At 55.6% G+C, this 115343-nt stretch carries 113 protein-coding genes, 1 tRNA gene and 1 other RNA gene; 30 read left to right on the top strand and 85 right to left on the bottom strand.

Annotation, left to right across the window (positions count from 1 at the left end; all coding sequences use genetic code 11):
• Nucleotides 1–332: 332 nt before the first annotated feature.
• The 3 genes from ACUN9X_RS14400 to ACUN9X_RS14390 are packed head-to-tail and all read right to left on the bottom strand — an operon-like array spanning nt 333 to nt 1623.
• The gene (locus tag ACUN9X_RS14400) at nt 333–599 is read right to left on the bottom strand and encodes a hypothetical protein (protein WP_445473537.1); all 267 of its coding nucleotides are present in this window, start codon (nt 597–599) and stop codon (nt 333–335) included.
• A complete protein-coding gene (locus tag ACUN9X_RS14395) occupies nt 596–1405 on the bottom strand; it encodes a hypothetical protein (protein WP_445473536.1) in 810 nt (269 codons plus the stop codon). Before ACUN9X_RS14395 ends, ACUN9X_RS14400 begins: the two co-directional genes overlap by 4 nt.
• A gap of 2 nt (nt 1406–1407) precedes the next feature.
• The gene (locus ACUN9X_RS14390) at nt 1408–1623 is read right to left on the bottom strand and encodes a DNA-binding protein (protein ID WP_445473535.1); all 216 of its coding nucleotides are present in this window, start codon (nt 1621–1623) and stop codon (nt 1408–1410) included.
• 480 nt (nt 1624–2103) lie between these two features.
• Between ACUN9X_RS14390 and ACUN9X_RS14385 the strand changes: the two genes are divergently transcribed.
• Nucleotides 2104–2751, top strand: a complete 648-nt coding sequence (locus ACUN9X_RS14385) for a DUF2971 domain-containing protein (RefSeq protein ID WP_445473534.1) — start codon at nt 2104–2106, stop codon at nt 2749–2751.
• A 245-nt stretch (nt 2752–2996) separates the two neighbouring features.
• Here ACUN9X_RS14385 and ACUN9X_RS14380 read toward each other — a convergent pair whose 3' ends face one another.
• Both ACUN9X_RS14380 and ACUN9X_RS14375 read right to left on the bottom strand, forming a co-directional pair.
• Nucleotides 2997–3917, bottom strand: a complete 921-nt coding sequence (locus ACUN9X_RS14380; RefSeq protein ID WP_445473533.1) for a CAAX protease — start codon at nt 3915–3917, stop codon at nt 2997–2999.
• A 237-nt stretch (nt 3918–4154) separates the two neighbouring features.
• On the bottom strand, nt 4155–4574 hold the full coding sequence (locus ACUN9X_RS14375) for a hypothetical protein (RefSeq protein ID WP_445473532.1): 420 nt from the start codon (nt 4572–4574) through the stop codon (nt 4155–4157).
• A 799-nt stretch (nt 4575–5373) separates the two neighbouring features.
• On the opposite strand from ACUN9X_RS14375, the gene ACUN9X_RS14370 reads away from it, so the two are divergent.
• The 4 genes from ACUN9X_RS14370 to ACUN9X_RS14355 all read left to right on the top strand — a co-directional run bounded on the left by ACUN9X_RS14370 (nt 5374) and on the right by ACUN9X_RS14355 (nt 7198).
• On the top strand, nt 5374–5664 hold the full coding sequence (locus tag ACUN9X_RS14370) for a type II toxin-antitoxin system Phd/YefM family antitoxin (protein WP_445473531.1): 291 nt from the start codon (nt 5374–5376) through the stop codon (nt 5662–5664).
• Nucleotides 5609–5869, top strand: coding sequence for a type II toxin-antitoxin system RelE family toxin (locus ACUN9X_RS14365; RefSeq protein WP_445473530.1), 261 nt, complete (start codon nt 5609–5611; stop codon nt 5867–5869). The genes ACUN9X_RS14370 and ACUN9X_RS14365 overlap by 56 nt, the downstream gene beginning before the upstream one ends.
• An 18-nt stretch (nt 5870–5887) precedes the next feature.
• Complete coding sequence (locus ACUN9X_RS14360; RefSeq protein ID WP_445473529.1) at nt 5888–6154, top strand: hypothetical protein; 267 nt, start codon at nt 5888–5890, stop codon at nt 6152–6154.
• Nucleotides 6155–6721: 567 nt separating this feature from the next.
• Nucleotides 6722–7198, top strand: coding sequence for a PACE efflux transporter (locus tag ACUN9X_RS14355; protein WP_260034311.1), 477 nt, complete (start codon nt 6722–6724; stop codon nt 7196–7198).
• Nucleotides 7199–7359: 161 nt separating this feature from the next.
• Here ACUN9X_RS14355 and ACUN9X_RS14350 read toward each other — a convergent pair whose 3' ends face one another.
• Nucleotides 7360–8103, bottom strand: coding sequence for a Crp/Fnr family transcriptional regulator (locus ACUN9X_RS14350; RefSeq protein WP_445473528.1), 744 nt, complete (start codon nt 8101–8103; stop codon nt 7360–7362).
• Nucleotides 8104–8214: 111 nt separating this feature from the next.
• Between ACUN9X_RS14350 and ACUN9X_RS14345 the strand changes: the two genes are divergently transcribed.
• Together ACUN9X_RS14345 and lipA are read left to right on the top strand one after the other, a co-directional pair.
• Nucleotides 8215–9081 (top strand): LysR family transcriptional regulator, encoded by an 867-nt coding sequence (locus tag ACUN9X_RS14345; RefSeq protein ID WP_260034309.1) that lies wholly within the window; start codon nt 8215–8217, stop codon nt 9079–9081.
• Between the two features lie 129 nt (nt 9082–9210).
• On the top strand, nt 9211–10251 hold the full coding sequence (lipA, locus tag ACUN9X_RS14340; RefSeq protein WP_260034308.1) for a lipoyl synthase: 1041 nt from the start codon (nt 9211–9213) through the stop codon (nt 10249–10251).
• 33 nt (nt 10252–10284) lie between these two features.
• On the opposite strand, the gene ACUN9X_RS14335 is transcribed toward lipA, so the two are convergent.
• Complete coding sequence (locus ACUN9X_RS14335; protein WP_445473527.1) at nt 10285–11136, bottom strand: fructosamine kinase family protein; 852 nt, start codon at nt 11134–11136, stop codon at nt 10285–10287.
• Nucleotides 11137–11257: 121 nt separating this feature from the next.
• Here ACUN9X_RS14335 and fabB point away from each other — a divergent pair, with 121 nt between their 5' ends.
• The gene (gene fabB, locus ACUN9X_RS14330; protein ID WP_445473526.1) at nt 11258–12481 is read left to right on the top strand and encodes a beta-ketoacyl-ACP synthase I; all 1224 of its coding nucleotides are present in this window, start codon (nt 11258–11260) and stop codon (nt 12479–12481) included.
• A 109-nt stretch (nt 12482–12590) separates the two neighbouring features.
• Nucleotides 12591–13328: a fumarate/nitrate reduction transcriptional regulator Fnr gene (fnr, locus tag ACUN9X_RS14325; protein WP_445473525.1), complete on the top strand. Its 738-nt coding sequence runs from the start codon at nt 12591–12593 to the stop codon at nt 13326–13328.
• A 70-nt stretch (nt 13329–13398) separates the two neighbouring features.
• On the opposite strand, the gene ACUN9X_RS14320 is transcribed toward fnr, so the two are convergent.
• A complete protein-coding gene (locus ACUN9X_RS14320; protein ID WP_445473524.1) occupies nt 13399–14292 on the bottom strand; it encodes a sugar nucleotide-binding protein in 894 nt (297 codons plus the stop codon).
• 298 nt (nt 14293–14590) lie between these two features.
• On the opposite strand from ACUN9X_RS14320, the gene ACUN9X_RS14315 reads away from it, so the two are divergent.
• The gene (locus ACUN9X_RS14315; protein WP_260034302.1) at nt 14591–14950 is read left to right on the top strand and encodes a hypothetical protein; all 360 of its coding nucleotides are present in this window, start codon (nt 14591–14593) and stop codon (nt 14948–14950) included.
• Here ACUN9X_RS14315 and alr read toward each other — a convergent pair.
• From alr to mpl, 14 genes are all read right to left on the bottom strand, one after another.
• Complete coding sequence (gene alr / locus ACUN9X_RS14310; protein ID WP_445473523.1) at nt 14947–16032, bottom strand: alanine racemase; 1086 nt, start codon at nt 16030–16032, stop codon at nt 14947–14949. The genes ACUN9X_RS14315 and alr overlap by 4 nt on opposite strands.
• A gap of 81 nt (nt 16033–16113) precedes the next feature.
• The gene (gene dnaB, locus ACUN9X_RS14305) at nt 16114–17511 is read right to left on the bottom strand and encodes a replicative DNA helicase (protein ID WP_260034300.1); all 1398 of its coding nucleotides are present in this window, start codon (nt 17509–17511) and stop codon (nt 16114–16116) included.
• Between the two features lie 249 nt (nt 17512–17760).
• Complete coding sequence (rplI, locus tag ACUN9X_RS14300; RefSeq protein ID WP_260034299.1) at nt 17761–18207, bottom strand: 50S ribosomal protein L9; 447 nt, start codon at nt 18205–18207, stop codon at nt 17761–17763.
• Between the two features lie 20 nt (nt 18208–18227).
• Nucleotides 18228–19094, bottom strand: a complete 867-nt coding sequence (locus ACUN9X_RS14295; protein WP_445473522.1) for a hypothetical protein — start codon at nt 19092–19094, stop codon at nt 18228–18230.
• Nucleotides 19095–19116: 22 nt separating this feature from the next.
• Nucleotides 19117–19347 carry a 30S ribosomal protein S18 gene (gene rpsR, locus ACUN9X_RS14290; RefSeq protein ID WP_007348899.1) on the bottom strand — a complete coding sequence of 77 codons (231 nt, stop codon included), beginning with the start codon at nt 19345–19347 and terminating at the stop codon, nt 19117–19119.
• A gap of 29 nt (nt 19348–19376) precedes the next feature.
• Nucleotides 19377–19817, bottom strand: coding sequence for a 30S ribosomal protein S6 (rpsF, locus tag ACUN9X_RS14285; protein ID WP_260034294.1), 441 nt, complete (start codon nt 19815–19817; stop codon nt 19377–19379).
• A 195-nt stretch (nt 19818–20012) separates the two neighbouring features.
• Entirely contained in the window at nt 20013–20747 is a 735-nt protein-coding gene (rlmB, locus tag ACUN9X_RS14280; RefSeq protein ID WP_445473521.1) for a 23S rRNA (guanosine(2251)-2'-O)-methyltransferase RlmB, read from the bottom strand.
• On the bottom strand, nt 20748–23258 hold the full coding sequence (gene rnr, locus ACUN9X_RS14275) for a ribonuclease R (protein ID WP_445473520.1): 2511 nt from the start codon (nt 23256–23258) through the stop codon (nt 20748–20750).
• 169 nt (nt 23259–23427) lie between these two features.
• Nucleotides 23428–23514, bottom strand: a tRNA-Leu gene (locus ACUN9X_RS14270).
• 189 nt (nt 23515–23703) lie between these two features.
• Nucleotides 23704–25680, bottom strand: a complete 1977-nt coding sequence (locus ACUN9X_RS14265) for a hypothetical protein (protein WP_445473519.1) — start codon at nt 25678–25680, stop codon at nt 23704–23706.
• A gap of 171 nt (nt 25681–25851) precedes the next feature.
• Nucleotides 25852–26991, bottom strand: coding sequence for an acyl-CoA dehydrogenase family protein (locus ACUN9X_RS14260; protein ID WP_260034289.1), 1140 nt, complete (start codon nt 26989–26991; stop codon nt 25852–25854).
• Between the two features lie 133 nt (nt 26992–27124).
• Nucleotides 27125–27895: an ATP-binding protein gene (locus ACUN9X_RS14255; protein ID WP_445473518.1), complete on the bottom strand. Its 771-nt coding sequence runs from the start codon at nt 27893–27895 to the stop codon at nt 27125–27127.
• A 29-nt stretch (nt 27896–27924) separates the two neighbouring features.
• Entirely contained in the window at nt 27925–28605 is a 681-nt protein-coding gene (locus tag ACUN9X_RS14250; RefSeq protein ID WP_445473517.1) for a flavin prenyltransferase UbiX, read from the bottom strand.
• The gene (mpl, locus tag ACUN9X_RS14245; RefSeq protein ID WP_445473516.1) at nt 28598–29971 is read right to left on the bottom strand and encodes a UDP-N-acetylmuramate:L-alanyl-gamma-D-glutamyl-meso-diaminopimelate ligase; all 1374 of its coding nucleotides are present in this window, start codon (nt 29969–29971) and stop codon (nt 28598–28600) included. Before mpl ends, ACUN9X_RS14250 begins: the two co-directional genes overlap by 8 nt.
• A 220-nt stretch (nt 29972–30191) precedes the next feature.
• Here mpl and ACUN9X_RS14240 point away from each other — a divergent pair, with 220 nt between their 5' ends.
• Nucleotides 30192–31454 carry a 6-phosphofructokinase gene (locus tag ACUN9X_RS14240; RefSeq protein ID WP_260034281.1) on the top strand — a complete coding sequence of 421 codons (1263 nt, stop codon included), beginning with the start codon at nt 30192–30194 and terminating at the stop codon, nt 31452–31454.
• 74 nt (nt 31455–31528) lie between these two features.
• Here the strand turns inward: ACUN9X_RS14240 and ACUN9X_RS14235 are convergent, their stop codons facing one another.
• A complete protein-coding gene (locus ACUN9X_RS14235) occupies nt 31529–31783 on the bottom strand; it encodes a GrxA family glutaredoxin (RefSeq protein ID WP_445473515.1) in 255 nt (84 codons plus the stop codon).
• A 161-nt stretch (nt 31784–31944) separates the two neighbouring features.
• Nucleotides 31945–34071, bottom strand: a complete 2127-nt coding sequence (locus ACUN9X_RS14230) for a methyl-accepting chemotaxis protein (RefSeq protein WP_445473514.1) — start codon at nt 34069–34071, stop codon at nt 31945–31947.
• A 233-nt stretch (nt 34072–34304) separates the two neighbouring features.
• On the opposite strand from ACUN9X_RS14230, the gene ACUN9X_RS14225 reads away from it, so the two are divergent.
• Entirely contained in the window at nt 34305–34730 is a 426-nt protein-coding gene (locus ACUN9X_RS14225; RefSeq protein ID WP_445473513.1) for a YqaA family protein, read from the top strand.
• A 33-nt stretch (nt 34731–34763) separates the two neighbouring features.
• Here ACUN9X_RS14225 and ACUN9X_RS14220 read toward each other — a convergent pair whose 3' ends face one another.
• Nucleotides 34764–36158: an ABC1 kinase family protein gene (locus tag ACUN9X_RS14220; RefSeq protein WP_445473512.1), complete on the bottom strand. Its 1395-nt coding sequence runs from the start codon at nt 36156–36158 to the stop codon at nt 34764–34766.
• Between the two features lie 263 nt (nt 36159–36421).
• Between ACUN9X_RS14220 and ACUN9X_RS14215 the strand changes: the two genes are divergently transcribed.
• The gene (locus ACUN9X_RS14215; protein WP_445473511.1) at nt 36422–37501 is read left to right on the top strand and encodes a GGDEF domain-containing protein; all 1080 of its coding nucleotides are present in this window, start codon (nt 36422–36424) and stop codon (nt 37499–37501) included.
• Nucleotides 37502–37535: 34 nt separating this feature from the next.
• Here ACUN9X_RS14215 and lipB read toward each other — a convergent pair whose 3' ends face one another.
• From lipB to ACUN9X_RS14160, 11 genes are all read right to left on the bottom strand, one after another.
• On the bottom strand, nt 37536–38204 hold the full coding sequence (lipB, locus tag ACUN9X_RS14210; protein ID WP_445473510.1) for a lipoyl(octanoyl) transferase LipB: 669 nt from the start codon (nt 38202–38204) through the stop codon (nt 37536–37538).
• A 38-nt stretch (nt 38205–38242) separates the two neighbouring features.
• On the bottom strand, nt 38243–38512 hold the full coding sequence (locus ACUN9X_RS14205; RefSeq protein WP_260034268.1) for an HP0495 family protein: 270 nt from the start codon (nt 38510–38512) through the stop codon (nt 38243–38245).
• Between the two features lie 34 nt (nt 38513–38546).
• Complete coding sequence (locus tag ACUN9X_RS14200) at nt 38547–39716, bottom strand: D-alanyl-D-alanine carboxypeptidase family protein (protein WP_260034266.1); 1170 nt, start codon at nt 39714–39716, stop codon at nt 38547–38549.
• Nucleotides 39717–39930: 214 nt separating this feature from the next.
• Nucleotides 39931–40866 carry a septal ring lytic transglycosylase RlpA family protein gene (locus ACUN9X_RS14195; RefSeq protein WP_445473509.1) on the bottom strand — a complete coding sequence of 312 codons (936 nt, stop codon included), beginning with the start codon at nt 40864–40866 and terminating at the stop codon, nt 39931–39933.
• On the bottom strand, nt 40863–41873 hold the full coding sequence (gene mltB, locus ACUN9X_RS14190; protein WP_260034265.1) for a lytic murein transglycosylase B: 1011 nt from the start codon (nt 41871–41873) through the stop codon (nt 40863–40865). The genes ACUN9X_RS14195 and mltB overlap by 4 nt, the downstream gene beginning before the upstream one ends.
• Before the next feature lie 187 nt (nt 41874–42060).
• Nucleotides 42061–43140 (bottom strand): rod shape-determining protein RodA, encoded by a 1080-nt coding sequence (gene rodA / locus ACUN9X_RS14185; RefSeq protein WP_445473725.1) that lies wholly within the window; start codon nt 43138–43140, stop codon nt 42061–42063.
• Between the two features lie 55 nt (nt 43141–43195).
• The gene (gene mrdA, locus ACUN9X_RS14180; protein ID WP_445473508.1) at nt 43196–45109 is read right to left on the bottom strand and encodes a penicillin-binding protein 2; all 1914 of its coding nucleotides are present in this window, start codon (nt 45107–45109) and stop codon (nt 43196–43198) included.
• Nucleotides 45110–45118: 9 nt separating this feature from the next.
• Nucleotides 45119–45589 (bottom strand): 23S rRNA (pseudouridine(1915)-N(3))-methyltransferase RlmH, encoded by a 471-nt coding sequence (gene rlmH, locus ACUN9X_RS14175; protein ID WP_260034260.1) that lies wholly within the window; start codon nt 45587–45589, stop codon nt 45119–45121.
• A gap of 3 nt (nt 45590–45592) precedes the next feature.
• Nucleotides 45593–45943, bottom strand: coding sequence for a ribosome silencing factor (rsfS, locus tag ACUN9X_RS14170; RefSeq protein ID WP_260034258.1), 351 nt, complete (start codon nt 45941–45943; stop codon nt 45593–45595).
• A 202-nt stretch (nt 45944–46145) separates the two neighbouring features.
• Nucleotides 46146–46778, bottom strand: a complete 633-nt coding sequence (gene nadD / locus ACUN9X_RS14165) for a nicotinate-nucleotide adenylyltransferase (RefSeq protein WP_260034256.1) — start codon at nt 46776–46778, stop codon at nt 46146–46148.
• Nucleotides 46779–46786: 8 nt separating this feature from the next.
• Nucleotides 46787–48043: a glutamate-5-semialdehyde dehydrogenase gene (locus ACUN9X_RS14160; RefSeq protein ID WP_260034254.1), complete on the bottom strand. Its 1257-nt coding sequence runs from the start codon at nt 48041–48043 to the stop codon at nt 46787–46789.
• 293 nt (nt 48044–48336) lie between these two features.
• On the opposite strand from ACUN9X_RS14160, the gene ACUN9X_RS14155 reads away from it, so the two are divergent.
• The 3 genes from ACUN9X_RS14155 to ACUN9X_RS14145 are packed head-to-tail and all read left to right on the top strand — an operon-like array spanning nt 48337 to nt 51783.
• The gene (locus ACUN9X_RS14155) at nt 48337–49350 is read left to right on the top strand and encodes a GGDEF domain-containing protein (protein WP_260034253.1); all 1014 of its coding nucleotides are present in this window, start codon (nt 48337–48339) and stop codon (nt 49348–49350) included.
• Nucleotides 49343–50341 (top strand): GGDEF domain-containing protein, encoded by a 999-nt coding sequence (locus tag ACUN9X_RS14150; RefSeq protein WP_260034252.1) that lies wholly within the window; start codon nt 49343–49345, stop codon nt 50339–50341. Before ACUN9X_RS14155 ends, ACUN9X_RS14150 begins: the two co-directional genes overlap by 8 nt.
• Entirely contained in the window at nt 50341–51783 is a 1443-nt protein-coding gene (locus ACUN9X_RS14145) for a bifunctional DedA family/phosphatase PAP2 family protein (protein ID WP_445473507.1), read from the top strand. Before ACUN9X_RS14150 ends, ACUN9X_RS14145 begins: the two co-directional genes overlap by 1 nt.
• Nucleotides 51784–51787: 4 nt before the next feature.
• On the opposite strand, the gene ACUN9X_RS14140 is transcribed toward ACUN9X_RS14145, so the two are convergent.
• Both ACUN9X_RS14140 and ACUN9X_RS14135 read right to left on the bottom strand, forming a co-directional pair.
• A complete protein-coding gene (locus ACUN9X_RS14140; protein WP_279306950.1) occupies nt 51788–52360 on the bottom strand; it encodes an LON peptidase substrate-binding domain-containing protein in 573 nt (190 codons plus the stop codon).
• Nucleotides 52361–52390: 30 nt separating this feature from the next.
• On the bottom strand, nt 52391–53647 hold the full coding sequence (locus ACUN9X_RS14135) for an HDOD domain-containing protein (protein WP_445473506.1): 1257 nt from the start codon (nt 53645–53647) through the stop codon (nt 52391–52393).
• A 172-nt stretch (nt 53648–53819) separates the two neighbouring features.
• Here ACUN9X_RS14135 and ilvD point away from each other — a divergent pair, with 172 nt between their 5' ends.
• Nucleotides 53820–55655, top strand: a complete 1836-nt coding sequence (ilvD, locus tag ACUN9X_RS14130) for a dihydroxy-acid dehydratase (RefSeq protein WP_445473505.1) — start codon at nt 53820–53822, stop codon at nt 55653–55655.
• A 42-nt stretch (nt 55656–55697) separates the two neighbouring features.
• Here the strand turns inward: ilvD and ACUN9X_RS14125 are convergent, their stop codons facing one another.
• From ACUN9X_RS14125 to ACUN9X_RS14115, 3 genes are all read right to left on the bottom strand, one after another.
• Nucleotides 55698–56258, bottom strand: a complete 561-nt coding sequence (locus ACUN9X_RS14125) for a DUF523 domain-containing protein (RefSeq protein ID WP_445473504.1) — start codon at nt 56256–56258, stop codon at nt 55698–55700.
• A complete protein-coding gene (locus ACUN9X_RS14120) occupies nt 56230–56667 on the bottom strand; it encodes a peptidoglycan-binding domain-containing protein (protein ID WP_445473503.1) in 438 nt (145 codons plus the stop codon). Before ACUN9X_RS14120 ends, ACUN9X_RS14125 begins: the two co-directional genes overlap by 29 nt.
• Nucleotides 56668–56860: 193 nt before the next feature.
• Nucleotides 56861–57907, bottom strand: coding sequence for an AI-2E family transporter (locus ACUN9X_RS14115; RefSeq protein ID WP_260034243.1), 1047 nt, complete (start codon nt 57905–57907; stop codon nt 56861–56863).
• 165 nt (nt 57908–58072) lie between these two features.
• Here ACUN9X_RS14115 and ACUN9X_RS14110 point away from each other — a divergent pair, with 165 nt between their 5' ends.
• From ACUN9X_RS14110 to ACUN9X_RS14095, 4 genes are all read left to right on the top strand, one after another.
• Complete coding sequence (locus tag ACUN9X_RS14110; RefSeq protein ID WP_260034242.1) at nt 58073–58414, top strand: hypothetical protein; 342 nt, start codon at nt 58073–58075, stop codon at nt 58412–58414.
• 23 nt (nt 58415–58437) lie between these two features.
• Nucleotides 58438–59571, top strand: a complete 1134-nt coding sequence (locus tag ACUN9X_RS14105; protein ID WP_445473502.1) for an amidohydrolase — start codon at nt 58438–58440, stop codon at nt 59569–59571.
• A gap of 226 nt (nt 59572–59797) precedes the next feature.
• A complete protein-coding gene (locus ACUN9X_RS14100) occupies nt 59798–60046 on the top strand; it encodes a hypothetical protein (protein WP_260034240.1) in 249 nt (82 codons plus the stop codon).
• 137 nt (nt 60047–60183) lie between these two features.
• The gene (locus ACUN9X_RS14095; protein WP_260034239.1) at nt 60184–61125 is read left to right on the top strand and encodes a haloalkane dehalogenase; all 942 of its coding nucleotides are present in this window, start codon (nt 60184–60186) and stop codon (nt 61123–61125) included.
• Here the strand turns inward: ACUN9X_RS14095 and ACUN9X_RS14090 are convergent.
• Nucleotides 61122–61907 (bottom strand): acyl-CoA thioesterase, encoded by a 786-nt coding sequence (locus ACUN9X_RS14090; RefSeq protein WP_445473501.1) that lies wholly within the window; start codon nt 61905–61907, stop codon nt 61122–61124. The genes ACUN9X_RS14095 and ACUN9X_RS14090 overlap by 4 nt on opposite strands.
• Before the next feature lie 289 nt (nt 61908–62196).
• Here ACUN9X_RS14090 and ACUN9X_RS14085 point away from each other — a divergent pair, with 289 nt between their 5' ends.
• On the top strand, nt 62197–63714 hold the full coding sequence (locus tag ACUN9X_RS14085; protein ID WP_260034236.1) for a DEAD/DEAH box helicase: 1518 nt from the start codon (nt 62197–62199) through the stop codon (nt 63712–63714).
• Here the strand turns inward: ACUN9X_RS14085 and ACUN9X_RS14080 are convergent, their stop codons facing one another.
• The 4 genes from ACUN9X_RS14080 to ACUN9X_RS14065 form a co-directional block, all read right to left on the bottom strand.
• Entirely contained in the window at nt 63715–64230 is a 516-nt protein-coding gene (locus ACUN9X_RS14080; protein ID WP_260034235.1) for a dihydrofolate reductase, read from the bottom strand.
• A gap of 66 nt (nt 64231–64296) precedes the next feature.
• Nucleotides 64297–65136, bottom strand: a complete 840-nt coding sequence (locus tag ACUN9X_RS14075; protein ID WP_260034233.1) for a thymidylate synthase — start codon at nt 65134–65136, stop codon at nt 64297–64299.
• Nucleotides 65133–65921: a prolipoprotein diacylglyceryl transferase gene (lgt, locus tag ACUN9X_RS14070; protein WP_260034232.1), complete on the bottom strand. Its 789-nt coding sequence runs from the start codon at nt 65919–65921 to the stop codon at nt 65133–65135. The genes ACUN9X_RS14075 and lgt overlap by 4 nt, the downstream gene beginning before the upstream one ends.
• 48 nt (nt 65922–65969) lie before the next feature.
• Nucleotides 65970–66752, bottom strand: coding sequence for a sulfite exporter TauE/SafE family protein (locus ACUN9X_RS14065; RefSeq protein ID WP_260034970.1), 783 nt, complete (start codon nt 66750–66752; stop codon nt 65970–65972).
• 127 nt (nt 66753–66879) lie between these two features.
• Here ACUN9X_RS14065 and ACUN9X_RS14060 point away from each other — a divergent pair, with 127 nt between their 5' ends.
• Nucleotides 66880–67665: an NRDE family protein gene (locus tag ACUN9X_RS14060; protein ID WP_445473500.1), complete on the top strand. Its 786-nt coding sequence runs from the start codon at nt 66880–66882 to the stop codon at nt 67663–67665.
• Here ACUN9X_RS14060 and ACUN9X_RS14055 read toward each other — a convergent pair.
• Nucleotides 67647–68216 carry a PilZ domain-containing protein gene (locus ACUN9X_RS14055; protein ID WP_260034230.1) on the bottom strand — a complete coding sequence of 190 codons (570 nt, stop codon included), beginning with the start codon at nt 68214–68216 and terminating at the stop codon, nt 67647–67649. The two genes, ACUN9X_RS14060 and ACUN9X_RS14055, sit on opposite strands and share 19 nt — an antisense overlap.
• Nucleotides 68217–68428: 212 nt before the next feature.
• Here ACUN9X_RS14055 and ACUN9X_RS14050 point away from each other — a divergent pair, with 212 nt between their 5' ends.
• The 3 genes from ACUN9X_RS14050 (at nt 68429) to dxs (ending at nt 71637) form a co-directional block, all read left to right on the top strand.
• Nucleotides 68429–68680, top strand: coding sequence for an exodeoxyribonuclease VII small subunit (locus ACUN9X_RS14050; RefSeq protein ID WP_260034229.1), 252 nt, complete (start codon nt 68429–68431; stop codon nt 68678–68680).
• Nucleotides 68680–69579 (top strand): polyprenyl synthetase family protein, encoded by a 900-nt coding sequence (locus tag ACUN9X_RS14045; protein ID WP_260034227.1) that lies wholly within the window; start codon nt 68680–68682, stop codon nt 69577–69579. Before ACUN9X_RS14050 ends, ACUN9X_RS14045 begins: the two co-directional genes overlap by 1 nt.
• A 123-nt stretch (nt 69580–69702) precedes the next feature.
• Nucleotides 69703–71637, top strand: a complete 1935-nt coding sequence (gene dxs / locus ACUN9X_RS14040) for a 1-deoxy-D-xylulose-5-phosphate synthase (protein ID WP_445473499.1) — start codon at nt 69703–69705, stop codon at nt 71635–71637.
• A 70-nt stretch (nt 71638–71707) separates the two neighbouring features.
• Here the strand turns inward: dxs and ribA are convergent, their stop codons facing one another.
• The 7 genes from ribA to ACUN9X_RS14005 form a co-directional block, all read right to left on the bottom strand.
• Nucleotides 71708–72316 (bottom strand): GTP cyclohydrolase II, encoded by a 609-nt coding sequence (gene ribA, locus ACUN9X_RS14035; RefSeq protein ID WP_260034224.1) that lies wholly within the window; start codon nt 72314–72316, stop codon nt 71708–71710.
• 163 nt (nt 72317–72479) lie between these two features.
• Entirely contained in the window at nt 72480–73472 is a 993-nt protein-coding gene (gene moaA, locus ACUN9X_RS14030) for a GTP 3',8-cyclase MoaA (RefSeq protein ID WP_260034222.1), read from the bottom strand.
• Complete coding sequence (gene moaC / locus ACUN9X_RS14025; RefSeq protein WP_445473498.1) at nt 73469–73954, bottom strand: cyclic pyranopterin monophosphate synthase MoaC; 486 nt, start codon at nt 73952–73954, stop codon at nt 73469–73471. Before moaC ends, moaA begins: the two co-directional genes overlap by 4 nt.
• A gap of 93 nt (nt 73955–74047) precedes the next feature.
• On the bottom strand, nt 74048–74992 hold the full coding sequence (locus ACUN9X_RS14020) for a Nudix family hydrolase (protein WP_445473497.1): 945 nt from the start codon (nt 74990–74992) through the stop codon (nt 74048–74050).
• Nucleotides 74992–76209 (bottom strand): bifunctional glutamate N-acetyltransferase/amino-acid acetyltransferase ArgJ, encoded by a 1218-nt coding sequence (gene argJ / locus ACUN9X_RS14015; protein WP_445473496.1) that lies wholly within the window; start codon nt 76207–76209, stop codon nt 74992–74994. Before argJ ends, ACUN9X_RS14020 begins: the two co-directional genes overlap by 1 nt.
• A gap of 134 nt (nt 76210–76343) precedes the next feature.
• Nucleotides 76344–79097: a preprotein translocase subunit SecA gene (gene secA / locus ACUN9X_RS14010; protein WP_445473495.1), complete on the bottom strand. Its 2754-nt coding sequence runs from the start codon at nt 79095–79097 to the stop codon at nt 76344–76346.
• Nucleotides 79098–79401: 304 nt separating this feature from the next.
• Entirely contained in the window at nt 79402–80340 is a 939-nt protein-coding gene (locus ACUN9X_RS14005; RefSeq protein WP_260034216.1) for a M23 family metallopeptidase, read from the bottom strand.
• A 395-nt stretch (nt 80341–80735) separates the two neighbouring features.
• Here ACUN9X_RS14005 and ACUN9X_RS14000 point away from each other — a divergent pair, with 395 nt between their 5' ends.
• Nucleotides 80736–81182 carry a DciA family protein gene (locus ACUN9X_RS14000; protein WP_445473494.1) on the top strand — a complete coding sequence of 149 codons (447 nt, stop codon included), beginning with the start codon at nt 80736–80738 and terminating at the stop codon, nt 81180–81182.
• A gap of 11 nt (nt 81183–81193) precedes the next feature.
• On the opposite strand, the gene lpxC is transcribed toward ACUN9X_RS14000, so the two are convergent.
• The 18 genes from lpxC to rsmI form a co-directional block, all read right to left on the bottom strand.
• Nucleotides 81194–82111, bottom strand: a complete 918-nt coding sequence (gene lpxC / locus ACUN9X_RS13995) for a UDP-3-O-acyl-N-acetylglucosamine deacetylase (RefSeq protein WP_260034214.1) — start codon at nt 82109–82111, stop codon at nt 81194–81196.
• Between the two features lie 171 nt (nt 82112–82282).
• Nucleotides 82283–83440, bottom strand: coding sequence for a cell division protein FtsZ (ftsZ, locus tag ACUN9X_RS13990; protein WP_260034213.1), 1158 nt, complete (start codon nt 83438–83440; stop codon nt 82283–82285).
• A gap of 110 nt (nt 83441–83550) precedes the next feature.
• Nucleotides 83551–84786 carry a cell division protein FtsA gene (ftsA, locus tag ACUN9X_RS13985; RefSeq protein ID WP_260034212.1) on the bottom strand — a complete coding sequence of 412 codons (1236 nt, stop codon included), beginning with the start codon at nt 84784–84786 and terminating at the stop codon, nt 83551–83553.
• A 21-nt stretch (nt 84787–84807) separates the two neighbouring features.
• Nucleotides 84808–85653 carry a cell division protein FtsQ/DivIB gene (locus ACUN9X_RS13980; protein ID WP_260034211.1) on the bottom strand — a complete coding sequence of 282 codons (846 nt, stop codon included), beginning with the start codon at nt 85651–85653 and terminating at the stop codon, nt 84808–84810.
• Complete coding sequence (locus tag ACUN9X_RS13975) at nt 85646–86602, bottom strand: D-alanine--D-alanine ligase (RefSeq protein ID WP_445473724.1); 957 nt, start codon at nt 86600–86602, stop codon at nt 85646–85648. Before ACUN9X_RS13975 ends, ACUN9X_RS13980 begins: the two co-directional genes overlap by 8 nt.
• A complete protein-coding gene (gene murC, locus ACUN9X_RS13970; RefSeq protein WP_260034210.1) occupies nt 86602–88053 on the bottom strand; it encodes a UDP-N-acetylmuramate--L-alanine ligase in 1452 nt (483 codons plus the stop codon). The genes ACUN9X_RS13975 and murC overlap by 1 nt, the downstream gene beginning before the upstream one ends.
• Nucleotides 88046–89128, bottom strand: coding sequence for an undecaprenyldiphospho-muramoylpentapeptide beta-N-acetylglucosaminyltransferase (gene murG / locus ACUN9X_RS13965; RefSeq protein ID WP_445473493.1), 1083 nt, complete (start codon nt 89126–89128; stop codon nt 88046–88048). The genes murC and murG overlap by 8 nt, the downstream gene beginning before the upstream one ends.
• Nucleotides 89118–90317 (bottom strand): putative lipid II flippase FtsW, encoded by a 1200-nt coding sequence (gene ftsW, locus ACUN9X_RS13960; protein WP_445473492.1) that lies wholly within the window; start codon nt 90315–90317, stop codon nt 89118–89120. The genes murG and ftsW overlap by 11 nt, the downstream gene beginning before the upstream one ends.
• Entirely contained in the window at nt 90314–91657 is a 1344-nt protein-coding gene (murD, locus tag ACUN9X_RS13955) for a UDP-N-acetylmuramoyl-L-alanine--D-glutamate ligase (protein WP_445473491.1), read from the bottom strand. The genes ftsW and murD overlap by 4 nt, the downstream gene beginning before the upstream one ends.
• A 15-nt stretch (nt 91658–91672) precedes the next feature.
• Complete coding sequence (gene mraY / locus ACUN9X_RS13950) at nt 91673–92758, bottom strand: phospho-N-acetylmuramoyl-pentapeptide-transferase (RefSeq protein ID WP_260034206.1); 1086 nt, start codon at nt 92756–92758, stop codon at nt 91673–91675.
• Nucleotides 92758–94134, bottom strand: a complete 1377-nt coding sequence (locus ACUN9X_RS13945) for a UDP-N-acetylmuramoyl-tripeptide--D-alanyl-D-alanine ligase (protein ID WP_445473490.1) — start codon at nt 94132–94134, stop codon at nt 92758–92760. Before ACUN9X_RS13945 ends, mraY begins: the two co-directional genes overlap by 1 nt.
• Nucleotides 94131–95615 carry a UDP-N-acetylmuramoyl-L-alanyl-D-glutamate--2,6-diaminopimelate ligase gene (locus ACUN9X_RS13940; protein ID WP_445473489.1) on the bottom strand — a complete coding sequence of 495 codons (1485 nt, stop codon included), beginning with the start codon at nt 95613–95615 and terminating at the stop codon, nt 94131–94133. The genes ACUN9X_RS13945 and ACUN9X_RS13940 overlap by 4 nt, the downstream gene beginning before the upstream one ends.
• A gap of 3 nt (nt 95616–95618) precedes the next feature.
• Entirely contained in the window at nt 95619–97364 is a 1746-nt protein-coding gene (locus tag ACUN9X_RS13935) for a peptidoglycan D,D-transpeptidase FtsI family protein (protein ID WP_260034203.1), read from the bottom strand.
• A gap of 41 nt (nt 97365–97405) precedes the next feature.
• Nucleotides 97406–97798 (bottom strand): cell division protein FtsL, encoded by a 393-nt coding sequence (gene ftsL / locus ACUN9X_RS13930; protein ID WP_260034202.1) that lies wholly within the window; start codon nt 97796–97798, stop codon nt 97406–97408.
• 11 nt (nt 97799–97809) lie between these two features.
• Entirely contained in the window at nt 97810–98757 is a 948-nt protein-coding gene (rsmH, locus tag ACUN9X_RS13925; RefSeq protein WP_260034201.1) for a 16S rRNA (cytosine(1402)-N(4))-methyltransferase RsmH, read from the bottom strand.
• Nucleotides 98754–99206, bottom strand: a complete 453-nt coding sequence (mraZ, locus tag ACUN9X_RS13920) for a division/cell wall cluster transcriptional repressor MraZ (protein ID WP_260034200.1) — start codon at nt 99204–99206, stop codon at nt 98754–98756. Before mraZ ends, rsmH begins: the two co-directional genes overlap by 4 nt.
• Nucleotides 99207–99595: 389 nt before the next feature.
• An RNA gene (gene rnpB / locus ACUN9X_RS13915) (RNase P RNA component class A) lies at nt 99596–99945 on the bottom strand.
• Between the two features lie 55 nt (nt 99946–100000).
• Nucleotides 100001–100873, bottom strand: coding sequence for a 16S rRNA (cytidine(1402)-2'-O)-methyltransferase (rsmI, locus tag ACUN9X_RS13910; protein WP_445473488.1), 873 nt, complete (start codon nt 100871–100873; stop codon nt 100001–100003).
• Between the two features lie 199 nt (nt 100874–101072).
• Here rsmI and ACUN9X_RS13905 point away from each other — a divergent pair, with 199 nt between their 5' ends.
• Genes ACUN9X_RS13905 through ACUN9X_RS13895 form a run of 3 tightly spaced genes read left to right on the top strand, consistent with a single transcriptional unit; the run spans nt 101073 to nt 103914 of the window.
• Nucleotides 101073–102935 (top strand): penicillin-binding protein activator, encoded by a 1863-nt coding sequence (locus tag ACUN9X_RS13905; RefSeq protein ID WP_445473487.1) that lies wholly within the window; start codon nt 101073–101075, stop codon nt 102933–102935.
• A 5-nt stretch (nt 102936–102940) separates the two neighbouring features.
• The gene (locus ACUN9X_RS13900; RefSeq protein WP_260034194.1) at nt 102941–103321 is read left to right on the top strand and encodes a YraN family protein; all 381 of its coding nucleotides are present in this window, start codon (nt 102941–102943) and stop codon (nt 103319–103321) included.
• Nucleotides 103318–103914 carry an SIS domain-containing protein gene (locus ACUN9X_RS13895; RefSeq protein WP_260034192.1) on the top strand — a complete coding sequence of 199 codons (597 nt, stop codon included), beginning with the start codon at nt 103318–103320 and terminating at the stop codon, nt 103912–103914. The genes ACUN9X_RS13900 and ACUN9X_RS13895 overlap by 4 nt, the downstream gene beginning before the upstream one ends.
• Before the next feature lie 89 nt (nt 103915–104003).
• On the opposite strand, the gene ACUN9X_RS13890 is transcribed toward ACUN9X_RS13895, so the two are convergent.
• From ACUN9X_RS13890 to ACUN9X_RS13830, 13 genes are all read right to left on the bottom strand, one after another.
• Nucleotides 104004–104432 (bottom strand): ClpXP protease specificity-enhancing factor, encoded by a 429-nt coding sequence (locus ACUN9X_RS13890; RefSeq protein ID WP_260034190.1) that lies wholly within the window; start codon nt 104430–104432, stop codon nt 104004–104006.
• 35 nt (nt 104433–104467) lie between these two features.
• Nucleotides 104468–105097, bottom strand: coding sequence for a glutathione S-transferase N-terminal domain-containing protein (locus ACUN9X_RS13885; protein WP_260034188.1), 630 nt, complete (start codon nt 105095–105097; stop codon nt 104468–104470).
• Between the two features lie 114 nt (nt 105098–105211).
• Nucleotides 105212–105970: a cytochrome c1 gene (locus ACUN9X_RS13880; RefSeq protein ID WP_260034187.1), complete on the bottom strand. Its 759-nt coding sequence runs from the start codon at nt 105968–105970 to the stop codon at nt 105212–105214.
• Nucleotides 105970–107202 (bottom strand): cytochrome b, encoded by a 1233-nt coding sequence (locus ACUN9X_RS13875; RefSeq protein WP_445473486.1) that lies wholly within the window; start codon nt 107200–107202, stop codon nt 105970–105972. Before ACUN9X_RS13875 ends, ACUN9X_RS13880 begins: the two co-directional genes overlap by 1 nt.
• Nucleotides 107202–107798, bottom strand: coding sequence for a ubiquinol-cytochrome c reductase iron-sulfur subunit (gene petA / locus ACUN9X_RS13870; protein WP_445473485.1), 597 nt, complete (start codon nt 107796–107798; stop codon nt 107202–107204). Before petA ends, ACUN9X_RS13875 begins: the two co-directional genes overlap by 1 nt.
• Before the next feature lie 242 nt (nt 107799–108040).
• Nucleotides 108041–108433, bottom strand: a complete 393-nt coding sequence (rpsI, locus tag ACUN9X_RS13865; protein ID WP_260034181.1) for a 30S ribosomal protein S9 — start codon at nt 108431–108433, stop codon at nt 108041–108043.
• A 12-nt stretch (nt 108434–108445) separates the two neighbouring features.
• Nucleotides 108446–108874, bottom strand: a complete 429-nt coding sequence (gene rplM / locus ACUN9X_RS13860) for a 50S ribosomal protein L13 (RefSeq protein WP_260034179.1) — start codon at nt 108872–108874, stop codon at nt 108446–108448.
• 201 nt (nt 108875–109075) lie between these two features.
• Nucleotides 109076–109846, bottom strand: coding sequence for a TatD family hydrolase (locus ACUN9X_RS13855; RefSeq protein WP_445473484.1), 771 nt, complete (start codon nt 109844–109846; stop codon nt 109076–109078).
• A gap of 10 nt (nt 109847–109856) precedes the next feature.
• On the bottom strand, nt 109857–111437 hold the full coding sequence (prfC, locus tag ACUN9X_RS13850; RefSeq protein ID WP_445473483.1) for a peptide chain release factor 3: 1581 nt from the start codon (nt 111435–111437) through the stop codon (nt 109857–109859).
• Nucleotides 111438–111536: 99 nt separating this feature from the next.
• Nucleotides 111537–112196 (bottom strand): energy-coupling factor ABC transporter permease, encoded by a 660-nt coding sequence (locus tag ACUN9X_RS13845; RefSeq protein ID WP_445473482.1) that lies wholly within the window; start codon nt 112194–112196, stop codon nt 111537–111539.
• A 7-nt stretch (nt 112197–112203) separates the two neighbouring features.
• A complete protein-coding gene (gene rimI, locus ACUN9X_RS13840) occupies nt 112204–112680 on the bottom strand; it encodes a ribosomal protein S18-alanine N-acetyltransferase (RefSeq protein WP_445473481.1) in 477 nt (158 codons plus the stop codon).
• Nucleotides 112680–113507, bottom strand: coding sequence for a hypothetical protein (locus ACUN9X_RS13835; protein WP_445473480.1), 828 nt, complete (start codon nt 113505–113507; stop codon nt 112680–112682). The genes rimI and ACUN9X_RS13835 overlap by 1 nt, the downstream gene beginning before the upstream one ends.
• A gap of 13 nt (nt 113508–113520) precedes the next feature.
• Entirely contained in the window at nt 113521–115071 is a 1551-nt protein-coding gene (locus ACUN9X_RS13830) for a 2-isopropylmalate synthase (protein WP_445473479.1), read from the bottom strand.
• Nucleotides 115072–115343 lie beyond the last annotated feature (272 nt).

Raw genomic sequence — 115343 nt, 5'->3', positions numbered from 1 at the left:
TTTGATGGCCCGTTTCGGGTTTTTCGTTGCTTGGTCAGGCATTCGCTGATCGGTTGGGATTCAGGAAGCCGGTGGGTGTTGGTGGTTTGCGACCCCTTGGGGGCGGGCTCTACTCGCTTTGCTCCTGGTCACTAAGGTGACCACCCTTACGGGTAACGATCCCTGTCGCCTGCCGCGCTCCGCTTGCCTCCTGTGCTCATGGTTCGGAATCAAGGGGCGGGCGTCCTCCCCCGGCATCCTCACCACTCTCTGTGCGCACTGTGGACCGGTCAGTGACCGCCACAAGGCCAGGGGGCCTGCGGCCCTGGCGCGGGGCGCCAGCCTTGCAGCGCTCACTGTCCAGTCCCCTGATCGTGCGCGAGTGGTGACGATGACGGGGGCGGACTCGGGGACTGTTCAGGGGGTTGGGCCTGAAAGCCCAAATCAGGGCAGCCTGCGTCAAGCCAGGCGCGCAGGACGGCGCCGCTGAGGGTCCAGAGGTCGGTACCGCGTTGGATCGCTTCCTGTTGGAGTTGCAGGTAACAGGAACCCGGGGCGACCACGTAGAAGCGGCGTTCTTTGTCTTCGACCTTGCGTTGTCTTGGGGGTATGCGGGTCATGGGGTGTTCTCCATTACGTGGGGGCTTTCCAGGCGACCGCTGTCCCAGGCATCGCGCAGGGTGATGAGGCGGTCGAAGGCTTCGCTGTGGTAGTGCTGGCGTTCCAGCTCGGTCAGCAGGGCATCGGTGAAGTTGGCCTTGCAGCGGGCCATGTAGTCGCCCGGTAGGTCGGTGCGCACCTGGGTGAGTTGGTCCAGGCGTTGGCACAGGGTTGTAAAAAGACCTTCCAGAGACGGAATAGGGGCAGGCTCAGAGATAGGACTCTGGAAGGTGGTTGAAACGGGTTCGGTCGGGTGCTGAGTGATCTGGTCCAGCAGGTCGGTATGGGCGTCCAGGGCGACGGTATACAGGGTGTTGTCGAGCCCTTCTAATGCGTCACGCATGCCCGCTAGTCTGATGGTGCTGTCGATGGCAGCACTGCGTTCGCCGTGTTGGAGCAGCATATGACCGACGTGGTGGGCGCTATTGATGCCGTTGCGGACGGTGTCGCGGTGGGTGGCGACGTTCAGGCCTTTTAAGGCTTTGCAGGCGCGGCCCATGGCGTAGGCGGCGAACGGTACGACCCTGGAGGGGACGCAGCACACGTAGTCGGCTAAGAGAAGGTGTAGCTCTCTTGCCTTGCCAGACTCAGGGCCACCCATGAAGGCGTGGAACAATAGGGAGCGATCCGTGCGGAAGGCTTCAAGCTCTCCCCGCTCCCAAGCGTTGACGGCCTGCCAGAAGATGGCATCCACGTCAGTGGACGCCATGGTGTCCATACCGTCGTTCATGGCGGCTTCTGGAGTGAGATTGCGAATACAGATCATGGTTACAGGTCCCCCGATTCCATTTCTTCAAGAAGACGGACGATGTTGACCATGCGGTGACGCCCGATTTTGTGTGTCGGGATGTAGGCGCGCTTTACCCAGCCTTCTACTACACCAGCATCAACACGGACCCATTCGGCGAACTCGCGCCATTCCATTAATGGGGGCCAGTTCAGGTCCTTAATGCGCTCTGCCAGTTGTTCGTCTATCATGCTCATAGGTCAAAAACGTCCAAAACGGATGATCAACAACTCAGTAGATTCACTCAATAATTGAACTATAGCCTTAAAAAAGCCTTAGCTCAACTATTGAGCTCATATTTTGAGTGGGTTTTTATATCAATATGGAATCGATACTTAGTCGAGCTAGAATTTTGGTGAAGATGCTAGGGGTGGATCACTTCGCCAAGAACAGCGAAATCCCGGCTAGCAGATGGTCAAGCGTGACTTATAAGAGCGTAAGGATGAGCACGGAAGAATTAGACGTCCTCCAGAAAGAGTTTCCCCAATACAGGCTATGGCTCATAAGCGGAGAAATCTCGCCTGAAATTGAGCAAACCAGTCCAGAATACGATGCAGTTAACTCAAAGTTAGACAGTCGCGCCGAGGGATAGCAGTCACAAAACAGGTTTTGGAAAGGTGGTTCCTAAATCGGCAAAAAGCTAACTGATTAATTTCAAATAAATAGAAGGAGGCAATTTGACTAATGAAAACAACAACTTTGGACATTACACTAGCCAAGCTGGGTTGATAGGGATAATGGGAAACCAAAAAATATGGGCCACAAACATAAAGTACCTTAATGATGAAAATGAATTTAGTGATGCGCTAAGACATATTAGAGAAAGACTTATCAAAAGAAATAAGATAAAAAGCGACCACCCTAATTACGAGCTCTCAACTGAATATGCCAACGAGATTGAAAAGAAAGTTAGCAATTTAGATGAGCTAAAATCCGAGTCAATTTTTACAACCTCTTTTACAAAAGAAACAGATTTATTAAGCCAATGGCGCGGATACTGCCAAAGTGATGCGGGCTACTGCATAAAAATAGATTTACAAAGCATCAAGGAAGAGGCTGAAAATCAATATGAAGAGGTACATTTATTCGACTGCATATATAGCCCCGAAGAAAAAAGTACAAAAATAAAGCATCTTCTAAATAAGTACTGGCATCAATATAGAGAGTGCAAAACCAAAGAACAGAAAAAAAAAAGTAATAGAAAATCTGACAAGAGAAATAATACTGCTAGCCACGCATTTCAAGCACAACTCCTTTTCCGAAGAGGAAGAAAAGCGACTCGTTATTATCCTAAATTACGATGCATATGGAAATATAGAGTTTAGGCCGGGGTCATTTTCTATAGTTCCTTATCTGAAACTGGATATAACGCTAGATGCAATACGTGGCATAGTTATTGGGCCAACCTCTAATCAAACGCTAGCCAAAAGATCCGTCGAGCTTTTGATCGAGAAGAAGACTGGTTCGCCTGCGTTTTTGGGGGATATTGTCGTTGAATTATCAGAAACACCATTCAGGTCCTGGTAATAGGCTTAGAGTAAGGTGGAAAAAAGGATTCAATGACGTAACTTCAATCCGGATAAATGTAGAACACTTTCCTTCTAGGTTTGTAAGTGACAACTTTCTGAACGGCTCCTTCCCTTGACATCTTGTCAATAACCTTCCCTAACTTAGAAACCGAATTTATTTTAATTGGGCTGCTCGAGTGCTGGCATTTTCTAAGCTCCGAAATTGAGCAAACTCGATAAGCTCGATCAACAACTTTATTTCGAGAGAGTAGTTCAGACTTCAGATTCTGAACCAGTGAAATTAATGTAGTTATACTTTCTATTTTATCATGTAGATGATCGATTGCGTCTATTTCAGTCGTAACGCCATAACGCTTCCAAATAGGTTCATGGTGTACAATTCGATTTCTAAACTCTCTAACTGTCTTAGTTAAATCCTTTGCCGCAGTTAATGTCTGGCTTGCTTTTTTAGATGGCCAATTGCCTTTAAAAACGTGACTCATGTTTTTAGGCCAGATCAAATTAGGCCCCATAAACTCTTGATCGAGAATATGTTCCCATGTAGAAAATTCGGTTTTTGCTATTATTTCTTCATGCTTAGGTTTTACATTATATTGATTGTATCTAGTCTTCTTGTCACGAATAACCTGCCTAGAAGCATTGGAAAAATTTCGTTCAAGAGCCTGGACACAAAAAGGTTGCTGCTGGCAATTTGGATAAAATGACTTATAATGAAGTGTGCCTTTTTTCCACCAGAAACGACCTAAATCCTGTTTTAAGGCTTGATCAATGGAGTTGCGTAATGCCACTTCAGCCGAACAGATGAGAGGGTAAATTGCTGCAGAAGCCTGCATATTCCAGAGATAAGCGCCGGCTAACTCAATGTCAGACGCGCAAGGAAAAACCTGAGTATAGCTGGCAAGCCTATCCTGAGTAATGACTTGGTCGAGCAGTTCTGGTCTATATTTTAATGTTCTAGGCATGAATATCCTTAGATCTAATTGTTCTTTGCATCCGTTGACCACGCAGACCTGAGTCTCTAAACTTCACTTTAAGGTTGGCAGCTAGATCCAATGAGCGACGCTTACGACTAGTTGCATAAGACCAGAGAGTTTCGCCCCGGCCATGAGCCGGGGTTTTCGTTTCTACTAGACACTTCTTGCAACCCTCAAAGAATTCCATTCATCTCTCCGTAAGCAAAAACGTCGAAGGATTCGTTTTCAACTTCCCGAATTTAGCAAGTGCCGCCAGCGCATACACGCATTATCCATGTAAGCTTCACTCTCTCCGGTCCCATCTTTCCGATATTCTCCGGCCCAGTACTCGCACATCTCTTTGGCGCTATTCACCAGCTTAGCGTGTTCCGCTCGTTTAGCACGGTCGCGGGCCAGCTCCCGGTTCTGTTTCTCCAGATCGGCGTTGAGTTGTTTCAGTGGCCGGGTGATCACTTCCTTCATATCATCGGCAACACCGGAATCACGGAGATCCTGCTGGATGCGAGATTTAAAATTCGGGTCTTTGACCATGCTCTCCAGGGTGTTCCCGAGCGCGACCATAAAGAGAAGAGACAGAACCAGAAGGGTGATGACCGTCAGCATGTTGCCGACAAAGACTGCGAAGACCATTTTCCAGAAACTCACAGTCAGCTCCTTTGACCGGTCAGAGAGATATGACCTGATAGTAGCCATACTCGAAACTGGGTGCGAGTGGGGAAATGTAAAACGACGTGAAGGATTGTGAGAAAGGAGTCAGTTCTCTCCCTGACGAGTCACACCACTAGGCAGGTGTCGCTTCAGCCTGGCATCCATGCCGGCCTTCGAGATTCCGTTCAATGCTGAGCGACCATCAGCTTACTGGTTTTAAAGGACATGAGTACCCGTGATCGCCTACTTTTGAGTAGGACATCGACGCCAAGGGCCCAAAATCTTAGGTCGTGTGACATTCTCGACAGCAGTACCAACAGCCATTCGCAGCGGGGTACGTCTGCTTCGCCTGTCGAACCGCTGATCGGCAATTATCATGTAATCCGAGTGACTCGCGGTTCTGCGGCTCTGGGAGATGGTTGCATCCAGATACATGGACTTCGTGATCGTAGTTTTTGTTTACGAGGTATCGGTTAGCCATGTGAGCCTCCTGCTCTTTTTGTGATTGTTTTGTTTACATGTAAATAAAAGCTCAAAAATAAAGCGATCGCAAGTCAATCACAACCGAGCTGTTACCTAGTTGTTCACCGGACCCTACTTTGCTTTCGTTTCTCCCCTTTCTCACCTGCCCTTCGAATATAGGCCCCAATTTAAGACCTATATTTAGCCCTTTTTATGGTATAGAATTTCAGTCAGTGCCGTATGAGGTAAAGCAAGCCCCATGTGGTAGGCCTGATTGGTGGCTAGTGGCAGAGGCAGAGGCAGATGATGAGACTACGGGCACGGGAGAGAGAACATGAATAGCCTTTTTGCGAGGCTTGCGGCCACGATTTCGGAGCTAAAAGCGAATCCGAATGAAGTACTCCGGCAGTCCAATGGCGAACCCATTGTGATTCTGAGTCATAACAAGCCCAAAGCGTATATGGTGCCTGTTGAGACTTACGAACAGATGCAGGAGCAGCTTGAGGATTACCGGCTTCTACAGGAGGCTCGCAAGCGTTTGGATGACGAGTCAGTACTGGTGACCATCGATGAGCTACGCGCTGCGATTCAACAAGAAAGCCCTGAAGGAATGGAACAAGCTTAACTCCACGGTCCAGGCGGAATTTCTGAATATTTTGGAACGCCGCCTGGAGAATCCCCGCATACCCAAGCACCGCCTTCGGGGCGATCCCGACCTTTACAAGATCAAACTTCGTTCAGCCGGGTTTCGGTTGGTATATCATGTAGACGATGGCGTCGTTACGGTGACTGTGATTACCGTGGGGCGGCGGGATACTGTCTATAAGTGATCGAAGAAGGGCGATGTTATGGCTCTGGATACCGAAGAGGAAATGGAGGCTTATCGTAAGGGTCGGCAAGCCTTTATCGAAAATAAAAGACGCTTTGTTCCTAGCCCTTATCCTAAAGGATCAAAGGAATACGATGCCTTTATGCGCGGCATGGACCAAGCACTAAAAGCGAGTGACAACCCAACTTCTTACTCGCCAGGAGCGGGCCAACGTTCATCGAGCTTAGCCGACAAGTACCGCAATATGCGCGACTGGACGAAGCGGGAAGACGACGATGACGACTAAAAGGGGCGTTGTCCCCTTGCCTACCGCCTTGTACTTTTCTGCCTGTTTTTGCCTTTTTCGATTCTCGTAACTGTCTGTTTTGACTAAACTTGTCGGTTACTGTCCGGCGTCCCCTAGCACTCATAATGCTGGGGTCGCGAGTTCGAATCTCGCCCTTGCTACCAGTATTCAAAAGGCCCCTCGCGCAAGCGTGGGGCCTTTTTTGTTGGATGGCCCTTTCAACCTCCCCCGCCGTAACTTCAAAGGGTCTGGTTCGAGATAAATAACCATTGTTGGATTCGCTCCCCAAAAGGACAAATCGTTCCAATTCCCGGGTTTCAATAGTTGAATATGTGCCTGTATTAGCGGGATTTGTACGGATACAAATTGCGCTATTGAAAATTCATACTGCTGAAATAACGGTTTTAAAAAACGCCCTTATTACCAACGGACCAAAGGGTTGAAGCGCCTTTTTTGTTACAGGCGAACGTACCTGCAGGACTTAAAACAAGATCCTGAATCCTTGAGGACGACCTCTCCCAATCCGGGAAGCACATGCGGGACGGCCCGCCTTTTCGGAGCATTTCCATGCGAACTCCTAAAGACAGAATTCGTCAGGCCGTTTCATTTGAAGCCATCGGGCTGATGCTGGTGATTCCGCTGGGATCTTTTATCTTCGGTTTTTCCCTTGAGTCATTCGGCATTTTGGGCGCTATCGGTGCGTCGATGGCGACTGGATGGAATTATCTTTACAACCTGCTTTTCGATCGTGCGCTGAAGCGATGGCGGGGTTCCACTAGAAAAACGTTGGGCTTGCGTATCATCCATGCACTCGTATTTGAGCTGGGGCTGATGATCGCATTTCTGCCTGTCGTAGCCTGGTGGCTGGAGATTGGCCTGATCGAAGCCCTGGTTATTGATGCAGCCTTCGTCGTGTTCTACCTGATCTACACGTTTGTGTTTACCTGGTGTTACGACACGCTGTTTCCCGATCCGGACGCCCGCGCGCCCACCACAGAAGTTGATTCAGCCGACGATGGGTTGGCGGCTGAGGTGAGGCAATAACCCGCTGAGAGGGTGAAAGACTCAAGCCTTAGTCGGGGTGACCGCTTAACATAGGGCGGCAGAGCACTCGGCTATCGACCTTTGCGAGTCACGTCCAGTGTTCCAAACGAAAAAATCCCCGCGGTTGCGGGGATTTTCGTAATACACGTCAGACAAATCGCTTAGTGCTTGCGACTGCGCCCATTCTTGAGGCGCGAGAAGGTCGCAGTCGCGACGCCGAGCCATGCGGCAAGCTGATAATCGGGAATGCGCTGAACCAGTTCCGGATAGTCCCTGACCATTATTTGATAGCGCTCTTCGGCGCTGAGTGTCTGGCGCTCGAACTCACGGATTGTGGATTTCTCTGCCAACTCTTCCATCAGTGACAATGCGAAGTGGGCCCATGCACCCTCGCCATCTTGCTTGATGCAGTCACGGAAAGGGAAGAAATCCGCTTCCCATACCGTGCAAGGTGTCACCGTTGTGAGGCATAGCGTGTTGCGCTCGGAACGTGTGCGGGCAAACACTGGCCAGATCGCGCAACCCTCATCAAAGAAGTGGTGAATACTGACCCGCTTGTCAGGGCTCTGGCGATATAGACGGGCAACTCCAAATTCCACGAGATAGATGCGCTGCCAGGCACGGTTATGCTTCTCCAGCGTTACCTCTGAACCGTACGTCTTGTGCTCAAACAGCGCGGCCATTCGCTCGAGCAGTTCCTGGCGCGAACTGCTCAGTCGTTCCGGCATGCCCCAACCCAGTACACGTGCCAGACTGTTCCGAAGCGATCGGGCGCGCCCTTCCCGGTTCACCTGCGGCGGCCAGCGGTAGCTGTCGGTGAACTCAGACGCCATACACGGAGAGGACGCAGGCTGACTCAATATCGATTCGGCCGACGACACCAGAATATCATTCCGCTTACCCATACAAGACGCTCCGGAGAAAAATCGAAAAGATTAGCTCACTATTATTACATTGACATTCGCGCATAAAAACTGATTTATATTGCTACTATCAAGCAAAAAAAGTGATTGAATATGGATACCAAACTCGCCCGCACTTTTCTGGCTGTCGCTGAAACCGGCAGTTTTATCGATGCTGCCAATCGCCTGAGCATTTCCCAGACAACGGTGACAGCGCGCATACGGTCTCTGGAATCCCAGCTGGGCCAGTCCCTTTTTAATCGCGGAAGACACGGTGCAACGCTCACACCCCAGGGTGACCGGTTCATGTCATCAGCCCTGTCGATATTGCAGATATGGGAACGCGCCCGTCACGATGTCAACGTACCCGGCAACCAGCAGCATGTGCTGTCAGTCGGAGGCGAACTCAGCTTGTGGAACCCGCTGTTACTCAATTGGCTGGTATGGATGCGCCGGCATTGCCCCGATATTGCGTTGCGCACTGAAGTTGAGGACGCCGCCAGCCTGATCGGCAAGGTTGAGCGGGGCATACTGGATATTGCGGTTGTCTATTCACCGCTTTACCACCCCGGCCTGGTTGTCGAAATGCTGGAGGAAGAAAGGCTGATCATGGTCACCACCGATCCGTCCGGCGCTACCGCGGAAAACGAGCACTATGTCTACGTTGACTGGGGCCCCCAATTTTCCGAGCAGCACGACAAGGCCTTTCCGTACCTTAAAAGCTCAGGCATTTTCGTGGGGATGGGGCCTCTTGGTCTCAGTTACATACTGTCGGCGGGCGGTGCCGGCTATTTCCGCGAGCGAGGGGTTGATGCGCTGCTGAAAGATGGTCGTCTGTTTCGTGTGCCCAATGCACCGACATTCCCGTATCCGTCGTATATGGTCACAACCCAGGATGCTCCGCCAGCTGTCGGGCGTGGCATGGAAGGCCTGAGGACGGTGATCCACGACGGCATGTCACCCTGGGTAATGCCGGTCTGAGTCATGATCGGGTTCTCGGTTTTTCCCTACGACCGAACCAAGACATAAGGCGTAAATGGCTTGTAAGCGAACTGTCGCTTCTTTAACCTTTACAGGACGATCCATTCTCTTAGTGAGCACCTCTTTCGCATGACTGACGCAGCTGACAAGCGCATTTCCAGTGGTTCCAAATACCAGAGCGAACAGGGTTTTCATGCCATCAAGGATGGCATGAAACAGTCTGGCCATGCGAAAACACCGGTCAGCCGCAAGCCGAACTGGTTGCGGGCCCGCATGCCGGGTGGCGAGCGCTTTGATGCCGTGCGCAAGAATGTGAAGGATCATCGTCTGAGCACGGTATGCCAGGAATCACACTGCCCCAACATTGGCGAGTGCTGGAACAATGGTACCGCTACGATCATGGTAATGGGTTCTGTGTGCACCCGCGCCTGCAAATTTTGCGCGGTAGACACCGGCAATCCGAAGGGCTGGCTTGACCACGACGAGCCCGAAAATACCGCCAAATCCGTTGAGTTGATGGGCTTGCGCTACATCGTACTGACCTCAGTCGACCGGGATGATCTGGATGATGGCGGCGCAAGCCACTACGCTGCCTGCGTCAGAGCAATCAAGGCTCGTACACCTGAAGTCGCCGTGGAAGCCCTCACCCCGGATTTCGATGGTGTTCATGAGGCGATTGAAAAAGTCGTGGATTCCGGTCTGAACGTGTTCGCCCAGAACATCGAAACCGTAGAGCGCCTGACCCATTACGTACGGGATCCACGGGCAGGCTACGAGAAGACCCTGAAAGTGCTGGAGTACGCCAAAAAGCATCGCCCGGACGTGATCACCAAGACCAGCATCATGCTCGGCCTAGGCGAAACCGACGAAGAGATTCTGCAAACCATGGACGACCTGCTTGCAGTCGGCGTCGACATCCTGACTCTGGGACAGTACCTGCGCCCGACGCCCAATCACCTGCCGGTTGATCGCTACGTCACCCCCGACGAGTTCAACCGCTATCGTGATATCGGTCTCGAAAAAGGCTTTATGGAGGTTCCGTCAGGACCGATGGTACGCTCAAGTTATCGCGCCGACCGGGTATTCGAGAAGAATAATCTCGGACTGGCGATGCCTGCAGTGCCCGAGACAAAGAACGAGAGCCTCATCCCCGTCAAAGCGGTCGAATAACCACCCGTGCCAGGGCGCAGGCTCAGGCAGAGTCTAGACGTAACGGCTCAACACCTGCCGCACTTGAGACTGATAGCCGCCCCCAAACAGGTTCAGGTGATTCAGCAGATGGTAGAGATTATACAGCGGCGCCCTCTCCTCCCAATCCCTGCCGACGATCATGGATGCTGACATATAGGCATCATAGAACGCGGAGGATTGCCGACCGAACAGGGTCGTCATTGCCAGATCTGCTTCGGCCCACCCGTAATGCGCCGCCGGATCGATCAGCACCGGTGCGCCCTGCTCATCACAATGGACGTTGCCACTCCAGAGATCCCCGTGAATCAATGACGCCGGCATCCGTGGCACCCAGTCCGGCAACTTTGCGGCCAGGGTTTCCAATCGGGACAGGTCCATTTTGTCCAGCAATCCGGCGTCCCGTGCTCGCCTCCCCTGGTACAAGAGTCGCGCTTCAGCAAAAAAAGCATGACCATCCGCTATCCACGGATTAGGTTGCGGCGTCAGGCCGCAGAAGTTGTCATCATCAAAGCCGAATCGATCGGAGCCGCTGGCATGCATGGCCGCCAGACCGCGCCCCAATTGCTTGGCGAAATCACGGGCCGGCGCCCCGTCCAGCCACTCAAGCACCAGTCCCTGATCCGTGACACCCAATACCTCAGGCGTTCGGCAACCGGCTATGCCCGCCATCGCTCTCAGGCCGTCCGCCTCGGCCTGGAAAAATCCGGCCGGGGCATTGCGCAGTCTTTTGATAAAAACGACTCTGCCATTGCCCAGAGTGGCTCTGACGGCTTCGCTGATACTGTCCCCACCGACGGGCTCCGTGCGATAAGCCTGTGGCAACCCCACTGTCGCCAGCAACGTGTCGACGGCACTGCTTTTCATCCCTGCCTCCAGTCAGATCACTCGCTACGCCTCGACAAAGGTCACATTTCGTCAGAGCAGCCAAAGCGCCTAGAATGGGTGAATTACCTTCTTATATGCCATGGCATCGATGGAGATTGCAATGAAACGCGTGGTGATCACCGGGATGGGCATCGTGTCCTGTCTGGGAAACAGCGTCGAAGACGTCAACAACAGCCTGAAATCAGGACAATCTGGCATTCGCTTCAACGAGACCTACAAGGAGAAAGGGTTTCGAAGCCAGGTTTCGGGATCTGTCGATGTCGATACCTCTGCCATTGATCGCAAGATTCGCCGGTTTATGGGCCAGTCCGCAATGTACAGCTATCTGGCGATGCAACAGGCCGTTGAGTCAGCTCAACTCACTGATGACCTGATTTCAAGCGACAGAACGGGGCTGATCGCCGGCTCCGGCGGCGCGTCCTGTGCCAGTCAGGTTGAGGCAGTCGACATCATGCGCGAGCGGGGGGTCAAGAGAATCGGCCCCTACATGGTGCCGCGTATTATGACGAGCACCGTATCCGCCTGTCTCGCTACAGCTTACAAGATTCGGGGTGTGAACTACTCCATGTCATCCGCTTGCGCCACCAGCGCCCATTGTATTGGCCACGCAATGGAGCAGATTCAGATGGGTAAGCAGGACCTCGTATTCGCCGGCGGCGGCGAAGAAGAAGACTGGACGCTCACCATGCTGTTTGATGCCATGGGGGCGCTCTCTACCAAGTATAACGATGCCGCAGATACCGCCTCACGCCCCTTCGATAGTGGCCGCGACGGTTTCGTTATCGCCGGCGGTGGCGGTATGGTCGTGGTCGAAGAACTGGAGCACGCCCTCAAACGCGGCGCACCCATTATTGCGGAACTGGTCGGCTATGGAGCAACCAGCGACGGCTATGACATGGTCGCCCCCTCCGGTGAAGGCGCCATGCGCTGCATGCGCCAGTCGCTGTCGACTGTTAGCGGTTCGATTGACTACATCAATGCTCACGGCACCAGCACTCCGGTCGGTGATGCGGCAGAGATGAAAGCGGTGCGCGAAGTCTTCAAAGATCTGACCGGCTCCATCCCGGCCATTTCGTCGACCAAATCATTGTCTGGCCACTCCCTGGGTGCAGCGGGTGTGCACGAAGCGATTTACTCGTTGCTGATGCTGCAGAACGGCTATATCAGCGGCACTGCAAACTACCACTCGGCCGACGCCGAAATTGCCGACATGCCGATTGTCGGCCCGAACGCGAAAGATGCCCATCTCGAACGGGTGATGTCGAACAGCTTCGGCTTCGGCGGCACCAACGCCTCCCTGGTATTCCAACGCTACACAGGCTGATCTTGTGCTCGGGGAAGCCCTGCTTCCCCGTGAGTATCTTTCCTGGTTGGCAATCAGACAGCATCCCTTTATCGTTAGGTATTCGTTAAAGACAGGAAGCCGGATTGCCATGAGTCGACGCATTGCCACAGAGTCCATCCCCCGACTTAAGCCGGGCTGTGAGTATTGCAGCCTCAGCAAACTGTGCCTGCCGCTGGCTGTCAGCGAAGATGAACTCGAAAGCCTCGAGAATGTGGTGCACCCAAGTTATAACCTGAACCGGGGCGAGCATGCGTTCCGTCAGCGCGAGCCATTCAGGTCCTGCTATGCGGTGCGCAGTGGCGCAATCAAAACGTATATTCTGACTGACCGGGGTGAAGAGCAGATCACCGGCTTTTACCTGCCCGGCGAAATTATCGGCTTCGACAGCATGGGCGCCGACAACTACGCATGCTCGGCGAAGGCCCTTGAGCGCAGCAGCCTTTGCGAGTTTGCCTTCGACAAGATGGAGTCACTTGCCCAGCAGCTGCCCAACCTGCAGCACCACCTGTTTCAGTTGATGAGTAACGAGATCAAAAACAGCCAGACACTCTCAGTGCAACTGAGCAAGCACACGGCAGACGAACGTATTGCGGCGATGCTGCTATCCCTCTCGTCCCGGTTTAGCCGGCGCCGGCTTTCACCGACCGAACTGACGCTGCCGATGGCCCGGCATGACATTGCCAATTACCTGGGGCTGGCCGTAGAAACTGTCAGCCGGGTAATGACGCGTTTCCACAAATCAGGGCTGATTGAAGCCCAGGGGCGAAACGTCACACTAAAGGATGTTGAAGGATTACAGGCCCTGAGCATTCAGGGCGCGCAGTAAACGAAAAGCCGCTGACCGGCGGACAACCGGTGCGGCTTCGTTCAAAGTCGTGATTCTCGGGGAGCTGTGATTAAGTCTGGCGATCTGGTTGGCGTGCTGCAGCGCTTTCATCGCCCGGCGCAGTTGAACGCGCCATACCCGCTTCTTCTGTAATACTGGTGCGCCATGGCACCTGTTTAACGCCAAAGGTGTTGCGGACCTTGATACAGCCCAAGGTTGCGTTTTCGGGCTCGAGAGCGGCCCACTCCGGCGTATGATCCACCACATGCACGCCATCAAAGTCCGGCAATGCATTCACAATCGCAAGACCCAGTTCGTACTGACTGATTTCTTCCGCTCCTGCGTATTGATAGGTTCCCCAGACTTCCGCACCGCAATCGACCTGCAGTATCAATGCCCTCATGACTCGCGCCAGATCCCTCACAGCCACAGGCTGACCATGATGACGACTGGAAAGCTCAAGCTTGGCGCTGTGCGTAACCGATGATCTGATCTTGCGGATAAAGCGCTGAAGGCTCCATCCGGTTCGCAGAATGAGATGGCGCGGCAACAGGGTTCTCAGGGCCTGCTCACACTCCCACTGCCAGTTACCCAGCTGACTGAACGGCTGCCCTGGATTGGAGGTGATATAAGCACTCTGCTTGCGCCCGTCAAACACGTAGCAGGTCGAGAGTTGAAGCAGCGCTATATCGTTTGCATTGGCGTACTCTGCAAGCGCCACCGGAATTGAAAACGTCCACTGCCTGATGGCTTCAGGGTCTTGCTCTGCCGCTTCCGGGTCGTTATGCCAGAGTGCATTGACGATAAGATCAGTGTCCTCGGGAACCCAGTCATCCAGCGCTGACAAATCAACGCCATCCGGGCGACTGATCAACAAGGGATGAACCGACAACGATGTCTCCTTCAGGCTCTCCAGTAAAAGCCGCCCCAAGGGACCATAATCATGTACGACCAGAACATTCACGCCGGGGTATTCACTCCATTTTATACATCAGTTAACGAACAGAACGAGCGTGCCAGCAACCCGGTGCCAAACCCAAATTCGTCGTACCGCAGGATGCGGCATCACCAATCTGCGTCAGGTCACATCACAGCGACACACTTACCGTGCTGACAGCGACCAACGACGCCTGGAGCCAATGGTCGGCTCACCATGAGGGTTAGAATACGGCAACCCTCGGGATTTCGCACTAACCATCCGGGATCCCTCTGGCGGAGGTGCGTTGTCACTTCTCCGTTTTACCCAGAACACAGGATGCCCCATGCTGAAACAACAAAGTCACATTGTCGCCCCTATACCAGATAACCTTAAGACCAAAGCCCTGCTGACGGTTGAGGAGCTACGTTCCCGCGGGAAAGCAGACAAGCAAGCTGTAGACGAACTATACGAACTGATTGTTGAGTTGACTGACAACGGGCTCGACTTTTTCTTCCTGGAACCACTGCGCCGTCTGCGCGCGGGCAACATGATGATGGGCATGGCGAAAGTCGGGATCAGCAGCATGCTGAAGGGAAGCAAAATGGTCGTCCATAAAGTGCTCAAAAAACTGGACGACAAAAGCCTCGCATCAATTCTCGACTTTATCGAAGAAATTATCTGCGAACCCGAATTGCCTGCCTAAACCGCATTGTAGATTCGGGGCACCCGCGACGTGACACCGGTTAGAAGCTCGTAGCCAATCGTGCCGGCATGGACGGCGACTTCATCTACCGGGATGTTCGCTCCCCAGAGCTCGACCGTGTCACCCACTTTGGCATCGCCCACCCCGGTAAGATCGACTGCCAGCATATCCATGGATACACGCCCTATGGTCGTCGTACGTTGACCATTAATCCAGACTGGCGTACCCGACGGCGCGTGACGGGGATAGCCATCGCCATACCCGATACACACAATGCCCATCAACGTATCGCGCTCAGCGCGCCAGCTGGCACCATAACCGACAGATTCTCCCGCCTTCAGTGCGCGGGTGGTGGTAATCACCGACTCCAGGCTCATCGCGGGTTTCAATCCCAGCTCGCGGGCAGACTGCCCTATCATAGGGGTTGCGCCGTAAAGCATGATACCGGGCCGGGTCCAGTCAAAGGGCTGCAACTCATCGCGAAAGTGGGCGGCCGAGTTGGCTGCGCTGACTTCAAGCTCCGGGTAACGACTTGACAGGGCCGCGAGGATATCGTGCTGGTGCAGGGAGAAGTCATCGTTGCGGTCATCTGCGCAAGCATAGTGTGTCACCAGCCCGGCAAGCGTAACGTTCGGGACGGACTTAGCGCTCGCGATAACCTGATCGGCAACTGACGGCGAAAAACCCAGCCGGTTCATACCGGTATTGATCTTGAGCCAAATACGCAGCGGTCGGTCAGGAGGTGCGGAAGACAGGGCGTTCAGTTGCTGATCACTGTGAACAACCGGCTCCAGCTGGAGCTTACTACAGGTAGCAATATCGGCGGCCTGGTGAAATCCCTGCAAGAGCACCACGGGCTGGGCGATTCCTGCCTTTCGCACACGCTGCGCCTCTTCGATGCAGGCCACGGCAAAACGCTCGGCGTGACCGGCCAGAGCGCCGGCAACAGCTTCAATACCATGCCCGTACCCGTCAGCTTTGACGACCGCCATTACCCGCGCGTTCGGAACCTGCCCTGCGGCCACGGTGAAGTTGTGCTGCAATGCTGCCAGATCAATTCGTGCACGCGTCTCGCGTCCCATTAACCGCTCCGTCCTGTTTAACCGTCCGACTGGCCATACCTGAACTGATGATCGAAACTGCGTTGCCAGCGTTCAACTCTGCTAATAGTCGCCGCCGTAATCGCCGTGCGCCAGGTCTTCGAATTTGGTGTACTTGCCGATAAAGGCCAGCCGGACCGTGCCGATAGGCCCGTTACGCTGCTTACCGATAATGATTTCGGCAATTCCCTTATCGGCACTATCCTCGTTATAGACCTCATCGCGGTAGATAAACATGATGACGTCCGCGTCCTGCTCGATCGCACCGGACTCACGAAGATCCGAGTTTACCGGGCGCTTGTTGGGCCGTTGCTCCAGGCTCCGGTTGAGCTGGGAGAGCGCCACCACCGGACAACTCAACTCTTTCGCCAAGCCTTTCAGGGAGCGGGAGATTTCCGAGATTTCTGCGGTTCGGCCTTCGGTACTGCCCGGCACGCGCATAAGTTGGAGATAATCCACCATGATCAGACCGATCTTGCCGTTGTTCTCCCGGGCAATACGCCGGGCGCGAGAACGCATTTCAGTAGGGCTCAAACCGGCGGTATCATCAATGTAAAGCGGCTTATCCTTGAGCAGGCTGACCGCTGATGTCAGTCGCGGCCAGTCTTCCTCCTCAAGACGCCCACTCCGCATACGGGTCTGATCGATACGCCCGAGCGATGACAACATACGCATCACGATAGAATCTGCCGGCATCTCCATACTAAAGACCAGTACGGGTTCGCCGCTGCCCATCAAGGCGTTCTCAACCAGGTTCATCGCAAACGTCGTTTTACCCATAGACGGACGACCGGCAACAATCACCAGGTCCGACGGCTGCATGCCCGACGTCCATTCATCGAGATCCTTGAAGCCGGTAGTGGTGCCGGTAATCGCATCACCGGACTCGAAAAGAGTCTCGATCCGGCTCAGGGCCTTGGTAAGAATCGGGTTAATCGACTGGGGCCCGGTTCCTTCTTTCGCCCGGGACTCTGCAATCTTGAAAACATTGCGCTCAGCTTCATCAAGCAAATCATCACTGGTGCGCCCTTTGGGGTTGAACGCCGAATCAGCAATCCCCCCGGATACTTCAATCAGTTGGCGAATGACAGATCGCTCGCGAACGATATTGGCGTATGCCCCTATATTCGATGCCCCGGGCGTTTTCTCCGCCATCTCCGCGAGATAGTTGATGCCTCCGGCGTCGTCAATATCGCCTCCACGCTCCAGAAACTCACTGAGCGTGACCACATCCAACGGCTCGCCATCACCGGCAAGGCGCTCAATGGCAGCGAAAATCAGGCGATGGTCCTGCCGGTAAAAATCGGCGGAGGTTATCACTTCGGAAACCGCATCCCATTTGCTGTTGTCCAGCATCAGACCGCCGATAACAGCCTGTTCTGCTTCAATCGAATGGGGTGGCACCTTGATGCGCGACGTATCGGCGTCGGAGGTTGCCTGTTTTACGATGGGACTCACCATGGTACCGCGTATCCAGAGTGACAGAATGAATGGGGTTGTGGACGCGAGTCGTATGACCGATCGCTATCGAAAGTATCTAAGATAACCGCCGCAATGGCTCATCACAAGCGACTGTTGAAGCTGATTGATTTCCCAAAAAAACAGGCCCGGCAAACGCGTGAACGCTTGTCGGGCCTGCCATTCACAGCAATAGCGTTTAGCCTTGCAAACAGGTGAGGCTCGAAAGAACCCGCACCGGCATAGCAAAACTTACTCGGCTACGACTGTGACCTTGATAGTAACACTGACGTCTGAGTGCAATTGCAGCTCGATATCGTACTCGCCAATCGCGCGCAAAGGGCCTTCCGGCATCTTCACTTCGCTCTTTTCGATTTCGGTACCACCTGCAGTCACAGCGTCAGCGATATCACGCACACCAATAGAACCGAACAGCTTGCCTTCATCGCCTGCTTTTGAGGTGATGGTGAAAGCAGCGCCGTTCAGCGCTTCGGCACGTGCTTCAGCAGCTGCCAGCTTTTCAGCAGCAGCTTTCTCAAGCTCGGCGCGACGCGCTTCGAATTCTTCGATGTTGGCGCCAGTCGCAGGAACCGCCTTGCCGTATGGCAGGAGGAAGTTGCGGCCGTAGCCCGCTTTTACTTTTACTTTGTCGCCCAGGGAACCCAGGTTTGCGACTTTCTCGAGCAGAATAACTTCCATCTCGTTAACCTCTTCGTGCTTTATTCTACCGGTCCAGGGGGCTTTATTTTGCCCCTGAAATCCAGCCAGCTATCCACAAATGCCAACAACAGTAACAACAACATCAGACTCGGGCTTAGCAGCACCAGGGCGATATAGAACAAAAACAGCCACTGGACACTCATTTTGCGTTTGCCCACGATACCGTGGATCAGACCCAGCCCCGCAAACAACAGCGGAAAGCCGGCCGCCCAACTTACCAGTACCGGATTCAGACCTAGCAGCGGCGCCATGAACATGGCCACCACACACAGTACGGCAACTGGCCAGCTCAGTCTCAGTGCATGAAACTCTGCCCTGAAACCTCCGGGATTATAAAGTCCCGCTTGCCAACTTCTTGCCAACAAGGTGACGAGTACCGCAATCAGCAGGAAAGTACCTGCCATGCTCGCATTCATCACCTGCCTGATCAGTACATCGAGCTGATCGCCCAGTTGTTTGGCGACGTCCGGATTATAGCGTTGATAAAACGATATTCCGGTATCGACCAACTGGTTGATCAGCTGCGGGTATAGAACCGGCAGTAGCATACTCGCCACTATTGCCAGCCCGCTGCCCGTCAGCAGGGTTTTCTCCCAGGACGCGGTGGCGCGTAAAACAGCAACCATCACGATAACCTGGAGCAACACAAACAATGCGGTTGGATCGTTGCCGAACCAGCTCCAGCCAAGGGCGGGAAGCAGAGCCCAAAGGCCAACTGCCAATCCCTGACTGACGCCCAGCCTCAACATGACCAGGCCTACGACGGCCGCTCCAACCCAGGAGAGCAGCGGTACAGCCGTCGAAACAGCCGCTATCACGCTCGCCTGAAGGGGCCCGCGCATTGCAAACTGAGCCAATGCTTTCATGGGTCCCGAGTCCTGTTATTACTTAATTGTCGTGGCTATCGGAGTACGGCAGCAGAGCCAGGAAACGCGCGCGTTTGATCGCGGTCGCCAGCTGACGCTGATAACGTGCTTTGGTACCGGTGATACGGCTGGGCACGATTTTGCCGGTTTCAGTAACATAACCTTTCAGGGTGTCGAGATCCTTGTAATCGATCTCTTTAACACCTTCTGCCGTGAACCGGCAGAACTTACGACGTCTAAAAAAGCGAGCCATAATTAAACTCCTCAACTACCAGTGATGGATTATTCTTCTTCGCCGTCGTTATCGTCTGCAGCGTCGTTGTCGTCTGATGACTGAGTGTTTTCCTCAGACTCAGAAGTACGGCGCGGACGATCTTCACCGCTTGGGCGGCGATCTTCACGGGACTCGGAAGTTTTCATCGGTGATGCTTCAGTATCCGCTTCATCGCGACGGATAACGAGATCACGGATGATCGCATCGTTGAAACGGAAGTTGTGAGCCAGCTCGTCCAGCACTTCCTGCGAACATTCAATGTTCATCAGGACGTAATGAGCTTTGTGGATCTTGTTGATCGGATATGCCAGGTGACGACGGCCCCAATCTTCAAGACGGTGAACAGAGCCACCGGATTCGGTGATGCTGTTGGTATAACGCTCGATCATCGCGGGCACTTGCTCGCTCTGATCCGGGTGTACCATAAATACGATTTCGTAGTGACGCATGAGTTCTCCCTACGGATTGAACAGCCCCTTCAGGGACGCACCCGGAAGAAGCAAGGAGTTGGTATCGGAAATACCAGATTACTGCAGATATTCAGACGCCCGGACGCTCATCCGGACAAAAGAAAATCCACCCCAGAATAAGGGGTGGCGTATTTTAGGCATCCGGGACAGGTATTGCAAGCGCAGCGGCGTTTATCAGAGCCGCTGACGAAGGGCCTCAAACAAACAGACGCCGGTTGCAACGGACACATTCAGACTCTCGACCTGCCCGCGCATGGGAATGTTGATCAACGCATCACAATGTTCACGGGTCAGGCGGCGCATGCCTTTTCCTTCCGCCCCCATAACCAAAGCCGTGGCACCCTTGAAGTCCGCCTGATAAAGCGTCGCGTCTGCCTCACCCGCCGTGCCGATAACCCAAACCCCCAACTCCTGTATTGAGCGCAGAAAACGGGCCAAATTGGTGACGCGCACCAGCGGAACGGATTCGGCGGCACCACAAGCAACTTTTCTGACCGTCGGATTCAACGATGCCGATTTATCCCTGGGCACAATAACAGCCCGGACACCGGCAGCGTCAGCTGAACGCAGGCACGCACCAAGGTTATGCGGATCGGTAACACCATCGAGCACCAACAACAAAGGAGGCACTTCCCAATTTTCAAGGGCGGCCAGCAAGTCTGACTCCTGCATTTCCTTGCTGGGAGCAACCTGGGCAACAATTCCCTGGTGAACCCCTGCAACACGGGCATCAAGCTCTTTACGATGGACTACTTGCCACTTGACGCCCAGCTCATCCAACGCGTCGCAGATACTGCTGACCCGCTTGTCCTGACGCCCGGTCTGAATCCAGACCTGCTGAAATCGCCCCGGCTCTCGCTGGAGCACAGCATCAACCGCATGCCAGCCAAATACAAATTCCTGAGACACTTACCGACCCTTACCAGGCGCATTTTTTGAACTACCAGAGCGTGACTTGCCCGCCGCCCCAGCCCGCTTACCGCCTGTCTTACCGCCCGCTTCACGGGCAGCATCCCGAGACAACTTCTCTTTGGCGGACAGCGGTTTGCCACCGGATCGGCTGCGGGAAGACTTTTCCCGCCCCTTGCCAGCACTTCCACCCGGCGACCGCCCTTTACGTTCGCCACCTTTTGGTGGCAAGGCATCACGATCCGCCTTGCGTTTCTTGGGCTCACTGAGCAGCTCCAGATCGATTTTCCGATCTTCAAGCCCGACACGCATAACCTTCACCCGCACGGCATCGCCGAGACGGAAGCTGACACTGGTTCGCTCACCTACCAGTCGATGCTTGGCAGCATCATGCTGGAAATAGTCTCCACTGAGCGTCGAAACATGTACCAGCCCTTCGATATACACGCCCTCGAGCTCAACAAAGAAGCCAAAAGGCACGACCGCTGCGATAACACCATCAAACTCGTCGCCCACATGATCCTTCAGGTATTCGCACTTCAGCCAGGCCATGACATCACGCGTGGCATCATCGGCCCGACGCTCGGTCATTGAACAGTGCTGACCAAATCGCTCCATACGCGCATGATCATAAGGATACGCACCCAGCTCCGCATCACGCTGTGCAGGCTGAACAACAGCCTCTTTTGGCGATTCACTGTGAATCACCGACTTGATCGCGCGGTGGACAATCAAATCCGGGTAGCGACGGATCGGGGAAGTGAAATGGGTATAGCTGGTAAAACCAAGCCCGAAGTGACCGCTTTGATCAGGGCTGTATATCGCCTGACTCAACGACCGCAACATAACGGTCTGAATAACATTCGCATCCGGGCGATCGATGATACTGGACAGCAACGCCTGATAGTCGGAGGACGTCGGCTCATCACCGCCACCCAGCTGCAACCCCTGCTCACCGAGGAACAACCTCAGCGCATTGAGTCGCTCCGGCGAAGGCCCTTCATGCACCCGATACAGCGCCGGGATCTCATGCCGCTTCAGGAAGCGGGCCGTCGCCACGTTCGCACACAGCATGCACTCTTCAACAATCTTGTGCGCGTCGTTGCGATAGACCGGCACGATCTCTTCGATCTTGCGGGTCGGATCAAAAATAATGCGGGTTTCAGTGGTTTCAAAATCAATCGCGCCACGCTCTGTACGGCCCGCTCGCAACACCTTGAACAAGGCATAAAGATCCTCAAGGTGCGGCACGACGTGAGCATAACGCTCGCGCAACGATTGCCCCGCCTCGGAATCCGGACGTTCGAGAATGTCGCTCACCTTGTTATAAGTCAGCCGCGCCTTGGAATGCATCACCGCCTGACTGAAGGTGTAACTGCTAATGCGGCCACTGGCACTGATTGTCATATCACTGACAAGACACAGACGATCAACGTCCGGGTTCAACGAGCACAAACCGTTGGACAGCTTCTCCGGTAGCATCGGAACAACATGATCCGGGAAGTAGACCGAGTTACCCCGCTCTATTGCTTCTTCGTCCAGAGGCGATTCAGGTCGGACGTAATGGGACACGTCGGCAATCGCCACCACCAACCGGAAACCGCCTCGCGGACGGCGCTCGCAGAAGATGGCATCATCAAAGTCGCGAGCATCCTCACCATCAATTGTCACCAGCGGCAAATCCCGCAAATCGACGCGGTTTTCCTTGTCGCTTTCGGTGACTTCTTCAGGGATTGATGCGGCCTGCTCTCCGACTGACGGCGGCCAGGCATGAGGGATATCATGGGAGCGAATCGAGACGGCAATTTCCATACCCGGCGCCATATGATCGCCAAGCACTTCCAGAATCCGACCGGTCGGCTTGGTCCGCTGCGTCGGCTGACGCATCAGCTCAACAACCACATATTGACCATGACGCGCATCGCCGCAATGTTCCTCAGGAATCAGCACATCCTGATTGATGCGCGGATTCTCAGGCGTCACAAACGCGATACCGCTCTCACGGAACAGGCGCCCGACGATCTGCAGCGTCTTGTGCTCCAGCACCTCAACAATCTGGCCTTCACGGCGCCCCCGGTCATCAACCTGCACGACCCGCGCAGCGACACGGTCACCGTGGAAAACCTGCTTCATCTGGCGGGCACTCAGGAATAAGTCAGAGCTGCCATCGTCAGGAACCAGGAAACCGAAGCCGTCGCGGTGACCAAGCACTTTACCGGACACCAGATCCGCCTCATCGATTGGCACAAATGCATCACGCCGATTACAAATCATCTGACCGTCGCGACACATCGCGATCAGACGACGGCGCAAAGCCTCGATACCCTCTTCGGTCACCTGGTTGAGTTCTTTGCAGAGGGTTTCATGTGTCGCGGGCGCGCCGCGTTCACGGAGGTGCGCGAGGATAAATTCGCGACTCTGGATCGGATTATCGTATTTTTGCGCCTCACGCTGAGCATGAGGATCGTTGTTCTTTACTGTTTTTTCGTTCTTTTCTTTTTTGGAAACCATTAAAAAGGATGCCTTGCTGCCGGCAGATCAGGCGGGAAAAACATGAAAACGTCCGTCGCTGATCGCGGTTGGATGTGGCTGAAGTATAACCCGCAGACCGAAAGAGTCATAACGTCGGTACTGGAAAAAATTCAGAGGGTAATTTAAAGCCACTTCCTGGGGAAAGAAGTGGTGCCGAGGAGAGGACTTGAACCTCCACGCCCTTGCGAGCACTAGCACCTGAAGCTAGCGTGTCTACCAATTTCACCACCTCGGCAGGTGATTTGCAGAAATTGCCCGGCTAATAAATCAAAACCTGTAAAAACGATGATTTATCGGGATATCTGCCGCTGATGAAAGCTGTGCCCTCACCAATGGCGCGTACTTTAATCATTCATCGAAAGGCTGTCAAATACTTTCTTTGAGGTTTTTTACGTTGTCGCGAGCAGGCGACAACGTTGATTAATTAAAGGTTTTCAGCGATGTAATCGGCTAACCGGATGTAGTCATATCGCGCCAGCGCATAGATTCCCGCCGATGCTCCGGACGCTGGATAACCGCAGGTTGAGGTCAGATTCCCGGCTTTACGCGACAACTGTGCTTCATTGATCAGGTTTGGTTGAACCTCATCTACAAAATCACCAACCCGGATGTGGGAATACTCCCACTGCAGCAACTCAGCTGTATTCACGGTCGGGTCATAAAAGATCCGCCGTAACAATCGCTTGTGGCCATCCCGAGTGTCCCAGTCCATTTTCACCCCAACCAGATTTCCGTCGGCTGGCACCACCGTCGAATTAGTGTCGGGATCCTCAACCATGTCTCCCGCATTGCTGTTGGCGTATTCATAACTTTGCTGCGCGGATATGACCCGGGGCTTTGCCTGGTTCTCTGGCGTAATGGCACCCAGACACTCAACGATTTCGCCGGTAATGGTGGCGGATTTACTGGCGGTATCGCCCAGCAAGCCTGCAGCAGGATCAAGAATCGACAGATCAAACCCGAAGACCGGATCATTGGCATAAGTGTAGTCGGGAGTGAAAGTCGCAAGGGCATCCCCTTCGTCACCAGGCGCGGCTCCGCCAGAAGACACGGTCATTGCATCAACCTTGCCCGCCCCTGATAGCGTCCAGTCAAACACGAGTTGCGTGCTATCGCCAATTTCACTTGTTGCGGCCAACCCCGGATGACAGGTGGTAGCCGTTCTGAAATAAGCTCGCTGAGCTGCCCAGTCGAAGGTCAGCGTTTCATTGATCTTGTCATCTTCCCAGAACGGACGACTGGTGCCCGTCTTCAGGTAATAGCCGTCAAATGATTGCACCTCCAGCTTACTGACCTGCCCGTCGACATTAGCCAGGCGAGCAATTTCATAAGGGCTCGGCAACATACAGCCATCTGCCGATATTTTCTCCAGCACGCCCATTTCATTGTATTGAAAGGTAAGGTCGGTCGAGATGGTATCGCCGCCATCAATATTGGATTTAATCAGACCCTTTTCCTCTGTCGATGTGTGCAAGGACACACCCTTGAGCAGAATCGGATTATCCAGATCCAGAGGCACATCAGGAATCACCACCGTGTCCGTATCGACGTTTGCATAACTACCGCCGGACGAGACGGCATCATCAACCGCACGCACAATAGTCTCGGCACTGCCTGCGACACTGAGACTTACAATGCGCAAGGCATCCGCACTAAAAACAGCGATTCTGCCACCTGACTGAACCACCGCCGACTCATACTCATCGGGAAACTGCTGCGCCAGGAACCGTGTCAGCACACGGGCATAGGCGTGGGCGCGGGCATCTCCGGACCGGATATAGTCACCCTGCATATTAATATTGGCCAACGCCAGCGCCAGACTTTCATTCACATTCAGATCACCAATACCCAGCCGGCGCCTGGCATCCATCAGGGTGCTTAATGGCGTGACATTCTGTTCGCCCGGAGAGGCCGAAAGCATAAAGGCGTGTGGAACGGTCACGTTACCGCTGTAGGTTTCTTCTTCGGTAACACCGGGAATAGCCACGGACACCAGGGGATAATCTGCAGGATTGAGCTCCGCCGAGATTTCGGGGTCAAGACTGAACGACGTCATATCCAGCGAAAAAACGCCGCCATCACCGGTCATCGCTGTCGGCTCTCCCGAGGCAATGACAATGGTCCGTTCGGGGTTCTCTCCTACCGTCACTTCCACCTGATTGCTGTCGTACTGGTAGTCGCCATCGAGATCGAGCCATACTCGCGCATTTTTCAGGTAGCCATCGATGACGCGCCCGTTGTATGTGCCGACAGAGGGCTCGTAAAACCCGTCGGTATCACGGCCGTCAATGGGACGGTCCTCGGCCTCACCATCACCGCAGCCGGCAAGTAGCGTAAGCAGCGCAACGGCAGCAGTCAGTTTGATGGAACCGGGGTAACGGGAAGCCTGGCGATCTGTCATGGGCGCAACCGTTGTCCTTATAATGGGTTGTCGATCCGGCCACTCTATGACAAAGACTGACGGTTAACCTTGATAGGCTTGGCAATTTGTAAATTTGGGTAACGGAAGCGAAAAACATCAACGAAACTGGCCTGCCCGGCGCACCGGCTCGGACAGGCAGCGTATTGCAGGTCAGATGGAGCGGGCGACAATTTCCTTCATGATTTCATTGGTGCCAGCGTATATGCGCTGCACCCGCGAATCGGCCCAGGCACGGGCAATCGGATATTCCCACATATAACCGTAGCCTCCGTGAAGCTGGACGCACTCATCCATCACTCTGCACTGCAGATCGGTGGTCCACTGTTTAAGCATTGCGGCAGTCGGTATATCCAGCTTTTTATCCAGATGCAGTTCAAGGCAACGATCTGTGAACACTCGGGCGGCGGTGATATCCGCTTTCATTTCGGCCATTTTGAAACGGGTATTCTGGAACGCCATCACGGGCTTGCCGAATGCCTTGCGCTCTTTGACGTAAGATCGCGTCCATTCCCAAGCAGCTTCAGCTGCAGCAACCGCTGTCAGTGCCACTTGCAGACGCTCTGCCGGTAACTCCTGCATCAGCTGCATAAAGCCCTGCCCTTCGCCACTGCCCAGCAGGTTGTCCAGCGGCACTTTCACATCCTGGAAGAACAGCTCGGACGTGTCCTGAGCCTTGAGCCCGACCTTTTCCAGGTTCTGGCCGCGCTCAAACCCCTCGGAGGTGGTTTCGACCAGCAGCAAACTGGTCCCCTTTGCGCCTTCCTGTGGATTGGTTTTCGCCACGACAATGACCAGATCTGCCATCTGGCCGTTGGTTATAAAAGTTTTTGAGCCGTTTAGCAGGTAATGATCACCCTGGCGGATCGCGCTGGTTTTCACGCCCTGCAAATCCGAGCCGGCACCCGGCTCGGTCATTGCGATGGCACCAATCATCTCGCCCGCCGCCAGCTTGGGCAGGTACTTCTGCTTCTGGGCATCAGTGCCATAGTTCAGAATATAAGGTGCCACGATGTCGGAATGCAGATTCCAGCCGATACCACTGGTGCCGGCCCGAGCCAACTCTTCCATTATCACAGCGCTGTAGCGGAAATCCGCGCCCACGCCACCGAACTCCTCTGGCAGGCAGGGGCAGAGAAAGCCCAACGCTCCCGCCTTTTCCCAGACTTCGCGGCTGACCTGGCCGTCCTTTTCCCACTGGCTGTGGTAAGGCACTGCCTCCTGTTCAAGGAATTTGCGGACGGTGTCGCGAAAGCCTTCAAGATCGGCGTCAAAAAGCGTGCGTGGAATCATGGTCAACCTCTGAGTTGTTCAATGTTATCCAGCCAGTGTCAGCGGCAAGCCTGCTGCACTCAATGGTGAAAAACATCAATCAGGTTGACCAAAACAATCGCCGGAAGACCACTGACGATTCAGGAAAGTCCGATTACTGGCCGTCGAAATGATCGGAATAAGCGTTATAGAAATGCCGGGCAGCACGTCCGCTACGGCCGCCTTTGGCAAGTGCAAAGCGGATTGCGAGCAGGTGCAGCTCAGAGCGGTCCTTTATGTCCGGAAACAGGGCATCCACCAGCGCAAGATACTCATCCTGGTTGAAAGGATAGAACGATAGCCAAAGACCAAAGCGGTCCGATAGTGAAACCTGTTCTTCAATGCCTTCGCTGGGATGCAGCTCGCCTTCAACCATTTTGGAGTCCTGATTGTCTTTCATAGACTCCGGCATCAAGTGGCGGCGATTGGATGTGGCGTAAACTTTGACGTTCTCGGGCGGACTCTCGATGGAGCCTTCCATGACGCTTTTGAGCGCTTTGTAGGTCGAGTCGCCTCGCTCGAACGAGAGATCGTCGGAGAAAACTATAAAGCGGTAAGGTAACTCCCGGATCTCATCGACGATTTCCGGCAGGAAGACCAGATCTTCACGGTCCACTTCGATAATCCGCAAGCCTTGCTCAAAGTAGGTATTGAGAATGGCCTTGATCAGCGATGACTTGCCGGTGCCCCGGGAACCCCACAGCAATGCGTTGTTGGACGGCTCACCACGAATAAAACGTTCGGTGTTGGTGACAAGCAACTGCTTTTGGCGCTCCACTTCCAGCAACTGGTCCAGTGAGATGTTGTCGATCGCGTGAACGGCGCGCAGCGTGTTGCTGTGCCGGCGGTAAATCGCAGCCGGCGTGGTTTGCCAATCAATACCCATGTCACTCAACATCCTTAACTGTGTGACGGTTATCCGTCCGTTTTATGTCTTCCAGCAGAAGCGGCCTGCTCCAAACGACGCTGTGTCCGGCGCTCACCCCAGCGCGGCATCAGTTGCTGATCCAGCTCCAGGTGATCCAGTATCCGGGCGACGATGAAATCAATCAGGTCTTCTATCCCCTGGGGCTGGTGATAGAAACCCGGGCTGGCTGGCATGATGGTCGCGCCCATTCGGCTCAGCTTCAGCATGTTTTCCAGATGCACTTCCGACAGCGGCGCTTCCCGCGGCACCAGAATCAATGTTCGGCGCTCTTTCAACGCTACATCGCCAGCACGCTCAATCAGGTTATTGCTTGCACCCGTTGCCAAAGCTGACAGCGTGCCCGTACTACACGGGCACACGACCAACGGTGCCCGGCTGCCGGAACCGGACGCCGGCGGCGCAAACCAGTCCTCGCGCCCGAAGACCAGCAACTGATCTGGCTCCGCATTATAGAGGTCTATCAAACAGGTCTGCATCGCCTCGGATGACCCGGGCAATTTAATATTGGTCTCTGTTGCCACCACAATCTGGGCAGCCTTGCTGATCATGAAATGCACCTGAACCCCTGCCGCCAGCAGGCACTCCAGCAATCGCAGGCCGTATTGCGCCCCCGAAGCGCCCGTTAGCGCCAGATTGACCACCCGGCGCGGGGTTGCTTGATCAGTCAAAATAACGCTCCAGTTCTGCGATCAGTTTCTGATGAATGCCGCCGAAGTCGCCGTTGCTCATCACCACGATGTGGCACGGCACCGGTAAGGATACGAGCACCTGCTGGATCAGTTCATCGACCGATGAGCCGAGTTGATGCTTGCTATCGCTCTCGGGCACCAGTTGATTCAGCCACTCCATGTCATTCAGGTTAGCCCAGATCACCCGGTCCGCCTGCTCACTGCTCGCCAGCAATGTCGCCTGGTGTACACCCTGCTGCATGGTGTTGGAACGTGGCTCGATCAGCGCAATAATCGGATCATCGCCCACTTTCTTGCGCAGCCCGTCAAGCGTGGTCGCAATCGCGGTGGGATGGTGCGCAAAATCGTCGTAGACGCGAATCCCCTGAACATCCGCCAACAGCTCCATTCGACGCTTAACACCCGAAAAACGGTTCAGAGCTGCAATCGCATGATCCGGCGTTACACCCACATGACGAGCAGCCGCAATAGCCGCCAGCGCATTGCGCACGTTATGCAGCCCGGTCTGCGACCAGTTGACCGCCGCTACCGGTTGTTCATTGTGAACCACCATAAAGTGGCTGCCGTCATCCGCCAGCAACTCGGCGCGCCAACTCGCCTGCTCCACTTCTCCACCAACGGAGGTGGTCTGCACACTGCTCCAGCAACCCATCGCCAGTGCACTGTCGAGATGCACATCCGTTGCCGGGCGCACAATCAGGCCGCTCGACGGCACCGTTCTGACCAGATGATGAAACTGGCGTTCGATCGCCTCGACATTGTCGAAGATATCGGCGTGATCAAATTCGAGGTTGTTCAGAATGACCGTACGCGGACGGTAGTGAACAAACTTGGAGCGCTTGTCAAAGAACGCGCTGTCGTACTCATCAGCTTCAATCACGAAGAAATCAGTTTCCCCCAACCGGGCCGAGACCGAAAAATCCAGTGGCACCCCACCCACCAGATAGCCTGGCTTTAGCCCTGCCTGATCCAGCATCCACAGCAGCATCGATGTCGTGGTGGTTTTTCCGTGAGTGCCGGCAACCGCCAGTACCCATCGTGACTTCAGCACTTCCCGCGAGAGCCATTCCGGCCCGGACATATAGTCGATGCCACGATTCAGCACGGCTTCCACTTCGGGATTACCGCGGGACATCGCATTGCCGATCAGCACCAGATCCGGCTCGGGCTTCAGGTTATCCGGCGAATAACCATTCATAAGCTCAATGCCCTGGGCTTCAAGCTGGGTGCTCATAGGGGGGTAGACCCCGTGATCAGATCCCGTCACCTTATGGCCGGATTCCCGCGCCAGAACAGCGAGGCTGCCCATAAAAGTGCCGCAGATACCGAGAATATGGATATGCATAGAATTCCTGAATTAATGTTCCGTCACTGTTCCGTTACCTGAAAGCCCGGCCAACTCAGCGAGCGCGCCAGACACCCAAGCGCGCGTTGGCGCCGGCTATAAGAAAGGAAGCGTCCTGTATCCGGCGTGCTGCGTCAAGCAACTATCCTGTCATGAAATATGCATTGGATTCACGTATCATTCGCGCGATGTGAACAACCTGCAGGAGGCGCCAGTCACGATGGCCATCAAGAATGCTTTTTATGCCCAATCTGGCGGTGTCACCGCCGTCATTAATGCAAGCGCCTGTGGCGTTATTCAGACCGCTCGCAAACACCCTGAAGCCATCGGTACAGTCTACGCGGGTCGCAACGGCATTATCGGTGCCCTTCGCGAAGAGCTGATTGATACCAGCGAAGAAAGCGAAGAGACCATTGCCGCACTGATGCATACCCCCGGTGGCGCTTTTGGTTCATGCCGCTACAAGCTTAAGAACTTCACCGAGAACAAGCGCGAATATGAACGTCTGATCGAAGTGTTCCAGGCGCACAATATCGGCTACTTCTTTTACAACGGTGGGGGCGATTCCCAGGATACCGCATTCAAGGTCTCGCAAATGGCCGAGCGTATGGGCTACCCGATCACCTGTATCGGTGTTCCCAAAACAGTCGACAATGATCTGCCCTTCACAGACTGCTGCCCCGGCTTCGGCTCGGTCGCAAAGTACATTGCGACCTCAACGCTCGAAGCCAGTCTCGACATCAAGTCGATGTGCGAATCGTCCACCAAGGTCTTTATCCTTGAAGTCATGGGTCGTCACGCAGGCTGGATTGCGGCCTCTGCAGGTCTGGCGGGCCAGGGTGAAGGCTCCGCGCCCCACATTATCCTGTTCCCGGAAATTCCGTTTGACCGGGATGCGTTCCTCAAGCGCGTTGAACATTGCGTCGAGAACTACGGCTACTGTGTCGTGGTGGCATCAGAGGGCGCCCAGTACGAAGACGGCCGGTTTATTGCCGATGCGGGCAGCAAGGATGCCTTCGGTCACACTCAGCTGGGTGGCGTTGCGCCAGCGCTGGCGAATATGACCAAGCAGGCACTGGGCTACAAGTATCATTGGGCAGTGGCCGATTATCTGCAGCGTGCAGCGCGGCATATTGCGTCTGCAACTGATGTCGAGCAGGCCTATGCCGTCGGCAAAGCTGCGGTAGAAATGGCCATCGCCGGCAAGCAGGCACTGATGCCGACGATCGTCCGCGAACAGTCCAGCCCGTATCGCTGGCACATCGGTGAAGCCAACCTGAGCGAAGTGGCCAATCAGGAAAAGAAAATGCCGATCCACTACATCACTGATGATGGCTTTGGCATTACCCAGGATTGCCGTGACTACCTGTCCCCGCTGATCGCCGGAGAAAGCTTCCCGCCGTTCGACGATGGACTGCCAAGGGTTGCTCATATTCAAGGCATCCTGGCTGAAAAGAAGCTGAAGACTCCGTTCGACATTTAACGGTTCTGCGGCATAAAAAAAGGCGCCCGACATGGGCGCCTTTTTTATTGCTTCAATGGCGGTGTCCGCTGGAGTCAGGAAAGACTCTCTGCCGCCTGAGACGCAACATAACTGGCAAATTCGGTATATCCGCCCACGTGGGCTTCGCCAACAAAAATCTGCGGTACCGTATGGACAGGTTCACCAATTTTCTGGGCAATATCCGCCTTGGTGATGTTCTCTTCCATCATATCGACAAACTTGAAATCGAATCCCTTCATTTCGCACAGACGGATCGCACGGGCGCAAAAGCCACAGCTAAGACGTCCGAAAATGGTGACACGCTCCATAAGGAACTCCTGAATAACAGGTTTCAGCCGGCATCAGGCCGGCCTCAACTTAAATGACAAAGGGGATCTCCCCAACTTGATCGTGCGCCAATACTGACAGGCGGAGCGCCATTTTCAAATTTAATGATCTGAATGACCATGATAGAAAACACGTATCTGGATCATGTTTTCAGGCGATCCAGCTGCTGTTCCAGCGATACCACCTGCTCCCCGAGACTCTCACCGCTACCACGGACGCTTTGGGCAAGATCCCTGAGATCGCTGGCCGCATCACCGATAATCGTCAGGTTGCGGTTGATCTCTTCACTGACCGAACTCTGCTCTTCCGCCGCCGTGGCAACCTGAGTGACATGCTCGACGATGGTCGCGATACGCCCGACGACCTCGGCCAACGATTCATCTGCACTGCGTGTGCGATCAACAGCCGTAGTGGCGCGATCAACACCACCACGGATAACCGTGACGGTCTGCTGCACCTCCTGTTGCAATCCGTCGATCATCTGACTGATTTCATCGGTTGATTCGCGGGTTTTCGAAGCCAGCGTCCGCACTTCATCGGCAACAACAGCAAACCCCCGACCCTGCTCACCGGCCCTTGCGGCTTCAATGGCAGCGTTCAGAGCGAGCAGATTGGTTTGCTCGGCGATGCCCCGGATCACCTCAAGAATCCGGTTAATGTCATCGCTGCGCTCGGCAACATGGCCAATGGCACTGCTGGCCTGCTCCATATCCGCCGCCAGCTCCTGTACACCACCAACTGCCACACCCAGCGTTGCCTGAGTGCTTTCCACGCTGTCACTGGCCTGGCGCGCATTGCCCGCAGCATCACTGGCGAAGGTCGCCACCTCACTCGCAGCCGCTGACATTTCATTCATCGCGGTCACCACGCTGTCTATTTCTGCGTGTTGACGCGCGGTGTTCTGCTCAGTATCCACGGCGATCCTTCGCACATCACCCGCCTGTTCACTCACGACATGGTTGATGTTTTTGAGATCATTGATCATCTGTCGCAATTTGGACAGGAAGGCATTGAAGCCGTCGGCCAGCGCGATCAACTCGGCATGAGTGTCGATCTTCAATTCACGGGTAAGGTCACCTTCAGCGCTGGCGAGGTTGACCATACGATCCCGAATCTCGTTCAGCGGACGGATTACCGAGCGAACCAGCAAAATCAGCAAAATCAGTGACACAGTCGACACGATAATACCCGCTGTCATTTGCCGGGCAGCGGTTGCATCGACCTCTTCGGACAGTAACTGCGTCACAGCCGAAAGCTGAGCCAATGCTACCTCGCGGGGTAATTCAACGATAAACGACCACTGGCTGCCCGATGCGTCAATATCGACCGGAAACGCAACGGCAATGACATCGCCATCATCGAAAATCTCGCCACTACTCACCAGTGAGCGATACTGCTGCGCTTTGTCTGGTAGGGCTTCTGACAGAGGGCGTCCAAGGAACTGCTCATAGTGACTGGTGCCCGCAATCAAGCCTTTCTCGCTAACGAGCATGACGCGGCCGGCACCGTCATACAGCTCCTGACTGACGTTCTTGATGGTTTTCTGGATAGTCGACAGGTTCAGGTCGACACCAATCACGCCGGCGAACTCGCCCTGGTTCAGAATGGGCATGACCAGACTGGTCATGAGTTCGTTGTAGCCCTCTTCAACCTCGTAGTCGTAAGGCTCCATCGTGCAGGGTTTTAGCGTATCCCGGGAACACAGATACCACTCGGCTTCCCGAATCCCGAACTCGTTGCGTTCTTCCCGATATTTCTCGGCCGGGTCTTCGGTGCGACTGAACTGTATTTTGCCGTCAGGGCTCCTGAAGTAATAAATTTCCAGAGTGCCCGCATCGCTGCTGTGATCTTCAACTCCGTCGGTGAAGTAGCGATCCTGACCGTCATAAGCATCAGGCTCAAACTGGGCGTATATGGAACTGAGCTGGGGTTGTCCCTTCAGAATTGAGCCCACAGCGTCCGACATGTCCCGGCGACTCATTCGTCCGGAGCTGCTAGCCTCCACATTGCGCTGGATGACCTCCCGAAATGTTTCCGGTACTTTATAGGCGGTATTAAAAATACCCGACACCATTTCGCCGTACTGACCTGCGGTCGCTTTCAGGCGGTCAACGACAATGTTCTGCACCAACTCGCTGGTGTCTTTGGTGATGTGTTCTTCCATACTGCTTAACGACAGCTGGGCGGTTATGATCATGCTCCCACCCATCAGCAGCAGCAGAACAACAACCAGGGCGTACAGTTTTATTTTGAGAGACAGCTTTTTCATGAATATACCGGCTTGGAGAGATTTAATATCCCGAAGCAAATGCCAACAGGCGTGCGTCTTTTAAGATAGTGTGACGGAAAGCGACTCGCCACTTCACTCTGTAACCAATTAGGCATTGTGTAAAAAGGCCGCTGTACAACAGTGGAAAAGAGCACCAGGTAAAGTTGGCGCGTTGCAATGGTCTCATTGCACCATCAATACATTTCGTTGGCTTACACCGGAGAGTAATCCCGTTGGTTTATCTGACATTATTTCTGACCGCTTTTGCCGCAGCCACCCTGGTCCCGGCCTACTCGGAAGTATTGCTGGGAGGGCTGGTGACGCAGAATTATTCACTGTGGGGACTCTGGGCCTGTGCTACAGCAGGGAATACGCTGGGATCGGTATTGAATGGCTGGATAGGCCGGCAGGTCGAACGGTTCCGCCACAAACGTTGGTTCCCTATCAGCGAGAAGCAACTCGAATCGGCTCAGGTTCGCTTCAATAAATACGGCCAGTGGTCGCTGCTGATGGCGTGGCTCCCGATAGGCGGCGACGCACTGACACTGATTGGCGGGATAATGCGGGTGCCCTGGCTCAACTTCATTGTGCTGGTCGCTATTGGCAAGGGCCTGCGCTATGCACTGGTGTTGTGGATCGTACTTGAAGCAACCGGGTAAGGTTTCCGGGCAAGCCGGAAACCCATAGGCGACTCACTCGTCGCCATAGAGATAGGATTTCAGCAACAATTCCCCGTTGAATTCAGAATTCAGCACGGCAATAAAGGTATAGACGCCAATCAGTTTGCGGTTCAGAAACACAAACTCCTTCGGCGGTATTTTGAAGTAGCGACTGATCGCTGATCGCGCAGCCTGCCGAGCCACACGGGATGGCAAGTCACTTTGCTTCCAGCGATACTGCCCCTGCTCGTTAACGGCGTAATCCGGCCACTCGCTGTTTGCCGGCGCCAGGGGCTCAAGCACCGACATGCACACCTCGCCAAATCGATCCAATACATCTGCCGGCCATTCCCGGCTCATGAAATTCAACGCAACGCCACCGTCAATCACCTGCTCCAGATCACGTTCGTACGACGCCTTGATCATGGCCTTGAGTGGCGAGAGGAAGGCTTCTGGGTACTTCTGAACCGCGCCAAAATCAAGCAGGACGATCTGATCTGTCGCTTCGCCGGTTTCCTCCGCTATCCTGATCCTGTAATTGCCAAAATTAGGATCAGTCTGCATTTCACCCCAGTCGAACAACTCCTTGAAGAACAATTCAAGGGCCGCTTTACCCAACGCGCTCCGGCGCTCAAGGGATAACTCGGCTACTTTATCGGAACTGACAGACCAGCCAGGCTCGTAGGTCGATGCCATTACCCTGGCGGTCGAAAACTCCGGCAATACCCGCGGCACAACATACCGGTCGTCCCCGTCCAACAACTGGCGAAAATGCTCTGTGGTCCGGGCTTCCAGGTCATAATCGACCTCCCGGTGCATCATCACGCGCACTTCGTCGAGCCAGTCATTGAACTCGGGGCCAAACGAAACCAATCGTGCCATTTTCAGTATCTGCGCAACGGCGTTCAGGTCGCTGTCCACCGCTTCGGCTACGCCGGGATACTGGATTTTCAATACCAGTTCCAGCCCGTCTGAACGTCGCACCGCGCGGTGTACCTGTCCCAGCGAAGCGGCTCCAATCGGAGTCTCGTCTACGTCCAGCTCCGCCAGTCGGGCCTCCCCCAATTCACTTTGGAGAACTTTCTCCACTGAAGGCCATGACAACGAAGTGGTCTGATCTTCAAGCGTATGCAGCGCTTCAGTCACTTCCTCAGGCAGAAAATGCTCGCCGTAAAGCGCCATCACTTGGCCGATTTTAACCACGCTGCCTTTCAGTTGGCCCAGCTCATCAACCAGAAAGCGGGCCTGGCTGGATAGCATCTTGCGGTGGCGCTCTTCCCGCTTCTCTGCGCTACTGAACCAGTTGGTCGCCATGTGCGTCGCCATTCTCGTCCCCGCAAACAAACCGGCGCGGGTCAGACTCAGACGGCGCTCGAAGCTACCGGTCTTGATTCGATCTACTGGATTCCTGGGCTTGCTGGAGCTCATCAATTCAACCAATGCGGGTGAGTGGTGTTTTTGCTCTGATCAGGATCATTATACGTCAGGTCGTCTACCGGCTGATCACTTCGCCGCCGCAGCCCGCCAGACGTAAGGGCCAATGGATTTGGTCTTTCGATCATTTCAACTGATTCTTGCCGCAGACGAACCAGGAGTGTCTCGTCTGGTTACGGATTTAAACAGTTCAATGCATCAAACAGCGTTATGCTCGTTAAATTACATCGATCAACAATAAAGACAAACTAACAGCGATGTCAGAACCTTCCAAGGGCATATCCGGCCTTCCACCGGAACGGCAACGTATCATTGGCGAAATACCGGTGCCTACGCTGATCAACTGGCTCTCACTGGGCGCTGTTCCCTTGCTGTTTTTCTTTGCGATAAGGGCCTGGGGGCGTGACGACGCGTTGCTGGTCGTTATGCTGACAGCAATAGCGCTGTCACTGGTCCTCAACACCCTTGCTTACCTGATCGGCAAACACAAGACGCTACACCGTCGAGGGTTTATTTGCCTCATTACCCTGTTGTTTATGTACCTTGCCATCGCCGGCATTGAAGATGGCACCGCGGTGCTCTGGCTTTTTGCCTACCCGCCCATCATTTTCTACATCAGTTCTTTAAAAGTCGGCATCGTGACCTGCGCCTTCGGGCTTGCGTCCCTGACGGCATTGTTTACCCCGGTTGGCGCCGATCTGTTTAATACGCCATACAGCAACAGTTTCAAGCTGATGATGATCAGTGTTCTGGCATTTGAAATGATCTGCTGCTTTGTACTCGACCTGAGCCGCCGCCGAGCCAAAGACAGACTGATTATTCTGGCACACGAACATGAGTATGCAGCCAAACACGATGCCATGACAGGCCTGGCTAACCGGCGTGAGGGGCTCCAGCAACTGGAGGCCGAGTACGAGCGTTATCTGCGGAATCAGCGACGCTTCTCAGTGATTCTGCTGGATATCGATCTGTTCAAAAGTGTTAATGATAATTTCGGCCATCAGGCTGGCGACAAGCTGATCGCACTGGTCGCCAGCAAACTCCGCGATACCTGCCGCAAGATCGATACCTTGTCTCGCTGGGGCGGCGAGGAATTTCTGGTCATTCTGCCGGAAACCGATTGCAAAGAAGCCACTCACATGGCCGAACGGGTACGCAAGGCCATCGCTGCAGCATCAATTGACCACGACGGCAGCCGGATCAACGCCACTATCAGCGCAGGCGTTGCCAGCATCCAGGGAACAGAACCTGCCGACAATCTACTGCAACGAGCCGATGAAGCGCTGTACAACGCCAAGGCGTCTGGACGAAACAAGGTATGCAAGGAGGGAAGTTGAAGAATGGACGCGTCTGAACACGCGCTCCGGTTGATCAGGCGCCAGTGTGAGCCGGCAATTCGGCGCTATGCTCGACCAGGCCGTAATCCAGCCGGCGCTGCAATACGCCAATCAAAGCCTGCTCAATATCGTCAAAACCGCTGGTGGGGCACCAGTCAACGACCTGCGACATTGGCATACCCGCAAGACCACACGGGTTAATTCGAGAGAACGGCTCCAGATCCATGTCGACGTTCAGTGCCAGTCCGTGAAACGAGCGCCCCTTGCTGACCCGAAGCCCCAGCGAGGCGATCTTGGTTCCCTCGGTATAGACACCCGGTGCGTCCTTTCTGGGAGCAGACTCAATGCCGACGTCGGCGAGGACTTCAACGATCGCTTCTTCGATATGGGTGACCAACTCACGCACGCCAAAACGCGCACGGTGTAGATCAATCATCAGATAGATCACGAGTTGCCCGGGACCGTGGTAAGTCACCTGACCTCCCCGGTCGACCTGAACAACCGGGATATCCCCCGGAGCCAGAATATGCTCCGCCTTGCCCGCCTGGCCCTGGGTATAGACGGGCGGATGCTGAACACACCATAGCTCGTCGGGGGTATTGTCGGTGCGCGATGCCGTAAACGTCTTCATGGAATTCCACGTATCGACGTATGGCTGCAAGCCAAGATGCCGGACAATCACATCAGGGTCAGGCCGGGTCATAGCAACGGGTTGCTCCTGTGAATGCACATGTCGTTGCCCTACAACACCATATGGACGCGGCCACTGGCCTTGAGCTCGTCAAACAGTGCCTTCAGCTGCTCTTCGCCGGTCGCCATAATCGTCAGCCGTACAGAGGAAAACCGCCCCTTGCTGCTATCGTTAACATCGACATGTTCTTCCTTGATTCCCGGCGCGTGACGTTCCGCTACCGAGACCACGAAAGCTTCAAAATCCGGAGCGGCATCTCCAATCACCTTGATGCCGTACTCGCAGGGAAACTCTATTTTCGGCGGTTTTTGCTCACTCATGCTGCTGACCTCTGATCCTCTGCATCAAACCGGGTTAAAACAACTGGATGAAAAACAGCTTGATGGCATCCCAGATGCGCTTGAAGAAGCCGCCTTCCTCTACCGAATCCAGTGCGACTACAGGTCGGCTCAGCACTTCTTCGCCATTCAATGTAACGCGGACGCGGCCTAACTCCTGACCCGCACTGATCGGTGCCTTGATGACCGAATCAATGTCCATCACCGTCTCGAGCGACGACTTGCTGCCGCGAGGAACCGTGACGACCGCACTATCTGCCAGCCCCAAACGGACATTGTCCTTGTCACCGCCCCACACCTGGCTATCAGTCAGTGACTGGCCGGCCGTGAACAGCGTATGGGTTTCGTAGTAGCGGAAACCGTAATTCAGCAGCTTCTGCACTTCCTGTGCCCTGGCGTTTTCACTCTTGGTGCCCATAACGACCGCCACAAGCCGCATTTCGTCGCGCTTGGCCGAGGCAACCAGACAGTAACCTGCCTCCTTGGTGTGCCCGGTCTTCAGGCCGTCAACAGAAGGATCGCGCCATAACAAGCGGTTACGGTTGGGCTGACGAATATCGTTGTAGGTGAAATATTTCTCGGAATAAACACTGTAGTTTTCAGGGTAATCGTTAATGATGGCGCGCGCGAGCGTCGCCAGATCGTATGCGCTCGAGAGGTGCTCGGGTGACGGCAGGCCGGTAGCATTCTCAAAATGGGAATCGTTCATGCCCAGAATTTTCGCCTGCTGGTTCATCACATCGGCGAACGCGCCTTCACTTCCGGCAATAAACTCGGCAAGCGCCACACTGGCATCATTACCGGACTGGATGATCACACCCTTGAGCAAATCCTCAACCTGAACCCGGGAGCCTTCCTTGACGAACATGCGCGAACCGCCAGTCTGCCAGGCATGAACACTCACCGGCACTTCGTCCGTCATGGAGATGCGGCCTTCATCAAGCTCGCGCTCGACAATATAGGCCGTCATCATTTTGGTCAGACTTGCCGGCGGCAAGCGCTCGCGACTGTTGCCTTCCATGATGATCCGGCCACTTTCCGCATCCAGCAGAATATAGGAGCTGGCCGCAACCTGAGGCGGCGCAGGAATCAACGCCGGCTGAGACTGTGCGTTTACTGTTGCCACTAGGGCAAAAACGAGTGTCAGGGAGTAGATTAGCGTCTGAAAAACAGTTTTATTAGCCATGGATCCAGTCAAAGTCTGCTGCAATGGACGACGCCGGTATAGCGCCACTCGACAAGGGAGTTTCACCCTTCCAAGGGTATTGCACAACGTAGCAAGCGACGGTCAGGCAAGGCGAAAATTCGCTTAAAAGCGCAGTTAACTTGGCGTAAATGCGCATCTTGAACGAATCTCCAACGCCGCTTGGCCTGGCGCAGTCGTTTTGCATTACCCTCTTTTAAAGCGGATCGGTTACCACTATCGGGTTTCCGAAACCACCTTGTTTAATTCGTTGTATCTGCTGCTCGGCCTGCTGGCGAGCAGTAAAAGGCCCCACCTGCACTCGATGGAAATTACCGACCGCGTAGACCCGTACCGGTGAATCGGTGATATTTCGCAGTTCACATGATAGCTGCTCCGCCGAATCTGGCTGGCTGAACGATGCAACCTGCACGAAAATCCCTTCTTCGCCGTTCTCTGTATTCTTCTTGCGCGGAGGTCTGGCAGACGACTCGCCCGCTATGTGCATACTACCATCGGGCCGGACGGTAATCGCGGCGATTTCCACATTGGCTGTGCCGTGCCCCTGATACCCAAGTTTTTTCGCCGCTGCATATGACAGGTCGACTATTCGATTGCCGTGAAAAGGGCCGCGGTCATTCACCCGGACGATGACTTCCCGGCCGTTATCAAGGTTGCGTATGCGGGCATAACTCGGCAAGGGCAAACTCTTGTGGGCCGCGCTCATCTTATACATATCGAAGGTTTCGCCATTCGATGTTTTATGACCGTGGAATTTTTCGCCGTACCAGCTCGCCGTGCCTCGCTCAACATAGCGACTGGCATCTGCCATGACCGTATATTGCTTACCCCAGACCGTATAGGGCGATTTGTTCCCGCCGCGACTGGGCGCCTCATATTTCGGCACGGCATCCTGCAGCCCGCTGACATCATAGTCCTCTGCCGGCGCTCGGTCCTGACTGATGCTATAACGCGAAGATGATGACTGGGATGAGGATGACGGTGATGGATCCGATGCACAACCGGCCAACATGAGCGCGAGCATTATGCCGGCAATGCCAATCGGCCGATTGGCGAAACCGGTTGCACGGCTTGCACGCCCCACGGACATATCAGGTCTGTCTATCATTTCCAGCCGATCGCAATGCATCATGTTTCGGGTCCGTCACTATCACTTGCCAGGGCCCCGGACAATTCCAGCACCGCCATGGCATAGAGATGACTGTGGTTGTAGCGGGTTATGACATAAAAATTGTGGTAAGTCAGCCAGTCCTGCTGCCCATCCTCTGCCTGAAGACGCACAAGCCTCGCCCGGTTGTCATCCTCAACAGGCGACACCGGCTTAATGCCGGCTTTTCGATAATCGCCAACCACCAGCGATGGCTTCAGGCTACGGGTAAATAACGCCGGATCCAGTGTCGCGGTTTGTTCGTCCGGCACACGCTCGGCTACCGGCGCGCCTTTAACCCAACGATGTTTGGCAAAGTAGTTTCCGACACTGCCAATCGCATCAACCGGATTGCTGACAATATCGGCTACTCCATCTCCATCGAAATCCACAGCATAATGGCGATAACTACTGGGAATGAACTGCCCAAACCCCATCGCTCCGGCGTATGACCCTTTGAGCTCGGCAGGATCCAGCGATTGCTCCCTTGCCATCAGGAAAAACTGCTCCAGTTGCCCCCGGAAAAAGCGGCTACGTGGAGGATAATCGAACGCCAGCGTTGAAAGCGCGTCGACAACACGGTAACGCCCGGAATACTCACCATACTGGGTTTCAACACCGATGATCGCCGCAATCACATAGCGGGAGACACCAAATTCTGCTTCGGCACGATCAAACTCCTTTTCGTACCGTTCAAGAAACGCCTTACCCTTTTCAGTGCGGGCCGGCGTAATGAAAATTCTGCGATAGTCCGCCCAATTCAGTGTCTTTTCAGCGGGCTTACTGATCGAGTCAATTATGGCGGACTGCTTACTGGCATCCGCCAGCCAGCGGGTTATCTGTTCACGGTCATACCCGTGAGCGCTCACCATCTCATCAATGAACACTTTACCCTGGGCGGTCTCAGCATAATTCGCGCTCGCAGGGCCCGCTAACGAAAACAGACCCGGCAGCACCAACGCAGACATTAACCGTGTAAACCGCTGGAACATGTAAAACCTCTGTGGTGTAAGCTCTGTTGTGGCAACCAGCAACTAAAACCTGTAACGGCGATGAACGACACACTGCGCCCCGCCTCACTCGATCGGCGCGGCCCTGCGCCGGCGCGCCGAGATTAGCACGACCGCCCAAACCCGGGCCACCGACAGGCCCACCTATGAACAAAAGGTAATCGCAGCATCACGCCGTGATCATTCGCCGATGGGTATGGATCGACATCATCACACCGAACCCCGCCATCAGGGTCACGATAGAGGTACCGCCATAACTCACCAAAGGCAATGGCACCCCCACAATCGGCAAAATGCCACTGACCATGCCAATATTGACGAAAACATAGGTGAAAAATGTCATTGTCAAAGCGCCGGCGACCAGTCGCCCGAACGAATCCTGAGCATTAACCGCAATATAGAGACAGCGCGCGATTATCAGGAAATAGAGCGTTAGCAGTGCGAGCACACCAATAAACCCAAACTCTTCTGCCAACACCGCAACAATAAAATCGGTGTGACTCTCCGGCAGAAAATCCAGATGCGATTGCGTACCGAGCAGCCAGCCTTTGCCGCTTAAACCACCTGAACCGATCGCGGTCTTGGACTGGATAATGTTCCAGCCGGCACCCAAAGGATCGCTCTCGGGATCAAGCAGCGTCAGCACTCGCTGTTTTTGATAATCCCGCATGACAAAGAACCACATGGCGGGTGCCGCCACCGCTACCATGCCAAAAAAAGCACCCAGCAGCTTCCAGCTCAGACCCGCAAAGAAAATCACGAAAAGGCCCGCAAGCCCCACCAGCAAGGCGGTGCCCAGGTCAGGCTGGCGCACGATCAGCACCATGGGAAGAAGCACGATAAACAAGCTGCCGCCCACACGCGACAATCGCGGCGGCAAGAAATGGCGCGACAGATACCAGGCCGCCATGAACGGCACAGCCAGCTTCATGAACTCCGAAGGTTGAAAGCGCGGCAGGCCCGGCAGGCTTAACCAGCGCTGAGCACCTTTGGCCCCGACACCCACCAGCAATACGGCCAGCAGCCCGATCAGCCCCAGCCCGTAAAGCCAGGGCGACCAGCGGCGATAGACGGAAGGGTCCAGTTGAGCAAATACCATCATCACCACAAACGCCACGCCGATACGCGCGCACTGGGACTTCACCATCTCAACACTGCTGTCTGCTCCGCTGTAGAGTACAAACAGCCCGGAACCAAGCAGAATCAACAACAACACCAGCAACACCGGGTCCAGATGGATCGATGACATGAAGCCTTTCGGAGCGCCGATCGTATGGCTCGAGGAACTCCGGATATAATCACGATCAGCCATCAGCGCCATCCTGCTCGGTTTTAGCTGCAACCTTATCGTCGCTTTGCCCGGTTTTTTCGCCGGCATTGAACTCCAACAGCCAGGCATCAAACATGGCTCTCGCTACCGGCCCCGCTGTGCTACTACCCCCACCGCCATTTTCGACGATAACGGCAACTGCAATTTTCGGATCCTCGGAAGGTGCGAAGCCGACAAACAATGCATGGTCCCTGAGCCGCTCCCGTACTTCATCCGCATCGTATTCTTCGTCTTCCGCAAGGCTGAAGACCTGCGCTGTGCCGCTCTTGCCTGCAAACCGGTATGGTGCATCGCGACCAATCCCGCGGGCTGTACCGTGGCGACCATGAACCACCTCTTCCATATCTCCCACAATGTCGTCCCAGTATCGGGGATTTTTGGCGACGACATCCGGAATCGTCTCGGGCGGAAGCACATCTTCCGTGGCATCAGCGCCGACCACATCCCGGAGCATTCTCGGCTGTCTCCACTTGCCATGGTTGGCCACCAGCGCTGTTGCCGTTGCCAGCTGCAGCGGCGTCGACAACACGTACCCCTGACCGATACTCATATTGACTGAATCCCCGGGGTACCAGGGCTGATTGTGAACAGCACGCTTCCAGGGCTCCGACGGCAACAAACCGGATTGCGCGCCACTGACATCCAGCGTGGCATCTTTACCGAAACCGAATTTATCAAGGTACTCGTGCATGACATCAACGCCCATCCGCATACCAAGATCATAGAAATAGGTATCACAGGACTGCGCTATCGCGGACTTGAGGTTAACCCAACCATGCCCGCTTCGCTTCCAGTCGCGGTAGCGTCGGCCGCCATTCGTCAGCTGGAAGTATCCGGGGTCCCAGACGGTTCTGTCTCGGTCGGTGGCGCCGCTGTCCAGGCCGGCAAACGCCAGCATGGGCTTGATAGTTGAGCCAGGCGGATACTGGCCTCGCAGCGCCCGGTTGAACAAAGGCTTATCAATTGACTCGCTCAGCTCGCGGTAGGCTTCAACACCAATCCCTGTAACGAACAGATTGGCATCAAAGCCGGGCACGCTGGCCAGGGCAATAATACCCCCGGTTTCAGGCTCGATTGCGACGATAGCGCCACGGCGGCCTTTCAAGAGTTCGAACGCCCGCTTCTGAAGCCTGATATCCAGCTGCAACCGCAGGTCGTCACCGGGAACCGGGTTTTCATGCTCCAGCACCCGCAGCGTGCGGCCCCGGGCATTGGTTTCAACGTGCTGATAACCCACCTTGCCGTGCAACGCTTCCTCATAAAAGCGTTCTACGCCCGACTTGCCAATATAGTTGGTACCGGCGTAGTCGGCTGGATCAATCCGGCGTAGCTCATCGCGGTTGATTCGCCCGACATAGCCCAAGGCGTGGGCGGTCATGTTGCTATAGGGGTAATAGCGCACGAGTTCGGCGTCGACTTCTACTCCAGGCAGCTCGTAACGATGAACCGCCATTTTGGCGATCTCCCGCTCATCCAGATCATAGCTCAGCGGCACCGGTGAAAAAGGTCGGCGGTATTCGCCAAGCCGGCGCTGGAAACGCGCCATGTCCTCTTCCGTGATGTCCAGAATCTGCTGCAGCTGCGCCAACGTGGTCTCCATATCCGGCACCCGCTCGGGAACCACAGTGACACTGAATACAGGGCGATTTTCGGCGAGCAGAACGCCATTTCGGTCGTAGATTAATCCGCGGGGAGGCGCAATCGGCTGTACCTGAACACGGTTCTTGTCCGACAGCGTAGTGAAATTTTCGTGGTTGAGTATCTGAAGGTAATAGAGCCGACTGACCAGAATGCCGATCATGACCATGATAACGATCAGGGCGACCAGTGTACGGCGCTGAAATAACCGGCGCTCAGCAGCCGTGTCCTTGAATTCCCCCCAGGGCATCTACTTATCCTATGCGCGGTGATACGGGTGATTGCGGGTAATTGTCCAGGCGCGATAGAGCTGTTCGGCCAGAATAACGCGAACCAGAGGATGCGGCAGCGTCAGCGGAGACAATGACCAGAGCTGGTCGGCCCGCTCACGGCAGGCTGGCGCAAGACCGTCGGGCCCGCCAACCAGAAAACTGATATCCCGGCCATCCATTTGCCAGCTCTCAAGCGAAGACGCCAGTTTCTCGGTAGACCAGGCGCGCCCGCCGACTTCCAACGCGATAACGCGATCAGATTTGCCCAGCGCAGCCAGTTGAGCCTCGCCCTCTTTGTGCACTAGCCGGGGAATATCAGGATTCTTGCCTCGCGTCGCAAGTGCCGTTTCAGAGAGTTCCAGCGGCATATCGGACGGAAACCGACGGGCATATTCCTGATACCCGTCATTCACCCAGCCTGGCATTTTCTGGCCGACACAGATCAGCCTGAGCCGCATACGTTACTCGCTACCAGCTGCACCCAGCCCCGGCGCATCCCGCCAGAGACGTTCAAGGTCATAGAACTCACGGGTTGCCGGCAGCATGATATGCACCACAACATCGCCAAGATCTACCAACAACCAGTCACTGACCTGTCCACCTTCGACAGTTGCAGTGCGGACGCCGTTGGATTTTGCTTCGGTAACAACGGAGTCGGCAAGCGATTTGACGTGACGATTTGAGGTGCCTGACGCGATCACCATGAAATCGGTAACGCTGGTTCTGTCCCGGACATCAATGATGCTGATGTCCTTTGCCTTCACTCCTTCAAGAGCATCGACAACGGTATCTTTAAGTTGTTCGGCCTGCATAATTACCCTGTTTAATGGTGTTTCCACCTGGATCGCTGCGCATAGACATCATCCGGCAGCAGTACGCCTTTGAAAATGAATCACGGTTTCAGCGGCATTGAAAGGCGGATTGTACCATCAAATACCTCCGACAGGTCACGTTTCAACCAGTTCCCGCGCGCATCAAAAAGAGTGTGATAAAAAGTACGTCGAAGCGCCCAATCTAACCGCGGTAAAGATCAGCTTGGCGGATAAGAGAAACCACCGGATCCGGCACCAGGTAGCGAATAGAAGCGCCCTCGCGGATACAGCGCCGCACATCGGTTGCAGAGATATCCAGCGGCGGCAGACTGACTGGCCAGATGAGGCCCGCAGCGGCGCCATGCAGCGCGCTCGGGTCTTGCGTTGCACGCTCGGCCAGCAACTCCGCAGCCACACTGCCGGCTGGCACTTCTGCACCGGGGCGAGCCACCACCACAATATGCGCGAGGGTCAACAGTCGCTGCCAGTCGTGCCAGCGGTCAATTGCGGCGAACGCATCCGTGCCGACAATCATCGCCAATGGCATGGATTCGCCCAGCGTTTCACGCAGTGAGGCCAGGGTATCAACGGTGTAAGACGGCTTGTCTCGAGCCAGTTCGCGATCATCTACAACAAGCCCTGGCTCACCCGCTATCGCAGCCTCCAGCATCGCCAGTCGCTGCTCACTTGTGGCACCCGGCTCAGAACGGTGCGGCGGCAGGTGACAGGGCACCAGTGCAACCTGACTCGCTCCCAGCCGCTCACGCACCTCAATGGCGGTGCGCAGATGAGCGTGATGGACCGGATCGAAGGTGCCGCCGAGAATAACGTGCATCGGGCGCATTAATTCCGGATATGCCCGTCGCCGAATACCACATATTTCTGTGATGTCAGCCCCAGCAATCCCACCGGCCCGCGGGCATGAAGCTTATCGGTCGAAATACCGATTTCCGCACCCAGCCCATATTCAAAGCCATCCGCAAAACGGGTCGAGGCATTGACCATAACCGAGGCGGAATCCACCTCGGTCAGGAAGCGCCGCGCCCGTGTGTAATTTTCAGTGACAATGGCATCGGTATGCTGGGAGCTGTACCGATTAATATGGCCGATGGCGTCATCCAGTCCGTCGACAACTTTTACCGCCAGTATCGGCGCCAGATATTCAGCGTGCCAGTCATCCTCTGTCGCCGGAGTAATGGACGGGAGAACATCCATTGTGCGGCCGCAGCCACGCAACTCGACTGATTTTTCGGCAAAGGCATCGGCCAGCAGCGGCAGGATATCCGAGGCGATCTCGCTATCGACCAGCAACGTTTCCATGGTGTTGCAGGTACCATAGCGATGAGTCTTGGCATTGATCGCAATATTTAGGGCCTTCTCGGGATCTGCATGGGAATCGATATAAACATGGCAGACGCCATCCAGATGCTTGATCACAGGCACCTGGGCATCTTTGCTGATCCGCTCTATCAGGCCCTTGCCACCTCGCGGCACGATCACGTCCACATACTCGGGCATGGTGATCAGTTTGCCGACCGCATCCCGGTCCGCAGTTTTGATGACCTGCACTGCAGTCTCAGGCAGCCCCGCTTCCAGCAACCCTTCGCGAATGCAGGCAGCGACCGCCTGATTGGAATGCAAAGCTTCGGAACCACCGCGCAAGATGGTGGCGTTGCCTGATTTGAGGCATAGGCTTGCAGCCTCAACGGTTACGTTCGGTCGGGACTCATAAATGATGCCGATCACACCCAGGGGCACGCGCATGTGCCCGACCTGAATTCCGGACGGCCGATAACTCATACCTGAGATCTCGCCAATCGGGTCTGCCAAAGCCGCCACCTGGTGCAGCCCCTCAATCATGGTATCAATGCGCGCCGGCGTCAGGGTCAGGCGATCGAGCATCGGCTCGTCGAGGCCATTGGCCCGCCCCGCAACCAGATCTTTCTCGTTGGCTGCCTGCAATTCAGAACGGGAAGCCTCAAGTGCCCGCGCCATTGCCAGCAGCGCGCTATTGCGCACGGCAGTGCTGGACCGGGCCACCTCTGCGGCCGCCTGACGCGCCTGCTGCCCGACCTCTGTCATGTACGCCGAAATATCCATGAAAACGTCCTATGCTTGATTCCAGTGTGACCTGAGTAACACTGCTTTATTTAGAATTCCGGAAAACTATCGGTCCGTTGCCCGCGCAATACCTCGAAAACCCGCCTGTTTGCGCCAACAGAATCACATTCAATAAGCACATCCGGATTTCAGGATGTGCTTCAGACAGGTATTATACGCAGGCAGGCGAACCTGTTTAAGGAACATTGGACATTTCTCCGCTCTGATTACTCAGGATTTCTCCTGTCGGGCGAGCGGAAACTCCCGGAATCACGTTGTCATGGAGACATTGAATGCCAAATGTGGCAGAAACCTTTTTGTTCAGCCGCTTTGCCCGCCTGTCGATCATCGGGTTAATACTTGTCGCTGTATTTACCGCCTGGCAAGGCGCCTATTTCGCCACAGCCGCCAGCGTTCTTGCTGCCGCCATTATTACCTGTCGCTTTCGCGCTGAGATCTCCAAGCAACGAAAAGCCCTCATTATCGCCACCCGAGTCTGCCATATCATCTTGCTGGTCGTGCTCGCGCCTACCATTCTGACTAACGCTTCAGGGCTGACACAATGGAGTTATGTGTTTCCGTTGGCAACATTTGCGATCTGGCCGGTACGCTGGGCCTGCGCGGTGCTTGTTCCCTACCTGGCGCTTGTCGCTCTGGCGGGCACAGACGTTGCGCTGGGGCCTGACCGGCACCAGTTTGTTGCCTGTGTGCTGCTGGCCGTTTTACTGTCTGCACTCTTTGTGTTCCTGCGAGAATACAAAACCCGCCAGCTGGCGCCGCTGCGTCGCACCGACGAACTGACACAAGCCGCGAGCCGTGACTACCTGTCCGCCGATCTGCATCAGGAAATCCAGCGCAGCGAACGCGAAGGGCTGGCGCTGGCCGTAATTCTGATTGGCCTGGATATCCACAAAAACGAGTCGCTGCCCGACGCCGATCTCAACGCTATCCTGCCCCGCATCGGTCGCTACCTGAACTCCCAGTTGCGCGATTTCGATAGTTATTATCGGGTTGCAGACATGCAGTTTCTGGCCATCCTGCCCGGCACTCAAACAACAGAAGCGGCGACCAAGGCCGATATCCTGCGCAAGGGCCTGCATCAACTGCTCGAATCTCACGGCCTCAGTATCACCATCAGTGCCGGTGTCGGCGGACTGAATATCGGCGACGACGCCGAAAGCCTGCAGCAAAGCGTTGAGCGCGCATTGCTGCGAGCACAACAGGAAGGCGGCGATCGAACCCAGACCTACAGCGTCTGGTCAGGCCCCAAAAGAACCACGCCTGCAGCCGGAGCCACCCATGACTGAAACTCGCCTGCGTACATTGACGCACTGCGCCGCTTACCTGATCACCGCTATCTTCATGTTTACGCTGGCAATCCAGAACCTGCGTTATGGTTTCTACGACCTGTTCTACCTTGCCACCACTCTCGGCGCGCTTGCGGTGTCCGGCATCGTTTACACCATTGTCATGCGCCGTCAGCAGTTGAGCGCCCCCGGCCACAGCATCCTGCTGACCATCATGAACCTGATGACAGCATACGCCGTATTCAGTTGCGCTCATCCTAACGTCAGCCACTGGGCGCTGGCGCTACTGCTGCTCAACTTCCTGGTACTGCCGCTGCGAACAGCGATCGTACTATCGCTTGCGCTACTGACTCTCACCGGCCTGCATCTGCTCACCACCCTGCCGATTACCGAAGCTGTCGTTATCCTGACTGGCATGGTGATGCTGTTCGCAACAGCGGCTGTTTATAGCTGGCGCTATACCCACATGGCCCAGTCAGCAGAAGATCTGGCGATTACCGATCCAGCAACCGGCGCGCACAACGCCCGCTTTCTTGACGAGACACTGCAGAAAGAAATCAGTCGGGCCCGGGCAACGGGCAACACCTTGTCGGTCATCCATCTGCATCTGGATCACCTCGACCAGGCCCATGACCTCCACGGCAAGGGTCAGACCCGCGTGCTCATGCAAGAAATCACCAAGGCTCTGTTTGATGTTGTGCGGGCTGGCGACACTCTCTATTCGATCAACGACGGCGATTTTTTCCTGATCCTGCCATTTACCCCTGAGGAAGGCGTCCGCGTCAGTGCTGAGCGTATCAGGCGCATGCTGGGTGAGAGTGTCTGGCCCGTGGTGGGCCGCCTAACCGCGACATTGGGATGCACCACATGGCACATTCGCGATACCGCAAGTCACCATTTGAGGGATCGCTGCACACAGGCCATCGAAGAAGCCCAGCGCCGCGGCACTGATAAAGCATGGTTCATAGGTGGTGAGGCGGAAACCGTCTGATGGCATGGTTTGAGGCTCTGATTACCTGGCTGACCGCGCATCCGGACTGGCTTACGCTGTCCATTTTCCTGATTGCATTTGTCGAATCACTGGCCATCGCTGGTGTCATCGTGCCGGGCGTGGCCATGATGTTTGCGGCAGCGACGCTGGCGGGCAAGATCGCAATGCCGCTACCCGAAGCCCTGCTATGGGCCGGGCTTGGCGCGATTGCCGGCGACGGCATCAGCTTCTGGCTGGGGCGGCACTTTCAGGGGCGACTGGACATCATCTGGCCGTTCAGCCGCTACCCGAAGCTGATTGATGGCGGGGAGCGTTTTTTCCGACGCCACGGCGGCAAAGGCGTCATCATTGGCCGCTTCGTGGGCCCCATCCGCCCCGTCATTCCACTGGTGGCTGGTGCATTTCAGATGCCCGCTCGCCGCTTTTTCCTGTGCAATGTGATATCGGCCATTGGTTGGGCCCCAACCTACGTTGTGCCGGGCTATCTGGTGGGCAGCGCCATGTCACTGGACATCGATTTGCCGCCACACTTTTATCCCGTGCTGCTCGCATCACTGGCAATACTTGCTTCGCTTTATCTGGTCTTCTTTCGTCTGCAATGGGGGCTTAGCGGTAACGGGCTGACCTACCAATGGCTGGAGTCTGTTGCCAGGCGCAGCCGCATCGGTCGCAATATCTGGATCGCCATGTCCAGCGAAGGTCCACATGGCCGTGAATTTCCGCTGCCCTCCATCATGTTGGCACTGGGTTGCGGCGCCCTGTTCGCGCTATGGGCGTTGCTATCAATGGAAACCCATGCCTTTGACACCCTGAACCATGCAACCCAGACGTTTTTTTCTGAACTCCGCCATCCACTACCGGACCGCATCGCCGTTACCATTACCCTGCTCGGCGACCCGCTGCTGTTAACGCTCTGCTTTACCGCCGGCATTATTCTGTTTCTGGCCGAAGACCTCCGTGCAGCTGCTCTCCATTTGATTGCGGCAGGTGTTGCGGTGACATTATTCACCACGATGTTGAAAGCGGGCTTTGCTATCGAAAGACCAACGGGCGTCGAGCTGCCACCGAGTTCTTTTTCATTCCCCAGTGGTCACGCCAGCGGGGTAACCGTTGCCTATGGCATGGCCGCTACATTCGTTGCACAGCAGTATCATCGAAGCCGGCGCTGGAGCATCTATCTCTGGTTCAGCTTGCCCATTGTGCTCATTGCCATGAGCCGGCTTTACCTTGGCGTGCATTGGTTTACAGACGTCATCGGCGGGATTCTTCTGGGGCTTTCGATATGCGGACTGACCCGTGCCAGCTTCAGCCGTTTCAATGGCGGATTAATGAAGCAAACACCTCTGACCCGAGTGGGCATCGGCATTATTGGTATCACTGCAATAGCCTATGTCGCTCTGGCATTGCCCGGCGCACTGCTACGCTATGCGGTCATAAACTGATCGTTTATTCCAACGCGTCCAGCAACCCATGCAGTCTGTCCAGCCGCTCCAGCGGATCCTGCAATTCAACGAGTCGCTGTTTTTCATGCTTGTCCAATGGCAGCAATTCGGTCAGCCGCCAGCCAACATCGCGGGCGTTATCAAAATCGACACTCATGTCCAGATCACTGACCACTGGATGCCGCAGCAGGGCTTTAAGCACTGACGACAGTTCGGTCAACCGGTCGGGCACAGGGAGATCCGGCTCCATCAGCAGGCCTTCAACGTCACCCATATTGAGCCCGTCCGGCGCCTGCCATGTTTTGACAACCGCGACCTTGTAGTCCCCTTCAACCGTAATCCCGAGAAGACCATTGTCGAGTTGTTGGAAATCGACAATTCGCACGTAGGTGCCGATGTCATAGAAAGCGGCATGACGCCTGGTTTCCAACCCTTCGCGCAATAACACGATGACAAATCCGCGATCTTCCTTGAGGCACCGCGTCAGCATGTCAATGTAGCGCGGTTCAAAGAGTTGCAGCGGTATTCGCCCCTTCGGCAACACGATGGAGTTGAGGGGAAACAGTGGTACGTGCATAGCGGTGTTGGTCACCCATTCGTCCCGGAATTAATGAATTGACAAGAGTTTCTGAACCTCATCGACGCGTTCCTTCGCCTGGGTTAACAACTCCAGACTGCGGGATGCACTCAACTCAAGCTCTCCGAGCCGCCAGTAGGCCGGCACCGTCTCAAAGCGAGGCAGTTCTGCATTTTTCTGGTTACTGATCATTGCATGTAATTGCGCCACTATCACCACGTCCACAAGCTGCGGTGCCTCGTCGGCTGATTCGTAGGTCCAGTCTTCAGCGTGGCGAGCGGCTGTCACAAAATCCCCGGAGAACCCCCAGGTTTTCAGCAGTTCGGCGCCAATATCCGGTTTCAATTCGGTAATGACGTGATTCAGCAGCGTCTTGTCGGCAAACACGTTAACGTGATGCTCCGCATGCACGATGACCGGAATACTGCCAATGTCGTGCAGAAGCCCCGCCAGCAGGGCCTCTTCAGGGTTGATTTTGGTGGCAGCATCCGCCAGCACCCAACTCAGGGCGGCGACTTCACGACTATGCTGCCAGAGCTGGTCCATTGCAGCCTGTAATTCGGGCCGCTGCGACTTGAACACTTCCCGCATCGAGAACACGGTCACCAGTTGCTGCGTCGTTCGGGTTCCCAGCCGGACGATGGCATCGCGCACCGTGCTGACATCACTAAAGCCCCGATACATCGGGCTGTTACAGGCCCGTACCAGCTTGGCAGAAATAGAGGGGTCCGTTGCGATAACCCGGGAGATGTCTTCCACTGTGGACGTTGGTCGATCCGTTACCCGACGGACTTTCCAGGCCACATCCGATACGCTGGGCAACGCCAGAGTATTGGATCGCAGCTCAGCGTAGAACTCCATCAACAGGTGGTGCTCTTCGCTCTGATTGTCTTCCACATCCAGCTCGCCCGCAATTTCGCTGTCTGCCACAGGTGCGGCGCGCAGCAGCTGGTTGAGGATATCCTGCTCGATCACAAGAAACTCGCAAGGACTTGCGGCTGCGACATCATACATTCGGGGTTGCAGGCGGGCGATCGGATTGTGCGCCGTTTCACTTCCGGCGCTGATCTTTTTGGAACGCCCGTCAACCGCCACCAGGTCCACGTCACCTTCCAGCAAAAAATACTCGAGTCCATCACGGGCACCGCGCTCAGCAACGCGTTGCCCCTTTTTGTATTTTCGCTGTTCGGCGCGGGCAGCCAGCACAATCAGTTGTTCGTCCGTCAACTTGTCCAGCGGTTGAAACTCACGCAGACGACGAACAGGCAACGGCTCCTTCGCAGACATCTATCCAGCTCCCCGAGTAGTGGTGACAAGGCAATGATCGACAACGACCCAACCTTCAGCAATCAATTCTTATTGTGAACAATTGTACGCAGATCAGCCAGCGCCCCTTAACCGAAATACGCCAAGTTCTGGTATTCTTTGCAGTCTTTGAACAACCACGCGAGACAAGATCATGCCTCAGTACCGCTCTCGGACATCGACAGCAGGCCGTAATATGGCCGGTGCCCGCGCACTCTGGCGCGCCACTGGCATGAAAGACAATGACTTCGGCAAGCCCATTATTGCTGTCGCCAACTCTTTTACCCAGTTTGTACCGGGTCACGTCCACCTGAAAGACCTCGGCCAACTGGTCTGCCGCGAAATTGAAGCGGCGGGCGGCGTAGCAAAGGAATTCAACACCATCGCCGTCGATGATGGCATCGCCATGGGGCATGACGGCATGCTCTATTCGCTGCCCTCCCGTGAAATCATAGCGGACTCCGTAGAATATATGGCCAATGCCCACTGCGCCGACGCGCTGGTGTGCATTTCCAACTGCGACAAGATTACGCCGGGCATGCTAATGGCCGCCATGCGCCTGAACATCCCCGCCATTTTCGTTTCGGGCGGGCCGATGGAAGCCGGTAAAACCAAACTGTCCGAGCACAAACTCGATCTGGTCGACGCCATGGTGATCGCTGCGGACCCGGATGCAAGTGACGAAGACGTTGCGGAATACGAGCGCAGCGCCTGCCCAACATGCGGTTCCTGCTCCGGCATGTTTACAGCCAACTCGATGAACTGCCTCGCTGAGGCGATCGGCCTTGCGCTGCCAGGTAACGGCTCGATGCTGGCCACTCATGCTGATCGCGAAGCATTATTTCTCAAGGCCGGGCGCCAGATTGTCGACATCACCCGCCGGTATTATGAGCAAGACGACGCCAGCGTTCTGCCGCTAAGCATTGCATCACTGGCAGCTTTCGAGAATGCGATGACGCTTGATATCGCCATGGGCGGATCAACCAACACCATTCTTCACCTGCTGGCCGCCGCGCAGGAAGGCCAGGTGCCGTTCACTCTGAACGAGATTGACCAGCTCTCGCGCAAGGTGCCGCAGCTGTGCAAAGTCGCACCGAATTCACCCAAGTACCATATGGAAGACGTGCATCGTGCGGGTGGCGTGATGGGCATCCTTGGGGAACTCGATCGCGCTGGCTTGTTGAATACTGATGTACCGACAGTCCACAGCAAGACGCTTGCCGACGCGCTGGAGGAATGGGACATCATGCGCAAGCCATCGCCGGAAGCGGTCGAATTTTTCAAGGCAGGGCCCGCTGGCATTCCGACCCAACAGGCGTTCAGCCAGAGCACACGCTGGCCAACACTTGACGGCGATCGCGAAGCCGGCTGCATTCGTTCACTGGAAAACGCCTACTCACAGGAAGGTGGTCTGGCGGTATTGTTCGGCAATATCGCCCGTGACGGTTGCGTGGTAAAAACCGCCGGCGTCGACGAGAGCATCTACGTGTTTGAAGGCCGTGCCCGGGTATTTGAAAGCCAGGACACGGCAGTCGCAGGCATCCTGAATGACGAGGTCAAGCCTAGTGAAGTTGTCATTATTCGCTACGAAGGCCCCAAAGGCGGGCCCGGCATGCAGGAAATGCTCTACCCGACCAGCTATCTGAAATCCAAGGGGCTGGGTAAAGACTGCGCACTGCTGACCGATGGCCGTTTTTCAGGCGGCACATCCGGGCTGTCTATCGGCCACGCATCGCCTGAAGCGGCTGCCGGCGGCGAGATCGGCCTGATTGAAAACGGCGATACCATTCTGATCGACATCCCCAACCGCGCAATCAACGTTCAGTTGTCCAGTGATGAGCTGGAGCGTCGTCGTGAAGCACGCAACACGCTGGGATGGAAGCCGGCTGAATCGCGGCCACGCAAAGTCACAGCTGCACTCAAAGCCTACGCCTTACTGGCAACCAGTGCTGACAAAGGCGCTGTCCGGGATCTGGAAAAGCTGGACTGACAACCGCCGCGCTCAACACCCTGTGATGTCAGTTCGCTGATGTCACAGGGTGTCCAGATAGCGCTCAGCATCCTCAAGCTCAAACTGATTGAATACCCGCACGCCCGAGCGCTCAAGAAGCGCAGCCGTCACACCTTGCCCCTCTATCAACTGTCCCGTAAATGAACCATCGTAAATCTGGCGGTTTCCGCAGCTAGGGCTTCGGGCGGCCAACAGGGCCAAAACACAATGGTTGCGCCTGGCCACCGCCAGCGCTTGCTCCGCACCGGCCACAAAGGCAGAGGAGACATCCTGACCGTTACGGGCAATCACACGGGCGACACCATCAAGAACGCCGCGACCATCGCCCCCTGATGTCTCCGCCGCAGGACGCGGCACAGGCAACCCGCCCGCCATTTCCGGACACACGGCAACGAGCCGACTTTCATCTCGCCAGCGGGCAATAAGCGGGTGATCAATAAAGAGATGCCCCCCGTCATAGCGGACTGATTCGCCTAACAGGCAGGCGCTAACCAGTACGCGCTTGACGGGAGCTACGCTTTTCCGCGGATCGCAAAAGCGGGGGGACGCTGGATCAGAAGAATGACCAACCACCGTCATCATCTTCTTCTATCACGTCATCTTCTTCGGGCTCAGCCGGCTTGGGTGAAGCCTTTGCCTGAGTAGACGCGGCTGGTTTGGTCGCCGCTTTTGCCGGTGCGGCCTTGGCAGGCGCTGACTTGGCAGGAGCAGATGATGCGACAATCAGGCCCAGCGCTTCTTTGGTAGGTGTATCCAGCGAGCCAGACGCTTTCAGGTTGGCATGATCTTTCTGGAATGCCAGCAAAGCGGCCTGGGTAGAGGCACCCATTTTGCCGTTGGCGTTATCAATGTCATAGCCTGCACCATAGAGTGCATTCTGCAAAGCAAGCACATCATCAGCCGCCTGGGCGGTAGAAACCGCACCAACGCTTAGCATCGCGGCAAAGACGCCAGTCATCAGTCCATGCCTGCCCGGGATTCTTTTATTCATATTGTTCTCCTGAGAAGTCGTGTCAAAATCGTTGCCCGGAAATCGACCACTGGCCTGCCACCGCACAACGTATAAACACGTATGCTACCCCATTTTGGGCGCTGTGAATCCCCCGCGCGCCGCATGGACACCAATTGTTACTTAAGAACACGCTTCGCCTGATCATGACTCCGGGTTTTGACTGACCCCGGATTCACTGCGGCGAATTGAACTCCCGGATAAAGATGCCCCAGAATGCCACGAACAGTGCGGCAACCAACGGCCCCATAACAAAGCCGTTAATGCCAAACATCGCAATCCCCCCAAGGGTCGATAGCAGCACCATGTAGTCCGGCAATTTGGTATCACGCCCCACCAGAATAGGCCTCAGCAAATTGTCCGCCAGACCGATAACCAGCATTCCAAAAGCCGTCAGAATAATTGCAGAGGCATAATCGCCGATTGCGGCCAGGTAAATAGCTGCCGGCACCCATACCAGTGCCGCACCCACAGCTGGAATCAGAGACGCCAGCGCCATGACCACACCCCACAGCAGCGCCCCGGAAATGCCCAAAGCCCAGAAGATGAAGCCGCCCAGCGCGCCCTGTATCACGGCAACCAGCAAATTCCCTTTGACCGTCGCCCGGGTGACCTCGGCAAATTTGGCAAACAACAGGCGCTCCCGCTCATCCCCAAGAGGCAAGGCACGAATCAACATATCCACCAGCTTGGTGCCATCCCGGAGCAGGAAAAACGCCAGGTAAAACATCAGCGACAGGGACAGCAGGAACTGGAATGTATTCTGCCCGAATCCCAGTGCCTGCTTCGCCAACAGCTTGCTCCCCCCCACAAAAGTGGCGACCACCCCCTCTCGCAGACGATCAATGTCGATGTTGAACCGATCCAGAAATGACTGAACCGCGGGGAAGGACTGGCTGATCTGGTCAATATAGGCGCCAGGCTGAATTTCGCCGGCCTGGATTTTCTGAAACAACCCCACGCCTTCGGCCACAAGCGAAGAGACCAGCACGATGACCGGAATAACCACAATAATCAGACAGATAAGCAGCGTGAGGACCGACGTCAGTGTCAATCGTCCCGGCATTTTTCGCAGCATCCACTGTTGCACCGGATTAAAGATCAACGCAATCGCCACCGCCCAGAAAATCGGCCCTACAAAGGGTTTCATCAAAAACAGAAATGCCAGCGAAACCACAAGCAGCATCGCGAGAAAAGATCGTCTTTCAAGTGTTTCGTACATACTCGGAGATTCCGGGCCTTATAAGTGGGGAGGTCAATACGGATGGTAAACTGTCATTGAGTCAATAGTTACAATAGCATAGGCGGGTGCCATGGAAAGCAACTCCCGCAAGGGTCTATAGTAGATGTTTTACTGAATGCGATTTCCAACACGGGTCAAAGATCATTGAATAGCATTGAGTTTACTGTCGACACCGCAATAGAAGCGGCGGAAGCCCTTCAGCGGACACTGGCAAGCCGCACTCATCGAAAAAAAGTGATGGGGCGCGAAGTGACATTGCCGGGACAGCTGGGTGAAGCACTCAGGTTGCCGGCCATTCTGGCCAAGCTCAAAAGCAAACAGGCCCGACGGCGGGAAGACGGCCTGGAGGACTTCCAGAGCCTCTGGCCGACACTGTCTCCCGCCACCCTTGAGAAAGTGCTGGACGAAATGGACTGGTATGACCCCCGGCAACTGGACTGGGATGACAAACGCTCCAACAAGCGCCCTCCTCTTCCCGACGCCTGACACCTCCCGGATGCAGACTTGAGATGCCCAACCTGAACTCTCTTCAATCGTTTCGTCAAACCCTTCATCGCCACCCGGATTTATCTGGGCACGAGGAGGCCACTGCAGCGCGTATTCGGGAAAAGCTCGCCGAATATCAACCCGACCAGATCGTCGACAACATTGGCGGCGCAGGTTTGCTAGCCGTCTATGACAGCCAAAAACCCGGCCCGACAACACTGATCCGCTGCGAACTTGACGCCCTGCCTATTCACGAGCGCAGCGCGCAACCCTATTGCTCGGCGCATCACGGACGCGCCCACGCCTGCGGTCACGACGGTCACATGACTATTGTAATGGCGGTTGCACAGACACTGAGCCGCAGTCGCCCAGCCAGTGGGCGCGTCATATTGCTATTCCAGCCTGCAGAGGAAGATGGACAAGGCGCGCGCAGGGTTTTCGCAGATCCGGCTTTTACCCCCTTCAGGCCTGACTATGCCTTCGCGCTGCACAATGTTCCCGGTTTGCCGCTCGGTGAGGTGTTCACCCGCCCCGGCCCTTTCAATTGCGCTTCACGCGGGCTGATTATTCACCTCGAGGGCAAAACCTCACACGCAGCCCATCCGGAAGAAGGCGTCAGCCCGACGGGCGCCCTTGCAAGACTAATGGAGCAGTTACCGCAGTTGCCGGGCCACTTCAACGAAGCAACGTGGGTCACCCTGGTTCACGCAAAGCTCGGCGAAAAAGCATTCGGCACTGCGCCCGGTGACGCCGTATTGATGGCAACTCTGCGCACCGAAACCAATGATGCCATGACGCTTCTGGCTGATCAGGCCTGCGCCATGGCAACCGCTGAAGCAAAAGCCGCCGGGCTGTCAGTGCGTTTCGAATGGGAGGATGATTTCCTGGCTAGCGTCAATACAGTGCAGGGCTACCAGCACATTGTGACGGCCTGCGAAGAGGCCCGCGTACCTTGCCATACCATGGACGAAGGCTTTCGATGGTCGGAAGATTTCGGGGTGTTTACCCTTAACGGAGAAGGCGCCATGTTCGGACTGGGCGCAGGTATTGAGCATCCTCAGTTGCATAATCCCGATTACGACTTTCCTGACGAGCTGATTCCCGTTGGCCAGTCGGTATTCCTCAATGCAATCCGACGACTAAACGGTATGGGATAACCCGCAACTTCTGACCAACCCCTAACGCCTCTCACCTGACCCGACAATGCCGGCACGCTCGCTGGCATTGCCTATTCTTCATCCAAGATGACTTGGAATTGCAACACACAACCCTTACGTTAGTTAGATGACTGACTTAAATTTGTCAGCTTTCGCACGTACGTGGTTTGGCGAGGCCCAGCGCCATGTAACATTTTTATATCCATTTAACATTTCAGGAGCCTTTATGCATAAACATGAACACTACACTGCGCAACTGGCGGCAGGCAGTGTGATACCCACATTCCTGTGTGGTCACTGCAATTCAACGCTATCCAAAGGTCGTATCTTTGCCAACGATGGCGAAAATCGCCACGACCTGGCGTGCCATACCATTGGCCTGTGTTCGGCTGACGACTGCGGTGCCGTAAACTGCTGTGACGACGCCATGGGAGCACTCAATAGCGAACAACAATATCGCAAGGCAGCCGGCTGACCCGGCCGCCCATTCCCTGACATTTCATACACAAAACTAAACCTTTCCCTGCTCTAATCTGCGTTATTCTCTCTTCAGATCGCCACCGTGCTCACACCCTGGTAAGCACTTGTTTTCATCTGAGGATTCTGGACTGAATGCGTATACTCCGGACCGAGGAACAGCGCTTTGCGCAGTTGCCCGATTATCCCTTTACGCCGCATTACCTCGATGTTGCCCCTGGCCTGCAGATGCACTACGTCGATGAAGGCCCACTCAACGCTGACCCCGTGCTAATGCTGCATGGCGAACCTTCATGGTCTTACCTGTATCGGCACATGATCCCCGTGGTTGCCGAGAGTGGCTTGAGAGTAATCGCACCCGATCTGATAGGCTTCGGCAAATCTGACAAGCCTGCGGACATTGAAGACTACAGCTACCAATCCCACATGGACTGGCTGCTGGCGCTGATTGACGAACTGGCGCTAACCAATATCACACTGGTCTGTCAGAACTGGGGATCACTGCTGGGGTTGCGGCTTGCGGCAGAAAACCCGGACCGGTTCAGCCGGATTATTGTGGCCAATGGCATGCTGCCAACAGGCGACGAGAAAATACCGGCCGCATTCAAAGCCTGGAAAGGCTTCTCTATCTACAGCCCGTGGTTCCCGGTAGGACGTATCGTGCAGATGGGTACGGCCCGGCATCTTAGCAATGCCGAGCGCCGCGCCTATGACGCGCCGTTTCCGTCCAGCGAATACAAGGCTGGAGCCCGGTCTTTCCCTAAACTGGTACCTGTCTCTCCCGACGACCCTGCAAGCGCTGCAAACCGCGCAGCCTGGCAAATTCTGTCGCAATGGAAAAAGCCGTTTATTACCTGCTTCAGTGCGGGCGACCCCATAACCCGGGGCGGCGATCGCTATATGCAACGGCGTATTCCCGGCGCATTGGGCCAGCCCCACATTACGTTGCGAGGCGGGCACTTTCTGCAGGAAGACTCGCCCCAAAGTTTTGCCAAAATCGTAATCGAAGCCTGCAAGCGGGACCAGCCCAGAGATCTGAGCCAGCCTCCAGAAACGGCTGCAGAAAACGAGCTCTAACCAAAGACCGTCACTGCCTGGCGGCTAATGGCAACCAGCTCGCCGGACTTGTTCCAGATCGTGGCGCCCGTATGGCCATAACCAGCGCCCGCCTGATCGATAAAGGCACGGTAGAGCAAAGCGTCGTCGGCGGCCATTTCCGGGCGGGGGTGGACCATTTCAAGCGACCAGCTCATCGAACTGGCGGGCGCCTTTGACTTGAGGTGTTGAAGCACGGCCGGCGGCCAGGCGTCAGCCAATGCGATAACATGGGCGTCGGACATGGCCAGAGACGGCTCGCGGAAGCACATCCAGCCGCCCATCTCCCGTGATTTCTTGCCTGAGAATGGCAAGCTGCCAAAAGCCCATCGCATGTCGATATGCTGGGTAAATTCCGGCGTGACACCCTGGATATAGGGCAATCCCTTGCACTGATCAAAGGCGGGCGCATCCGGTGCCGGATCAGCGTCGACCACGACTTCAGAGGGCCGATCTCCACCAAAACTGGCCAATGCTGCCAGTTTGACCTCACCACCCTGAACAAGGTGGCCCTGCACCTGGCTTGCCGCCTTCCCCTCACGCAACAAGGTAACAATGAACTCGACTGGCACATCCACCTCTACGGGGCCAACAAACGCAACCTGCAACGCGCGTAGCGGCCTGCCGGGCTGGATAACGGCTTTCATTCGCTGATAGGTAAGGGCCGCTACAAGCCCTCCAAAGGTGGCGCGTCCCTGCCCCCAACTGGCAGGAATAGTAAGCTCATCGCGTTCAACACCAGCAAGCAGTTCATCAAAATTCATATCTAATCGTCCGTATCACGACAGTGGGAAGTTCATAAGCCTGCCCCAGAGCACGCCAACAGGCAACTAAATAACAAGCTATCTAATCAACCCGGAATCGACGAAGCCCTTCTGCCCCATACGTTGTCGGGTATTGATCCGCTCCACTCTGGTACATTTACTTATCACCGGGCAAGCCGTGCTCATATCTAAAGCCGAGCTAAACGTCTATAATGTCAGGTTCATACGCTCCCCCGCGTACATCACGGTATTTTGGGAGCGGCTCACCTCCCGAATTCCGAGTTTCCAGATGCAGACACAAACTTTCACCGACCTCGGCCTCCATCCGGCGGTCCTTGAAGCAGTAACGGCCGTAGGGTATGAAATCCCTTCACCAATCCAGGCGCAGTCCATCCCTATTCTTCTGGGTGGCCACAACCTGTTGGGTATGGCTCAGACAGGCACCGGCAAGACTGCCGCATTTGCCCTGCCGTTGCTGAGCAATATTGATCCCGAGCTTTTTGCTCCGCAGATTCTTGTACTCGCCCCTACCCGCGAGCTGGCCATTCAGGTCGCCGAGGCTTTCAGTACTTACGCCAGCAAATTCAAAAACCTGCAGGTTCTTCCGATCTATGGCGGCCAGGATTTCCGGCCCCAGCTCAAGTCACTGCAGCGCGGCGCCCAGGTTATCGTGGGCACGCCGGGTCGTATGCTCGATCACTTGAGACGCGGCACCCTGAAACTGGACAACCTGAAGTCCGTCGTGCTGGACGAAGCCGATGAAATGCTGCGCATGGGCTTTATCGATGACATCGAAGCGATTCTTGCGGCGACCCCGAAAGAATGCCAGCGCGCACTTTTCTCTGCCACCATGCCACCCCAGATCCGCAAGGTCGCGCAGAAGTACCTGTCCAACGCGCAGGAAGTGAAAATTGAGAGCCAGACCCGCACGGTATCCCGTATTTCGCAATTTGCGCTGCCGGTATTTGCCGAGCGCAAGCTGGACGCGCTGACCCGTATTCTTGAAGTAGAGCCGGTTGACGCTGCGATTATCTTCGTGCGCACCAAGGCCGAAACCACGCTGCTGGCCGACAAGCTTTCAGCCCGTGGTCATGCGGTTGCGCCACTGAACGGCGACATCAATCAGCGCCAGCGTGAACAGACTGTTGAAGACCTGCGCCGTGGCCGTCGCGACATCCTGATTGCAACCGATGTGGCCGCTCGTGGCCTGGACGTACCGCGAATCACTCACGTCATCAACTACGACGTACCCTACGACACAGAGGCCTATATTCACCGTATCGGCCGTACCGGTCGTGCGGGCCGTGAAGGCAAGGCCATCCTGCTGGTGACACCACGTGAGCGTAGCTGGCTGAGAACGCTTGAGCGTGCGACCAACTCGCCGATGTCTGACTATCAGCTGCCGTCGCCCAAAGATCTTCAGCGTATGCGTGAAGAACAGTTTGAAGCTCAAATTCTTGGTTTTACAGAAGCGGCAAAACTGGGCAAGGCGATGGAAATGCTGGACGGCATTGCTGAGCGCAATAATATTGATATGGCAATGTTGGCTGGCGCGATGGCCTGCTATCTCGAATCGGCCCAGCCAGGCTCTCTGCCACTGGAAGCACCAGCCGATCTGCCAATTCCTTCACCGTCCGCCGGACGACCAGGCGGTGGTAACAAGCGGCCCTATAAAGGCGGCGACCGTCGTGGCGGCAAGCCCGGCTTCAAGCCAGGCAACAAAAAAGGCGGACCCCGCTCGTCAGGCCCTGGCGGCAAAGGTGGCGCCCCCAAGCCACGGAGCAAGGCACCTCGTTCACAGGGCTGATCAGCGCCGCTGGTAGACGATGAAGCTGTAATCGTACGGATTGTTCTCGGACGCGGAAAAATCTTCCCGTCCGAGTTCCTCCCACTCGTCCCAGTTCACCTCGGGAAACCACGCATCCCCTTCAACTTCGGCGTGAACACGCGTCACATACATCCTGTCGATATCCGGTAACACGTCAGCGTATATCTGCCCGCCACCGATCACCATGATTTCGTCACCGCCCTCCAGCTCAGCCTGTGCTTCTGCACGACGGTAGGCATCAGCCAGAGTATGATCCACAACCACGCCTGACGGCGCCTCCCAGGCGGCATCACGGGTGACCACAACGTTCATGCGCCCCGGCAACGGCCGGCCAATTGACTCATACGTCTTGCGCCCCATGATAATCGGCTTGCCCATTGTTGCCTGCTTGAAATAGCGCAGATCCCCCGGCAGATACCAGGGCAGTGCATTATTTCGACCGATAACATGGTTTTGTGACATGGCCACAATCAATGCCTTACGCGCCTTGCTCATATCTTTTCAATACCTTGCTCAAAGCCGGCCCACCCACTGCTGGCGAAACCCGCGTGTATTCAGGATTCAGACAGCAATCGGCGCCTTGATGCCCGGCTGCGGCTCGTAGCCCTCAAAAACAAAATCTTCCAGCTCATATTCAAACAGGCTGTCAGGTTTGCGCTGGATTTTCAGTCGGGGCAAGGCGACAGGCTCGCGCTTGAGTTGCTCAAACACAATGTCGTCAGTCAGGTGATTCTGATACAGGTGGCAGTCGCCAAAGGTATGAACAAACTCCCCTACGTCCAGATCGCATTGCTGCGCGATCATGTGAGTCAGCAAGCTGTAGGATGCAATATTGAACGGCACCCCAAGAAACAGATCGGCACTGCGCTGATAAAGCTGGCACGACAGCCTCCCGTTCGCCACATAGAACTGGAACAGGCAGTGGCAGGGAGCCAGCGCCATGCGGCCCTCTTCAACGTTCTCCTGGGGGCCGATCGATTCATCCGGCAGTTCAGCCGGGTTCCACGCGGACACGATAAGGCGCCGGGAATTGGGTTTGGTTTTAATCTGGCGCACCACATCAGAAATCTGGTCGATTACATCGCCGTTCGGGCATTGCCAACTGCGCCATTGCTTGCCATAAATCGGCCCCAGATCACCTTCCTCTGTGGCCCACTCGTTCCAGATACTGACCTTGCGCTCGCGCAGCCAGTTGTTATCCGTTGAACCGTTCAGGAACCACAGCAATTCATAGATGATGCTGCGCAAATGAACCTTCTTCGTGGTTAGTAACGGAAAGCCTTCCGACAGGTCAAAGCGCATCTGGCGCCCAAAAACCGAGCGGGTACCGACTCCTGTGCGGTCGCCCTTGTCGATGCCGTTATCAACGACATCGCGCATAAGATCCAGGTAGGCCTTCATGCTGACTTTCTCCTGTATGCAATAACCATCAAAACGACACCGGCAAGCAGCATAGGCAGCGATAACACCTGCCCCATGGTGACCCAATCAAAAGCCAGGTACCCCAATTGGGCATCCGGTTGCCGGTAAAACTCTGCCACGATTCTGAAGAAGGCGTAAAGCACCAGGAATAACCCGGAGACTGCCATACGCGGGCGTTGTTTGTTCGAGAACCACCAAAGGGCGATAAACAGCAGCACGCCTTCCATTGCAAACTGGTACAGCTGGGAAGGGTGACGCGCCAGCATATCCGGCGCTGTCGGAAACACCATGCCCCAGGACACGTCAGTCGGCCGCCCCCAGAGCTCGCCGTTGATAAAGTTGCCAATCCGGCCGGCGCCCAGGCCTACCGGCACCAGCGGGGCCACAAAATCGGCAATAGCAAAGAAACCGCAGTTCACCTTCCGGCCAAACCACCACATCGCCAGCATGACGCCAATCAATCCGCCATGGAACGACATACCGCCTTCCCAGACCCGGAACAACCAGAGCGGGTCCATGAGGAAAGTCTCAAAATTATAGAAGATGACATACCCGAAGCGGCCGCCCAAAACCACGCCCAATGCAATGTAGAACAGCAGGTCGCCCATTTGCTCTTCATTGATCGGAGACCAGGGTTTACGGGTGCGCAACCGGCCAAGCCACCATCCAACAACAAACCCCACCAGATAGGTCAGGCCATACCAATGGATCTTCACGGGCCCCAACGAAATGGCAATCGGGTCTATATCGGGATGACGTAACATGCAAAAGCTCTCTTAAGCGAAACAGGAAAAAAGAAAAGACCGACGCCATCAGATCAGAAAGCGTATACCCACAATAATCAGCAGAATCGCAAAAATCCGTTTCAGCATCAGGGCGTCCAGCTTGTGCGCCAACACAGCGCCAACCCGCGCGAAGATCACGCTGGTCAGAACAATCCCCAGCATCGCAGGCAAATAAACATACCCCAGGCTGTATTCAGGCAACCCCGTGTTGCCCCAGCCTGTGCCGATATTCGCCAGCGCACCAGCCAATGCTATCGGCAAACCGCAGGCAGCTGAGGTGCCTACCGCCTGCTGCATTTTAACGTTGCACCAGCTCAAAAACGGCACGGTGAGTGTACCGCCACCAATGCCGAAGATGGCCGATGCCCAGCCAATACCGCCACCCGCAACGACCAACCCCGACTTACCCGGAACCTGACGACTGGCGGACGGTTTGACGTCGAGCAACATTTTGATTGCTACCAGAATCACAAAGACGCCAATAATAACGGTCAGCATTTCACCAGGAATCAGCGCAGCAGTATAAGCGCCCAGCACTGCACCGACGACAATACCGACCATCATCGGGCGAAACAGTTCCCAGCGGACAGAACCGTGCAGATGATGGGAGCGAATCGAACTCACCGACGTAAAGACGATCGTGGCCAGGGAGGTGCCAATCGCCAGATGGGCAGCCACATCCGCGCTCACACCCTGCAAACTGAAGCTGAAAATCAGTACCGGCACAATCACCAGGCCTCCGCCGATACCAAACAGGCCAGCCAGCACGCCGGCGACTGCTCCCAGCGCGAGATAAATTGCGAACAACACCATCAAACTCATACAGGCACCGACCTCAGGTGAATAATGCCCTACCGGCAATGGCAATAGGCAAAATTAAGGCTCGTATGATACACAGGGGCTTACCAAGGTTCACTCCAAGAACCTGCCACCGAACATGGAATCTACTATGTGCCTGATTCTGTTTGCCATTAATCAACATCCGGAGCTTCCACTGGTGGTCGCAGCCAACCGCGATGAATACTATCAACGGCCGACTGACCCGATGCACTGGTGGTCCGAGCAGGAAGTTCTGGCCGGCCGGGACCGGGAGTCAGGGGGCACCTGGCTTGCGATTAGCCCGCAAGGCGAAGTGGCTGCCGTCACCAACTTCAGGGATGGGCGACCAGAGAAAGCCGCCATTTCCAGAGGGCAGTTACCGCTATGGGCACTGGACCAATCGACGACTGAACTCGGCGATGCATTGCAGCAGTCCCGGGGCAAACTGGCCGGCTTCAACCTGATCTGTGTGGATAGCAAAAGTGGTTGGTATTTCAGCAACCGTGACCCGCACCCGGGGCGCAATTTGCATCGGGGCGCTTATGGCCTGAGCAACCACCTGCTGCAAAGCCCCTGGCCAAAGCTGGTGACCCTGCGCAAGCGACTGACTGAACGGCTGCAGCAGGTTGCACAACCTTCGCTCCATGAGCAGCTCATCGCCGACATGCAGGATACAGCACCAGCCCCTGACCAGTATCTGCCGGATACCGGCGTTGGACTTGAGACTGAACGCTTCCTGTCATCGCCCTTCATCAAGAGTGAGCACTACGGCACTCGAGCGACCACAATCATCACCGTAGCGGCGACGGGAGACATCCGGGTCACCGAGCAAAGCTGGGAACAATGGGGCGCACCCGGCAAGCGGCAAACCTTTCAATGGCAACGTCAGCCGTTTTCGGACTGAGCACTCTGGTCCCGGCGCCGAAGCTGACGGCTCTGCAAACGCATGATGTGCCCTGTCAGCAGTTCACGGTCATTATCGGTGAGCCGCTCGAAATCCAATCGCAGCCGGTAGCCATCATTTTGCGGCTCCGCAGCAACAACCCGGGCAAGTGCCCTGATGGTTCTGCTTTCAGGATAAAACAACACATCCAGCAACAGGCTATCCCCCAATTCAACGGGCTCATCTGTACTGAAGGCAAGACCGCCGGCGCTGAGATTGATATCCCGGGTCACCAGCGTCGCCTGACGGTTTACAGACGACGCCGTCTGCGACTCCAACACCAGCGCCAATTTCCGGTTGAACAACTCGGCCACTCGCCCGCCTTCCGGTGACTGTGCCGCCAGCGCGGATATTGCCTGCATCAGCGCCGCATCCACTTCTTCTATACGGGTATCCAGTGAAAGCTTTGCGATTTCGGCGGAAACCGCATTGTTGTCCCTGAGCCTCATGAAGCGCAGCGCAACCCGATCATCTACCCGATAAAACCGCCTGCGTTCGTCACCTTTCCACATAACCTGGTCCACTCCGATCAATCTGATGCAGGCTTGAGTACTCACGATAAAACAGCAGCGCCCACAGCGTTTGGCAACACCCTCTGTAGCATAAACTTTCATGGCCAGCGGGGGAACGAATGAAATCGCCAATTCGCGCCTTGCACTCACGCCCAACCGCGGTCGGGTCTGATATACTCCGGCGAAACAGATCCCGGCGGAGAAAACCTGTTATGAGCGACAAAACAGGCGTCACCATTGCTGACTTCGAAAAGTCACTCAATGAATTGGAAACACTGGTGCGCGAACTGGAACAGGGCGATTTGCCACTGGAAAAATCCCTGACGGCGTTTGAGCGCGGCGTGCGACTGACACGCGAATGCCAGCAAGCGCTCAAGCAAGCAGAACAGCGTGTCGAGCAACTCGTTAAATCCGATGACGACACGCTCACCACCCAACCTTTCGAAATGGATGATGAGGGCTAATGAATGCTCCCTCGCACGATCTGCTTCCGTACGTCACTGAATGGCGCGAGCAGGTCGAAGCCACACTTGATGACTGGTTAACACTCGGGCACTCGCCAGCAGGACGCCTGGAAGATGCCATGCGTTACGCCGTGCTTGGTGGTGGCAAACGCATTCGACCGGTTCTGGCGATGGCCTCTGCTGCTGCCATTTCGCAATCGCCGGCCAGCGCCATTATTCCGGGTTGCGCGGTCGAGCTGATTCACGCCTATTCGCTGATTCACGACGATTTGCCGGCAATGGACGACGACGCCCTGCGCCGCGGCAAGCCGACGACTCACCTTGCGTATGATGAAGCCACCGCCATTCTGGCCGGTGATGCGTTACAGGCGCTGGCATTCGAGATACTGGCCCAACGCGGTTCGTTCGCGCCCGTCACGCGCATCGCCATGATCCAACTGCTGGCCAAAGCAAGCGGCGAGTCCGGCATGGTAGGCGGTCAGGCAATTGATCTGGGATCGGTCGGCCAAAAACTGTCGCTGAGCGAGCTGGAGCACATGCACCGATGCAAAACCGGCGCACTGATCGAGGCCAGCATCACACTCGGCGCCATGTCGACAGAAGCCGCCAGCGACCAGCAGATTGCAGCCTTGCAGCAATATGGACAGGCACTCGGGCTGGCCTTCCAGGTTCAGGACGACCTGCTGGATATTGAAGGCAGTACCGGCACTATCGGCAAACCGCAAGGGTCCGATGTCGCCCGGGACAAGCCCACCTATCCGGCCTGCATGGGCATTGAAGGCGCCAGAGACTATCTGCAGACACTCCAGGACCAGGCCATTGAAGCGCTCGCGGCGTTTGGTGACAGCGCCGATGCCCTGAGACAAATCGCCAACTTTGTGGTGACGCGAACCCACTGAATCAATCCCCGGAACATGTCCCGAATGAAATGTGAAACCGGGGCGGATCATCCCGTATAATGTGGAGCTTCAGGTATTCTTCAGGGGCTCCCTGACCCATTGTGAACCAAAAGACCAGAGCGGATGCAGGACACGACTATTTTTCAGGAGATTCCATCACGCCAGCCCAATACGCCGTTGCTCGACCGGATCACCCATCCGGAGCAACTGCGAATCCTGGCCGAAGACCAGTTGCCCCAACTGGCCCGCGAACTCCGCGCGTATCTGCTCTGGACAGTGGGCCAGTCTGGCGGCCATTTCGGCGCCGGCCTCGGCGTACTGGAGCTTACAGTTGCCTTGCACTACGTCTTTAACACGCCGGAAGACCGCCTGGTATGGGACGTGGGTCATCAGGCCTATCCTCATAAAATCCTGACCGGTCGGCGCGAGCGCATGACATCGATCCGCAAGAAGGATGGCCTGGCAGGCTTTCCCAAACGCGGAGAGAGTGAATTCGACACCTTCGGTGTGGGGCATTCCAGTACCTCCATCAGTGCCGCCCTCGGCATGGCAATCGCAGCCAGAATGCAACGTACCGGCCGCAAGAGCATCGCCGTGATCGGTGACGGCGCCATGACCGCCGGCATGGCTTTCGAGGCACTCAACCATGCAGGCCACCTTCATGCCGATATGTTAGTGGTCCTGAATGACAACGACATGTCGATCTCACAAAACGTAGGCGGCTTGTCGAACTATTTCGCCAAGCTTCTGGCAAGCCCGACCTACAATCAGGTCCGTGACGGCAGCAAAAAGGTCCTTCAGGGCAAGCCTAATCTGATGGCGCTGGCCAAAAAGACCGAGGAGCATTTCAAGGGTCTGATATCGGGCGGCACACTGTTCGAGGAATTGGGATTCAACTATATCGGCCCCATCGACGGGCACGACCTGCCGCTGCTGGTTGAAACCCTGCAGAACATCCGCGAACTGGAAGGACCGCAGTTCCTTCATATCGTGACCAAGAAGGGCAAGGGTTTTGCTCCGGCAGAAGCCGACCCTATCGGTTATCACGCAATCAACAAGATTGAGCCAGCGCCGCCGGTCAAGCCTGCAACGACGCCACCTGCTGTGAAGAAATACAAGTACGCCAACGTATTTGGCAAATGGCTGTGCGATACAGCAGAGCAAGACGAGCGCGTAGTCGGCATAACACCCGCGATGTGTGAGGGATCAGACCTTGTCGAGTTCAGCTCGCGCTTTCCTGAACGCTACTTCGACGTTGCGATTGCCGAGCAGCATGCCGTCACCTTGGCGGCAGGTCTGGCCTGCGATGGCGCAAAGCCGGTTGTTGCGATCTATTCGACCTTTTTGCAACGCGGTTACGATCAGCTGATACATGATGTCGCGATCCAGAATCTGGACGTGCTGTTTGCCATCGATCGGGCCGGCCTTGTGGGTGAAGACGGCCCTACACACGCCGGCGCGTTCGATCTGAGCTACCTGCGCTGCATACCCAATATGGTGGTGATGGCGCCGTCCGATGAAAACGAAACGCGCCAACTGTTGCAGACGGGACTGGCATTCGACGGCCCCGCTGCTGTGCGCTATCCCCGCGGCACTGGCCCCGGCACGCCAATGGAAGAAACGCTGACCCCAATGCCCATTGGCAAAGGGCGATTGGTACGGGAAGGCCATCGGATCGCCATACTGAACTTCGGCAGCCTGCTTGACGCCACAAAGACTGCAGCTGAAACACTGGATGCCACGGTGGCAGATATGCGCTTCGTGAAACCGCTGGATACCGCATTGATTCAGTCACTGGCAGAGAGCCATGACCTGCTGGTCACGCTTGAAGAAAACGCCATTGCCGGTGGTGCGGGAAGCGGTGTATCTGAATACCTGAACGAAGAAGGCATTCAGGTGGCAATGCTCCATCTCGGTTTGCCCGATCGGTTTATCGATCACGGCAAACATCAGGAACTACTCGAAGTCTGTGGGCTGCATCCGGAAGGTATTCTGGAGAGCATCAAGAAACGCTGGGATAAACTGACAAGTCAACAGGCGCTGCGGGCGGTCAAGTAAAGGCAAACCGGTGGGCTGACAGGGTCAGCCCTGCGCGGGCATTAACGAAAACTTACAGCCATCAGGCTGATCAGACATCATCGTCCTGATGGGTTTCAAGCCAGTGACCAAGCTTACTCTGCTTGGTATCAAGATAGCCCGTGTTGTGGGGGTTGCGCCCCACATGCAGCGGCACCCGTTCGACAATTTCGATACCCAGCCCGGTCAACGCGCTCACCTTGCGCGGATTGTTTGTCATCAGCTTCAGGCGACGAATACCCAGATGGCTCAACATATCCTGACACATGCTGTAGTCACGCAGATCTGCGGCAAACCCCAGCTGCTCGTTCGCTTCAACAGTATCAGCACCCTGATCCTGCAGGTTATAAGCACGGATTTTGTTGAGTAGACCAATACCACGACCTTCCTGGCGCAGATACATCAGGATGCCACGACCTTCCCGCGCAATACTGCGCAAGGCCTCTTCGAGCTGATAACCGCAATCACAGCGCATGCTGTAAAGCGCATCCCCGGTCAGACACTCGGAATGGGTGCGGGCCAGCATCGGTTCATCGCCTTCCAGCGAACCCAATGTCAGGGCGACATGCTCCTTTCCGGTATCAGTTTCCTCGAAACCGTGCATATCGAAGACTCCGAACGGCGTCGGCAGTCGGCAGCTCTGGACGTAGCGAACAGCCACGGCGTTACCTCAGTCGGATTAACAGGCGGCGTATTTTATCAGAATGGTGGGTCCGGGCGTACCCTGACAGGATGACAAGGGCTGTTTTTTTAGGTGACTCGCCCCTCCCGGATAAGCACTCAGGGTTTGAGAGATCTTCAAGAGCCCCGCTCAGAGAGAGACACTAGCCCCCGGTCGCGTTCATAAACCGCAAAACCTGGGGCTCGCTGTCGTGGGAGAAGTAGTGACGTTCGGGTTTCAAGGTCATGGCTTCATGCAGGGCCCGCTTCACCGCCGCATCATCCCCCGGGGATCGACGTACAACCTGCTTCAGATCCATGGAGTGTTCGTTGCCCAGACATAGCAACAAACGCCCTTCTGTTGTCAGACGGACGCGGTTACAGTCGCCGCAAAAATTGTGACTGTGCGGGGATATGAAACCAATCCGGCTCGTGTAGCCGGGAATCTTCCAGTATCGGGAAGGCCCGCCGGTATCATCCGCAATCGCATCCAGCGTATAGACTGCGCTCAGCATATCGCGGATCTCTTCACTGGATACAAACGATTCCTTGCGGTTGTGCTCCGTAATAACACCAAGGGGCATTTCTTCAATAAAACTGAGATCCAACCCGTGATTCAGCGCGAACGCTGTCAGGTCCACCACTTCATCGGCATTGCGTCCGTTGAGAATGACCGCATTCAGCTTGGTACGCTCAAACCCGGCCTCACGCGCCGCATCTATGCCGGCCAGGACGCGATGGAGGTCACCGGTGCGGGTCAGCTCGCGAAACTTTTGCGGATCAAGACTATCCAGGCTGATATTGAGTCGGTCAACGCCTGCCGCTTTCAGTGGGCCCGCAAGCTCCCGGAGCCTGCTGCCATTGGTCGTCATACACAGCTCTTTTAACCCTGGGAGCTGTTTCAGTCGCTTCGCAAGCTCAACCACGCCGGGTTTTATCAGCGGCTCACCGCCAGTCAGGCGAATTTTGGTTACCCCGCAACTGACCATGTTGCGGGCAATGACTTCGATTTCTTCGAGGGAGAGGATTTCTGATTTCGGCAGGAAGGTCATGTCTTCAGACATGCAATAGACACAACGGAAATCACAGCGATCGGTAACTGAAATCCGCACATAGCTTACCTGGCGACCAAAATTATCGACCAGCATTTCGCTCACTCCTGATTTCGCTCCCAATGCCCGGAGCGCCCGCCCCTCTTCTCAAGCAAGCGCACACTATCTATCTCCATGCCCCTATCCACTGCTTTGCACATATCGTACAGCGTCAGGGCTGCAATGCTGGCTGCTGTCAGTGCCTCCATCTCGACTCCCGTCTGGCCCGTGAGACGACACATCACCACAATATGGACGCCACTGCGAGTGTCCCTTACCGGCACCAGCTCCACCTTGACGGATGTCAGATTGAGCGCGTGGCACAGCGGGATCAATTCATGGGTCTTCTTTGCCGCCATGATGCCGGCAACTCGTGCCACTGCCAGCACATCGCCCTTGGGATGCTCACCATCGACAATCATCGCCACTGTTGCAGGCTGCATGTGGATAAAGGCTTCCGCACGGGCTTCGCGGCTGGTAACCGCCTTTTCCGTTACATCCACCATACGGGCGGCGCCCTGTTCATCGAGATGGGTCAATTGATTCACATCCATGCTCCTTTGTTCTGTAACAGATGAGCCTGCTGAAAAGGCGGATACCATGACAGGCAAAACAAGCCCCTGCCGGCGAGCAGAACTCCGCTACCACCAGTAGCTGATCCCCGCCACACCTTGCGCACCTGCTTCCAGCGCGCGGTTCAAGTCGTCCATGCCCAGGCCTCCCAGGGCGTAGACCGGCAGGTTTGCGGTAGCGACAAGCGCTGAGAATTCACCCCAGCCGATAGGATCCACATCGGGATGACTGGTCGTTTTGGCCACCGGCCCCAAAAACGCATAATCCGCACCCAACGCAGCAGCCTGCTGCAGCTCGACATCACTATGACAGGATACGCCTAACAGCGCCGATGACGCGAACGGCCGAGCCGTCATGTCGCGGGCAAGCGCCGACGGAACATGAACACCTGCGGCGGGCACGGCCTCAATCAGATCCGGATGGCCATGCAGCATCATTCGCACGCCCGCAGTATCACAATACGCCTGCAACCGGGCCGCTGCCGCAATGTACTCCGACTGCTGTAACCAGGGTGCCCGCAGCAAAAACCAATCGGGGCGCGATACTTCAAGGCGCGCGCGCACGGCCTCGTATAACTCGCCCCCAGACAGCCCCCGGCCGGCAGATATCGGCAAGGTCCTGGGTAATTGCACCGCCTGAATAATGGGCCGATTTGCTTTCGGAAAGTCTGTCGGATTCAACGCCGCCGTCGGGAGCCAGTCAACATACTGACCTTCGCGCCCTACAGGATTTCCGGCAAAGTCATCGGTCTCCCAAACGTCCAGAAACACACGCTTGTCACCGTAGTCGTGCCGGATGCCGATAACCGGGCGCAGAGACATCGGACAGACGTCGATGCCAACTTCTTCGTGCAGTTCGCGCACAAGCGCATCCTGCACGCGCTCGCCAGGCTCCACTTTGCCCCCCGGAAACTCCAGCAACCCGCCCTGATGCACGTGATCGGGTCTGCGCGCGATCAAAACCGTATCGCCGCGCCGCACAACACCGACTGCGACATGCACTTCCTTCATCATCAGGTCCGGTATTCGGCGTTGATCGTCACGTAGTCATGGGACAGATCACAGGTCCATACGGTCTCAGTTACCGGGCCACGCCCGAGACTGATGCGAATCGTGATTTCCGTTTCAGCCATCACCTGCTTGCCAAGGGCTTCAGTGTAGCCGTCTGCACGCCCTCCTTGACGCACCAGCGGCACTTCACCCAGATCAATTTCTATAGCCTCGAGCGCCAGATCAGGCACGCCTGCACGCCCCACAGCTGCCAGTATCCGCCCCCAATTGGGGTCTGACGCAAACAGTGCCGTCTTGACCAGTGGTGAGTGCGCGATGGTATAAGCCACATCCAGCGCCTCTTGCTGGCTGTCTGCTTGCTCGACACGAATGGTAATGAACTTGGTCGCCCCTTCCCCGTCCCTGACAATGGCGTGAGCCAGCGTCATAAACACGTCGCGCAATGCCTCGCGCAGTGCGGGCAGGTGAGGACTGTCAGCCGTAATCGCAGGAGCCTGGCTTTGTCCGGTCGCGATCAGCATGCAGCAATCGTTGGTGGACGTATCACCGTCAATTGTTATGCGATTAAATGACGCCTCTCCCAGCTCCGACACCAATGACCGCAATACCGATCCATCAATATTGGCGTCTGTTGCGATAAAGCCGAGCATCGTCGCCATATTCGGCCGAATCATTCCCGCGCCCTTACTGATACCAGAGATCGTCACAGTCTTGCCATCAAGCTCGATCTGACGACTCTCCCCCTTGGGGAGGGTATCCGTTGTCATGATGCCCTGAGCCGCCTCTGTCCATCCGTTATCGCTGAGGTTAGCCAATGCCTCGGGCAAGCCGGCGCGAATGCGATCCACCGGAAGGGGCTCACCGATAACACCAGTAGAAAACGGCAGGACCGACTGAGCAGATTCACCGGTCAGCTCAGCTAATGCCTTGCAGCAAGCCTGCGCGTCGGTCATGCCTCTAGCGCCATTGCCTGCGTTGGCATTGCCGGTATTTATCAGCAGATATCGCGGCGCAGCGGCTGCAAGATGACGGCGAGTCACCAGCACCGGCGCGGCGCAAAACTGGTTACGGGTAAAAACACCTGCAACCTGTGCTCCCTCGGCGAGAGCCAGTACCACCAGATCCCGACGGCCAGGCTTTTTGATGCCAGCTTTGGCGACGCCGATCTGCAACCCGGCAACAGGGTAAAAATCAGGAAGGGGACCAAGTCCAACTGCCATTGCTATCTCCTAATGCAAAACGTCCGCTATTCCGGGCGGCCCCGGGGGCCACGTCGAAACAGCGGACGTTGCTGTGTCTGTATCAAATACTGTTTGGATGACTCATCACAAGAGCCCGTTCAGCCTTGAACTGATCAGCTGACCTGACCATGGCACTGCTTGTATTTTTTGCCTGAGCCACACGGACATGGCTCATTACGCCCAACTTTGCGCTCGCCCCGAACAAAGGTTTCGGGAGTAGCCGGCGCTTGTTGCTGATCGCGCCCACCCGCACCGGAAGGTCCGGACTGCTCGCCATCAGCGGCACTGGCATCCTCATGACGCAGTTTGGCGTCGGACATCTGGCGCTCCAGCTCCTCGCGGCGGCGACGCTCCACTTCAGCCATTTCGTCCTGGCTTTGCACCCGGACGTGGCAAAGGATCCTGACGACATCGCGCTTCATTGCATCGAGCATGCTTTCAAACAGGGTGAACGCTTCGCGCTTATATTCCTGCTTCGGGTTTTTCTGGGCATAACCACGCAGGTGAATACCCCGGCGCAGGTTGTCCATGTTGGCGAGATGTTCTTTCCAAAGCGTATCCAGCACCTGAAGCAATACCTGCTTCTCGAAATTACGCATCGATTCGGCACCAACAACCGCTTCTTTTTCCTGGTAGGACGCCACAACCTCCGCAAGAATGCGCTCACGCAGGCTGTCCTCGAAGAGTTTTTCGTCCTCATCCAGCCATTGCTGGATCGGCAGATCAATCGCCATCTCAGACTGAAGCTGTGCTTCCAGCCCGGCCACATCCCACTGCTCCGGCATGCTCTGCGGCGGAATATACTCGCTGAATGTTGCGTCGACGACGTCCGAACGCACCGCCGCTACCAATTCAGATACATCTTCGGACGACATGATCTCGTTGCGCTGTTCATAGATTACGCTGCGCTGATCGTTAGCGACATCGTCATACTCAAGCAGCTGCTTACGCATGTCGAAGTTACGCCCTTCAACCTTGCGCTGGGATTTCTCGATCGCGTTGGTGACCATCCGGTGTTCAATGGCCTCCCCCTTCTTCATGCCCATCGCTTGCATGATGTTCTTCACGCGGTCAGGGGCAAAAATCCGCATCAGGTTGTCTTCCAGTGACAGGAAGAAACGAGAAGAACCGGGATCACCCTGACGACCGGCACGACCACGTAGCTGATTATCGATACGACGCGATTCATGCCGCTCGGTACCAATAATGTGCAGACCACCGTTGTCCAGCACCTTGTTGTGCGTTTCGGTCCAGGTCGCCTTGATACGGGCAACATCTTCATCACTCGGATTTTCAAGAGCAGCGACTTCGGTTTCCCAGTTGCCGCCAAGCACGATGTCAGTACCACGACCGGCCATGTTGGTAGCGATGGTAACCGCACCGGGGCGGCCCGCCTGGGCAATAACGTGCGCTTCACGCTCGTGTTGTTTGGCGTTCAAGACTTCGTGATCGATCTTGGCCTTGCGCAGTAGCATGGACAGCAGTTCAGACGCTTCAATCGAGCCGGTACCCACCAGAATGGGGCGACCTTCGTTAGTCACATCCTTGATTTCATCAATGATGGCCTGGTACTTCTCTTCCTGCGTAAGGTAGATCAGGTCGTTGGAATCAATACGCTGAATCGGCTTGTTGGGCGGAATTACCACCACATCCAGACCGTAAATCTGACGGAACTCGAAAGCTTCGGTGTCGGCCGTACCGGTCATGCCCGACAGTTTGCTGTAAAGACGGAAATAGTTCTGGAAGGTGGTCGATGCCAGCGTCTGACTTTCAGCCTGGATGGTCACCCCTTCTTTGGCTTCAATAGCCTGATGCAGCCCCTCACTCCAACGACGCCCCTGCATCGTCCGGCCGGTGTGCTCATCAACGATCACGACCTGACCACCCTGAACGATGTAGTCGATATCTTTCTGGAACAGATGGTGAGCTCTCAGCGCAGAATGCACGTGGTGGAGCAGGCCCAGGTTGGTGGCGGAATACAGGCTGTCGCCTTCCTTGAGCAACTCCTTTTCGATTAGCAGCTTCTCAACTTTTTCGTGGCCTGCCTCGGTCAATTCAACCTGGCGGGCCTTTTCGTCAATTGTGAAGTCGCCGGTCGGCTCACCTTCTTCGCTTGCCTCACCCTGTTCGAGGCTGGGCACGAGCAGGTTTACTTCACGGTACATGCGGGAGCTGTCTTCAGCCGCACCGGAAATAATCAGCGGCGTTCTTGCCTCATCGATCAGGATTGAATCCACTTCGTCCACGATGGCGAAATTCAACCCACGCTGGACCTTGTCCGACGTGCTGAACGCCATATTGTCGCGCAGGTAATCAAAACCGAATTCATTATTGGTGCCGTAGGTGATGTCGGCGGCATAGGCTTCGCGCTTGGCCTGGGCATCCTGACCTGATGCGATAACGCCAACCTGCAGACCGAGGAACCGGTAAAGCTGGCCCATCCATGCCGCATCCCGGGATGCGAGATAATCGTTGACGGTTACAAGGTGGACGCCGTCCCCGCTGAGCGCATTGAGATACACCGGAGCAGTCGCCACGAGGGTTTTACCCTCGCCGGTTTTCATCTCGGCGATATGCCCTTCGTGCAAGGTGATGCCACCGATAAGCTGCACGTCAAAGTGACGCATTCCAAGCACGCGTTTACTGGCTTCTCGCACAGTAGCGAAGGCTTCAGGCAGCAGCTTGTCCAGGCTTTCGCCCTCGTCAAGGCGACGGCGAAACTCTGCCGTTTTGCCTTGCAGCTCCGAATCCGACAGCGCAGAAAGCGCCTCTTCATACTCATTGATATGGGATACGACCTTTCGCATCCGCTTTATTTCGCGAGCATTCTTACTGCCGAATATCTTCGTTGCGAGCTTCGTGAACATAGACCACTGCTTCTTTGGTTATCGAAATACGTCTTGTGACCGGGCATGGTCACAGGCGCTTGAAAACTCAGAGCCACCCGATATCCGACTGACTGTGCCGTGCGGCAAGTCGCTCCGGAGATGCAAGATGAAGTACGGGGTACCATCCGGGAAAAATTGACCGAGACGGCATTCTAACCTTATTTCTTTTCGAGGCGAAAGGCGTCTGCCCAGTCGGGCTGAGCTGGATCACATTCCAGTGACCCTCTGGATACGAAAAAGCCACCTTGGGAGTCAACTCAAGATGGCTTTTTTGCGCATTGTTTCAGCGACTGGCTCGCTGAATATAATCCTCGGGATTCTGTGTTTTGCCGTCCCTGCGCACTTCAAAGTGTACATGAGGCCCGGTGGACCGGCCTGTACTCCCCATCAATGCAACAACCTGCCCCTTCTGGACGACATCACCGACAGAAACCTTTACCTTCTTACAGTGACCATAGCGTGTGATCAGACCATCACCATGGTCGATCTCAACCAGATTACCGTATCCGTGGCGATCGCCGGCGAAAGTCACCACGCCGGCCGCCACTGCGATAATATCGCTTCCGTTCTTGCCAGCCAGATCGACCCCGGCGTGCCAGGTCCGCTTCCCGGTGAACGGATCTGAGCGATAACCGTAACGTGATGACAGCCAGCCCCAGGTAATAGGCCGCCCCGCGACAAAACGTTCGTCTTCAAGTCGTTCCCGGGACATCAGCTGATCCAGCAGACGCAACTGTTTCTCGCGATCACTGATCCGGGCCCCCAACTGATCAATCATGGAAGACAACTGTGGCGTTGTATACGACTCCCCCAGCGACTCCTGCTCCGGGCCGCCAACGGCAGCAACTTCGTCAAAATTAAACTCACCATTGTCCAGGCGGGCCGTTTCAACCAGCCGCTGCCCAAGGGCGTCGAGACGTAACAAGCGCCCCTGCATCTGGCCCAACCTCAGCGTCAGGGCATCAACCTGCTGGGTTGTTTTCAGGCGGACCTCATTGAGATGCTTCTCCTGGTCGTCGAGGCGTTCCTGCCAGCCCTTGACCATGGTCCGGGAAGCGCCAAACGCTGCCGGCTCAGGCGTCATTGTGCCAAGCCGATACCCCGTCCAAACCGCTGCCAGCAGCACACAGCCGCCGAGCGTCAGCAGACAAAGGATCAGCGGAAGGTTCAATCGCAAAGAGCGGGACCGTCCGTGTTTTTTGGCAACAAATATAATGTTCATAATGTACTATTCGCTTACCGGAAAGTGGCCTCTCGGATCCAATCCGAAAACCACTGTATTCACGACTGACCTGCCGGGCATCCTTCGCCAGATTGCGGCATGAAGCGATTGCGTCAAGCCAAAATGACGCCTCATACTTCAATCCGACAACTCAATCATGGGCAGAAACGGGTTCACGGGCCATCGCGCATCACAAGGCGCTACTGGACAGCCCTTTGACCAGAGAGTAAAACAACTGTCATACCGGCGGTATCCACAAAACGTGCCAAATAGTAACCAATCGTAACGGGTCCCGTCGAGTTTAAAGGCATATCGACCTGTTCCGGCAGCACACCCGCCGGCATTGGAACCTTGATCCTGATTCACAAGCTCTACACTAACGCGCCGAATACCCAATGAAACGAAAAACCCATCTGACATTCGAGCCCACCGACGCGCGTCATCCCCCAGGGCTCCGAAGGCTGCTCGCCGATGCCGAAGTTCACAGGCAGGCGGAAACTCGTGTGCTTGCCGCCATACCGGCTTCACTTGCGGACAAATGCCGGTTCCTCAGTTTTCGGGATGGCGATCTTACGTTATCGGCGGAGTCCAGCGTCATCGCCAGTCAGGTAAGGATGCGTCAGCATGAGATCCTGACAGAGCTCAGAAAATCTGCCGATTTCCAGTTTGCCTGGCGCCTGCGGGTGAAAGTAAGCCCGCCACGCACAACGCCCGCAAGCGCCGCGAAAAAAGAGTTGCTCAGTAAGCAGAATGCCCGGCTCCTCGAAGAGGAAGCCGGGCACACGAAGGACGAAGGGTTACGCGAAGTTCTCGAAAAACTATCGCGCCACATCAAAGATTGAAGGTGTTAACTTCAACCCTGTGTGGCAAGTGCGGGCTTTAGATAAGAGATAGGCGCAGTGGCTTCATCCTCGAAGGTCACAACTTCCCATGCATCTTCTTCTGCCCGAAGCTTACGAAGCAGCTTATTGTTCAGGTCGTGGCCTGATTTGATTCCGCGGAACTCACCAATAAGGCTGTTTCCAAGCAGGTACAGGTCGCCAATCGCATCCAATACCTTGTGCTTGACGAACTCGTCTTCGTAACGGAGGCCATCCTCGTTCAGGATCTTGTAATCATCGACAACAATCGCATTGTCAACGCTACCGCCCAGCGCCAGGTTCATTGAACGCAGTTTTTCGATATCACGCATGAAACCGAAAGTACGGGCGCGACTGACTTCCTTCACAAATGATGTGCTGGAGAAATCAACCGTTGCCTGTTGGGCACGTCCTTTGAATACCGGATGGTCAAAGTCGATACCGAAACTGACTTTGAAACCCTCGAACGGCACGAATGTCGCTTTCTTGTCGTCTTCCTCAATGCTGACTTCACGCTTGATGCGAATAAAACGCTTGGCTGCATCCTGCTCGGCAATGCCCGCCGATTGCAGAAGAAAAACGAAAGGTCCGGCACTGCCATCCATGATCGGCACTTCGGCGGCACTCAGTTCGACAAAACAGTTGTCGATACCCAAGCCGGCCATCGCTGACAGCAAGTGCTCAACCGTTGCGACTCTTACATCACCCTTGACCAGGGTTGTAGAAAGCATGGTTTCGCCGACGTTCTCAGCGCACGCCTTAATCTCGACCATCGGATCCAGGTCCGTTCGTCGAAACACTATCCCTGTTTCAACCGGCGCAGGCTTGAGCGTCAGATAGACTTTCTCACCCGAGTGCAAACCGACCCCGGTCGCACGGATGGTGTTTTTAAGCGTACGTTGTCTAATCATCGTACTTAATCCGTCACAAAAGTTAGATATTATTCGGGCCAAAAACTGCACGAAGCTTAACAGATAGTAAACCTGAACACCATTTAACCAATTCGTAATTCCCGAAGTGGCACGGCATTCGCGTCGCTAAATTTCGACTATTCTATCCCGAATCCGTATTGAGACAGCCTATCAGTCTGCCTGGCGACGAAGGAATGCGGGAATATCGAGATAATCCACGCTCTGCTCGTCACCTTCACGCGCCTGGTCAATCGCTACATTGCCGTTGGCTACAGCACGACGGCGCAGCACCGCAGGACGATCCAGCTGACGGTAATCCGTCTTGCCATCCAGTGTCCGGGTGTTATCAACCACCTTGGTCGGCTTTTCGCGCTCGCCACCCAAACCGGTTGCTACAACGGTCACCTTCAGCTCGTCCGTCATTTCAGGATCAATGACAGTACCCACAACCACTGTTGCTGAGTCAGACGCGAATTCGCGAACGATATCGCCCACTTCCGAGAACTCACCCAGATTGAGGTCCATGCCCGCAGTGATGTTAACCAGAATGCCTTTGGCACCCTGCAGGTTGATATCTTCCAGAAGCGGACTGCGTACAGCGGCTTCAGCGGCTTCACGTGCACGGTTCTCACCGGTTGCACGGGCCGTACCCATCATGGCCATGCCCATTTCAGACATAACGGTCTTAACGTCCGCAAAGTCGACGTTGATCATACCGTTGCGGGTAATCAGATCGGCGATGCCCTGTACCGCGCCAAGCAGCACGTCGTTCGCTGCTGCAAATGCGTCCAGCAGGCTCGTCTTTTTACCCATTACTGACAGCAGTTTTTCGTTCGGGATCGTGATCAACGAGTCCACGCTGTCTTCCAGATCCTTGAGACCTGACTCGGCAACGGTCATCCGCTTGCCGCCTTCGAAGTTAAACGGCTTGGTTACTACCGCAACTGTCAGAATACCCATTTCACGGGCAACTTCGGCGACGATAGGCGCTGCGCCGGTGCCTGTACCACCGCCCATGCCGGCTGTAATAAAGACCATATCGGCTCCCTGCAGGGCTTCAGCGATCCGGTCGCGATCTTCCATCGCTGACTGACGACCCACTTCAGGGTTCGCGCCGGCACCCAGTCCTTTGGTGATATTGCCACCCAGCTGGATAACCTGCTTGGCGCCCATATCCATCAGCGCCTGTGCGTCTGTGTTGGCGCAGATGAAATCCACACCTTCGATGTCACTGGACAGCATGTGGCGCACAGCGTTTCCGCCGCCACCGCCAACACCAATGACCTTAATAACTGCGTTCTGTTGGATGTTATCTACCAGTTCGAACATTTCCCCTACTCCTTCGTTTATATTTCCGGCCTTTGATGACCGATATTTTTTCGAGATACCTTCGTTTCACTCACCGGTTCACCGGCATAGCCACATCACGCTCTGGTTTACTAGAAATTGCCGGTAAACCAGTTTTTCATGCGCTCAATCAACGAGGGGGCATCCTCGTTTCTGAGCACAGGCCCCTTACCCAGATCCATCTGGCGGAACCCGTAGATCAACAACCCGACACCTGTGGCATAGATCGGGTTATTGACTACATCTGTCATGCCGGACACTGCTTGCGGTGAGGCAAGCCTGACCGGCATATGGAAAATTTCTTCGGCAAGCTCAACCACTCCTTCCATGGTTGATGAGCCGCCGGTAATCACGACGCCAGCCGGGATCAGATCCTCAAAGCCGGAACGGCGCAACTCAGCCTGCACCAACGTGAACAATTCTTCGTAGCGAGGCTCTACGACCTCAGCCAATGCCTGACGCGACAGGTCACGAGGGGCTCTCTCGCCCACGCTTGGCACCTTGATGGTCTCGTCAGCGCCGGCCAACTGGGTCAGCGCGCAGGCGTACTTGATCTTGATCTCTTCGGCGTTCTGGGTTGGCGTACGCAGCGCCATCGCAATGTCATTGGTAACCTGATCGCCGGCTATAGGAATGACCGCGGTGTGGCGAATGGCGCCGCCGGTGAACACTGCGATGTCCGTGGTTCCGCCGCCGATATCGACAACACAAACGCCCAACTCCTTCTCGTCTTCGGTCAGCACAGCGTAACTGGACGCCAACTGCTCGAGGATCACATCGTCGACTTCCAGCCCGCAGCGACGCACACACTTCTCGATGTTCTGTGCTGCATTCACCGCACAGGTCACCAGATGCACCTTTGCTTCAAGGCGAACCCCGGACATGCCCATCGGTTCCTTGATGCCTTCCTGGCTGTCGATGACAAATTCCTGCGGAAGAATGTGAAGCACTTTCTGATCAGCGGGAATCGCCACTGCCTGCGCTGCATCAATCACCCGGTCGATATCAGCCTGCGTCACTTCGCGGTCTCTGACAGCGACAATGCCGTGAGAGTTCAGGCTGCGAATATGACTTCCGGCGATCCCCGCATAGACGGAATGGATCCGGCAGCCCGCCATCAGTTCTGCCTCTTCCACAGCTCGCTGAATGGCATGCACAGTGGTCTCGATGTTCACCACGACACCACGTTTCAGACCCCGTGAAGGGTGAGAACCGATGCCGACAATCTCGATGGTGCCGTCCATTTTTCGCTTGCCGACAATCGCAACCACTTTCGAGGTTCCGATATCGAGGCCGACAATCATGTTTTCCGTATCAACCGCTGACATGTGCTTCACCAGATGAATGGTCTATGAATTTTTCTCAGGCGCTTTCTCAAGCGTCTTCCATTGCACTGCCACACCATTGGTGTAGCGCGCATCAATTCGTTCAACTTCTGCAGCGCGCGAGGCCAGACGGCGCTGATAAACTGTGACGAAGCGATCAAAACGCTTCTCAACCTGATCGCGCCCCAGCGCAACCTCAATACCGTTGGTCATCTGCAGGGTCCACGCACCCCGTTTTTCGAGTCGAAGCCCGGCAAATCCAACGCCGATTTCCTGCAGGTCGGTTGCCATCTTGCGAGCCACCGAAACCACCTCTTCTACCCGGTCTTCAGGACCGGACAAGCGCGGCAGAGCTCCGGCCGCCTGAGGATTTTCAGGCTGAAAGACATGGCCGGAGCGACCGATGATCTGTGCCTTGTTCCAATAAGCCAGAGGCCGCTCTTCCCGCACTTCGATAGCCAGTCGATCAGGCCAGACGCGGCGTACAGCTGCCGACTCAACCCAGGGCTCTTTCTCAACCAGTTGCTTGACGTCTTCCAAATCCGTTGCAAAAAAGCTGCGACCAATCAGGCTATGGACATCGCCCATCAGCCGATCACGATCCAGCCCTTTGAGATCGCCTTTAATTTCAATGTCAGCAATCTGGCGATCAAGCGCGTTCAATACCTGTCCGGTCCCCCAAGGCACCAGCCCCGCGACAACCAGTACCAATACACCCAATCCCCACTGCATCCACGGCAAAGGACCAAACCAGTTCCGCAACAGCTGGAACATATTGAATGTCCGGCCTTCGGGCTCCATCGAGGAAGCACCACGACGACGTGGTGGTTCCTGTGGCTGGCGTCCTCGCGCGTGAATGAGATCAATCATTTCCCGCTGCCTCCAACGTATCGTCCAGTATCCGGACGACCAGCTCCTCGAAGCTGAAACCGGCCGCCTTGGCTGCCATCGGCACCAGGCTATGGTCGGTCATGCCCGGAACGGTATTCACTTCCAGCAGCCAGAAGTTACCTTTTGCATCCTGCATGATGTCGACCCGGCCCCAGGTTTTGCCGCCAACAGCACGGAAGGCGTCAACCGACAGCTGCTGCAGACGCACTTCATCTTCAGGCGCCAGACCGCAAGGCACCCTGTATTGGGTGTCGTTGCTGAGATATTTGGCGTCGTAGTCGTAGAACACGTGATCTGTGCTCAGACCAATCGCCGGTAGCGCCTGCCCTTGAAGTATGGCGACGGTAAATTCCGGCCCGTCGATCCACTCCTCAACCAAAACCAGCGGGTCGTGTTCGCTAGCCGTCGTATAGGCATCAACCAGCTCGGTTTCACTGGTCACTTTCCGGATACCGATACTGGAGCCTTCCCGCGAGGGCTTCACACTCAGCGGGTAATTCAGGGTCGACAGAATATGCCCGGCATCCTCAACCGACGACATGGTGCAGAATTTCGGGGTTGGCAGACCGCAACCTTCAAACACCAATTTGGTGCGCAGCTTGTCCATCGCCAGTGCTGACGCCAGGATATCGCTGCCGGTGTAGGGGATGCCGGCTTCCGACAGAATGGCCTGAACCGTTCCATCCTCACCGCCACGACCATGCAACGCGATAAACGCACGATCAAAATCACCCTGGTCAAGCACAGTCAGCAAGCTGCCCTGCACATCAAGGCCCACCGCATCGACACCCGCTGCGATCAAAGCGTTAAGCACTGCAGCACCGCTTTTCAGGGAGACAGCGCGCTCGGCAGAGTCGCCGCCCATCAGTACGGCAACGCGACCCAATGCTTTTACCTTTTCAGGTGCTGCCCGGTAATCTGTCTGCATCACTTGGCACCTCCTACTTTCAGACCTGCAGCCGCCAGCCTTGCTGCAAGACCACCAACATCGCCTGCACCCTGGGTAAACAGCACATCGCCATCACGCAATGTCGTCGCCAGCAAAGGGTCCACTTCGCCGTCCTTCTCGACAAAAATCGGATCGATGTTGCCGCGCTGGCGAATGCTGCGGCACAGATTGCGACCATCTGCCCCGGGAATGGGGGCTTCCCCGGCGGAGTAAACTTCCATCAGCAACAGGGCATCCACGTCGGACAGTACCTTGACGAAATCTTCGTAAAGATCGCGCGTTCGGCTGTAGCGATGGGGCTGATACAACATCACCAGCCGACGATCAGGCCAGGCCTCGCGGGCAGCACGAATAACCGCAGCAACTTCCGTGGGGTGGTGGCCGTAATCATCAACCAGCGTGACCGTGCCCTTGCCAGTATCGTAATCACCGTAAACCTGAAAGCGACGGCCAACGCCTGCGAATGTTGCCAACCCGCTGACGATTGCGTCGTCATCGACTCCTTCATCGGTTGCCACGGCGATAGCCGCCAGCGCATTCAATACGTTATGGCGGCCCGGCATACGCAAATCGACGGTCAGATCGGGACGTCCGCCTGGGCGCTTAACAGTAAAATGTGTTCTCAGCACATCCGAGCGGATATCAACCGCGCGGTAATCTGCGTCGGGATCGTCGATACCATAAGTAATAATGGCGCGCGCAATACGCGGGGTAATTTCACGCACGTACTCATCATCACTGCACATCACCGCCACACCGTAAAACGGCAGGTTATGCAGAAAGTCGACAAAGGTTTGCTTCAGGCGCTCAATATCGCCGCCGTAGGTCTGCATATGATCGGCTTCGATATTCGTCACCACCGAAATCACCGGCGTCAGGTGCAGGAACGACGCATCGCTTTCATCGGCTTCTGCGACAAGGTAACGGGACCCGCCCAACTGGGCATTGGTGCCGGCACTGTTAAGCCTGCCGCCAATCACGAAGGTCGGATCCAGCCCGGCTTCGCCCAGAACAGATGCAATTAGACTGGTTGTCGTGGTCTTGCCATGGGTGCCCGCAACCGCAATACCGTGGCGGTAGCGCATGATTTCCGCCAGCATTTCCGCACGCGGGACGATAGGCACCCGACGATCCCGAGCCGCTTTCACCTCAGGGTTGTCGTTAGTCACCGCAGTGGACACCACGACAACGTCGGCATCTGCACTATTTTCGGCGCGATGGCCGATCGCAATCTGGATTCCCAGGCCGGCAAGCCGATCTGTCACAGCGCCCGCTTTAAGATCCGAGCCGGACACGTCGTAGCCCTGGTTATGGAGAACTTCGGCAATACCACACATACCGGCCCCACCAATACCCACAAAGTGGATGCGACGGATACGGCGCATTTCCGGGACCTGATAGACCAGCGGCGGATTGTTCAACTCAGCCATGGGCGGCCTCCAGACAGTAATTCACTACACGCTCCGTAGCATCTGCGCGGGCCAGAGATCGGGCCGCCTGAGCCAGCGCAATCACCCGATTGCGGTCGCCGGTCAAGGTGGCTAACGTTTCCGCCAACACATCTGCATTTAATTGATTCTGTGGAATAAGTATCGCCGCGCCTGCACGCACCATTTGTTGCCCGTTCTGTGTCTGGTGATCGTCAACCGCATGCGGGAACGGGACCAGAATGGCACCCAGGCCAACCGCGCAAAGCTCAGCAATCGTAAGCGCACCTGCACGACACAGCACGGCATCAGCCCAGCCATAGGCTTCGGCCATATCTTCTATAAAGGGCTCCAGACTCACCTCAACACCAGCGTCCTGATAGCTGCGCCGGGCATCTTCCAGATTTCTCGTGCCGCACTGGTGACGCACCGTTGGCCGAGACTCTTCAGGCATAAGCGCCAGCGCCTGCGGCAATGTCGTATTGATGGCCTGGGCTCCCAGGCTGCCCCCCAATACCAACAACCGCAGGGATTCGCTTCGACCACCCAGGCGCTCCGCCGGCTCAGGCAGGCTTGCCAGATCCTGACGTACCGGGTTGCCGGTGCAGCGGGTGACCATCTGCTTGCCAAAACTTCCCGGGAAAGCCTCCATGACGGTCTTCGCAAACCGAGCCAGAATCCGGTTCGTCATTCCGGCAATCGCGTTTTGCTCATGTACCAGCAACGGCGTTCGGGTTAACCACGCAGCCACCCCGCCGGGGCCCGTCACGAAGCCACCCATGCCAATCACGCAGTCCGGTTTCACGCGACGCATAATGCCGAGCGCTTGCACCAGCGCGCGAACCAGTCGGAACGGCGCCATCAGAAGGGCCAGCCGCCCCTTACCTCGCAGGCCGGAAACCGCGATCAAAGACATAGGAATATTGGTATCCCCAATCAATCGCTGTTCCATGCCACCGACTGAACCCAGCCACTCAACATTGTGACCTTTTTGTTGCAACAACCGCGCGGTTGCCAAGGCCGGGAACACGTGCCCGCCGGTACCACCCGCCATAATCAGGAAGCGCTTAGTCTTCATAACGCGCACCTCCCTTCGACGATCTCTTCTTCTCGGCAGACTGCTCAACCCGATCGAGCCGTTCCATTTCAATTCGTGCCAGCACACCGATGCAGACGCAGCTCGCAAGCAAACTACTACCGCCGTAACTGACCAACGGCAGGGTCAGCCCCTTGGTCGGCAACAATCCGGTATTCACTGCAATGTTGATGGTGGCCTGCAAGCCCAACAGCAATGTCAGTCCGTAGCCAAAGCAGGCGGCAAATGGCATATCAGCCTGCTCAGCGCGGCGTGCAATCACAAAGCCAACCCAAACCAGCGCTGTAAACAGAGCCAGCACCGCCAGCGAACCCATCAAACCGAACTCTTCGGCGATAATGGCGAAGATAAAATCGGTGTGGGCTTCAGGCAGATAGAACAGCTTCTGAATCGAGTTACCCAGACCAACGCCTGCCCACTCGCCGCGACCAAACGCGATCAGGGACTGCGTCAACTGGTAGCCGGTATCAAATTGGTCCTGCCAGGGATCCAGATAGGACACCACCCGCTTGAGGCGGTAAGGCTGAAACACAATCAAGGCAGCGCCGGTTGCAACACAGGCTGCAATTAGCGGCAGGAACCTGCTCAAGCGAACTCCGCTAAGGAAAATCATGCCTAACGCTGCCGTCATCAAAACCACTGTCGCGCCAAAGTCAGGCTCTGTAACCAGCAACACCGAGGCAAACCCCAGCACCAGCACTGGCTTGAGGAAGCCCATCCAGGTGTTCACCAACTCATCGCGACGGCGCACCACGTAGCCCGCCAGATAAGCAATCAGACAAATCTTGGCAACTTCGGAAACCTGAACATTGAAAAGCCCCAACGGAATCCAGCGTGTTGAACCATTCACACTCCGCCCTAGCGGCGTCAGCACCAGCGCCAGCACCAACAGGCCAATACCCAGCAGCAACCAGCCACTGCGCTCCCACCAACTCAAGGGCACATTGGCAACCATCAGCGCCAACCCCACACCCATCAAGGCATAAAGGAACTGGCGACTGATGTAATAGAAAGCGTTATCCATATTCTGGGCTGCAGTGTCCATTGACGCTGAGCCAATCATCACCACACCGATCAACAGCAAGCTCACCGCACAGAAGATCAGTAACGGCAGAGGCTGCAGAGCACTGCGCCGGGAAGCAGCGGAAAGCATGATGGATTGCGCGTTCATGACAGCCCTCCGACCAGCGCCATGAAGTGCTCGCCCCGTGCTTCATAATTACGGAACATGTCCAGACTCGAGCAAGCCGGCGATAGCAGAACCCGATCGCCGCTCTCGGCGATCTGAGCGGCCAAATTAACCGCTTCATCAAGATCGGTAACAACCGTCACTGGCGCCGCATCACCCAGAGCCGCCTTCAACTGATCGGCATCCTTCCCGAGCACCAGAACCTGACGACACGTATCCTTAACAGCGGGTCGCAGTGGCGCAAAATCAGCGCCTTTACCGTCACCGCCAGCAATCAGCACCAACTGTCCTCCAGCGGGTTTCAGACTGTCGATAGCCGCGACCGTGGCGCCCACATTGGTGCCCTTCGAGTCATTGATGTAGTCGACATCACGCAACCGACGAACAAACTGGCACCGGTGCGGCAGCCCTTTAAACTGCCGCGCAACCGTCAACATGGTATCCATCGGAAGCCCGACAGCCTCGCCCAGAGCGAGCGCTGCCATGATATTCATCAGGTTATGAGTACCCATCAGACCGAGCTCGTTTGCCCGAATCAGGTTCTCGAAACCATGAGTGATCCACTTGTCACCCTCATCTTCCCGAAGGCTGTAAGTTTCCGGGTTGATGCGGTGCACCCCGTAACCGATGAAGGCCATATTATCCCGGGCCATCGGCTGGCTCAGGGCGTCGTCCAGATTGACAACCGCAATTTCGCAGCCGTTGAAAATATTCTGCTTGGCCTGGAAATACGCCATTTTGGATGCATACCGATCCATATGATCGTCGGTCACATTGAGGATGGTCGCCGCTTTGGCATTCAGGCGCGCGGTGGTCTCGAGCTGGAAACTGGAAAGCTCCAGCACGTAAAGCGCCACGTCATCCGCCAGAAGATCCAGTGCCGGCGTTCCAATATTGCCGCCCACAGCAACCTTGACTCCGGCGGTTTTGGCCATCTCGCCCACGAGCGTCGTGACCGTGGTCTTTCCGTTTGAGCCGGTGATCGCAACAATCGGCGCTTTCGCCGCATCGCTGAACAGGTCGATATCGCCCCTGATTGCTGCGCCCTTTTCTCTGGCAGCAGCAATCGCCGGTGTCTTGACACTAATGCCCGGGCTGACCACTAGCTCGTTAAATCCCGCAAACAGGTCGGCATCAAATTCACCGCAATGCACCGCCACGTCAGGAAATTCTGTTCGCACAGCATCGAGACCGGGAGGATTTTCCCGCGAATCAGCCACAGCAACTGAACGCCCCTGCCCAAGCAGGTAACGCACGCAGGAGAGCCCGGTGATACCGAGCCCTACTACCAATGTGCGACGATCAGAAACAATCAGACTCATAGTTCTCGTGCTGCCTTATCTGATTTTCAACGTAGCCAGCCCAACCAGGACCAGCACAACGGTCACTACCCAGAAACGCACAATGACGCGCGGCTCTGGCCAGCCTTTCAATTCAAAGTGGTGGTGCAAAGGCGCCATCCGGAAAATACGGCGCCCGGTCAGCCGGAACGACGCCACCTGCAGAATCACGGAGACGGTCTCCATCACGAACACGCCGCCCATGATGAAGAGCACGATTTCCTGCCGTACGATAACCGCAACCACACCGAGTGCCGCGCCAAGTGCCAATGCACCCACATCGCCCATGAAAACCTGCGCGGGATAGGTGTTGAACCAGAGGAACCCCAACCCCGCGCCGACCAGTGCGCCACAGAACACGATCAGCTCCCCACTTCCCGGCAAGTGGGGAATCAACAGGTAGCTGGCAAACTGGGCGTGACCCGACAGATAACAAAAAATACCCAGCGCGGCCGCGACCATGACAGTGGGCATAATCGCCAGCCCGTCCAGCCCATCGGTCAGGTTGACTGCATTGCTGCTGCCGACAATGACGAAGTAGGTCAGCAGAATGAATATCACCGGCCCCATCACCAGACTGACGCTTTTGAAAAACGGCAGGTAAAGTGACGTTTCCTGCGGCAATGACGATGAGTAAAACAAGGCAATCGCTGCTCCGGCGCCGATAACGGACTGCCAGAAGTACTTCCAGCGCGCCGGCAGGCCTCGCGGATTGCGCTCGACCACCTTGCGGTAGTCATCAACCCAACCAATCGCACCGAACAGCAAAGTGACCAGCAGTGTGATCCAGACATAGCGGTTGGTCAGATCGGCCCATAGCAGGGTGCTGACTGTAATAGCCACCAAAATCAGCGCGCCGCCCATAGTCGGCGTACCGGCCTTGCTCAAATGCGTCTGCGGGCCATCATCACGCACCGCCTGCCCGATCTGGCGCTCGCCTAATTTGCGAATCATGTAGGGGCCGATCAGCAGCGATATCAGAAGTGCTGTCAGGATGCCCAGGATGCCTCGCAACGTGAGGTACCGGAACACCGTCAGCTCACCGAAATACTGTGAGAGCAGGTCTGTCAGCCAGAGCAACATCAGTTATTCACCTTTTCAAGAAGCACTCTGACCACGTTTTCCATGGCAGAACTGCGAGAACCCTTGGTTAGAATTGTCATGGGGGCCATGCCGCTTGCCAACAGCCATTCGGCTGCCTGCTCGTGACTCTCAAAATGAAGCCCCTGAGACCCGTATCCCTTGAGATAGAACGCTGTTCCGTTACCAACGGTCAGCAGGTAATCAATGCCCAGCGACGCAGCGAATTCGCCAACTTCTTCATGCAACTGATCCTCGCCAGCACCGAGCTCGCCCATGTGGCCGAGCACCGCGACGCGGGTTCCCATTGATTCAGCGAGCAATTGCAACGCCGCTTTCATCGATGTCGGATTGGCGTTGTAGCTGTCATCAATCACGGTGACGCCGGACTTTAACGCAATCTGCTGGAGCCGACCTTTAACGGGTTGTAATGCAGCCAGCCCCTTCTGAATCCCTTGATCCGCGATACCGAAATGCCGGGTAGCGGCAATCGCAAGTGAGGCATTCAGGCAGTTGTGGGCCCCTGGAAGGTTGAGCTTAACGACCAGTTGCCAGCCGTCCCTTCCAATAAGATCAAATTCTGTAATGCCGCCTGATGCCCGAATATTACGATAGTGATAATCAGCGTTCCGGCTCGGGTCTCCGCTCACCGTCACAACCCGCCGGGAACCCGCGCGTTTGGTCCAGACAGAACAAGCGGGGTCATCCGCGTTCAATACAACTGCGCCATCTGCCGCGACGCCGTCGATAATTTCGCCCTTGGCAATGACGATATTGTCGTAGCTGCCGAAGCCCTCGAGGTGGGCCTCCCCGGCATTGGTGATAATCCCCACATCGGGTCGAGCCAGACTCACGGTATGCGCAATTTCACCCACGCCACTCGCACCCAGCTCAATCACGGCGTACTGATTTTCAGGCGCCAAACGAAACAGGGTCAGGGGTACCCCAATGTGATTGTTGAGATTGCCTCCAGTCGCCAGCGTATTACCCTGCTGGCGCAAGATGGCTGCCAGCATTTCCTTCACCGTGGTTTTACCGCTACTACCCGTTACAGCAACGCAACGCACCTTGCTGATAAGGCGGTTGCCGAGTGCCAGGCGACCCAGTGCATCCACGGTATCCCCAACGACCAACTGTGGCCCGGTCACGGCGTTTTGGCGCTTGTCCACAACAACCGCAACTGCGCCCGCATCTAGGGCTTGCTGGACATACTGGTGGCCGTCGAACCGATCACCACGCAAGGCAACAAACAGATCGCCCGGTTCAATTGCCCGGGTATCAGTTGAAACACCGGTATAGCGCTCATCAGGACTCACCGAGGCGTCCAGCGCCGCCCCCGTCATTTGGGCCGCATCCTGCAGAGTGAAAGACTGCATCATCGCTCGCTCTCCCTGTCGACCAACGCCTGACGCACGACACCCGCATCACTGAAGTCAGTGCGCGTGCCATTCACTTCCTGATAGGTTTCGTGGCCTTTGCCTGCTACCAGCACCACATCTCCGGGCTGGGCTTCGAATACGGCCTGGCGAATTGCCGCTTCCCGGTCATGGATGACTTCGACCGCCTCTGGCCGGACAAAGCCTTTCATGATCTGCGACACAATCAACGCAGGATCTTCCGTGCGCGGATTGTCGTCTGTCACGATAACGTGGTCAGCGAGTTTTTCAGCTTCAGCCGCCATTTCCGATCTCTTTCCGGTATCCCGATCGCCGCCGCAGCCGAACAGGCAGAACAGCTTGCCTTCAACGTGTGGCTTCAGGGCTTTCAGCGCGTTCTGCAGCGCGTCCGGCGTATGAGCATAATCAACCACAACCCGAATACCGGATGCGCTGGCGAAAGATTCAAGCCGCCCCGGAGGTGGCAATAACCTGGCCGCCGCGCGCTGCACATCGTCTATCGAAATGCCTAGCTGTAGAGCGGTTGCGACCGCCGCCATCAGATTGCTGACGTTAAAACTGCCCAGTAAGGGCGCAGACAAATTGATTTGCCCCCACTTGCCGTCGAACCAGGCATCAAAGCCGTCCGCGTGCGATTCCAGGCGAGTCAGCCACAGCTCAGTCTGAGGCTCATGCAGGCTGTATCGAATCAGATCGCACTCGCCCGCCAGCTGCGTACACAACTGGCGCCCGAACGGGTCGTCAAAATTCATGACAGCGAACTCGACACCTTCACGCTTGAATAGCAGCGCTTTCGATTCGCCGTATGCATCCATACTGCCGTGGTAGTCCAGATGGTCCCGCGTCAGATTAGTAAAAATCGCACCGCGAATTCTCAGATCATCCACCCGACCCTGATCAAGAGCGTGGGAAGAGACTTCCATTGCCACGGCTCGACCACCTTCAGCCCGAATGCCCTGCAACGCCTTGTTGATCCTGACCACGTCCGGCGTGGTATGGGTAGCCGTATCCATCACCGCACCCAGGCCATACCCCAGCGTGCCGATAACACCACAGCGGTGGCCGGCGAATGAAAGCAATTGGCTGAGGTAATGTGTCACCGAAGTCTTGCCGTTGGTGCCGGTCACGCCAATAACGTCCATATCGCGCGATGGCGACAAGTAAAACCGATCAGCAATTACACCCAGCAGTCGGCGCAAATACGGCACTTTCACTATCAGGGTTCCGGACTGCTCTGAGCAGCCGGAATCACCGTCAGTCTCCAGCAATACCGCCACTGCACCGGCTTCGATAGCATCCGCAACATAGCGACCGGACAGGGAATGAAGCCCGCTCAGGGCGACAAATGCATCACCGGACTCAACCTCCCGGCTGTCAGCCGTAAGTCCGTGAATCGTGACATCAAACACTGACGGCACATCCACGATACCGGCCAGTAATACGCCAAGAGAGGAAACGCTCATATGTCAGCCCCTCCCTTCGGATTTGGCCGGGGTCTTGTCGGCCACATCGGCATCGCTATCCAGATCAGGTCGCACGTTCAGCAATCGCAACGCATCTCCCATGACCCGCGAAAACACAGGTGCCGCGACTTCACCCCCGTAGTACTCCCCGCCTTGCGGTGCATCTATTGCAACAACGCTTACGATGCGCGGGTTATCGACGGGAGCCAATCCCGCAAACAGCGCCTTGTATTCGCTGTCTTCGTATCCACCGGCGCCCACCAGATGGACGGTCCCGGTTTTGCCGCCCGCTTCATAAATACCAATCTTGGCGCGCTTGCCGGTGCCCTCTTCTATGACGGCCTTCAACATCTGGCGCACTTCGCTCGACACTTTTTCCGAAATCACACGTTCACCAACGGGTGGCTGATCTTTCTTGATCAGGCTGACGGGATACCGTATTCCACCGTTTGCGATCACCATGTAGGCCTGCGCCAATTGCAGCGCGTTGACGCTCAAACCGTAGCCATAGGAAAGCGCAGCAACTTCCACTGGCCGCCAACGCGGTGGTGATGGCAGCACGCCTAGCGCCTCACCCGGGAAGCCAATACCCGTAGCCTGCCCCAGACCAAAGCGGAAAAAAGTATCCCGAATCGCATCTCCGCCCAGCTCAGCCGCAACCTTGCTCATCCCGACGTTACTCGACTTGGCAATGATGCCCTTCAGATCCAGCACGTGATGATTGCTGGTGTCGCGGATAGTAAATCGCCCAAAACGCAAAAATCCCGGACTGGTATCGATCCGGGTCTGTTCGGTGAACTTGCCTGACTCAAGAGCCAAGGCTGCCGTAATGGGCTTCACCGTAGAGCCGGGCTCAAACAGATCCGTTATGGCCTTGTTCCTTAAATTTCGGGGATCCAGCTGACTGCGATCGTTCGGGTTGTATGAGTTCTGGTTCACCATTGCCAACACTTCGCCGGTGTTCACATCCAGCATGACAAGGGTGCCGCCCCTCGCGTTGTGCGCCTGCACAACTGCTTTCAACTCCCGATAAGCCAGGTACTGAAGCCGCAAATCCAGGCTGAGCTCGATATCCCGCCCGGGCCGTGCATCCTTGATCAGACTCAGATCCTTGATCACGTGACCACGACGATCCTTAAGCACACGCTTTGCGCCCGGCTCGCCACTCATCCAGTCGTTATAGGCCAACTCAATGCCTTCCTGACCGTGCTCGTCGATATTGGTGAAGCCCACAACATGTGCAGTGACTTCGCCCGCCGGATAGTAACGACGATATTCACGGCGGCTGTAGATTCCGGGAATACCCAGCGCCTTGACCTGACGCGCCAGGTCCGGCTGCACTTTACGCCGTACATAGATAAATTCGCGCCCTGAATAACGCTTCAGACGCGAACGCAGCTTGCTTTCATTGATTTCGAGCAACCGGGCCAGGGTGGCAATACGCTCATCACCCGGGTTTGCTTCGCCCGGATTCGCCCAGATGGTTTCCACTGGTGTACTGACCGCCAGCGGCTCTCCATTACGATCCGTGATCATTCCGCGATGGGCTTCAATGGCTTCTACACGCGTCGTCCGCGCCTCGCCTTGCTTGCGAAGAAAATCCTGATCCACGACGTGGAGATCAACCAGCCGCCAGGCCAAAGCAACAGTCACCAGCAAAAAAACGCCGAGCACGGTGGCATGCCGCCAACCCGCAATCAGCGCCTTTAATTTCTGCTGAATATTCTGTGCTGGTTCATCCTGAGACACAGCTCACCCCAACCTGACAGACGTTGCATGCAACAGGCGACTCACGGTGTCGCCGGAACCAATACGATGTCATGCCGACCCGGCACAACCATTCCCAAACTTTCCGCAGCGCGGTTCTCAACCCGACTATGAGAACTCAGCGCACTTTGCTCCAACAGCAACTGACTCCATTCCCGGTGATAGCCATCGCGCTGATCCTGAAGGGTTGCCAAATCATTAAAAAGAACCCGGTTTTCATGGGCGCTATACACCACACCCACAGACGACAACATCAGCACAGAGGCCAGCCCTGCAGAAATCAACACTTGCCGCTGCCACAGCCCCGCAAAAATGCGGTGGGACAACCGCATCGCCGTGGCCATGCCTGCCTTTACCGTCGCCGGACGCAGCTTGGTGCGTGTTTGTACCGGACGTTCAATTGTGACTGCCGACATTACCCTTCTCCTTAAGCCGCCCGACGCTCGAGAATGCGCATCACAGCGCTGCGTGCACGGACGTTATCTGAAACTTCATCTGACTCGGCCTTGATAGCCTTGCCAATCAGGCGATAGCCCGACTCCATCTGATCCGCTGTAACCGGCAAACCTTTGGGCAACTGGGGCCCACGCGCCAGGTCACGCATAAACCGTTTAACAATGCGATCTTCAAGCGAATGAAAACTGATCACGACCAACCGACCGCCTGGCGCCAGCAAATCGACTGCCGCCTTTAGTCCGATCTCGAGATCGTCCAGCTCCCTGTTGATAAACACGCGCACAGCCTGGAACGTGCGGGTCGCCGGATGCTTGTGCTTTTCCTTTCTTGGCACGGCCTCGCTGACCAGACTGGCCAAATCCCGAGTAGTCGCCAACGGCTCTTCTTCACGACGGGTGACGATGGCCCGGGCAATACGGCGCGAGAACTTTTCTTCGCCGTAGCGGAAAATGACGTTGGCGATGTCCTCTTCGCGCGCCGAATTCAACCAGTCAGCCGCACTCGGCGGACGCGTTGGATCCATGCGCATATCCAAAGGGCCGTTGCGCATGAAGCTGAACCCGCGCTCGGCATCATCCAGTTGCGGCGACGACACCCCTAAATCCATCAGCACACCAGTCAAACCATCCCATCCAGACTCAGCAGCAAACTGATCGATCTGAGCGAACGAGCCATGACAAACATGAAAACGGGCATCCTGTTCTGACAGCGCCTTACCTGCCGAGATTGCTTCAGGATCTTTATCTATCCCGAACAGACGGCCTTCAGAACCCAACCGGCCCAGCAACTGACGGCTGTGACCACCGCGGCCGAAGGTACAATCGACATACCGGCCATTTACGTCCGTCACCACTGCATCCACCGCCGCTTCGAGCAGAACCGACTGGTGAGACGGGTCTGCATTGCTGGTGGCGGTCATAGCGACAGAGACTCCATTTCAACAGGCATATCAGCGTCGTCGTCCGACTCATCGAGCCAAGTGAACCAGCGCTCTTCGCTCCACAACTCCAGCTTTTTGCCTTGCCCGATCAGCATCAATTTCTTCTCCAGCCGGGCATAGCTGCGCAGCGTTGGCGGAACCAGAATGCGACCAGCGCTATCCAGCTCCAGCGGCGTCGCATGACCCAGCACCTTTCGCTGCAGCCGGCGCGCCACCTTATTCATGTTGGGAAGCGCTTCAATTTGTGGGCGAATTTCTTCCCATTGCGGCTCGGGGTAAAGCAACAGGCAGCGCTCCTCATCGGCATTCGCAGTCAACACAATGCGGCCGCCACAAGCTGCAGCCAGATCCTCGCGTACGCGGGCCGGGATCGCTATGCGTCCTTTTGCATCCATGTTGAGGGCGTGACTGCCCAGAAAGTTGCTCATATTTGCCGCTGGCACTTCGCTGCATTACAGCGCGATTGCTTGATTAGTTGGGACGAGATGGCCAATTCTCCCACTCTCCCCCTCCGAAAACCACAAAAAACCACTTCTATCCACTTTTTCCCACTCCTGCACACTATAGAAACACGCAAAATACAATGCAAGCGCCGCCATAGGCGGCCCACATGGAAAAGTTCTTTTAAGGACAACAAGTTAGAAGTGCAAAATAATAAAATATGGGATTATGGAGAGAAGAAAGGCTGCAAAATCAAACAACTGAAGAACTATTAGAAGAACAAACTTGAAGAGTAAGATTTTTTCGCTATATCGAACCCGTTATTTCGGCAACAGAGTTCACACAGAAGGAGGTGTTCGGGGAATTCGGGAAAAGAAAAAAGAGCTCGCCTATAAGCCGGGTTCTGTCGAGGACAGTCATTCATCTAGGATCTGCGTCACCACAGATCTCAAGCAACCTACCCGAGTCCAGTGCGGGCCACACCGTAGGACTCCTATTTGGTCTTGCTCCAGGTGGGGTTTACCATCGCCGTGAACTGTTGCCAGTCACGCGGTGCGCTCTTACCGCACCTTTTCAACCTTACCGGCGCCCGAAGGCACGTAGGCGGTTTCCTTTCTGCTGCACTTTCCATCGGCTCACGCCGCCCAGGGGTTACCTGGCACCTTGCCCTATGGAGCCCGGACTTTCCTCCCCCAGTAAACTGGCGGCGACTGTCCGGCGAGCTCGGTCGAGAAGATACGCCCCGCGCGAGGCCAGCGCAAGCAGAAACGCCACGATGGCTTTACTTGAGCGACAACGCACGCTGGTAGAGATCGTTCTTTGACTCCCCCGTCAGCTCTGATGCCATTTTTGCGGCAACCTTTACAGGCAGCTCTGCGAGCAGGGTTTTCAAAAGGCGATCGGTATCAATAACGGGCGCCTGAACACCGCCTTCCGGCTGCGCTCCGGCTACCATGACCACATACTCGCCGCGCTCGGCATGTTCATCCCCTGCAAGCTGCTCGCAAACATCGGCAACGCGACCGGTATAGAACGTTTCAAATGTTTTGGTCAGCTCCCGGGCCAGCGCCACTTCACGGTCCGCGCCAAACATTTCGGCAATGGCCTGTGCCGTTTCAACAATCCGGTGAGGCGCCTCATAGAAAACGAGCGTGCGCTCTTCTTTGATCAATGCCGTCAGGCGGTCGTTGCGCCCCTTTCGCTTGGCTGGCAGAAACCCTTCAAACGTAAACCTGTCGGTCGCCAATCCCGCCGCACTAAGCGCCGCGATTACCGCACTCGGCCCAGGAATCGGAGAAACCGTAATTCCCCGCGCCCGTGCTTCTTTTACCAGCACATAACCGGGATCCGAAATCAGCGGCGTTCCCGCATCAGAAACGAGCGCAACAGATTCGCCAGCTTCAATACGATCAAGCAGCGCCCCGGCCTTTTCTCTTTCATTATGATCATGCAGGGCAACGAGCGGCTTCTGAATACCGAGCACCTGAAGCAACTTGCGGGAGTGCCGGGTATCCTCGGCCGCAACAAAATCAACACTGCCAATCACTTCGGTAGCGCGGTGGGTAATATCGCCGAGGTTGCCAATCGGTGTCGCGACGATAAACAAGGTGCCACCTGCTTGCCTGGCGCTAGAGTTGGTCGTTTTCAAGAACATTACCCCGCTGGCATTCCGGCAATGGCCTTGCGCTCACCGATGAATCCGGCGTCGCATCCCCATCAAATGAAATGAACGTCATGAGAAATATTGAACGAACTGGTAAACTTCGCCCAACGGTAATTTCCGGCATGATGCCCGTGTTACGGTGACGTCACAAGCGCATCAGTCCGCCCATCCGCCCCTTTGCGAGTTTTGCATGACGACGAGAGCCTTACTTCGACTTCGCCCAGCGTTTTTATTCGCAGCCATGCTGATGATCGCGGCGTGCGCACCCTTTGGTATCCAGCCCGATCAGGCAGATTCCCCCGAGGGAGCACTTGCTATCGCTGAATCCTCCGGCTATTCGGAAACTGCCCTCAAGGGGCTACTGAGTACCGCGTCGCGCTACCAGACAGCAGATCGTCACAAGGATGCCCGGACGATCCTGCGCAGCACGGCCTTTGCCAAGGCTTCAGACGCCATCATCGACCAGCAACGCCTGCTCGCCATGTCGAGCATTGTTGAACTGGATGACCGGGACTGGGCCAGGAAACTCACCACCAACCTCCCGGTGGAGCAGTTTTCACGCTACCCGCAAGATCGCCAGGCCAGCGCTGCGCAGCTGCAGGCAAGAACTTTCAAGCTGGCTGGCCGCACGCTGGCTGCCGCCCAGACTCTGATGGCATCAGCCGATTTGCAACGGGACGGCAATAGCGTCGATTACAATGACCGGATATGGCAACTGCTGAAAGAAACGCAAACCTCCTTGCTTGAACAGAAAGCCCAAACCGCGATTGGTTATGAGCAGCAAGGCTGGCTGGAGCTGGCACTGTCTTTGAGAAAGCCAGACGTCAGCCTGGACTCACAAGGCGGTACTATTCGGGGCTGGCAAAGCAACTGGGCAGATCATCCGGCAGCAGTGAATCTACCCAGCGAATTGTCACTCATCATCAGCTTGTCAGAGGAGCGCCCGGGAAGTATCGCTCTCGCACTGCCTCTGACAGGACCGCTGGCCGAGGCCGGCAAAGCCATTCGCGACGGCTTTATGGCCGCCTACTATACCGACCAGAAGCGCGCTGATGCCGATGTCCGCATCGACGTATTCAACACAGACGAGCAGGACTTTCCGGCGCTGTATACCGAAATAGCCAAAGCAGGACCGGACCTCATTGTCGGTCCGCTGGAAAAGACAGCACTGAACAGCGTCGCGCAACGTGCGACTCTACCCGTGCCGCTGCTCGCCCTCAATTACCTTGATGACGGCCAAAAGGCCCCCGCCAATCTTTACCAATACGGATTATCCGCTGAAGACGAAGCGCGGCAGATAGCCGACCGGCTGGTTGCCGACAATCTCAGTCAGGCCGTTGCTCTGATCCCCTACGGTGACTGGGGAGATCGCATCGAACAGGCGCTTGTGAAGCGCATGACCGCAGACAATGGGCGCATTCTCGATGTGGTCCGGTACGATCGTGAGGAGAACCTTCGCAAAACAGTTGCCAGCCTGTTCGACATTGATGTGAGCCGGCAACGCGCCATTACGGTTGAACAGACCATCGGCCTGAATATCGAATTTGAACCTCGCCGCAGACAGGACATTGACGCCATCGTGCTGGTCGCCTCGCCAACCATCGCACGGCAGCTGAAACCCATGTTTGCGTTCTATTTTGGCGGCAATCTGCCGGTATACTCCCCATCCATTATTTACACCGGTACTCCCGATTCGGGCCGGGACGGCGATCTTGAGAACATCCACTTCACTGATTTGCCCTGGATGCTGTCGCCAGACGAGCCGCTACGCAAGCAGGCCAGCGCCGCACTGCCAGATGTCACCCAACGCTATGGGCGGCTGTTTGCAATGGGGGTAGACGCTTACCAACTCTCATCCAAGCTACAGCTACTTTCGAGAGTTGAAGGAAGCGACATCAATGGACTTACCGGCACGCTGTCGATGACCCCTTCGGGCGTTGTCAGCAGACAACAGCAGTGGGCCATGTTCAAAAACGGCGTACCGGTAAAGCTGGAATCAAAAACACCGGACAACACCGAACCAACACCACCAACGGCAACGCCGCTAAGGTAGACAGCATGACAAAGGCCATGGACGGCCAGCACCCCGGCAAGGGAGCAGACGCAGAGCGTGCGGCGGGTCGCTACCTCACAGCGCGAGGCCTGAAAATCATTGATCGTAATGTGCACTGCCGCGGGGGAGAAATCGATATCATTGGCTGGGACGGTGATGTCCTGGCTTTTGTTGAAGTGAGGTACCGCGGCAACTCCAGCCTCGAGTCACCGCTGGAGTCGGTCACTGTAAAGAAGCAACGCCGCATTATATTGGCGGCCTCGGTCTACCTCCAGAGGAATCAAGGCTGGCAGGCTCAGTGCCGTTTCGACGTACTGGCCATGACACCAGGCCGAATCCGCCGCTATCGCGCCCAATGGATCAAGAACGCATTTGACACATCATGACTAATCCAGATACCGAATCGCTTATTAATACGCTGTTTGCCGAGCACATGGAGCACACCGCACAAACCGCTGGTGAACTGGGAGAAGCAATCAGCGCCGCTGCTGAAACGCTGACCCACTCGTTACTGAATGATGCCAAAATATTGATGTGCGCAAATGGCAGCGCCAATAGCCTCGCCCAATTTTTCTGCACCAATCTGCTCAACCGGTTTGAGCATGACCGGCCAGCACTCCCCGCCATCAATCTCGGTGCTGACGCCACTACGTTTTCTGCCATTTGCAGGGACAACCGTTTTAACGAGACATTCTCGAGACAAGTGCGCGCACTGGGCAAGGACGGCGATACATTGTTCGTGATTGTTGATGACGGCCATAAAGCCAACCTGATTCAAGCCATACAGGCCGCCCACGACAGAGACATGCGCGTGGTTGTGCTCAGCGCAAAAGAGAAAACAGACATCACATCGCTGCTGCACCCTGAAGACCATGAAATCGCACTTCACAACCTGAGCCCTACCCAGGCAGCCGGCATTTTTCTGATTATCCTCAACGCACTCAGCGCATTGATCGACAACACGATCTTTGGTGGCTGAAGCAGTCCTTAAACCTGGCTGCGGGGCCAGAACGAAAAAAGCCGACCTTATTGGTCGGCTTTTTCATTTGAGCATTGGGTGAATGGGTTTTACTTCACCACTTTCAAGCTCGGCTTCCCTGACGGTCGCTCAGGCTTGCCACCTTCGTCATTATTGCCGCCAGATGGACCTTCAGGATCCGGTGAACCTGGCTCTGTGCCAAACACCATACCCTCGCCGTTCTCTTTGGCATAAATCGCCAAAACAGCAACAAGAGGAACCGATACCTGCATCGGCACACCACCGAAACGCGCGCTGAACTCAAGCGCTCCGTTGCCAATCATGAGCGCCTTAACGGCACTGGGGCTAATATTCAGAACGATCTGGCCATTTGCCACGTGCTCAGCCGGCACCTGAACACCCTGTATCCCGGCGTCTACCAGAATATAGGGTGTACAGTTGTTATCCAGAATCCACTCATTGAATGCCCGCACCAGGTATGGCCGGCTGGATAACATATTATCTGTCTTCTCAGACATTCCGCCTCCCAATCAGGCTCTGGAAAACATCACAATCAGCTGCGGATATCTTCTTCAAGATCCGACAGGCTAGCCTTGAAGCCTTCGCGCTCAAACAGACGCTCCATATACTTCAGCAATGGCTTGGCCTGCTTCTCTGGCAGATCAATACCCAGCGCCGGCAAGCGCCACAGAATAGGCCCAATGCTGCAGTCCACGATCGTAAATTCTTCTGACAGGAAGTAAGGCATCTCGCCGAACAAAGGTGCTGCCGCCAGAAGACTTTCACGAAGCTCTTTGCGCGCAGCCTCTGAAGCCTTGGCGTTAGGCTGGGCAAGAATCTGATCAACCAGCCCACACCAGTCCTTCTGAATCCGGTGAATCATCAGACGACTGTTTGCACGGGCTACAGGGTAGACCGGCAACAAAGGTGGATGCGGGAAACGCTCATCAAGATATTCCATCATGATATTGGGCTCATAAAGCACCAAGTCACGATCGACAAGTGTTGGCAACGCGTTATATGGGTTGAGGTCGGAAAGCTCTTCCGGCGGATTATCCGGATCCACATCCACTACATCTACGGTGACACCTTTTTCAGCGAGAACAATACGCACCCGGTGGCTGTAATGACTGGCCGGATCTGAAAAAAACGTCATTGATGACCGCTTGGTCACAACGCCCATAAAACTACCCCACGATTACGCTGACACAGAGATGAAATTACGGAAAGCAAAAATCCAGCGAGCGACAACGCCACCCGCTGGAATACTTATCAGGGCCGGATTATACCTGATTCTTTAATGTACGTCTTTCCAGTACTCACGATTGAGCAGGTAGGCGACAACAAAGAACACCAGAATGAAGAGCAGCACGAAAATACCAAGACGCTCGCGCTCCATTTTCACCGGATCACCCATATACGACAGGAAGTTCGTCAGGTCGTACATTGCGGTATCAAATTCAGCAGGCGTCATCGTGCCCTCGCTTGCCCATTCGGTACAAGGCGAGGCATCGACTTCGTTACCGCTCAGCGGATCCACGCTGGCGCCATGACCGATTTTCGGCTCAGTAGCGCACAATCCCTGCATCTCAACCAGCACATGCGGCATACCCACATTCGGGAATACCACGTTGTTCACGCCCCAGGGACGCGCTTCATCCTTGTAGAAACCGCGCAAATAGGAGTAGACCCAACTCTCGCCCCGTAAACGGGACTCCAGCGTCAGATCCGGTGGCGGGTTACCAAACCAGCCTTTAGCGAGGTCCTTATTCATACTGTTCTTCATCAGCTCGCCGATTTTGGCGCCAGTAAAGATCAGGTTGTCCTCGTAAAGCTTTGCAGGGATACCGATATCATCGGAGACACGCTTGTAGCGCGCGTACTCCATCGAGTGACACCCCATGCAGTAGTTGGTAAACAGCGCAGCACCGCGCTGCAATGAAGCCTTGTTGCCGTGGTCGGGCTCCATATGATCAAGGGGCACACCGGCCCCGCCGGCTGCCAGCCCGATTGCTGGCAGGCAAATCATGAAAAGACCAATAATCAGCTTTTTCATCAGCCTGTCACCCTTTCCGGAACTGGTTTTGTTTTCTCCATCCGCGTGTAGAACGGCATGAGGATAAAGTACAGGAAGTACAACGTCGTGAGCACCTGGGCCAGCAGCGTACGCCCCGGACTGGAAGGCACAATACCCAGATAGCCGAGAATGACGAAGCTGATGACGAAGACAGTCAACGCAATCTTGCTCAAAACACCCTTGTAACGCATGGACCGGACAGGGCTGCGATCAAGCCAAGGCAGCACGAACAGGATAGCGATCGCCGCACCCATCACAACGACACCCCAGAACTTGGCGGGCAACCCGAACAGGTCGACCGTCACTGCCCGCAACATTGCGTAGAAAGGCGTGAAATACCATACCGGCGCTATGTGCTCAGGCGTTTTCAGGCTGTTAGCGGGCTCGAAGTTCGGTTTCTCGATGAACAAGCCACCCATTTCAGGGAAGAAGAAGATCACAACACAGAAAACAAACAGGAAGACCGCAACACCAATCAGGTCATGAACGGTGTAATAAGGATGGAAGGGAATCCCGTCCTTTGGAATGCCATTCTCGTCCTTATTCTTCTTGATATCGATACCGTCCGGGTTGTTGGAACCTACTTCATGCAACGCAAGAATATGAAGTACCACAAGCCCAAGCAGAACAATGGGAAGCGCTATGACGTGCAATGCGAAGAATCGGTTCAGGGTAATACCCGAAATCAGGTAGTCACCACGAATCCACAACGACAGGTCATCGCCAATGACCGGAATTGCACCAAACAGGTTAACGATAACCTGAGCGCCCCAGTAGGACATCTGGCCCCAAGGCAACAGATAGCCCATAAAGGCTTCAGCCATGAGCACCAGATAAATCAGCATGCCGAACAACCAGATCAGCTCACGAGGCTTCTGGTACGAACCGTACATGAGGCCGCGGAACATATGCAGGTATACAACAACAAAAAATGCCGATGCGCCGGTTGAATGCATATAACGCAACAACCAACCCCACTGAACATCACGCATGATGTACTCAACAGAAGCAAATGCGCCTTCTGCAGATGGGTTGTAGCTCATGGTCAACCAGATACCGGTAACCAGCTGGTTAACCAGAACCAGCATTGCCAGCGATCCGAAGAAGTACCAGAGGTTAAAGTTCTTGGGTGCATAATACTTGCCGAGATGGTTGTTGTAGGCATCTACAATCGGCAACCGTTCATCAATCCACTGAATCAGCTTTTGCATCACGCAGCCTCCGGATCAAGACCGACCGTCATGGCCGCATCGGTGTCATATCGATAAGGCGGAACTTCAAGATTCAGCGGTGCGGGCTGACTCTGGTAGACCCGGCCCGCCAGGTCGTAGTGGGAACCGTGGCACGGGCAAAAGAAGCCCCCCAACCACTCAGGACCCAGATCAGCAGGCGCCACTTCAGGACGATAAGTCGGAACACACCCCAGATGTGTGCAAATACCAACCAGAACTGCAAACTCCGGTTTAAGAGAGCGATAGATGCCTTCAATATAGGTCGGCTGCTGCGACGCTTCTGACGACTCAGGATCTTTAACTGTGTCATTCAGCTTTTTGATGTTCGCCAACATCTCATCGGTGCGGCGAACAATCCACACGGGCTTACCTCGCCATTCCACCGTAATCTGCTGACCCGGCTCTATTTTATCAACATTCACTGTTACCGGAGCACCAGCTGCTTCAGCCTTGGCACTGGGATTCCAGGACGCCACGAAAGGTACGGCCGCGCCAATCACACCGACACCACCGACCACTGACGTAGCACCGATCAGGAATCGACGTCGGCTTTGGCTCACGTCGCCATTATTCATTATGGTTTTCTCCCATCAGGCAATGCAGGCAACGCGCAAAGGCACGCCACACATCGAAAAGTACTTCTTAACCCTGTATTTAGTGCGTCAAATGGTAATGAAATTACCAAAACCTTACAAGTCGGAAAGCCGCGCCATGAGCGTTCTTTCGAGCCACCGACATCAGGGCATGCAAATTAACTGCAGTCAAAAAAAAACCCGGCAGATAGCCGGGTTTTTTGCTGGCGAAATAAACCGCCAAATTAACGCTTGGAGTACTGTGGACGCTTACGCGCTTTCCGCAGACCCACTTTCTTACGCTCAACCTTACGAGCATCACGAGTAACATAACCCGCTTTGCGCATGGCCGGACGAAGCGTTTCGTCATAATCCATCAGAGCGCGAGTCAGACCGTGGCGGATGGCGCCGGCCTGCCCACTGATACCGCCACCTTCTACGGTGATGCGAATATCGAAACGGTTCTCGGACTCAGAGAGAACCAGCGGCTGACGAACGATCATGCGCAAAGTCTCGCGACCGAAAAACTGCTCGATTGAACGATCGTTGATCGTGATGCTACCGCTACCCGGCTTGATAAATACCCGCGCCGTAGATGTCTTGCGGCGACCAGTACCGTAATTTTGTGCTACAGACATATTCGCCTTCCGTTAGATGTCGAGTTCTTTGGGCTGCTGGGCTGCATGAGGATGCTCAGCGCCGGCATAGATTTTCAGCTTTTTGAACATGGCGCGACCCAAAGGTCCTTTTGGCATCATCCCCTTCACGGAGTGACCCAAAACCTGCTCAGGCGCCTTGTCGACCAGCTTCTCGAAGTTGATCGAACGGATACCACCCGGGAACCCCGTGTGGTGATAATACATTTTGTCGGCTGACTTCTTACCAGTCACACGCACCTGTTCAGCATTGATCACAACAATGTAATCGCCGGTGTCGACATGAGGGGTATATTCAGGCTTATGCTTGCCCCGCAGACGAAGGGCGATTTCGGTTGACAGACGACCCAGCGTCTTGCCGGCTGCGTCTACAACGTACCAGTCACGCTTTACGCTTTCTGGTTTCGCACTCAGAGTCTTCATTGATTCCGCCTTGTAACGCGTATAACGAACGTTAAAAACCACCACTACCCAACGCTCCAAGCGTTTAGCGGTGACTTTCGACCTATAATATTTGCTGGCGTTGTGTCATTCGGGGCTGAGATGACGACATCGCCTTGAAAAGCCAGGGCGCGAAGTATAAAGCAACACCCGACCCATGCCAAGCCCTGACTGTGTATTAATTCAGCAGTCCGGCCAGCGATACAAAGCACAGGCGTTCTCCATTAGACGGGTTCGCACGACGTCTTCCGGTTCCGGGCGAAGTTCACACAACGCCTTGAAAATCCTCGGAATTGATTCTGGCGAATTCTCGCCGGCCGCGACACCTGACGGCGGCATATCCGGCGCATCCGTCTCCAGCACCAGACTTTCCAAAGGCATCGCGGCCAGCGCCCGCCGTGTCTTTTCAGCACGCCCGTAAGTAATTACACCACCGACACCAAGGTAACAGCCGAGGTCATGCAGTTTTCCAGCCTGTTGTTCACTGCCGGAAAAGCCGTGTATCAACGCACCCTGACTGAACTGCCTCCGGCGCAGCACGCTTGCCACTTCGTCATTGGCTCTTACTGAATGGATAACTAATGGCATCCGCTGCCTGCTCGCAATATCCACCTGAGCCTCAAACCAGGGAAACTGCTCATCAAGCGTCCCCCTGAGACGGTCCAGACCGCACTCCCCCACCCCTACGCACCGAGCGGGTAAACCTGCAAGCGCTTGCTCCAAAGCCTCCAACGAACGCTCATCATGCTCTGCAATAAACCAGGGATGAATACCCAGACAGTAAAACAACGACTCGTGCTCTGCAGAGAACTGCTGCAAGCGGGGCCAACCTGCGGCCCGCACCCCGGACATGACCAAACGATTCACACCCAGTTCACGACAACGCGCCAGCACGCTATCCCTGGTGCCATCAAACTCCGGAAAATCCAGATGGCAGTGCGCGTCGACAAACATAAACGGCCTATCAGTGCTCGCGCGTTTTGCTGAACTGAACGTCCGGGAACCGCTCCTGGGCCAGTTGCAAATTCACCATTGTTGGTGCGATATAAGCTAGGCGATCGCTGCCATCAAGCGCCAGGTTTTCATAGCCCTTGCGTTCAAACTCCTCAAGCTTGCGTGCGTCATCACAGTGAACCCAGCGAGCGGTCGCCACATTGATCGGCTCATAAACCGCATCAACTTTGTATTCCGTTTTCAGACGACTGACTACCACGTCAAACTGCAGCACACCAACCGCACCGACAATCAAATCGTTGTTCCGCATAGGCCGGAAGACCTGCACCGCACCTTCTTCGGACAACTGCACCAACCCCTTCTGTAGTTGCTTGGCCTTGAGGGGATCTTTAAGGCGGATGCGCCTGAACAGTTCCGGAGCGAAGTTGGGGATACCGGTAAATTTCATATCGTCGCCGGAGGTAAAGGTATCCCCCAGCTGAATGGTGCCATGGTTATGGAGCCCGATAATATCGCCGGCGAACGCCTCTTCAGCCTGTTCACGGTCACCCGCCATAAAGGTCAGCGCGTCAGCCAGTCGCACTTCTTTACCCATGCGGGCATGACGGACTTTCATGCCCTGGTTATAGCGCCCTGACACGATTCGCAGAAATGCCACCCGATCCCGATGCTGGGGATCCATGTTTGCCTGAATCTTGAAGACAAAACCGGAAAACCCCTCTTCCGTTGGTAGCACTTCGCGCACGTCGGTTGCCCGGGGCTGAGGTCGCGGCGCCCATTCAACCAATCCATCCAACATATGGTCGACGCCGAAATTGCCCAATGCGGTACCGAAAAAGACGGGTGTCAGCTCTCCCCGCAAAAACGCCTCAAGATCAAACTCGTTGGAAGCGCCTTTTACCAGTTCAATTTCATCTCTGAGATCTGCAGCATAAGCACCCAACGCGCTATCCAGCTCCGGGTTATCGATCCCGCTGATGACCCGACGGTCCTGAATATGATGGCCCTGGCCGCTCTGATAGAGAATCACTTCATCATTCAGCAGATGATAAACACCCTTGAAGTTCTTACCCATTCCTATCGGCCAGGTAATCGGCGCGCAGGCGATTTTCAGGACATCTTCGACTTCGTCCATGAGATCAATCGGGTCGCGGGTATCCCGGTCCAATTTGTTCATGAACGTCAGAATCGGGGTATCGCGCAAGCGCGTAACTTCCATCAGCTTGATGGTGCGCTCCTCGACACCTTTGGCGCTGTCGATCACCATCAGACACGAATCCACAGCGGTCAGCGTGCGGTAAGTATCCTCAGAAAAATCTTCGTGGCCCGGCGTATCCAGCAGATTTACCAACCTGTCGGCGTAAGGAAACTGCATAACAGAGGTGGTGACGGAAATACCACGCTCTTTCTCCATCTCCATCCAGTCGGATTTCGCATGCTGCCCAGATTTCTTGCCTTTTACGGTGCCCGCTTTCTGCAAGGCCTTACCGAATAGCAGGACCTTTTCAGTAATCGTCGTTTTACCGGCATCCGGGTGCGAGATGATCGCAAACGTCCGGCGCTTGTCGATTTCCGCGGAGAGCATGGTCATAGTTAAACAGCCTGAAAATTAGCGCGAGTGGAAAAGCCAGACATTATAAGTTCTGAAGCCCCCTGACGCGAACGCAAATCGCGGGCAGCCTCAGACTATTCAGAGGTAACGGCTCTCATCCAGCGTGAGTAAACGCTGGGGATGGAACACCATGAGCCCGGACACGATCGTTCCGTTAACAAAGGCTTCGGGCAGGAGGATAAGTGGGAGGTAGCGGACATACTCATGGACCAGCAGCTCCCAGCTATAAACGCCCGACATCCACAGTAACGCCACCATCGACAACCCGGCGACCAGTACCGCGATAGCTGCACCGAAGAACCCACAGACGAACAGATAGGCAAAGAAATTCCGGAATCCGCGCGCCTTCTCCCATCGCACAATCCCGTAACTGACAAGGCATGGAATCGCGACTGTCACCAGTCCATTGACGCCAAGCATATCCAGCGATTCGCGCCCGAGAACCACCATGAAAATCAATGCCGCTACGCCCGCCAGGATTGCAAACGCCCAGCCCAGCATCAGTGTCATGGCCGTCATTCCGAGGACATGAATCGTCAGACCAGGCGACAGTCCGGCCCTGATCTGCCATGCCAGCACCAACAGCAATATACCCGCGAAAAGACTGTGTTGAAGCGGACGCTCTACAACCAACTGAGCCCATTCAGCGCAAACCAGCGCCGCGATTACCAGAATCAGCAACACTCCCCAGCATAGCAGGAGCCATGGCAACGGAATCAGCCCGGAGGTCAGCCCCATCTGAAGGTCAACCCGGCGCTCTGAGCGTCAACACCAAGGCATCCTCCCGAAGGGCATCACCCGGATAATACCCCGGGCGCAGCCCCATACGCTCAAAACCAAAAGACTCGTACAAAGCGATCGCGGAATGATTGCTCAACCTCACTTCGAGCGTGACAACCGACATTTTCTCGTCAAATGCCTCGCGGGCCAGATGAGCCAGTAGCATTCGCCCGGCACCTTGCCCCCGCTTCGTCTTGGCAACACAGATATTGAGGAGATGCGCTTCGTCAAACAGATAGGCAACTATGGCATAGCCGATCAGTTGCTGATCGCTACTCTCCAACGCCCAGAGTCGGTAGTCATCGCGAAAACAATCCCGGAAGACAGCGTCAGGCCAGGGGTGAGAGTAGCCTGTGAGCTCAATACCATTGACCGCTGCCAGGTCAGAAAACCGTAAAGGGCGTATGATTTTATCAGCTCGGTTGAAGGCGCTGTCACCCATTACTGGATCCCGAGCACCCGCTCTTTCAGCTGAAGCCATAGCTCGCGTTTATTCCGGGGGTCAGCTGCCAGCCCTGCTACCGAAAACGGGCTTTCGACAACAGCCTGTCCCAGAATCGAGTTCATTTCGGCTACCCCCCCCTCATTGTCTACAAGATCGCCCAGCATAAGGATGCGGCGTTCCTGTATTTTATCCTTTCGAAGATTCTGGAGCAGACACACGAGATCAGAAGCCGGGTTTGAGAAAACCTGAATGTTATTAAATACGGGCCAGGCAAGCCGATAATTTTCGATAGAGGCACTTTCAAGCGCAAGCAGAATATTGGCGGCAAGCCTGTTCTGGAGCTCGTCACTGACTTCTGACGAGTAGGGCGACAACAAACAGTAGCTCGGAGAACACCAGACACCCAATTGAAATGTAGTGTTGCTCAACGCCTCAGCGAACACTTGCTGCCCGGCGTCCAACACCGCCACTTCTGGCACCGGCTTCGCTGGAGATGCATCTTGAGCGAGCGATTCCGGTCTGGTGTCGGGCACCTCTGCATCAACCGGTTTTTGATCCAGAGGCGGTTCCTTATCAACGAGGCCCTTGCCACCAACTGATTTGATGAGCTCCTTGACACTGACCTGCTGCCCGCTGTCGCCTGCCCCAGCCGGCCTAGCCGCTTCCGGTGACGAGCTCACGTTAAACGCTACCGATTCCGGCTCGCTGAAATCCATTGCGGGGGAAGGCGCGGCCCCGGGCAACAAATCACGCGCATACCACAAGGTCACCCCCATGGAGGACAAGTAAAACTGCCGCTGAGCTTCCGATGCAATGACGTTCACGTTTTGCAAAACCTTAAACTTCCGCTGCTTGTGGGTGCTGGCGCCTCACGCCGGTGAAAATCAGATTCAGCGCCTGAATATACGCTTTCGCTGATGCAATGATAATGTCCGTATCCGCACCCAAACCGTTCACAATTCGCCCGCCCTTTTCCAGACGCACAGTGACCTCACCCTGTGCATCGGTTCCGCTGGTAATCGCATTAACCGAATAAAGCTGCAGGGTCGCACCGGATTGCGCCAATTCTTCCAGCGCTTTGAAAGCAGCATCAACCGGCCCACTACCCTCTGCCTCGACTGTGCGCTCAGCACCGTCCACTCGCACGACAAGTGCTGCACGCGGCACTACACCTGTTTCGGAAGTCACCCGCAAGCTGACGAGCCCGAAATGCTCTGGAATATCACGCTCTTTGGCATCATTCGCAAGTGCCTGCAAATCTTCGTCAAAAATCTCGTGCTTTCGATCAGCCAACTCCTTAAAGCGAACAAACGCATCGTTGAGCTGCTCATCAGAATCGAACGCCATGCCAAGTTCAAGCATGCGTGTTCGGAAGGCATTGCGCCCTGAGTGTTTGCCAAGCACCAGACTGTTGGTATGCCAGCCCACGTCCTCGGCGCGCATGATTTCATAGGTTTCGCGATGCTTGAGAACACCGTCCTGGTGGATGCCCGACTCATGAGCAAACGCATTGGCACCAACAATGGCCTTGTTAGGCTGAACTGGAAAACCGGTGATTGTGGAAACAAGCCTGGACGCCGGCACGATGTGCCTGGAGTCAATCGACGTATCAATAGAGAACAGATCCTGCCGCGTTCTCACCGCCATCACGATCTCTTCAAGGGATGCGTTGCCCGCGCGCTCCCCTAAACCATTAATGGTGCACTCAACCTGCCGCGCTCCCTGGGCGACTGCCGCGAGGGAGTTTGCCACCGCGAGACCAAGATCGTTATGGCAATGCACCGAAAAAATCGCCTTGTCGGCATTTGGAATCCGGTTGAGTAACTGTCTTATAGTCTCACCGAACTGAGAGGGAATCGCATAGCCCACGGTGTCCGGTATATTAATGGTGGTCGCGCCGGCATCGATTGCCCGCTCAATTATCCGGCACAGGAAGTCGAGTTCTGAGCGTCCCGCATCCTCACAAGAGAACTCAACGTCCCCTACATGATTTCTCGCTCGCTTGACCGCGCGAACAGCCTGCTCGATTACCGCCTCCGGCTCCATCTGAAGCTTATGCTTCATATGAATAGGGGAAGTCGCAATAAAAGTATGGATTCTGGACCGCTGCGCTGGCTTAACAGCTTCTGCCGCACGATCAATGTCTTTATCGAGCGCACGGGAAAGACTGCATATTGTCGAGTCTTTAATAGTTTCGGCTATACCTTTTACAGCAAGGAAATCATCCTGACTCGCGATAGCGAAACCCGCTTCAATCACATCGACTCTGAGCTTTTCCAACACCTTGGCAATTCGGAGCTTTTCCGCACGAGTCATTGATGCACCGGGACTTTGCTCACCATCACGCAAGGTGGTATCGAAAATAACGAGGTGATTATTGCCGGGCATAGGTGCAATCCTTCTGTTAACGAAAGCGCTGGAGGGTAAAGCTGAAAGTATCAGTATACTTGATAAGGTCGGATTTTGTGGACTGCCGTGGAAGGCGAAGACGGGCAACGAATGAGGCTCGGACTGCGACGACCTTTCATGAGCGCTTTTATTCCGCCCAATAAAAAACCCCAGACACATCGCTGTGCTGGGGTTTTCAGAATTAGGAGCCTGACGATGACCTACTCTCGCATGAGCAAAAGCCACACTACCATCGGCGCTGATTCGTTTCA

It is taken from the genome of Marinobacter sp. V032 (assembly GCF_052645435.1).
The sequence above is the reverse complement of the archived record's forward strand: the minus strand, read 5'-3'. Positions and strand labels throughout refer to the sequence as shown.

Bases quoted from the DNA above. Each gene is read 5' to 3' on its own strand.
- ACUN9X_RS14400 (WP_445473537.1), bottom strand. From the start codon at position 599: ATGACCCGCATACCCCCAAGACAACGCAAGGTCGAAGACAAAGAACGC.
- ACUN9X_RS14395 (WP_445473536.1), bottom strand. From the start codon at position 1,405: ATGATCTGTATTCGCAATCTCACTCCAGAAGCCGCCATGAACGACGGT.
- ACUN9X_RS14390 (WP_445473535.1), bottom strand. From the start codon at position 1,623: ATGAGCATGATAGACGAACAACTGGCAGAGCGCATTAAGGACCTGAAC.
- ACUN9X_RS14380 (WP_445473533.1), bottom strand. From the start codon at position 3,917: ATGCCTAGAACATTAAAATATAGACCAGAACTGCTCGACCAAGTCATT.
- ACUN9X_RS14370 (WP_445473531.1), top strand. From the start codon at position 5,374: ATGAATAGCCTTTTTGCGAGGCTTGCGGCCACGATTTCGGAGCTAAAA.
- ACUN9X_RS14365 (WP_445473530.1), top strand. From the start codon at position 5,609: ATGAGCTACGCGCTGCGATTCAACAAGAAAGCCCTGAAGGAATGGAAC.
- ACUN9X_RS14360 (WP_445473529.1), top strand. From the start codon at position 5,888: ATGGCTCTGGATACCGAAGAGGAAATGGAGGCTTATCGTAAGGGTCGG.
- ACUN9X_RS14355 (WP_260034311.1), top strand. From the start codon at position 6,722: ATGCGAACTCCTAAAGACAGAATTCGTCAGGCCGTTTCATTTGAAGCC.
- ACUN9X_RS14350 (WP_445473528.1), bottom strand. From the start codon at position 8,103: ATGGGTAAGCGGAATGATATTCTGGTGTCGTCGGCCGAATCGATATTG.
- ACUN9X_RS14345 (WP_260034309.1), top strand. From the start codon at position 8,215: ATGGATACCAAACTCGCCCGCACTTTTCTGGCTGTCGCTGAAACCGGC.
- lipA (WP_260034308.1), top strand. From the start codon at position 9,211: ATGACTGACGCAGCTGACAAGCGCATTTCCAGTGGTTCCAAATACCAG.
- ACUN9X_RS14335 (WP_445473527.1), bottom strand. From the start codon at position 11,136: ATGAAAAGCAGTGCCGTCGACACGTTGCTGGCGACAGTGGGGTTGCCA.
- fabB (WP_445473526.1), top strand. From the start codon at position 11,258: ATGAAACGCGTGGTGATCACCGGGATGGGCATCGTGTCCTGTCTGGGA.
- fnr (WP_445473525.1), top strand. From the start codon at position 12,591: ATGAGTCGACGCATTGCCACAGAGTCCATCCCCCGACTTAAGCCGGGC.
- ACUN9X_RS14315 (WP_260034302.1), top strand. From the start codon at position 14,591: ATGCTGAAACAACAAAGTCACATTGTCGCCCCTATACCAGATAACCTT.
- alr (WP_445473523.1), bottom strand. From the start codon at position 16,032: ATGGGACGCGAGACGCGTGCACGAATTGATCTGGCAGCATTGCAGCAC.
- dnaB (WP_260034300.1), bottom strand. From the start codon at position 17,511: ATGGTGAGTCCCATCGTAAAACAGGCAACCTCCGACGCCGATACGTCG.
- rplI (WP_260034299.1), bottom strand. From the start codon at position 18,207: ATGGAAGTTATTCTGCTCGAGAAAGTCGCAAACCTGGGTTCCCTGGGC.
- ACUN9X_RS14295 (WP_445473522.1), bottom strand. From the start codon at position 19,094: ATGAAAGCATTGGCTCAGTTTGCAATGCGCGGGCCCCTTCAGGCGAGC.
- rpsR (WP_007348899.1), bottom strand. From the start codon at position 19,347: ATGGCTCGCTTTTTTAGACGTCGTAAGTTCTGCCGGTTCACGGCAGAA.
- rpsF (WP_260034294.1), bottom strand. From the start codon at position 19,817: ATGCGTCACTACGAAATCGTATTTATGGTACACCCGGATCAGAGCGAG.
- rnr (WP_445473520.1), bottom strand. From the start codon at position 23,258: ATGGTTTCCAAAAAAGAAAAGAACGAAAAAACAGTAAAGAACAACGAT.
- ACUN9X_RS14265 (WP_445473519.1), bottom strand. From the start codon at position 25,680: ATGACAGATCGCCAGGCTTCCCGTTACCCCGGTTCCATCAAACTGACT.
- ACUN9X_RS14260 (WP_260034289.1), bottom strand. From the start codon at position 26,991: ATGATTCCACGCACGCTTTTTGACGCCGATCTTGAAGGCTTTCGCGAC.
- ACUN9X_RS14255 (WP_445473518.1), bottom strand. From the start codon at position 27,895: ATGGGTATTGATTGGCAAACCACGCCGGCTGCGATTTACCGCCGGCAC.
- mpl (WP_445473516.1), bottom strand. From the start codon at position 29,971: ATGCATATCCATATTCTCGGTATCTGCGGCACTTTTATGGGCAGCCTC.
- ACUN9X_RS14240 (WP_260034281.1), top strand. From the start codon at position 30,192: ATGGCCATCAAGAATGCTTTTTATGCCCAATCTGGCGGTGTCACCGCC.
- ACUN9X_RS14235 (WP_445473515.1), bottom strand. From the start codon at position 31,783: ATGGAGCGTGTCACCATTTTCGGACGTCTTAGCTGTGGCTTTTGCGCC.
- ACUN9X_RS14230 (WP_445473514.1), bottom strand. From the start codon at position 34,071: ATGAAAAAGCTGTCTCTCAAAATAAAACTGTACGCCCTGGTTGTTGTT.
- ACUN9X_RS14220 (WP_445473512.1), bottom strand. From the start codon at position 36,158: ATGAGCTCCAGCAAGCCCAGGAATCCAGTAGATCGAATCAAGACCGGT.
- ACUN9X_RS14215 (WP_445473511.1), top strand. From the start codon at position 36,422: ATGTCAGAACCTTCCAAGGGCATATCCGGCCTTCCACCGGAACGGCAA.
- lipB (WP_445473510.1), bottom strand. From the start codon at position 38,204: ATGACCCGGCCTGACCCTGATGTGATTGTCCGGCATCTTGGCTTGCAG.
- ACUN9X_RS14205 (WP_260034268.1), bottom strand. From the start codon at position 38,512: ATGAGTGAGCAAAAACCGCCGAAAATAGAGTTTCCCTGCGAGTACGGC.
- ACUN9X_RS14200 (WP_260034266.1), bottom strand. From the start codon at position 39,716: ATGGCTAATAAAACTGTTTTTCAGACGCTAATCTACTCCCTGACACTC.
- ACUN9X_RS14195 (WP_445473509.1), bottom strand. From the start codon at position 40,866: ATGATGCATTGCGATCGGCTGGAAATGATAGACAGACCTGATATGTCC.
- mltB (WP_260034265.1), bottom strand. From the start codon at position 41,873: ATGTTCCAGCGGTTTACACGGTTAATGTCTGCGTTGGTGCTGCCGGGT.
- rodA (WP_445473725.1), bottom strand. From the start codon at position 43,140: ATGTCATCGATCCATCTGGACCCGGTGTTGCTGGTGTTGTTGTTGATT.
- mrdA (WP_445473508.1), bottom strand. From the start codon at position 45,109: ATGCCCTGGGGGGAATTCAAGGACACGGCTGCTGAGCGCCGGTTATTT.
- rlmH (WP_260034260.1), bottom strand. From the start codon at position 45,589: ATGCGGCTCAGGCTGATCTGTGTCGGCCAGAAAATGCCAGGCTGGGTG.
- rsfS (WP_260034258.1), bottom strand. From the start codon at position 45,943: ATGCAGGCCGAACAACTTAAAGATACCGTTGTCGATGCTCTTGAAGGA.
- nadD (WP_260034256.1), bottom strand. From the start codon at position 46,778: ATGCACGTTATTCTCGGCGGCACCTTCGATCCGGTCCATCACGCTCAT.
- ACUN9X_RS14160 (WP_260034254.1), bottom strand. From the start codon at position 48,043: ATGGATATTTCGGCGTACATGACAGAGGTCGGGCAGCAGGCGCGTCAG.
- ACUN9X_RS14155 (WP_260034253.1), top strand. From the start codon at position 48,337: ATGCCAAATGTGGCAGAAACCTTTTTGTTCAGCCGCTTTGCCCGCCTG.
- ACUN9X_RS14150 (WP_260034252.1), top strand. From the start codon at position 49,343: ATGACTGAAACTCGCCTGCGTACATTGACGCACTGCGCCGCTTACCTG.
- ACUN9X_RS14145 (WP_445473507.1), top strand. From the start codon at position 50,341: ATGGCATGGTTTGAGGCTCTGATTACCTGGCTGACCGCGCATCCGGAC.
- ACUN9X_RS14140 (WP_279306950.1), bottom strand. From the start codon at position 52,360: ATGCACGTACCACTGTTTCCCCTCAACTCCATCGTGTTGCCGAAGGGG.
- ACUN9X_RS14135 (WP_445473506.1), bottom strand. From the start codon at position 53,647: ATGTCTGCGAAGGAGCCGTTGCCTGTTCGTCGTCTGCGTGAGTTTCAA.
- ilvD (WP_445473505.1), top strand. From the start codon at position 53,820: ATGCCTCAGTACCGCTCTCGGACATCGACAGCAGGCCGTAATATGGCC.
- ACUN9X_RS14125 (WP_445473504.1), bottom strand. From the start codon at position 56,258: ATGATGACGGTGGTTGGTCATTCTTCTGATCCAGCGTCCCCCCGCTTT.
- ACUN9X_RS14120 (WP_445473503.1), bottom strand. From the start codon at position 56,667: ATGAATAAAAGAATCCCGGGCAGGCATGGACTGATGACTGGCGTCTTT.
- ACUN9X_RS14115 (WP_260034243.1), bottom strand. From the start codon at position 57,907: ATGTACGAAACACTTGAAAGACGATCTTTTCTCGCGATGCTGCTTGTG.
- ACUN9X_RS14105 (WP_445473502.1), top strand. From the start codon at position 58,438: ATGCCCAACCTGAACTCTCTTCAATCGTTTCGTCAAACCCTTCATCGC.
- ACUN9X_RS14100 (WP_260034240.1), top strand. From the start codon at position 59,798: ATGCATAAACATGAACACTACACTGCGCAACTGGCGGCAGGCAGTGTG.
- ACUN9X_RS14095 (WP_260034239.1), top strand. From the start codon at position 60,184: ATGCGTATACTCCGGACCGAGGAACAGCGCTTTGCGCAGTTGCCCGAT.
- ACUN9X_RS14090 (WP_445473501.1), bottom strand. From the start codon at position 61,907: ATGAATTTTGATGAACTGCTTGCTGGTGTTGAACGCGATGAGCTTACT.
- ACUN9X_RS14085 (WP_260034236.1), top strand. From the start codon at position 62,197: ATGCAGACACAAACTTTCACCGACCTCGGCCTCCATCCGGCGGTCCTT.
- ACUN9X_RS14080 (WP_260034235.1), bottom strand. From the start codon at position 64,230: ATGAGCAAGGCGCGTAAGGCATTGATTGTGGCCATGTCACAAAACCAT.
- ACUN9X_RS14075 (WP_260034233.1), bottom strand. From the start codon at position 65,136: ATGAAGGCCTACCTGGATCTTATGCGCGATGTCGTTGATAACGGCATC.
- lgt (WP_260034232.1), bottom strand. From the start codon at position 65,921: ATGTTACGTCATCCCGATATAGACCCGATTGCCATTTCGTTGGGGCCC.
- ACUN9X_RS14060 (WP_445473500.1), top strand. From the start codon at position 66,880: ATGGAATCTACTATGTGCCTGATTCTGTTTGCCATTAATCAACATCCG.
- ACUN9X_RS14055 (WP_260034230.1), bottom strand. From the start codon at position 68,216: ATGTGGAAAGGTGACGAACGCAGGCGGTTTTATCGGGTAGATGATCGG.
- ACUN9X_RS14050 (WP_260034229.1), top strand. From the start codon at position 68,429: ATGAGCGACAAAACAGGCGTCACCATTGCTGACTTCGAAAAGTCACTC.
- ACUN9X_RS14045 (WP_260034227.1), top strand. From the start codon at position 68,680: ATGAATGCTCCCTCGCACGATCTGCTTCCGTACGTCACTGAATGGCGC.
- dxs (WP_445473499.1), top strand. From the start codon at position 69,703: ATGCAGGACACGACTATTTTTCAGGAGATTCCATCACGCCAGCCCAAT.
- ACUN9X_RS14020 (WP_445473497.1), bottom strand. From the start codon at position 74,992: ATGATGAAGGAAGTGCATGTCGCAGTCGGTGTTGTGCGGCGCGGCGAT.
- argJ (WP_445473496.1), bottom strand. From the start codon at position 76,209: ATGGCAGTTGGACTTGGTCCCCTTCCTGATTTTTACCCTGTTGCCGGG.
- secA (WP_445473495.1), bottom strand. From the start codon at position 79,097: ATGTTCACGAAGCTCGCAACGAAGATATTCGGCAGTAAGAATGCTCGC.
- ACUN9X_RS14005 (WP_260034216.1), bottom strand. From the start codon at position 80,340: ATGAACATTATATTTGTTGCCAAAAAACACGGACGGTCCCGCTCTTTG.
- ACUN9X_RS14000 (WP_445473494.1), top strand. From the start codon at position 80,736: ATGAAACGAAAAACCCATCTGACATTCGAGCCCACCGACGCGCGTCAT.
- lpxC (WP_260034214.1), bottom strand. From the start codon at position 82,111: ATGATTAGACAACGTACGCTTAAAAACACCATCCGTGCGACCGGGGTC.
- ftsZ (WP_260034213.1), bottom strand. From the start codon at position 83,440: ATGTTCGAACTGGTAGATAACATCCAACAGAACGCAGTTATTAAGGTC.
- ftsA (WP_260034212.1), bottom strand. From the start codon at position 84,786: ATGTCAGCGGTTGATACGGAAAACATGATTGTCGGCCTCGATATCGGA.
- ACUN9X_RS13980 (WP_260034211.1), bottom strand. From the start codon at position 85,653: ATGATTGATCTCATTCACGCGCGAGGACGCCAGCCACAGGAACCACCA.
- ACUN9X_RS13975 (WP_445473724.1), bottom strand. From the start codon at position 86,602: ATGCAGACAGATTACCGGGCAGCACCTGAAAAGGTAAAAGCATTGGGT.
- murC (WP_260034210.1), bottom strand. From the start codon at position 88,053: ATGGCTGAGTTGAACAATCCGCCGCTGGTCTATCAGGTCCCGGAAATG.
- murG (WP_445473493.1), bottom strand. From the start codon at position 89,128: ATGAAGACTAAGCGCTTCCTGATTATGGCGGGTGGTACCGGCGGGCAC.
- ftsW (WP_445473492.1), bottom strand. From the start codon at position 90,317: ATGAACGCGCAATCCATCATGCTTTCCGCTGCTTCCCGGCGCAGTGCT.
- murD (WP_445473491.1), bottom strand. From the start codon at position 91,657: ATGAGTCTGATTGTTTCTGATCGTCGCACATTGGTAGTAGGGCTCGGT.
- mraY (WP_260034206.1), bottom strand. From the start codon at position 92,758: ATGTTGCTCTGGCTGACAGACCTGCTCTCACAGTATTTCGGTGAGCTG.
- ACUN9X_RS13945 (WP_445473490.1), bottom strand. From the start codon at position 94,134: ATGATGCAGTCTTTCACTCTGCAGGATGCGGCCCAAATGACGGGGGCG.
- ACUN9X_RS13940 (WP_445473489.1), bottom strand. From the start codon at position 95,615: ATGAGCGTTTCCTCTCTTGGCGTATTACTGGCCGGTATCGTGGATGTG.
- ftsL (WP_260034202.1), bottom strand. From the start codon at position 97,798: ATGTCGGCAGTCACAATTGAACGTCCGGTACAAACACGCACCAAGCTG.
- rsmH (WP_260034201.1), bottom strand. From the start codon at position 98,757: ATGACCGCCACCAGCAATGCAGACCCGTCTCACCAGTCGGTTCTGCTC.
- mraZ (WP_260034200.1), bottom strand. From the start codon at position 99,206: ATGAGCAACTTTCTGGGCAGTCACGCCCTCAACATGGATGCAAAAGGA.
- rsmI (WP_445473488.1), bottom strand. From the start codon at position 100,873: ATGTTCTTGAAAACGACCAACTCTAGCGCCAGGCAAGCAGGTGGCACC.
- ACUN9X_RS13905 (WP_445473487.1), top strand. From the start codon at position 101,073: ATGACGACGAGAGCCTTACTTCGACTTCGCCCAGCGTTTTTATTCGCA.
- ACUN9X_RS13900 (WP_260034194.1), top strand. From the start codon at position 102,941: ATGACAAAGGCCATGGACGGCCAGCACCCCGGCAAGGGAGCAGACGCA.
- ACUN9X_RS13895 (WP_260034192.1), top strand. From the start codon at position 103,318: ATGACTAATCCAGATACCGAATCGCTTATTAATACGCTGTTTGCCGAG.
- ACUN9X_RS13890 (WP_260034190.1), bottom strand. From the start codon at position 104,432: ATGTCTGAGAAGACAGATAATATGTTATCCAGCCGGCCATACCTGGTG.
- ACUN9X_RS13885 (WP_260034188.1), bottom strand. From the start codon at position 105,097: ATGGGCGTTGTGACCAAGCGGTCATCAATGACGTTTTTTTCAGATCCG.
- ACUN9X_RS13880 (WP_260034187.1), bottom strand. From the start codon at position 105,970: ATGAAAAAGCTGATTATTGGTCTTTTCATGATTTGCCTGCCAGCAATC.
- ACUN9X_RS13875 (WP_445473486.1), bottom strand. From the start codon at position 107,202: ATGCAAAAGCTGATTCAGTGGATTGATGAACGGTTGCCGATTGTAGAT.
- petA (WP_445473485.1), bottom strand. From the start codon at position 107,798: ATGAATAATGGCGACGTGAGCCAAAGCCGACGTCGATTCCTGATCGGT.
- rpsI (WP_260034181.1), bottom strand. From the start codon at position 108,433: ATGTCTGTAGCACAAAATTACGGTACTGGTCGCCGCAAGACATCTACG.
- rplM (WP_260034179.1), bottom strand. From the start codon at position 108,874: ATGAAGACTCTGAGTGCGAAACCAGAAAGCGTAAAGCGTGACTGGTAC.
- ACUN9X_RS13855 (WP_445473484.1), bottom strand. From the start codon at position 109,846: ATGTTTGTCGACGCGCACTGCCATCTGGATTTTCCGGAGTTTGATGGC.
- prfC (WP_445473483.1), bottom strand. From the start codon at position 111,437: ATGACCATGCTCTCCGCGGAAATCGACAAGCGCCGGACGTTTGCGATC.
- ACUN9X_RS13845 (WP_445473482.1), bottom strand. From the start codon at position 112,196: ATGGGGCTGACCTCCGGGCTGATTCCGTTGCCATGGCTCCTGCTATGC.
- rimI (WP_445473481.1), bottom strand. From the start codon at position 112,680: ATGGGTGACAGCGCCTTCAACCGAGCTGATAAAATCATACGCCCTTTA.
- ACUN9X_RS13830 (WP_445473479.1), bottom strand. From the start codon at position 115,071: ATGCCCGGCAATAATCACCTCGTTATTTTCGATACCACCTTGCGTGAT.